At 71.0% G+C, this 106,395-nt stretch carries 142 protein-coding genes (2 of these 142 running past the window's edge); 32 read left to right on the top strand and 110 right to left on the bottom strand.

Annotated features, from left to right (window positions below; translation table 11 throughout):
• Both IO36_RS05125 and IO36_RS05120 read left to right on the top strand, forming a co-directional pair.
• Nucleotides 1-2,238, top strand: the 3' portion of a protein-coding gene (locus IO36_RS05125) for a DUF7824 domain-containing protein (RefSeq protein ID WP_037616549.1). It extends 414 nt beyond the left edge of the window; the window shows 2,238 of its 2,652 coding nt (coding positions 415-2,652); its start codon lies off the left edge, out of view; it ends in the stop codon at nt 2,236-2,238.
• A 177-nt stretch (nt 2,239-2,415) separates the two neighbouring features.
• On the top strand, nt 2,416-3,870 hold the full coding sequence (locus IO36_RS05120; RefSeq protein WP_245173128.1) for a GNAT family N-acetyltransferase: 1,455 nt from the start codon (nt 2,416-2,418) through the stop codon (nt 3,868-3,870).
• Nucleotides 3,871-4,013: 143 nt separating this feature from the next.
• Here the strand turns inward: IO36_RS05120 and IO36_RS05115 are convergent, their stop codons facing one another.
• Nucleotides 4,014-5,225, bottom strand: a complete 1,212-nt coding sequence (locus IO36_RS05115; protein WP_425535508.1) for a trans-sulfuration enzyme family protein — start codon at nt 5,223-5,225, stop codon at nt 4,014-4,016.
• A 60-nt stretch (nt 5,226-5,285) separates the two neighbouring features.
• Between IO36_RS05115 and IO36_RS05110 the strand changes: the two genes are divergently transcribed.
• Both IO36_RS05110 and IO36_RS05105 read left to right on the top strand, forming a co-directional pair.
• Nucleotides 5,286-5,792 (top strand): Lrp/AsnC family transcriptional regulator, encoded by a 507-nt coding sequence (locus IO36_RS05110; protein ID WP_037616546.1) that lies wholly within the window; start codon nt 5,286-5,288, stop codon nt 5,790-5,792.
• A gap of 62 nt (nt 5,793-5,854) precedes the next feature.
• A complete protein-coding gene (locus IO36_RS05105) occupies nt 5,855-7,546 on the top strand; it encodes a DUF885 domain-containing protein (protein ID WP_037616544.1) in 1,692 nt (563 codons plus the stop codon).
• A 139-nt stretch (nt 7,547-7,685) separates the two neighbouring features.
• Here the strand turns inward: IO36_RS05105 and IO36_RS05100 are convergent, their stop codons facing one another.
• Together IO36_RS05100 and IO36_RS05095 are read right to left on the bottom strand one after the other, a co-directional pair.
• The gene (locus IO36_RS05100; protein WP_037616542.1) at nt 7,686-8,201 is read right to left on the bottom strand and encodes an immunity 21 family protein; all 516 of its coding nucleotides are present in this window, start codon (nt 8,199-8,201) and stop codon (nt 7,686-7,688) included.
• A 118-nt stretch (nt 8,202-8,319) separates the two neighbouring features.
• Entirely contained in the window at nt 8,320-8,847 is a 528-nt protein-coding gene (locus IO36_RS05095) for a rhodanese-like domain-containing protein (protein WP_051900005.1), read from the bottom strand.
• A 187-nt stretch (nt 8,848-9,034) separates the two neighbouring features.
• On the opposite strand from IO36_RS05095, the gene IO36_RS05090 reads away from it, so the two are divergent.
• Complete coding sequence (locus tag IO36_RS05090; protein WP_037616541.1) at nt 9,035-9,481, top strand: Lrp/AsnC family transcriptional regulator; 447 nt, start codon at nt 9,035-9,037, stop codon at nt 9,479-9,481.
• A gap of 174 nt (nt 9,482-9,655) precedes the next feature.
• On the opposite strand, the gene IO36_RS05085 is transcribed toward IO36_RS05090, so the two are convergent.
• The 5 genes from IO36_RS05085 to IO36_RS05065 all read right to left on the bottom strand — a co-directional run bounded on the left by IO36_RS05085 (nt 9,656) and on the right by IO36_RS05065 (nt 16,066).
• Nucleotides 9,656-12,658: an AAA family ATPase gene (locus tag IO36_RS05085; RefSeq protein WP_037616539.1), complete on the bottom strand. Its 3,003-nt coding sequence runs from the start codon at nt 12,656-12,658 to the stop codon at nt 9,656-9,658.
• Nucleotides 12,659-12,713: 55 nt separating this feature from the next.
• Nucleotides 12,714-13,877, bottom strand: a complete 1,164-nt coding sequence (locus IO36_RS05080; protein ID WP_037616537.1) for an exonuclease SbcCD subunit D — start codon at nt 13,875-13,877, stop codon at nt 12,714-12,716.
• Nucleotides 13,878-13,986: 109 nt separating this feature from the next.
• Complete coding sequence (locus tag IO36_RS05075; protein WP_037616535.1) at nt 13,987-14,613, bottom strand: YigZ family protein; 627 nt, start codon at nt 14,611-14,613, stop codon at nt 13,987-13,989.
• 125 nt (nt 14,614-14,738) lie between these two features.
• Nucleotides 14,739-15,281, bottom strand: a complete 543-nt coding sequence (locus IO36_RS05070) for a SixA phosphatase family protein (RefSeq protein WP_037616532.1) — start codon at nt 15,279-15,281, stop codon at nt 14,739-14,741.
• Nucleotides 15,278-16,066, bottom strand: coding sequence for a hypothetical protein (locus IO36_RS05065; RefSeq protein WP_037616530.1), 789 nt, complete (start codon nt 16,064-16,066; stop codon nt 15,278-15,280). The genes IO36_RS05070 and IO36_RS05065 overlap by 4 nt, the downstream gene beginning before the upstream one ends.
• A gap of 125 nt (nt 16,067-16,191) precedes the next feature.
• Between IO36_RS05065 and IO36_RS05060 the strand changes: the two genes are divergently transcribed.
• The 3 genes from IO36_RS05060 (at nt 16,192) to IO36_RS05050 (ending at nt 18,064) form a co-directional block, all read left to right on the top strand.
• Entirely contained in the window at nt 16,192-17,076 is an 885-nt protein-coding gene (locus tag IO36_RS05060; RefSeq protein WP_051900063.1) for an alpha/beta fold hydrolase, read from the top strand.
• 22 nt (nt 17,077-17,098) lie between these two features.
• The gene (locus IO36_RS05055) at nt 17,099-17,506 is read left to right on the top strand and encodes a CoA-binding protein (RefSeq protein WP_037616528.1); all 408 of its coding nucleotides are present in this window, start codon (nt 17,099-17,101) and stop codon (nt 17,504-17,506) included.
• 102 nt (nt 17,507-17,608) lie between these two features.
• Nucleotides 17,609-18,064, top strand: a complete 456-nt coding sequence (locus IO36_RS05050; RefSeq protein WP_037616929.1) for a GNAT family N-acetyltransferase — start codon at nt 17,609-17,611, stop codon at nt 18,062-18,064.
• Between the two features lie 235 nt (nt 18,065-18,299).
• On the opposite strand, the gene IO36_RS05045 is transcribed toward IO36_RS05050, so the two are convergent.
• A complete protein-coding gene (locus tag IO36_RS05045) occupies nt 18,300-19,199 on the bottom strand; it encodes an alpha/beta fold hydrolase (protein WP_051900061.1) in 900 nt (299 codons plus the stop codon).
• A 298-nt stretch (nt 19,200-19,497) separates the two neighbouring features.
• Between IO36_RS05045 and ppk2 the strand changes: the two genes are divergently transcribed.
• Nucleotides 19,498-20,433, top strand: coding sequence for a polyphosphate kinase 2 (gene ppk2, locus IO36_RS05040; protein ID WP_051900004.1), 936 nt, complete (start codon nt 19,498-19,500; stop codon nt 20,431-20,433).
• A 143-nt stretch (nt 20,434-20,576) separates the two neighbouring features.
• Here the strand turns inward: ppk2 and IO36_RS05035 are convergent, their stop codons facing one another.
• Nucleotides 20,577-20,936: an ArsR/SmtB family transcription factor gene (locus IO36_RS05035; protein WP_037616526.1), complete on the bottom strand. Its 360-nt coding sequence runs from the start codon at nt 20,934-20,936 to the stop codon at nt 20,577-20,579.
• A gap of 439 nt (nt 20,937-21,375) precedes the next feature.
• Between IO36_RS05035 and IO36_RS05030 the strand changes: the two genes are divergently transcribed.
• Nucleotides 21,376-22,344 carry a cation diffusion facilitator family transporter gene (locus tag IO36_RS05030; RefSeq protein WP_051900059.1) on the top strand — a complete coding sequence of 323 codons (969 nt, stop codon included), beginning with the start codon at nt 21,376-21,378 and terminating at the stop codon, nt 22,342-22,344.
• 31 nt (nt 22,345-22,375) lie between these two features.
• On the opposite strand, the gene IO36_RS05025 is transcribed toward IO36_RS05030, so the two are convergent.
• Nucleotides 22,376-22,936, bottom strand: a complete 561-nt coding sequence (locus tag IO36_RS05025; protein WP_037616524.1) for a YbaK/EbsC family protein — start codon at nt 22,934-22,936, stop codon at nt 22,376-22,378.
• Nucleotides 22,937-23,033: 97 nt separating this feature from the next.
• Nucleotides 23,034-23,606, bottom strand: coding sequence for a helix-turn-helix domain-containing protein (locus IO36_RS05020; protein ID WP_037616523.1), 573 nt, complete (start codon nt 23,604-23,606; stop codon nt 23,034-23,036).
• Nucleotides 23,607-23,699: 93 nt separating this feature from the next.
• Between IO36_RS05020 and IO36_RS05015 the strand changes: the two genes are divergently transcribed.
• Nucleotides 23,700-24,557 carry a DMT family transporter gene (locus IO36_RS05015; protein ID WP_037616521.1) on the top strand — a complete coding sequence of 286 codons (858 nt, stop codon included), beginning with the start codon at nt 23,700-23,702 and terminating at the stop codon, nt 24,555-24,557.
• Between the two features lie 47 nt (nt 24,558-24,604).
• Here the strand turns inward: IO36_RS05015 and IO36_RS05010 are convergent, their stop codons facing one another.
• Entirely contained in the window at nt 24,605-25,423 is an 819-nt protein-coding gene (locus IO36_RS05010; RefSeq protein ID WP_037616520.1) for an acyltransferase, read from the bottom strand.
• 141 nt (nt 25,424-25,564) lie between these two features.
• Between IO36_RS05010 and IO36_RS05005 the strand changes: the two genes are divergently transcribed.
• Nucleotides 25,565-26,095 (top strand): gamma carbonic anhydrase family protein, encoded by a 531-nt coding sequence (locus IO36_RS05005; RefSeq protein WP_037616519.1) that lies wholly within the window; start codon nt 25,565-25,567, stop codon nt 26,093-26,095.
• A gap of 88 nt (nt 26,096-26,183) precedes the next feature.
• On the opposite strand, the gene IO36_RS05000 is transcribed toward IO36_RS05005, so the two are convergent.
• Both IO36_RS05000 and IO36_RS04995 read right to left on the bottom strand, forming a co-directional pair.
• Nucleotides 26,184-26,834 carry a DedA family protein gene (locus tag IO36_RS05000; protein ID WP_037616517.1) on the bottom strand — a complete coding sequence of 217 codons (651 nt, stop codon included), beginning with the start codon at nt 26,832-26,834 and terminating at the stop codon, nt 26,184-26,186.
• Between the two features lie 134 nt (nt 26,835-26,968).
• Nucleotides 26,969-28,012, bottom strand: a complete 1,044-nt coding sequence (locus tag IO36_RS04995; protein WP_037616514.1) for an NAD-dependent epimerase/dehydratase family protein — start codon at nt 28,010-28,012, stop codon at nt 26,969-26,971.
• A gap of 267 nt (nt 28,013-28,279) precedes the next feature.
• Between IO36_RS04995 and IO36_RS04990 the strand changes: the two genes are divergently transcribed.
• Nucleotides 28,280-28,684: a PaaI family thioesterase gene (locus IO36_RS04990; RefSeq protein ID WP_245173123.1), complete on the top strand. Its 405-nt coding sequence runs from the start codon at nt 28,280-28,282 to the stop codon at nt 28,682-28,684.
• A 24-nt stretch (nt 28,685-28,708) separates the two neighbouring features.
• On the opposite strand, the gene IO36_RS04985 is transcribed toward IO36_RS04990, so the two are convergent.
• Together IO36_RS04985 and IO36_RS04980 are read right to left on the bottom strand one after the other, a co-directional pair.
• A complete protein-coding gene (locus IO36_RS04985; RefSeq protein WP_158997230.1) occupies nt 28,709-29,083 on the bottom strand; it encodes a hypothetical protein in 375 nt (124 codons plus the stop codon).
• A 241-nt stretch (nt 29,084-29,324) separates the two neighbouring features.
• A complete protein-coding gene (locus IO36_RS04980; protein ID WP_037616918.1) occupies nt 29,325-29,762 on the bottom strand; it encodes a DUF4442 domain-containing protein in 438 nt (145 codons plus the stop codon).
• A gap of 196 nt (nt 29,763-29,958) precedes the next feature.
• Between IO36_RS04980 and IO36_RS04975 the strand changes: the two genes are divergently transcribed.
• The 3 genes from IO36_RS04975 (at nt 29,959) to IO36_RS04965 (ending at nt 33,604) form a co-directional block, all read left to right on the top strand.
• A complete protein-coding gene (locus tag IO36_RS04975; RefSeq protein WP_037616511.1) occupies nt 29,959-31,017 on the top strand; it encodes a DUF8017 domain-containing protein in 1,059 nt (352 codons plus the stop codon).
• 114 nt (nt 31,018-31,131) lie between these two features.
• A complete protein-coding gene (locus tag IO36_RS04970; RefSeq protein WP_037616509.1) occupies nt 31,132-32,166 on the top strand; it encodes a DUF8017 domain-containing protein in 1,035 nt (344 codons plus the stop codon).
• Between the two features lie 115 nt (nt 32,167-32,281).
• Complete coding sequence (locus IO36_RS04965) at nt 32,282-33,604, top strand: MFS transporter (RefSeq protein WP_037616508.1); 1,323 nt, start codon at nt 32,282-32,284, stop codon at nt 33,602-33,604.
• Here IO36_RS04965 and IO36_RS04960 read toward each other — a convergent pair.
• From IO36_RS04960 to IO36_RS04950, 3 genes are all read right to left on the bottom strand, one after another.
• The gene (locus tag IO36_RS04960; RefSeq protein WP_037616506.1) at nt 33,566-34,411 is read right to left on the bottom strand and encodes a spermidine synthase; all 846 of its coding nucleotides are present in this window, start codon (nt 34,409-34,411) and stop codon (nt 33,566-33,568) included. The two genes, IO36_RS04965 and IO36_RS04960, sit on opposite strands and share 39 nt — an antisense overlap.
• Nucleotides 34,412-34,710: 299 nt before the next feature.
• Entirely contained in the window at nt 34,711-35,880 is a 1,170-nt protein-coding gene (gene tuf, locus IO36_RS04955; protein WP_037616504.1) for an elongation factor Tu, read from the bottom strand.
• A 321-nt stretch (nt 35,881-36,201) separates the two neighbouring features.
• Nucleotides 36,202-36,936 carry a DNA alkylation repair protein gene (locus IO36_RS04950; protein WP_037616501.1) on the bottom strand — a complete coding sequence of 245 codons (735 nt, stop codon included), beginning with the start codon at nt 36,934-36,936 and terminating at the stop codon, nt 36,202-36,204.
• A 49-nt stretch (nt 36,937-36,985) separates the two neighbouring features.
• Between IO36_RS04950 and IO36_RS04945 the strand changes: the two genes are divergently transcribed.
• The 3 genes from IO36_RS04945 (at nt 36,986) to IO36_RS04935 (ending at nt 39,736) form a co-directional block, all read left to right on the top strand.
• Nucleotides 36,986-37,858, top strand: coding sequence for a TVP38/TMEM64 family protein (locus IO36_RS04945; RefSeq protein ID WP_037616499.1), 873 nt, complete (start codon nt 36,986-36,988; stop codon nt 37,856-37,858).
• 238 nt (nt 37,859-38,096) lie between these two features.
• Nucleotides 38,097-38,972, top strand: coding sequence for an undecaprenyl-diphosphate phosphatase (locus IO36_RS04940; protein WP_037616497.1), 876 nt, complete (start codon nt 38,097-38,099; stop codon nt 38,970-38,972).
• 530 nt (nt 38,973-39,502) lie between these two features.
• Nucleotides 39,503-39,736: a helix-turn-helix domain-containing protein gene (locus tag IO36_RS04935; protein ID WP_037616494.1), complete on the top strand. Its 234-nt coding sequence runs from the start codon at nt 39,503-39,505 to the stop codon at nt 39,734-39,736.
• A 233-nt stretch (nt 39,737-39,969) separates the two neighbouring features.
• Here the strand turns inward: IO36_RS04935 and IO36_RS04930 are convergent, their stop codons facing one another.
• Nucleotides 39,970-40,314 carry a hypothetical protein gene (locus IO36_RS04930; RefSeq protein WP_037616492.1) on the bottom strand — a complete coding sequence of 115 codons (345 nt, stop codon included), beginning with the start codon at nt 40,312-40,314 and terminating at the stop codon, nt 39,970-39,972.
• Nucleotides 40,311-40,523, bottom strand: coding sequence for a hypothetical protein (locus tag IO36_RS04925; RefSeq protein ID WP_037616490.1), 213 nt, complete (start codon nt 40,521-40,523; stop codon nt 40,311-40,313). Before IO36_RS04925 ends, IO36_RS04930 begins: the two co-directional genes overlap by 4 nt.
• A 171-nt stretch (nt 40,524-40,694) precedes the next feature.
• On the opposite strand from IO36_RS04925, the gene IO36_RS04920 reads away from it, so the two are divergent.
• The 3 genes from IO36_RS04920 to IO36_RS44195 are packed head-to-tail and all read left to right on the top strand — an operon-like array spanning nt 40,695 to nt 42,517.
• Nucleotides 40,695-41,447, top strand: coding sequence for a DUF6879 family protein (locus tag IO36_RS04920; RefSeq protein ID WP_037616488.1), 753 nt, complete (start codon nt 40,695-40,697; stop codon nt 41,445-41,447).
• A 13-nt stretch (nt 41,448-41,460) separates the two neighbouring features.
• Complete coding sequence (locus tag IO36_RS04915; RefSeq protein ID WP_037616486.1) at nt 41,461-42,312, top strand: helix-turn-helix domain-containing protein; 852 nt, start codon at nt 41,461-41,463, stop codon at nt 42,310-42,312.
• A gap of 25 nt (nt 42,313-42,337) precedes the next feature.
• On the top strand, nt 42,338-42,517 hold the full coding sequence (locus IO36_RS44195) for a hypothetical protein (RefSeq protein ID WP_078943000.1): 180 nt from the start codon (nt 42,338-42,340) through the stop codon (nt 42,515-42,517).
• Between the two features lie 72 nt (nt 42,518-42,589).
• On the opposite strand, the gene IO36_RS04910 is transcribed toward IO36_RS44195, so the two are convergent.
• From IO36_RS04910 to IO36_RS04755, 33 genes are all read right to left on the bottom strand, one after another.
• Nucleotides 42,590-43,009, bottom strand: a complete 420-nt coding sequence (locus tag IO36_RS04910; RefSeq protein WP_037616484.1) for a PIN-like domain-containing protein — start codon at nt 43,007-43,009, stop codon at nt 42,590-42,592.
• Complete coding sequence (locus IO36_RS04905) at nt 43,006-43,620, bottom strand: DUF433 domain-containing protein (protein ID WP_037616482.1); 615 nt, start codon at nt 43,618-43,620, stop codon at nt 43,006-43,008. Before IO36_RS04905 ends, IO36_RS04910 begins: the two co-directional genes overlap by 4 nt.
• A 209-nt stretch (nt 43,621-43,829) precedes the next feature.
• Nucleotides 43,830-44,198 (bottom strand): hypothetical protein, encoded by a 369-nt coding sequence (locus IO36_RS04900; RefSeq protein WP_037616480.1) that lies wholly within the window; start codon nt 44,196-44,198, stop codon nt 43,830-43,832.
• Nucleotides 44,191-44,715 carry a hypothetical protein gene (locus IO36_RS04895; RefSeq protein ID WP_037616479.1) on the bottom strand — a complete coding sequence of 175 codons (525 nt, stop codon included), beginning with the start codon at nt 44,713-44,715 and terminating at the stop codon, nt 44,191-44,193. Before IO36_RS04895 ends, IO36_RS04900 begins: the two co-directional genes overlap by 8 nt.
• Entirely contained in the window at nt 44,715-45,086 is a 372-nt protein-coding gene (locus tag IO36_RS04890) for a hypothetical protein (protein ID WP_037616477.1), read from the bottom strand. The genes IO36_RS04895 and IO36_RS04890 overlap by 1 nt, the downstream gene beginning before the upstream one ends.
• Nucleotides 45,087-45,118: 32 nt before the next feature.
• Nucleotides 45,119-45,976 carry a hypothetical protein gene (locus tag IO36_RS42915; RefSeq protein WP_051900002.1) on the bottom strand — a complete coding sequence of 286 codons (858 nt, stop codon included), beginning with the start codon at nt 45,974-45,976 and terminating at the stop codon, nt 45,119-45,121.
• Nucleotides 45,977-46,034: 58 nt separating this feature from the next.
• Nucleotides 46,035-46,955: a hypothetical protein gene (locus IO36_RS04880; protein ID WP_037616475.1), complete on the bottom strand. Its 921-nt coding sequence runs from the start codon at nt 46,953-46,955 to the stop codon at nt 46,035-46,037.
• Nucleotides 46,952-47,218: a hypothetical protein gene (locus IO36_RS04875; RefSeq protein WP_037616473.1), complete on the bottom strand. Its 267-nt coding sequence runs from the start codon at nt 47,216-47,218 to the stop codon at nt 46,952-46,954. The genes IO36_RS04880 and IO36_RS04875 overlap by 4 nt, the downstream gene beginning before the upstream one ends.
• A 65-nt stretch (nt 47,219-47,283) precedes the next feature.
• Complete coding sequence (locus tag IO36_RS04870; protein ID WP_037616471.1) at nt 47,284-47,832, bottom strand: hypothetical protein; 549 nt, start codon at nt 47,830-47,832, stop codon at nt 47,284-47,286.
• Between the two features lie 46 nt (nt 47,833-47,878).
• Entirely contained in the window at nt 47,879-51,310 is a 3,432-nt protein-coding gene (locus IO36_RS04865) for a hypothetical protein (RefSeq protein ID WP_037616468.1), read from the bottom strand.
• A 50-nt stretch (nt 51,311-51,360) separates the two neighbouring features.
• Entirely contained in the window at nt 51,361-55,095 is a 3,735-nt protein-coding gene (locus tag IO36_RS04860; protein ID WP_037616465.1) for a phage tail tape measure protein, read from the bottom strand.
• Nucleotides 55,096-55,136: 41 nt separating this feature from the next.
• Nucleotides 55,137-55,595, bottom strand: a complete 459-nt coding sequence (locus IO36_RS04855) for a hypothetical protein (protein WP_037616463.1) — start codon at nt 55,593-55,595, stop codon at nt 55,137-55,139.
• Between the two features lie 4 nt (nt 55,596-55,599).
• Nucleotides 55,600-55,743: a hypothetical protein gene (locus IO36_RS46700; protein ID WP_158997228.1), complete on the bottom strand. Its 144-nt coding sequence runs from the start codon at nt 55,741-55,743 to the stop codon at nt 55,600-55,602.
• A 116-nt stretch (nt 55,744-55,859) separates the two neighbouring features.
• The gene (locus IO36_RS04850; protein WP_037616460.1) at nt 55,860-56,264 is read right to left on the bottom strand and encodes a hypothetical protein; all 405 of its coding nucleotides are present in this window, start codon (nt 56,262-56,264) and stop codon (nt 55,860-55,862) included.
• 96 nt (nt 56,265-56,360) lie between these two features.
• Nucleotides 56,361-57,524, bottom strand: coding sequence for a phage tail tube protein (locus IO36_RS04845; RefSeq protein WP_037616458.1), 1,164 nt, complete (start codon nt 57,522-57,524; stop codon nt 56,361-56,363).
• Nucleotides 57,521-57,781: a hypothetical protein gene (locus IO36_RS04840; protein WP_037616455.1), complete on the bottom strand. Its 261-nt coding sequence runs from the start codon at nt 57,779-57,781 to the stop codon at nt 57,521-57,523. Before IO36_RS04840 ends, IO36_RS04845 begins: the two co-directional genes overlap by 4 nt.
• An 80-nt stretch (nt 57,782-57,861) precedes the next feature.
• On the bottom strand, nt 57,862-58,353 hold the full coding sequence (locus IO36_RS04835; RefSeq protein ID WP_158997226.1) for a hypothetical protein: 492 nt from the start codon (nt 58,351-58,353) through the stop codon (nt 57,862-57,864).
• 12 nt (nt 58,354-58,365) lie between these two features.
• The gene (locus IO36_RS04830; protein WP_037616451.1) at nt 58,366-59,034 is read right to left on the bottom strand and encodes a hypothetical protein; all 669 of its coding nucleotides are present in this window, start codon (nt 59,032-59,034) and stop codon (nt 58,366-58,368) included.
• A 3-nt stretch (nt 59,035-59,037) separates the two neighbouring features.
• Nucleotides 59,038-59,349: a hypothetical protein gene (locus IO36_RS04825; RefSeq protein WP_037616448.1), complete on the bottom strand. Its 312-nt coding sequence runs from the start codon at nt 59,347-59,349 to the stop codon at nt 59,038-59,040.
• A 66-nt stretch (nt 59,350-59,415) separates the two neighbouring features.
• Entirely contained in the window at nt 59,416-60,786 is a 1,371-nt protein-coding gene (locus tag IO36_RS04820) for an SU10 major capsid protein (RefSeq protein WP_037616447.1), read from the bottom strand.
• Between the two features lie 147 nt (nt 60,787-60,933).
• Nucleotides 60,934-62,682, bottom strand: a complete 1,749-nt coding sequence (locus IO36_RS04815) for a DUF6582 domain-containing protein (protein ID WP_037616445.1) — start codon at nt 62,680-62,682, stop codon at nt 60,934-60,936.
• Nucleotides 62,683-62,684: 2 nt separating this feature from the next.
• On the bottom strand, nt 62,685-63,086 hold the full coding sequence (locus IO36_RS04810; protein ID WP_037616444.1) for a hypothetical protein: 402 nt from the start codon (nt 63,084-63,086) through the stop codon (nt 62,685-62,687).
• A gap of 10 nt (nt 63,087-63,096) precedes the next feature.
• Entirely contained in the window at nt 63,097-64,545 is a 1,449-nt protein-coding gene (locus IO36_RS42910; RefSeq protein WP_158997224.1) for a 2'-5' RNA ligase family protein, read from the bottom strand.
• Nucleotides 64,546-64,561: 16 nt separating this feature from the next.
• Nucleotides 64,562-64,762: a hypothetical protein gene (locus tag IO36_RS04800; protein WP_037616442.1), complete on the bottom strand. Its 201-nt coding sequence runs from the start codon at nt 64,760-64,762 to the stop codon at nt 64,562-64,564.
• A 90-nt stretch (nt 64,763-64,852) separates the two neighbouring features.
• Complete coding sequence (locus IO36_RS04795; RefSeq protein ID WP_037616440.1) at nt 64,853-66,424, bottom strand: phage portal protein; 1,572 nt, start codon at nt 66,422-66,424, stop codon at nt 64,853-64,855.
• Entirely contained in the window at nt 66,415-67,944 is a 1,530-nt protein-coding gene (locus IO36_RS04790; RefSeq protein ID WP_037616437.1) for a terminase large subunit domain-containing protein, read from the bottom strand. The genes IO36_RS04795 and IO36_RS04790 overlap by 10 nt, the downstream gene beginning before the upstream one ends.
• A gap of 15 nt (nt 67,945-67,959) precedes the next feature.
• Nucleotides 67,960-68,631 carry a hypothetical protein gene (locus IO36_RS04785; RefSeq protein ID WP_037616436.1) on the bottom strand — a complete coding sequence of 224 codons (672 nt, stop codon included), beginning with the start codon at nt 68,629-68,631 and terminating at the stop codon, nt 67,960-67,962.
• Complete coding sequence (locus IO36_RS04780; RefSeq protein WP_158997222.1) at nt 68,631-69,068, bottom strand: hypothetical protein; 438 nt, start codon at nt 69,066-69,068, stop codon at nt 68,631-68,633. The genes IO36_RS04785 and IO36_RS04780 overlap by 1 nt, the downstream gene beginning before the upstream one ends.
• A gap of 10 nt (nt 69,069-69,078) precedes the next feature.
• Complete coding sequence (locus tag IO36_RS04775; protein ID WP_158997220.1) at nt 69,079-69,396, bottom strand: hypothetical protein; 318 nt, start codon at nt 69,394-69,396, stop codon at nt 69,079-69,081.
• A 13-nt stretch (nt 69,397-69,409) separates the two neighbouring features.
• Complete coding sequence (locus IO36_RS04770) at nt 69,410-71,992, bottom strand: hypothetical protein (protein ID WP_037616434.1); 2,583 nt, start codon at nt 71,990-71,992, stop codon at nt 69,410-69,412.
• Between the two features lie 32 nt (nt 71,993-72,024).
• On the bottom strand, nt 72,025-72,663 hold the full coding sequence (locus IO36_RS04765; RefSeq protein ID WP_037616433.1) for a hypothetical protein: 639 nt from the start codon (nt 72,661-72,663) through the stop codon (nt 72,025-72,027).
• A 2-nt stretch (nt 72,664-72,665) separates the two neighbouring features.
• Nucleotides 72,666-72,884 carry a hypothetical protein gene (locus IO36_RS04760; RefSeq protein WP_037616431.1) on the bottom strand — a complete coding sequence of 73 codons (219 nt, stop codon included), beginning with the start codon at nt 72,882-72,884 and terminating at the stop codon, nt 72,666-72,668.
• On the bottom strand, nt 72,881-73,072 hold the full coding sequence (locus IO36_RS04755; RefSeq protein WP_037616430.1) for a hypothetical protein: 192 nt from the start codon (nt 73,070-73,072) through the stop codon (nt 72,881-72,883). Before IO36_RS04755 ends, IO36_RS04760 begins: the two co-directional genes overlap by 4 nt.
• Nucleotides 73,073-73,150: 78 nt before the next feature.
• On the opposite strand from IO36_RS04755, the gene IO36_RS46695 reads away from it, so the two are divergent.
• Entirely contained in the window at nt 73,151-73,312 is a 162-nt protein-coding gene (locus IO36_RS46695; RefSeq protein WP_158997218.1) for a hypothetical protein, read from the top strand.
• A 133-nt stretch (nt 73,313-73,445) separates the two neighbouring features.
• Here the strand turns inward: IO36_RS46695 and IO36_RS04750 are convergent, their stop codons facing one another.
• The 11 genes from IO36_RS04750 to IO36_RS04705 all read right to left on the bottom strand — a co-directional run bounded on the left by IO36_RS04750 (nt 73,446) and on the right by IO36_RS04705 (nt 78,722).
• On the bottom strand, nt 73,446-73,670 hold the full coding sequence (locus IO36_RS04750) for a MerR family transcriptional regulator (protein ID WP_037616428.1): 225 nt from the start codon (nt 73,668-73,670) through the stop codon (nt 73,446-73,448).
• Nucleotides 73,671-73,783: 113 nt separating this feature from the next.
• On the bottom strand, nt 73,784-74,494 hold the full coding sequence (locus IO36_RS04745; RefSeq protein WP_037616425.1) for a hypothetical protein: 711 nt from the start codon (nt 74,492-74,494) through the stop codon (nt 73,784-73,786).
• Between the two features lie 84 nt (nt 74,495-74,578).
• Nucleotides 74,579-75,088 (bottom strand): hypothetical protein, encoded by a 510-nt coding sequence (locus IO36_RS04740; protein ID WP_037616424.1) that lies wholly within the window; start codon nt 75,086-75,088, stop codon nt 74,579-74,581.
• Complete coding sequence (locus tag IO36_RS04735; RefSeq protein ID WP_158997216.1) at nt 75,085-75,513, bottom strand: DUF6221 family protein; 429 nt, start codon at nt 75,511-75,513, stop codon at nt 75,085-75,087. Before IO36_RS04735 ends, IO36_RS04740 begins: the two co-directional genes overlap by 4 nt.
• Nucleotides 75,510-75,992, bottom strand: a complete 483-nt coding sequence (locus IO36_RS04730) for a hypothetical protein (RefSeq protein ID WP_037616419.1) — start codon at nt 75,990-75,992, stop codon at nt 75,510-75,512. The genes IO36_RS04735 and IO36_RS04730 overlap by 4 nt, the downstream gene beginning before the upstream one ends.
• 113 nt (nt 75,993-76,105) lie before the next feature.
• Nucleotides 76,106-76,609 carry a hypothetical protein gene (locus IO36_RS47930; protein ID WP_245173122.1) on the bottom strand — a complete coding sequence of 168 codons (504 nt, stop codon included), beginning with the start codon at nt 76,607-76,609 and terminating at the stop codon, nt 76,106-76,108.
• A gap of 173 nt (nt 76,610-76,782) precedes the next feature.
• Entirely contained in the window at nt 76,783-77,169 is a 387-nt protein-coding gene (locus tag IO36_RS04720) for a DUF7736 domain-containing protein (protein WP_037616417.1), read from the bottom strand.
• Between the two features lie 138 nt (nt 77,170-77,307).
• A complete protein-coding gene (locus IO36_RS04715; RefSeq protein WP_037616415.1) occupies nt 77,308-77,619 on the bottom strand; it encodes a hypothetical protein in 312 nt (103 codons plus the stop codon).
• 78 nt (nt 77,620-77,697) lie between these two features.
• Nucleotides 77,698-78,003, bottom strand: a complete 306-nt coding sequence (locus IO36_RS45750) for a hypothetical protein (protein WP_037616414.1) — start codon at nt 78,001-78,003, stop codon at nt 77,698-77,700.
• Nucleotides 78,004-78,107: 104 nt separating this feature from the next.
• Nucleotides 78,108-78,278, bottom strand: a complete 171-nt coding sequence (locus tag IO36_RS46690; protein WP_158997214.1) for a hypothetical protein — start codon at nt 78,276-78,278, stop codon at nt 78,108-78,110.
• Between the two features lie 24 nt (nt 78,279-78,302).
• Nucleotides 78,303-78,722 carry a WYL domain-containing protein gene (locus IO36_RS04705; RefSeq protein WP_037616412.1) on the bottom strand — a complete coding sequence of 140 codons (420 nt, stop codon included), beginning with the start codon at nt 78,720-78,722 and terminating at the stop codon, nt 78,303-78,305.
• A 130-nt stretch (nt 78,723-78,852) separates the two neighbouring features.
• On the opposite strand from IO36_RS04705, the gene IO36_RS04700 reads away from it, so the two are divergent.
• The 4 genes from IO36_RS04700 to IO36_RS04685 are packed head-to-tail and all read left to right on the top strand — an operon-like array spanning nt 78,853 to nt 79,899.
• On the top strand, nt 78,853-79,083 hold the full coding sequence (locus tag IO36_RS04700; protein ID WP_037616410.1) for a hypothetical protein: 231 nt from the start codon (nt 78,853-78,855) through the stop codon (nt 79,081-79,083).
• Entirely contained in the window at nt 79,080-79,322 is a 243-nt protein-coding gene (locus IO36_RS04695) for a hypothetical protein (protein ID WP_037616408.1), read from the top strand. Before IO36_RS04700 ends, IO36_RS04695 begins: the two co-directional genes overlap by 4 nt.
• Nucleotides 79,319-79,651, top strand: a complete 333-nt coding sequence (locus IO36_RS04690; RefSeq protein WP_037616406.1) for a hypothetical protein — start codon at nt 79,319-79,321, stop codon at nt 79,649-79,651. Before IO36_RS04695 ends, IO36_RS04690 begins: the two co-directional genes overlap by 4 nt.
• The gene (locus IO36_RS04685; protein ID WP_037616404.1) at nt 79,648-79,899 is read left to right on the top strand and encodes a hypothetical protein; all 252 of its coding nucleotides are present in this window, start codon (nt 79,648-79,650) and stop codon (nt 79,897-79,899) included. Before IO36_RS04690 ends, IO36_RS04685 begins: the two co-directional genes overlap by 4 nt.
• A gap of 64 nt (nt 79,900-79,963) precedes the next feature.
• Here the strand turns inward: IO36_RS04685 and IO36_RS04680 are convergent, their stop codons facing one another.
• From IO36_RS04680 to IO36_RS04640, 9 genes are all read right to left on the bottom strand, one after another.
• The gene (locus IO36_RS04680; RefSeq protein ID WP_037616402.1) at nt 79,964-80,380 is read right to left on the bottom strand and encodes a hypothetical protein; all 417 of its coding nucleotides are present in this window, start codon (nt 80,378-80,380) and stop codon (nt 79,964-79,966) included.
• Between the two features lie 157 nt (nt 80,381-80,537).
• Nucleotides 80,538-81,314 carry a hypothetical protein gene (locus IO36_RS04675; RefSeq protein ID WP_037616400.1) on the bottom strand — a complete coding sequence of 259 codons (777 nt, stop codon included), beginning with the start codon at nt 81,312-81,314 and terminating at the stop codon, nt 80,538-80,540.
• Nucleotides 81,311-81,919: a hypothetical protein gene (locus tag IO36_RS04670; RefSeq protein ID WP_037616398.1), complete on the bottom strand. Its 609-nt coding sequence runs from the start codon at nt 81,917-81,919 to the stop codon at nt 81,311-81,313. The genes IO36_RS04675 and IO36_RS04670 overlap by 4 nt, the downstream gene beginning before the upstream one ends.
• On the bottom strand, nt 81,916-82,320 hold the full coding sequence (locus IO36_RS04665; RefSeq protein WP_037616397.1) for a hypothetical protein: 405 nt from the start codon (nt 82,318-82,320) through the stop codon (nt 81,916-81,918). The genes IO36_RS04670 and IO36_RS04665 overlap by 4 nt, the downstream gene beginning before the upstream one ends.
• Nucleotides 82,321-82,487: 167 nt before the next feature.
• Nucleotides 82,488-82,781 carry a hypothetical protein gene (locus IO36_RS04660; RefSeq protein ID WP_037616395.1) on the bottom strand — a complete coding sequence of 98 codons (294 nt, stop codon included), beginning with the start codon at nt 82,779-82,781 and terminating at the stop codon, nt 82,488-82,490.
• A 9-nt stretch (nt 82,782-82,790) separates the two neighbouring features.
• Entirely contained in the window at nt 82,791-82,988 is a 198-nt protein-coding gene (locus tag IO36_RS04655; protein WP_037616393.1) for a hypothetical protein, read from the bottom strand.
• Nucleotides 82,988-83,848, bottom strand: coding sequence for a hypothetical protein (locus IO36_RS04650; protein ID WP_037616391.1), 861 nt, complete (start codon nt 83,846-83,848; stop codon nt 82,988-82,990). Before IO36_RS04650 ends, IO36_RS04655 begins: the two co-directional genes overlap by 1 nt.
• 74 nt (nt 83,849-83,922) lie before the next feature.
• The gene (locus tag IO36_RS04645) at nt 83,923-84,126 is read right to left on the bottom strand and encodes a hypothetical protein (protein ID WP_037616389.1); all 204 of its coding nucleotides are present in this window, start codon (nt 84,124-84,126) and stop codon (nt 83,923-83,925) included.
• A complete protein-coding gene (locus tag IO36_RS04640; protein ID WP_037616387.1) occupies nt 84,126-84,593 on the bottom strand; it encodes a hypothetical protein in 468 nt (155 codons plus the stop codon). Before IO36_RS04640 ends, IO36_RS04645 begins: the two co-directional genes overlap by 1 nt.
• 200 nt (nt 84,594-84,793) lie before the next feature.
• Here IO36_RS04640 and IO36_RS04635 point away from each other — a divergent pair, with 200 nt between their 5' ends.
• From IO36_RS04635 to IO36_RS04615, 5 genes are all read left to right on the top strand, one after another.
• Entirely contained in the window at nt 84,794-85,102 is a 309-nt protein-coding gene (locus IO36_RS04635) for a hypothetical protein (protein WP_245173120.1), read from the top strand.
• Nucleotides 85,103-85,173: 71 nt separating this feature from the next.
• On the top strand, nt 85,174-85,779 hold the full coding sequence (locus IO36_RS04630; RefSeq protein WP_037616385.1) for a GntR family transcriptional regulator: 606 nt from the start codon (nt 85,174-85,176) through the stop codon (nt 85,777-85,779).
• Nucleotides 85,779-86,063: a hypothetical protein gene (locus tag IO36_RS04625; protein ID WP_158997212.1), complete on the top strand. Its 285-nt coding sequence runs from the start codon at nt 85,779-85,781 to the stop codon at nt 86,061-86,063. The genes IO36_RS04630 and IO36_RS04625 overlap by 1 nt, the downstream gene beginning before the upstream one ends.
• Nucleotides 86,053-86,451: a DUF6221 family protein gene (locus IO36_RS42905; protein ID WP_158997210.1), complete on the top strand. Its 399-nt coding sequence runs from the start codon at nt 86,053-86,055 to the stop codon at nt 86,449-86,451. The genes IO36_RS04625 and IO36_RS42905 overlap by 11 nt, the downstream gene beginning before the upstream one ends.
• An 89-nt stretch (nt 86,452-86,540) precedes the next feature.
• Nucleotides 86,541-86,777 carry a hypothetical protein gene (locus IO36_RS04615; protein ID WP_107065638.1) on the top strand — a complete coding sequence of 79 codons (237 nt, stop codon included), beginning with the start codon at nt 86,541-86,543 and terminating at the stop codon, nt 86,775-86,777.
• 89 nt (nt 86,778-86,866) lie between these two features.
• Here IO36_RS04615 and IO36_RS04610 read toward each other — a convergent pair whose 3' ends face one another.
• The 35 genes from IO36_RS04610 to IO36_RS04450 form a co-directional block, all read right to left on the bottom strand.
• Nucleotides 86,867-87,970 carry a Fic family protein gene (locus tag IO36_RS04610; protein WP_051899996.1) on the bottom strand — a complete coding sequence of 368 codons (1,104 nt, stop codon included), beginning with the start codon at nt 87,968-87,970 and terminating at the stop codon, nt 86,867-86,869.
• Between the two features lie 354 nt (nt 87,971-88,324).
• Nucleotides 88,325-88,651 carry a hypothetical protein gene (locus tag IO36_RS04605; protein ID WP_037616379.1) on the bottom strand — a complete coding sequence of 109 codons (327 nt, stop codon included), beginning with the start codon at nt 88,649-88,651 and terminating at the stop codon, nt 88,325-88,327.
• Nucleotides 88,648-89,097: a DUF3307 domain-containing protein gene (locus IO36_RS04600; RefSeq protein WP_037616377.1), complete on the bottom strand. Its 450-nt coding sequence runs from the start codon at nt 89,095-89,097 to the stop codon at nt 88,648-88,650. Before IO36_RS04600 ends, IO36_RS04605 begins: the two co-directional genes overlap by 4 nt.
• Nucleotides 89,094-89,459, bottom strand: a complete 366-nt coding sequence (locus IO36_RS04595; protein WP_037616376.1) for a hypothetical protein — start codon at nt 89,457-89,459, stop codon at nt 89,094-89,096. The genes IO36_RS04600 and IO36_RS04595 overlap by 4 nt, the downstream gene beginning before the upstream one ends.
• On the bottom strand, nt 89,456-89,719 hold the full coding sequence (locus IO36_RS46685; protein WP_051899994.1) for a response regulator transcription factor: 264 nt from the start codon (nt 89,717-89,719) through the stop codon (nt 89,456-89,458). Before IO36_RS46685 ends, IO36_RS04595 begins: the two co-directional genes overlap by 4 nt.
• The gene (locus IO36_RS46680; RefSeq protein ID WP_051899992.1) at nt 89,716-90,099 is read right to left on the bottom strand and encodes a hypothetical protein; all 384 of its coding nucleotides are present in this window, start codon (nt 90,097-90,099) and stop codon (nt 89,716-89,718) included. The genes IO36_RS46685 and IO36_RS46680 overlap by 4 nt, the downstream gene beginning before the upstream one ends.
• Complete coding sequence (locus tag IO36_RS46675) at nt 90,096-90,251, bottom strand: hypothetical protein (protein ID WP_158997208.1); 156 nt, start codon at nt 90,249-90,251, stop codon at nt 90,096-90,098. Before IO36_RS46675 ends, IO36_RS46680 begins: the two co-directional genes overlap by 4 nt.
• On the bottom strand, nt 90,248-90,838 hold the full coding sequence (locus tag IO36_RS04580; protein WP_037616374.1) for a hypothetical protein: 591 nt from the start codon (nt 90,836-90,838) through the stop codon (nt 90,248-90,250). Before IO36_RS04580 ends, IO36_RS46675 begins: the two co-directional genes overlap by 4 nt.
• On the bottom strand, nt 90,822-91,070 hold the full coding sequence (locus tag IO36_RS04575) for a hypothetical protein (protein ID WP_037616372.1): 249 nt from the start codon (nt 91,068-91,070) through the stop codon (nt 90,822-90,824). The genes IO36_RS04580 and IO36_RS04575 overlap by 17 nt, the downstream gene beginning before the upstream one ends.
• A complete protein-coding gene (locus tag IO36_RS04570) occupies nt 91,067-91,300 on the bottom strand; it encodes a helix-turn-helix domain-containing protein (RefSeq protein ID WP_037616901.1) in 234 nt (77 codons plus the stop codon). Before IO36_RS04570 ends, IO36_RS04575 begins: the two co-directional genes overlap by 4 nt.
• Nucleotides 91,297-91,734 carry an SLOG family protein gene (locus IO36_RS04565; protein WP_037616369.1) on the bottom strand — a complete coding sequence of 146 codons (438 nt, stop codon included), beginning with the start codon at nt 91,732-91,734 and terminating at the stop codon, nt 91,297-91,299. Before IO36_RS04565 ends, IO36_RS04570 begins: the two co-directional genes overlap by 4 nt.
• Nucleotides 91,731-92,009: a hypothetical protein gene (locus tag IO36_RS46670; protein ID WP_037616367.1), complete on the bottom strand. Its 279-nt coding sequence runs from the start codon at nt 92,007-92,009 to the stop codon at nt 91,731-91,733. The genes IO36_RS04565 and IO36_RS46670 overlap by 4 nt, the downstream gene beginning before the upstream one ends.
• Nucleotides 92,010-92,091: 82 nt before the next feature.
• A complete protein-coding gene (locus IO36_RS04555) occupies nt 92,092-92,586 on the bottom strand; it encodes a hypothetical protein (protein WP_037616366.1) in 495 nt (164 codons plus the stop codon).
• A 59-nt stretch (nt 92,587-92,645) separates the two neighbouring features.
• Nucleotides 92,646-93,137, bottom strand: coding sequence for a hypothetical protein (locus IO36_RS47635; RefSeq protein WP_063764824.1), 492 nt, complete (start codon nt 93,135-93,137; stop codon nt 92,646-92,648).
• A gap of 58 nt (nt 93,138-93,195) precedes the next feature.
• Nucleotides 93,196-93,522, bottom strand: a complete 327-nt coding sequence (locus IO36_RS04545; protein WP_245173119.1) for a hypothetical protein — start codon at nt 93,520-93,522, stop codon at nt 93,196-93,198.
• A 74-nt stretch (nt 93,523-93,596) separates the two neighbouring features.
• A complete protein-coding gene (locus IO36_RS04540) occupies nt 93,597-93,935 on the bottom strand; it encodes a hypothetical protein (protein WP_037616364.1) in 339 nt (112 codons plus the stop codon).
• Complete coding sequence (locus tag IO36_RS04535) at nt 93,932-94,180, bottom strand: HNH endonuclease (RefSeq protein WP_037616362.1); 249 nt, start codon at nt 94,178-94,180, stop codon at nt 93,932-93,934. Before IO36_RS04535 ends, IO36_RS04540 begins: the two co-directional genes overlap by 4 nt.
• A gap of 80 nt (nt 94,181-94,260) precedes the next feature.
• Nucleotides 94,261-94,887: a hypothetical protein gene (locus IO36_RS04530; RefSeq protein WP_063764823.1), complete on the bottom strand. Its 627-nt coding sequence runs from the start codon at nt 94,885-94,887 to the stop codon at nt 94,261-94,263.
• A gap of 17 nt (nt 94,888-94,904) precedes the next feature.
• Entirely contained in the window at nt 94,905-95,309 is a 405-nt protein-coding gene (locus IO36_RS04525; protein ID WP_158997206.1) for a hypothetical protein, read from the bottom strand.
• A complete protein-coding gene (locus IO36_RS04520; RefSeq protein ID WP_037616358.1) occupies nt 95,306-96,274 on the bottom strand; it encodes a DNA-methyltransferase in 969 nt (322 codons plus the stop codon). Before IO36_RS04520 ends, IO36_RS04525 begins: the two co-directional genes overlap by 4 nt.
• Nucleotides 96,275-96,319: 45 nt before the next feature.
• Nucleotides 96,320-97,453 carry a DUF5131 family protein gene (locus tag IO36_RS04515; RefSeq protein ID WP_037616356.1) on the bottom strand — a complete coding sequence of 378 codons (1,134 nt, stop codon included), beginning with the start codon at nt 97,451-97,453 and terminating at the stop codon, nt 96,320-96,322.
• A 44-nt stretch (nt 97,454-97,497) separates the two neighbouring features.
• Nucleotides 97,498-97,845 (bottom strand): hypothetical protein, encoded by a 348-nt coding sequence (locus IO36_RS04510; RefSeq protein WP_037616355.1) that lies wholly within the window; start codon nt 97,843-97,845, stop codon nt 97,498-97,500.
• Nucleotides 97,846-97,921: 76 nt separating this feature from the next.
• Complete coding sequence (locus IO36_RS04505) at nt 97,922-99,793, bottom strand: AAA family ATPase (RefSeq protein ID WP_037616353.1); 1,872 nt, start codon at nt 99,791-99,793, stop codon at nt 97,922-97,924.
• Between the two features lie 11 nt (nt 99,794-99,804).
• Entirely contained in the window at nt 99,805-100,110 is a 306-nt protein-coding gene (locus tag IO36_RS04500) for a hypothetical protein (RefSeq protein ID WP_037616352.1), read from the bottom strand.
• Nucleotides 100,110-100,913 carry a DUF2303 family protein gene (locus IO36_RS04495; RefSeq protein ID WP_037616350.1) on the bottom strand — a complete coding sequence of 268 codons (804 nt, stop codon included), beginning with the start codon at nt 100,911-100,913 and terminating at the stop codon, nt 100,110-100,112. Before IO36_RS04495 ends, IO36_RS04500 begins: the two co-directional genes overlap by 1 nt.
• A gap of 2 nt (nt 100,914-100,915) precedes the next feature.
• Entirely contained in the window at nt 100,916-101,293 is a 378-nt protein-coding gene (locus tag IO36_RS04490; protein ID WP_037616348.1) for a hypothetical protein, read from the bottom strand.
• 293 nt (nt 101,294-101,586) lie between these two features.
• Complete coding sequence (locus tag IO36_RS04485) at nt 101,587-102,000, bottom strand: hypothetical protein (protein ID WP_037616346.1); 414 nt, start codon at nt 101,998-102,000, stop codon at nt 101,587-101,589.
• 60 nt (nt 102,001-102,060) lie between these two features.
• Nucleotides 102,061-102,231, bottom strand: a complete 171-nt coding sequence (locus IO36_RS46665; RefSeq protein ID WP_158997204.1) for a hypothetical protein — start codon at nt 102,229-102,231, stop codon at nt 102,061-102,063.
• Nucleotides 102,228-102,557: a WhiB family transcriptional regulator gene (locus IO36_RS04480; protein ID WP_063764822.1), complete on the bottom strand. Its 330-nt coding sequence runs from the start codon at nt 102,555-102,557 to the stop codon at nt 102,228-102,230. Before IO36_RS04480 ends, IO36_RS46665 begins: the two co-directional genes overlap by 4 nt.
• Complete coding sequence (locus IO36_RS45740; protein ID WP_037616344.1) at nt 102,554-103,129, bottom strand: hypothetical protein; 576 nt, start codon at nt 103,127-103,129, stop codon at nt 102,554-102,556. Before IO36_RS45740 ends, IO36_RS04480 begins: the two co-directional genes overlap by 4 nt.
• On the bottom strand, nt 103,129-104,847 hold the full coding sequence (locus IO36_RS04470) for a DNA cytosine methyltransferase (protein ID WP_037616890.1): 1,719 nt from the start codon (nt 104,845-104,847) through the stop codon (nt 103,129-103,131). The genes IO36_RS45740 and IO36_RS04470 overlap by 1 nt, the downstream gene beginning before the upstream one ends.
• Entirely contained in the window at nt 104,844-105,479 is a 636-nt protein-coding gene (locus IO36_RS04465) for a hypothetical protein (RefSeq protein ID WP_037616343.1), read from the bottom strand. Before IO36_RS04465 ends, IO36_RS04470 begins: the two co-directional genes overlap by 4 nt.
• Nucleotides 105,476-105,724, bottom strand: coding sequence for a hypothetical protein (locus IO36_RS04460; protein WP_037616341.1), 249 nt, complete (start codon nt 105,722-105,724; stop codon nt 105,476-105,478). Before IO36_RS04460 ends, IO36_RS04465 begins: the two co-directional genes overlap by 4 nt.
• Entirely contained in the window at nt 105,721-106,002 is a 282-nt protein-coding gene (locus IO36_RS04455) for a hypothetical protein (RefSeq protein WP_037616338.1), read from the bottom strand. The genes IO36_RS04460 and IO36_RS04455 overlap by 4 nt, the downstream gene beginning before the upstream one ends.
• On the bottom strand, nt 105,999-106,395 hold the 3' portion of the coding sequence (locus IO36_RS04450) for a hypothetical protein (RefSeq protein WP_037616336.1). 251 nt of this gene lie beyond the right edge of the window; only the last 397 of its 648 coding nucleotides appear in the window; its start codon lies off the right edge, out of view — the gene reads right to left on this strand; the stop codon is at nt 105,999-106,001. Before IO36_RS04450 ends, IO36_RS04455 begins: the two co-directional genes overlap by 4 nt.

The following is a 106,395-nucleotide window of genomic DNA, read 5'->3' as shown; positions in this document are numbered from 1 at the left end:
ACGACCGACGCCTATGTGCGGGGGTGGTTCGAGCACATCGGCGCATCGTGGCGCGGCGGGCGCTCCGTGGTGCAGCGGCTGCGCCGGGACCCGCACCTTCCCGTGATGGTCGCCGCGCTGTTCGAGTCGCCCGAGGCCATGGGGCAGCTGACCTGGATGTTCGACCAGGGCCCTGGCAACTGGTACGACGCTCTCGCCGAGCTGACCGCCGAGGGCGTCCTGGACCGGAAGGTCCTGCTGGACCTGTGCGTCGCGCGGCTGCTGCGCGGTGGCGCCCCGGCCGAGCAGCGGGTCTTCCTGCGGCTGCTGACGTCGCTGGCGCCGACCCGTGAGGAGGAGCGGGAACGCTCCGCCGACTGGACGGCGATGGCCTGCCAGGCGATACCGGCCGTCGCCTGGCACGCGCAGGCGGTGCTCGCGGCTCTCGTGCTGGACGGCGAGCTGACCACCGGGGAGCTGGCCGAGATGTCCTCGGGGGTCCTCTTCCGCACCGAGAAGAAGCTGGTGCGCACCCAGCTCGTGCTGCTGGGGAAGGTCCTCAAGCGGGATCCGTCCACGGCGTCCGTCCTGCTGCCCGTGGTCGCGGAGGCCTTCGGGCACGAGGACACGGACGTGCAGGAGCGCGCGCTCAAGCTGGTGGAGCGCCATGTCGCCGCGCTGCCCGTCCAGGACGGCGGCCGGGCGCGCGTCGGCGAGCTCTGCGCCGACCTGAGCCCGGGGCTGCGGTCCCGGGCGCTGCGCCTCCTCGGCATCGAGGATCCCGGCACCGGCGGGACGGTCCATGACGAGGTGCTGCCGCCCGTTCCGGAGCGGACCCGGCCGGCGGCCGCGCCGGAGTCGGTGGCCGAACTGGCCGAGGAGGTCGGCGCGTTGCTGGCCTCCGGGGGCGGGGTCGCCACGTTCGAGCGTGCCCTGGACGGCCTGGTCCGCCACGCCCACGGGGACCGGGAGAAACTGCTGGAGGCCCTCGGACCCGTGGTCGCGCGGTGCTGGTGGAAGGACCGCGATCCGGGCTACCCGGTGGTGGACCGGGTCTTCCGTGAGTCCGCAGGAGGTCTCGAGATCGTCCTGGCGTCGCTGTTCGAGCAGGTCAGCATGCACACGCTTCATGCGGCGGTGCAGAAGGGATCGACGACCGGGACCTGCCACCACAGCGCGCTCTCCCACGCCGTCGACGCCCGTCTCTGGGAGGCGGCCTTCCGGCTCCGCACCGACCCGATGCCGTTCCTGCTGGCCACACCGAGCTGGGACACCGGGCTGCTGGAGCCCGACGACCTGGTGGCGCGCCTCGCCGAGTACCGACGCCTCGACGCCCGGCCGGGACAGGCCGACTTCGCGCAGGCGCTGCTGCGCGTGCGGCGCGACGATCCCGCGGCCGCCGCGGCGTCCGCGGCGAGGGCCCGTGCGATCGGCAGCCCCGAGGGCTCCCGGCTGGCCCAGTGGTTCACGGCCGAGGAGCCGCTCCTCCCCACGGGTCGGCGGCGGACCTCGGGAGCCCGGATCCTGCTGGAACTGGGCGAACTCGAGGAGATACAGGGCCTGTTCCCCAAGGAGTTCAGGCTCCTGGGGCGCCCCCTGACGGTGTTCAAGGACCACCAGTACTGCCGGCACTGGAACTTCGGCGAGCAGCGGCACTGGCCGGCCGTCGTACCCGGACGACGGGAACTGGTGGCGGCGCGGCTGCTGAGCGACCTTTCCACGGCCGCCGTGGAGGACACCCGTATGAACGCGGCGCTGCTGCCGCTGCTCGCCGAGGCCGACGGCCCGGCGGGCGAGGCGCTGCACCTGTGCCTGGCGTACGGGCTCGGGGCCCGGCGGTCCGAGGACCGGCTCGCCGCCGTGGACGCGCTGCTGGTCCTCGCCGCCCGGGGACAGCTCGACGCCGGACGGCTCGGCGCGGACCTCGCGGAGCTGGTACGCAGGGACGCGCTGAAGAAGTCCCGGCTGGCCGAGTCGCTCCGCACGGCGGCGGCCACGGGCGCGTACGCCACCGCCTGGTCGGTGCTGTGCGGCCTGCTTCCGGACCTGCTGGCCGGTCTCGCCGCCGACGGGGCGGGCGCCAATGCGGCGCACGGGCTCGGTGACCTGCTGGCCGTCGCCGCCGACTGCGCCGAACGGTCCGGGGCCCGGGGTGATCTCGCGCATCTCGCGGAGACCGCCGAGCGGCGCGGCTCGTCCAGGATGGTGACCCAGGCCCGGCGGCTGCGGACCGCCCTCACGCGGGAGGCCGCCGCCTGACCGCAACGGGCTCCCGGCCGGCGGCTCTGACCAGGTGGGCAGTTGAGCCCTCGGAGGCGAGGCAAAAGACCCGTAAAAAGAACTGCAAATAGGACAGAATGACACTTAACCGATCAGTCACAAAGCGTTCGTGATCACGCAACACCATTCCTTCACAGTGACTGTATGACTCAAGACATGTCTGATGTGACGCGTGCGAAGCAGGGACGGCCCGTTCACCACTGGCGACGGGACCTCGTCGAACTCGCCGCGCTGTTCACGGCCGTGGCGGTCGCGGACGGTGTGGCGAACCTGATCGGGCACGGGCCCGACGGTCCCGCGCTGCTGGCGATCTCGGCGGTGCTCCTGGTCGCCACCGCCGGATTCCACACATGGTGGGCACGGCGCCACGGTCACGCGCCGCCGCCGGGCGATACCGGCGCCCGGCCGCCCTCCGAGGGGCGAGCGGGCGGACTCCGCGGAGCGGACGGGCTTCCCGGTCAGGACGCGGCGGGCTCCGCGCCGCTGGCCGGGGTGGAGGCGACCGTGCTGCTGCGCATGCGTACGACGGTGAAGGACGCGCCGGGTTCTCTCGCCGCGCTCTGCACCGCGCTCGCCCGGCTCCGGGTCGACATCCTGAGCCTCCAGACGCACCCGCTGGCGGACGGAACGGTCGACGAGTTCCTGCTGCGCGCACCCGCGGAGCTGGCCACGGCCGAGATCACCCGCGAGGTGGCGCGGGCGGGCGGCTCCGCGACCTGGATCGAGCGGGCCGACGCCCACGACCTGGTGGACGCGCCGACCCGGGTACTCGGCCTGGCCACCCGCACCGCCCTGGACGCCTCCGAACTGCCGCTCGCGCTCCGTCAGTTGCTCGGCCGGTGCACGATCCGTTCGCTGCCCGCCACCTCCCCCGTCTCCGGCCGGGCGACGGAGGGGGCTCCCGTGGAGGGGGCGCTGGAGGACACGGTGATGCGGCTGCGCGCCCCTGAGGGCGGAGTGATCACGGTGGAGCGGCCGTATCTGCCGTTCACCCCGACCGAGTTCGCCCGGGCCAGGGCACTGGTCGAACTCGACGCCCGACTCGGTCCCCGCGTTCCGCGCGGCCAGGACATGCTGACGCTGCCCGAGGGCAACCCGATCACCGTGCAGCGGGCCGACGTCTCCGACCTCCAGGCCGCCAAGGCGATGCACGAGCGCTGCTCGCCGCGCACGCTGAGCATGCGGTACCACGGCCCGGTCGGAGACGCGGACCGGTACCTCAACCACCTGCTCAGCCCGAGTTTCGGGCGCACCCTCGCCGTCCGGACGGCCTCGGGCAGGATCGTCGGGCTCGGCCATCTCCTGTGGGACGGCGACGAGACGGAGGTCGCGCTGCTCGTCGAGGACGAGTGGCAGCGGCGCGGTATCGGCATGGAACTGCTCGGACGGCTGGTGGCGATGGCCGTCGAGGCCGACTGCGCGAGCGTGTACGCCGTCACGCAGGCGTCGAACACGGGCATGGTCGCGGCCATGCGCGGCCTCGGCCTCCCGCTCGACTACCAGATCGAGGAGGGCACCCTGGTCATCACGGCCCGTCTGGACACGACGCCGGCCGCCCCGCAGCTGCCCTACGCCCACGGTCACGCCCAGCACGGCACGGCACGGGGATGACACCCCGGGACTAGCCCGGGAACCGGCCGAACACCTGGGCCCGGCGGTCACCGCACGCGCCGCGGACACGGCTGACGCAAAGGACACAAAGGGCGCGTCCCCGGCACCACCCGGTGCCGGGGACGCGCCCTCCCCCCGTCCTGTCACCGCCCGCCGGGGCCGCCGAGGGCCGCGTCGAGGTCGGTCCACAGGTCGTCCACGTCCTCCAGGCCGACCGACAGACGCAGCAGCTTGTCGCTGACGCCCGCGCCGTGGCGGTCCTCCGTGGGAACGATGCGGTGGCTTATGGAGGCCGGGTGCTGGATGAGGCTGTCGACGCTGCCGAGGCTCACGGCGGGGGTGACCAGCCGGACTCCGGCGATCACCTCGTGCGGGTCGCCGTGCACCTCGAACGCGATCATGGCCCCGCCGATGCGCGGGTAGTGGACCCGCGAGACGCGCGGGTCGGCGGCGAGCCGGCGGGCCAGTTCCGCGGCGTTCGCGGAGGCGGCCCGGACCCGGACGGGCAGGGTGGACAGGCCGCGCAGCAGCAGATAGCCGGCCAGCGGGTGCAGGACGCCTCCCGTCGCGAACCGCACCTGGCGCAGCTTGCGGGCGAAGTCCTCGTCGCAGGCGACGACGCCCGCCATGACGTCCCCGTGCCCGCCGAGATACTTGGTGGCGCTGTGCAGGACGAGCCGCGCGCCGCTCTCGGCGGGGCGCTGCAGGACCGGGGTGGCGAAGGTGTTGTCGGCGAGGAGCGGGACGGACCCGCAGGCGTGCGCCACGGCACGGAGGTCGAGTTCGGCGAGCGTCGGGTTGGCCGGGGACTCCACCATCACGAGCCCGGTGTCGGGACGCAGCGCGTCGGCGATGCCGGCCGGGTCGACCCAGGTGACCTCGGAGCCGAGCAGTCCGGCGGTCAGCAGGTGGTCGCTGCAGCCGTACAGCGGGCGCACGGCGACGACATGGCGCAGGCCCATCGCGTTGCGGACGAGGAGGACGGCGCTCAGGGCGGCCATGCCGCTCGCGAAGGCGACCGCGCTCTCGGTGCCCTCGAGACGGGCGAGAGCGGTCTCGAAGCGGGCGACGGTCGGATTGCCCAGGCGGGCGTAGACCGGCGGGCCCTCGGGCTCGGCGCCCTCGGCCGCGAAGGCGTCGATCCGGGCGGCCTCGCCGCGGCTGTCGTACGAGGGGTAGGTGGTGGACAGGTCGATCGGGGCCGCGTGCAGCCCCAGAGCGGCCAGATCCTCCCGGCCGGCGTGCACGGCCTCCGTGGCCAGCGCCCGGGCCGGAGCCGCGACGGCCCGGCCGTTCCCGCTCAGGTCGTCCTGCGCGCCGAGCGCGCCCTGCGTGTCGTACACAACGGAGTCCATGCGGCGAAGCCTGAACACCGGGCGGGCCCCCGGCGCAGAATCCCGTGTTACGTTCGCGCCATGGCCGATTCTGTCGTACTCGATCCGGTGGATCTTCATCTGCTGCGACTGTTGCAGAACGACGCACGGACGACCTACCGCGATCTGGCGGCACAGGTCGGCGTCGCGCCGTCGACCTGCCTCGACCGGGTGACCCGGCTGCGGCGGGCGGGAGTGATTCTCGGCCATCAGCTGCGGCTTGACCCGGCGAAGCTCGGCCGGGGCCTCGAGGCGCTGCTGTCCGTGCAGGTGCGACCGCACCGGCGCGAACTCGTGGGTCCGTTCGTCGACCGGATCCGACTGCTGCCGGAGTCGCGGACCGTCTTCCATCTGACCGGACCCGACGACTACCTCGTGCATGTCGCGGTCGCGGACATGGCGGACCTGCAGCGGCTGGTGCTCGACGAGTTCACCTCGCAGCGCGAGGTGGCCCGGGTCGAGACGCGGCTGATATTCCAGCAGTGGGACTGCGGCCCGCTGCTGCCTCCCGCCGTTCCGGGCCCGTCGTCCCCGGCCAAATCCGGCTGATGCGGTGAGAAGCCCGGTTGCCCGGGCTGACGCGGCGCCCGTGCCCGTATGAGGATGTGCGCATGTCAGAGACGAAGAACCCGCTGCCCCGAGAGGTCGCCGACACCTATGTCGACGAGCTCGTCGCCCTCGACCCGGTTCTCGGTACGTACCTCGGTGTGAAGGAGAGTCACGGCAGGCTGCCCGACAATTCGCCCGCGGGCCAGGAGGCCGTCGCCGAACTGGCGCGGGTGACCCTCGCGCGGCTGGACGAGGCGGAGCTGCGGCCGGGCGCCGACCGTGACATCGAGCGCCGCTGCGCCCGGCTGCTGCGGGAGCGGCTCACCGCCACGCTCGCGGTGCACGAGGCCGGCGAGGGCCTGCGGGCGGTCGGCAACCTGCACACGCCGGTGCACTCCGTGCGAGAGGTCTTCACCCTGACGCCCACGGAGACCGACGAGGACTGGGCCACGGTCGCGCGGCGGCTGCGGTCGGTGCCGGACGCGTTCGCCGGCTACCGGGAGTCCCTCGCGCTCGGACTGGACCGCAAGCTGTTCGCCGGACCGCGCCCGACCGCGACCTTCGTCGAACAGCTCACGGAATGGTCGGACACGGACGGAGAGGGTCTCGGCTGGTTCGAGGTCTTCGTCTCGGCGGGGCCCGACTCCCTGCGCGAGGAGCTGGACGCGGCGGCCCGGGTCGCCACGGAGGCGGTCGTCGGCCTGCGGGACTGGATGCGGGACGTGTACGCGCCCACGATCGAGGGCTCGCCGGACACCGTGGGCCACGAGCGGTACGCGCGGCTGGCCCGCTACTTCAACGGCACGGATCTCGATCTTGACGAGGCCTACGCGTACGGCTGGGCCGAGTACCACCGGCTCCTCGCCGAGATGAGGACCGAGGCCGAGAAGATCCTGCCCGGCGCGGCGACCCCCTGGGTGGCCCTCGCGCACCTCGACGAGCACGGCCGGCACATCGAGGGCGTGGACGAGGTCCGGCAGTGGCTCCAGGGGCTGATGGACGAGGCGATCGCGGCCCTGGACGGCACCCACTTCGAACTGGCCGAGCCCGTGCGGAGGGTGGAGTCCCGCATCGCCCCGCCCGGCGGCGCGGCGGCCCCCTACTACACCGCCCCGTCGCAGGACTTCTCCCGTCCCGGGCGCACCTGGCTGCCCACGATGGGGCAGACCCGCTTCCCCGTCTACGACCTCGTCTCGACCTGGTACCACGAGGGCGTGCCCGGCCATCACCTCCAGCTGGCGCAGTGGGCGTACGTCGTCGACGACCTGTCCCGCTACCAGGCGACGGTGGGCATGGTCAGCGCCAACTGCGAGGGCTGGGCCCTGTACGCGGAGCGGCTGATGGACGAACTCGGCTTCCTCACGGACCCGGAGCAGCGGCTCGGCTATCTCGACGCGCAGATGATGCGGGCCGCCCGGGTCATCGTCGACATCGGCATGCACCTGGAGCTGGAGATCCCGGCCGACTCTCCGTTCCGTCCGGGCGAGCGGTGGACGCCGGAGCTGGCGCAGGAGTTCTTCGGCGCGCACAGCAGCCGGCCGGCCGACTTCGTGGAGAGCGAGCTGACCCGGTATCTCACGATGCCCGGCCAGGCCATCGGCTACAAGCTCGGCGAGCGCGCCTGGCTGCTGGGCCGCGCGAACGCGCAGAAGCGCCGGGGTGACGCCTTCGACGCCAAGGCCTGGCACATGGCCGCGCTGTCGCAGGGGTCCCTGGGGCTGGACGACCTGGTGGACGAGCTCTCCCGGCTCTGACGACCCTGACGGCGCTCACGACTCCGACAGCGCCCGGCGCGCGGTGGCCGGCTCCCGGCCGCCGCGCGCATCACCGGCACCCGTCGACGTCGGGAGCGCTCCGGCCCGGTCGGGGCCCTGACGTCAGCGGATCAGAACGTCACACCGGGAGCCGACGTAGTTGCACGAGCCCCACCCAGGTCTCGGGTCCCGGTTCGACGCGGGCCGCGCGGACCCCGTACCGGCCCGGCTCCAGCCGCACCCTGAGGTGATCCGTGCTCGCGGACGCGTTGCCCGGCCAGGTGGCGTCGAAGAGGACGACGGGTCCCGGCACCTTCCACTCCACCTCCGGCTCCCAAGCGGCGCGGGCCAGCGCCGCCGGGACGACGGCGAGCAGTTCGTCCTCGGACTCGGCGGCGCACCAGCGGACGAAGACGCCGTGCTCGGGGAGGTAGGTGGTGGAGGCGGGGTCGTCGCCGAGGACCAGGGCCCTGGTGTCGCCCACGGGCAGGAGTCCGATGAACCCGTCGACGTCACAGGCCCGGTCGTAGTCGCAGGACAGGTCGTCGCCGTCGGCCCCCGACCAGAACGGGAGCACCGTCTCCGGAACCGCTATGAGCGGCCCGCCGCCCGACTCCACCCACCGCACCGCACCCGGGTCCGCGTAACTTGGCATGCGCAGAAGCTACACGGCGCCCGACCGCCCTCGGACGGCAGGCAGCCGCCGGTGTCCGGATCCGGACACCGGCGGCAACTCGGCTGCGGAAAAGGCCCGTTCAGCCTCGGCCCCGAGGTCAGCAGCCGCAGTCCTCCGCGTCCACGGGTGCCGTCAGCGGGTCCGCGGCGCGGCCCTCGCGCCCCTCCCAGGTCTCGAACTCGAAGCCCTCGCGGGCCCAGTACTCGAAGCCGCCGAGCATCTCCTTGACCTGGAAACCGAGTTCGGCGAGGGCGAGGGCGGCGCGGGTCCCTCCGTTGCATCCGGGTCCCCAGCAATAGGTGACGACCGGAACGGACTTGTCCAGAAGCCGCTCGGCCTGCTCGGGGATGAGGGCGGTGGGCAGGTGGACCGCGCCCGGGATGTGTCCCTGGTCCCAGGACGCGGTGGAACGGGAGTCGAGGACGACGAACCCGGGGTCGCCGCCGGCCGCGAGGGCGGCGGCCACGTCGGACACGTCCGCGTGGAACGCGAGGCTCGCGCCGAAGTAGGCGGCGGCCGCGGCCGGGGAGGCCGGCGGGACCCGCAGGACGGGGTTCGCCGCCGGGGTCGTCGACGGGGAACCGGTCACCGTGCCGTTCGTGATGCCCTCGGCAGTCGCAGTCATGGCCTGGCCTTTCCTTGCTCTGTCGCCCCGCCGGACGGATGCCGCCCTTGCCATCCCGGCACTTCCTGCGCACCGTGTTCCGCGGGACTTCCCGGGAAGAAATCTACGGGCGACGGCCCGGCTCCTGAAGTGACGATCCACGGCTGTGCGGTTGATCGGCCGGGGATTCCCCTGGTATGCATCGGGGATGACCGCGTATTCCCCGGACGCCACCGACTGGCGCATCCTCGACGTCCTCCAGCGCGAGGGCCGGTCCAGTTTCGCCGAGCTGGCCCGGGCCGTCTCCATGTCACCGAGCGCGGTCACCGAGCGGGTGCGGCGCCTGGAGGAGGCGGGTGTGATCCAGGGGTACGCGGCCGTCGTCGACCCCGAGCGTCTGGGCCTGCCGATCATGGCGTTCGTCCGGCTCAGGTACCCGAACGGCAACTACAAGCCGTTCCACGACCTCGTCGAGGTCACGCCCGAGATCCTGGAGGCGCATCACGTCACGGGCGACGACTGCTTCGTCATCAAGGTCGCGGCACGGTCGATGGCCCACCTGGAGACGGTGTCGGGCAAGATCGGCACACTCGGCTCCGTGACGACGAGCGTCGTCTACTCCTCGCCCCTGCCCCGTCGGCCACTGGGGCAGTGAGCCGCTGAGCCGCTGCGGAGCCAGCCCGAAGGGGGCGAGGCACCGGGGCGCGGCGCCCTGGTGCGGACCCGGCGTGCGCAGCCCGGGCACGGAACCGGGGCGCGTGAAGAGGCCGCCCGCAGCCGAGTCGTCCGGCTGCGCACGCCACCGGTCACAGCACCGGTCACACCCGGCTCACGCCTCCGCGCCCCGCTGCCGTACGACCGACCCCGTCCTCCCCTTCACGACCTCCAGCTGCGCGTGGATGCGGCGGCGCAGGTCGCCGACGTGGCTGACGATGCCGACGCTGCGGTCGCGTTCGCGCAGCGAGTCGAGGACGTCGAGCACCTCGTCGAGGGTCTGGTCGTCGAGGCTGCCGAAGCCCTCGTCGATGAAGAGCGTGTCGAGCCGCACTCCGCCTGCCTCGTCGGTGACCACGTCGGCGAGGCCGAGGGCCAGGGCGAGGGAGGCGAAGAAGGTCTCGCCGCCCGAAAGCGTCGCCGTGTCCCGCTCGCGCCCGGTCCAGGCGTCCACCACGTGCAGTCCGAGCCCGCTGCGGCCGCGGCCCGCCCGGTCGTCGGAGTGCACGAGGGTGTAACGACCGGAGGACATCCGCTGGAGCCGGACGGTCGCGGCGGCCGCGACCTGTTCCAGCCGGGCGGCGAGCACGTACGCCTCCAGACGCATCTTCCGTTCGTTGTCCGCCGACGTGCCGGCCGCGAGTCCGGCGAGCCGGGCCACGCGGTCGTAGTCCTCGCGCAGCGGGGCGAGCCGCCGGGCCCCTTCGGTCGCGCGGGCGGAGAGTGCGTTCAGCTCGGCGCAGCGCCGGCCCGCCGCGTCCTGGGCGGAGGCGGTGTCCCGCAGTCGTCGCGCGGCGGACTCGGCGGCCCGTTCGGCGGCGGGCAGGTCGACGGCCGGGCGCCGGGCGGCGGCCGCGGTGTCGGCCTCGGCGAGCACGGCCCGTACCGAGGACTCCTCCAACTGCCACTCGTCCAGCCGCCGCTGGAGATCACGGTGGGCCTGGGCGTCGAGCATCGCGGCGGCCGCGGCGGCCGGGGTCTCGAAACCGGCGCGGAAGGCCGCGTCGGCCAGACGCGCGTCGGCGTCCTTGAGGCGCCGTGCGACGTCCTCGGCCGCCCGGACCCCGTCGGCGGCCTCGGTGAGCAGCGCGACCTGGCGTTCCAGCTGGGTGGCCCGCTCGGTCACGCTCGCGGCGGCGCCCCGGGCCTGCTCCAACTCCTGTTCCAGCGAGGTCTTCTCGCGGTCGAGCGAGTCCCGGTGCGAGGCTCGCGCGGCGACCCGCCGGGCGGCCTCCTGCCGGTCGGTCAGCCGCCGCTCGTGCTCCCGCTCGGCCCGCTCGCGCGCCTCGCGGGCCGCGTGCAGCCCGGAGGCCACGGCACGGGCCTCGGCGTGCAGCCGGTCCAACTCCTCGGCCTGCTCGGCGAGTCGCTCGGTGGGGGCGTCGCCGGCCTCGGCGGTGGCTGCGGCCAGTGCCTCGCGTACGACGCCGAGCCGGCGCTCGGCCTCGGCGCGTTCCTCCTCGGCGACGCGGTGGGCGGCGAGGGCCCGCTCCTCCGTCTCCCGGTCGACGTGGGCCGCGGTCTTCCGGGCGGGCGCCGGGTGTTCGGTGGCTCCGCACACGGCGCAGGACTCGCCGTCCACCAGTGCGGCGGCGAGTTCGGCGGCGATGCCCTGGAGCCGCTGTTCCTTCAGTTCCAGCCAGTGGGCGTGCGCCCGCGTCGCGTCCTCGCGCGCGGCCAGGCTCCGGGCCCCGGCGGACTCGGTGTCCCGGGCCAGTTCGTCGCGCAGCCGGGCCGCGGCCAGCCGTTTGAACGCCGGGTCGCGCTGGAGGGCGAGCTGCTCGGCGCGTGCCGCGGCCTCCTGGGCGGTGTCGATCCGGGCCTCGACCGCGGCGCGGGTCTCCTCCCAGTCGGCCAGCCAGCTCTCGGCGTCCTGGAGGACGTCGTCGTCGGCGCGTTCCTGACGGTCCAAGGAGGCGCGTTCCGTGCCGAGTTCGCCGAGGCGTCGCTCGGCGCGGCGGGCCGACTCCAGACCGCCGAGCTCCTCGGCGGCCCGGCGCGCGGCGGTCGCGAGGCCGGGCGCTCCGGCGCCGGCGAACGTGTCCGGCAGCGCGGCGCGCGCACGGGTCTCCTCGGCGGCCGCGCGCCGGTGCTCCGCCTCTGCCGCGTCGCGCAGTTCGAGCGCGGGGGTGACCGCCTCGGCCTTGCGCGCCCGCTCCATACGGGTGCGGGCCTCCCGGTGGGCGTCGGCGTGCTGTTCCAGGCGTGCGGCGCGCTCCTGGGCCTCGGTGAACCGGCGCTGGAGCCGGTCCACTTCGCGGGTGTCGGCGAGGGCGCGCTCGGCCGCCGTCTGCGCGGATTCCGCGGCCCGGCGGGCACAGCGGGCGACGGTCAGCGTCTCGCGCGCGGTGCTGCGGGCCAGCGCGGCCCAGCCGAGCACGGCAGCGGCGACTCCCGGGTCGCCCGGCGCGAGATCGGGCAGCGGCTCCTCGACCGTGGTCCCGGCGGCCTGCTGCATCCGGTGGGCGTCGGCCAGCAGCGCGGTGTCACCGGCCCGTACGTCGGCCTCGGCGGCGCGCCGGCGCTCGGCGAGGTGCTTCTCGACCTCGGCGAAGCGGTGGGTGTCGAAGAGCCGGCCGAGCAGCTTGCCGCGGGCCTCGGCGTCGGCCCGCAGGAAGCGCGCGAAGTCTCCCTGGGGCAGCAGCACGACCTGGCAGAACTGTTCGCGGCTCATGCCGAGGAGCTGGGTGACCTCCTCGCCGATCTCCTGGTGGGAGCGGCTGAGGTCCTTCCAGGTGCCGGCCGTGGAGTCGTATTCGCGGAGCCAGCTCTGGGCCTTCTCGGTGGTCGTGCCCGTGCCGCGCTTCTTGGGACGCTCCCAGGGCGGCTGCCGGGTGACCTCGAGCCGGCGTCCGGAGACGCTGAGTTCCAGGCGGATCTCGGTGCGGGTCTCCGGCGCCGCGTGATCGCTGCGCAGGCCGAGGCCCTGACCGCTCTGCCGGGCTCCGGGAACGGCTCCGTAGAGCGCGAAGCAGACGGCGTCGAGGACGGAGGTCTTGCCCGCGCCCGTCTGTCCGTGCAGCAGGAACAGTCCGGCGGCGGAGAGCTCGTCGAAGTCGACCCGCTGGGTCCCGCCGAAGGGGCCGAACGCGGTGATGTCCAGGCGGTGCAGCCTCATCGGTCTCCCTCGGTCTCCGGGCGGTCGGCCCCCTGGTGGTGCGGCGGACGGGATGTCACCGGCGGGTCTCCCGTGCGGTCTCGTCGGCGCGGACGGCGTCGAACGCGTCCCGGAGCACGACCTGTTCCCGGGGGTCGGGACCCGCGCCGCGCACATGGGTCACGAAGTCCTCGGCGATCTGCTCCTCGCTGCGGCCGGCGATCCGGCGGGCGTACGAGACGTCCGGGGCCCCCGGGGAGCGTTCGGGTTCGAAGACGAGGCTGAGCGTGTGCGGGAAGCGCCCGGCCAGCCGTGCCATGGGGTCGGCGGGCCGCACCGGGTCGGTGAGGGTCGCCTCGACCCAGGCCTCCGTGTGGCGCTCCAGGGCCGGATCGTCGAGCAGGTCCTCCAGGCGTCCGCGGAGGCGGGCGAGCGGGCGGGGCACCGGGCAGTCGATCCGCTCCGCGGCGAGGGTGCCGTCCGGGCCGAGGTCGACGAGCCACATGCTCTTGCGGTGGTCGGCCTCCGAGAAGGAGTACGGCAGTGGGGACCCCGAGTAGCGGACGCGCTCGGAGATGGTCTGGCTGCCGTGCAGGTGGCCCAGCGCGGTGTAGTCGACGCCCGCGAAGACCCCGGCGGGCACGGAGGCGACCCCGCCGACGGTGATGTCCCGCTCGCTGTCGCTCACCTCGCCGCCGGTGACGAAGGCGTGCGCGAGGACGACGGAGCGGGTGCCGGGCGCGCGGCCCGCGAGGTCGGCGCGCACCCGGTCCATGGCGGCGGCCAGCACGGCCTCGTGGCCCGCCTGCTCGACCGCGAACTCGTCCTTCACCAGGGCGGGTTCCAGATAGGGCAGGCCGTAGAAGGCGACGTCGCCGTGGGCGTCGGCCAGCACCACGGGGGTGCCGCAGCCGGCGGGGTCGGTGCGCAGATGGACGCCGGCGCGCCCGATGAGTCCGGCGCCGACGCCGAGCCGGCGCGCCGAGTCGTGGTTCCCGGAGATCATCACCGTCGGCACGCCGAGGTCGGCCAGCCGGTGCAGGGCCTCGTCGAAGAGCCGGACCGCGGCCAGGGGCGGCACCGCACGGTCGTACACGTCTCCCGACACGACCACCGCGTCGACCTCGCGCTCGCGCGCGGTCGTGACGAGGTGGCCGATGAAGCGGGACTGGGCGTCGAGCATGTTCACCCGGTGGAACGCCCGGCCCAGATGCCAGTCGGAAGTGTGCAGGAGCCTCATGATCCCCGAAGGGTAACGGCCGGGTCTGACATCACGGGCGGTTACTCCCGTATCGGCCCACCATGACCACCATCAACTCGATGACATTCATTCCGTTATGCCCGGAATGTCAGGCGTCGCCGTAGGCCTCCCCGCCCAGTTCGAACCCTGCCGTACCGGCGGTGACGTCGGCCAACCAGGCCCGGAACGCCTCCACATCGGCGTCCGGCAGTCCGATCTCGATGGTGACGGCCTCGCCGTAACGCACATCACGTACCTCGCGGCCGGTGGAGCGGAGATCGTTCTGCACCTTGCCGGCCCGCTGGTGGTCGACGGTGACCGTGGCGAGCCGGAACCGGCGGCGGGTGATCGTGCCCAGCGCGTCCAGCGCCTCGCCGACCGAGCCCCCGTACGCCCTGATCAGTCCGCCGGCGCCGAGCTTGACCCCGCCGTAGTAGCGGGTGACGACGGCCACGACGTAGCGCATGTCGCGGCGCAGCAGCATCTGGAGCATGGGGACGCCGGCGGTGCCGCCCGGTTCCCCGTCGTCGCTCGCCTTCTGCACGGCGCCGTCGGCACCGATGACGTACGCGAAGCAGTTGTGCGTGGCGTCCGCGTGTTCCTTCCTCACGGCCGCGATGAAGTCCTGGGCCTCCCGCTCGGTGGCGGCCGGGGCGAGGGCGCACAGGAATCGGGAGCGGTTGACCTCGGTCTCGTGCACGCCCGTGTGGGCCACTGTGCGGTACTCGTCCTGCATCACGCCAGCGTATGCGCTGTCCGCGCGCACCACCGACGGGCCGGACGCCCGCCCGGAGCGAGCGGGGCCCGCGGTCCGCGCGGGCGGACCGGGGTGTCACTCGGACGCGTGCCGGCCGGGCCGCCTCATTCCTTCTTGCCCCGCGGTACGACGACATCCGTCAACAGGGCGTCGCCGGGGCCGAGTTCCTGCCAGTCGGTGCCGTGCCAGACCAGGACGGCGACGGCCGAGGTCGGGAACTTCGTCCTGACCCGGCCCAGGGTGTCGTCGAAGCCGTCCCCGGCCAGTTCGAGGACCAGTTCCTCGAGTCCGGGGTTGTGCCCGACGAGCAGCAGCGTCCGTACGTGTTCCGGCACTTCGCGGACGGCCTCCAGCAGCTCCGGCACCTCCGCCCCGTACAGCCGCTCGTCGAGCTGTACGGAGGGCGGGGTGCCCCACTCGCGAGACGCCAGCTCCCAGGTCTCCCGCGCCCGTACGGCGGTGGAGCACAGCGCGAGGTCCGGCAGCAGGTCGGACTCGGCCAGGACCCGTCCGGCGGCGGGGGCGTCACGGCGGCCGCGCGTCGCGAGCGGCCGCTCGTGGTCGGGCACCCCGTCGGGCCAGGCGGACTTCGCGTGCCGCAGGACGACCAGTCTTCGCCGCGGACCCGCGGCCGCGCGCGCGTTCACAGCGACGTTCCGATCTCGCGGGTGAGTTCCAGGCCGAGCAGCCGGTCGGCGTAGGCGTACGTCTCGAAACGGGCGCCCTCCGGGATGCCGGAGGTCTCCACCGAGCGGAGCACGTCCAGCACGGCGGGTACGTCCAGGTCGTCCTCCCAGGCGGCGCGCAACCGCAGGCGTACGTCCTCGGGGACCGGCTTCGAGGGCCGCGTCGCCCATCCGGCGACGGCGGACCTCCAGCGCCCGAGCGCGCCCTCCGCATCCGCGAGCACGCCGGCGTCGAGGGTCAGCGGCACGTCCCGCGGCCGAGCGAGCAGCGCCAGCCGCAGCACGGTCGGGTCCCCGGGTGCGGCCGAGGGCCCCTGTCCGGTGCCGTCCGCCGCCGCCACTTCGACGCGCGGACCGTTCGTGGCGGCGGCCCCCTGCGCGACGACGTCGACGGTCCGCATCGCCACCGGAGCCGGTTCCGTTTCCGGGTGCTCCTCGAACGGCCGGATCCCGAGTCCGGCGGCGCGTGCCAGAAGTCCCGCCGCACCCCCGGACGCTTCCGGCGCCGCTCGGTCGCCGGCATCCCGCGGGCCGCTCGGCGCCGCCACATCGGGCGGCGAAGTGAGCGTCGCCCAGGCGGAGTTGCCTCCGACCTCCAGGGCTCGGACGAGGACGTCGGCGACCAGGAGCACGCGCAGCCCCGTGAGGTCCGCCCCGGGCGGATGGGCGTGGACGCGGACCAGACCGCGGCCGGCGGGGGCAGCGTCGACGGGTTCGCCCGTGCGGGCGTCGAGGATACGGAGCACGGGGCGAGCCTAGGCGGAGGCGGGAGTGGGTGTGGGGAGGTGGGGGGGCGTTCCGGACACGCGTGGTCTTGACAATCCGCTTCCGCCGCCGGAAGGGTGACCGACCAGTCGGTTTGAGGGAGTGGATCGTGGACGGGTTGGGCATCTCCACCACCGCCGGTGTGTTCGACGCCATCGCGGCGGGGCCGCCCGACGGCCGCCCGGTGCTCCTGCTGCACGGCTTTCCCCAGTCGGGTCTGGCATGGCGGCGGCAGATCGAGGCGCTGGCCGCGGAGGGCTGCCGTGTCGTGGCGCCCGACCAGCGCGGCTACTCCCCCGGGGTCCGGCCGGAGCGCGCGGAGGACTACCGGATCGGCCTCCTGGTCGCGGACGCCGTCGCGATCGCGGACGAGCTGGGCTGGGCGGAGTTCGACCTGGTCGGCCACGACTGGGGCGGCGCGGTGGCCTGGTGGACCGCCTCCGCCCATCCGGACCGTCTGCGCACCCTGACCGTCGTCTCCACCCCGCACCCCGGCGCCCTCGGCGAGGCACTGCGCACCGACGACGACCAGCGCGCCCGGTCCCGGTACATGACCGACTGGCGCGAGACGCCCGCGACCGAGCGGCGCCTGCTGGCCGACGACGCCGAACTGCTGCGGTCGCTCTACGCGGGGCGGGTCCCGCAGGACGCCCTGGAGGACTACGTCCGCCGTCTGTCCCGGCCGGGCGCGCTCACCGCGGCGCTGAACTGGTACCGCTCCGGGCGTCCGGACGGCACGATCGGCGTCATCGAGGTGCCTACGCTGTACGTCTGGAGCACGGAGGACACCGCGTTCGGCGCGGCTCCCGCGCGGGAGACCGGACGCTGGGTCGAAGGGCCGTACCGGTTCGAGGTCCTGCCGGGCGTCAGCCACTGGATCCCGGAGGAGGCGCCGGAGGCGCTGAACCGGCTGCTGCTCGACCACCTGCGGGCGCACGGCACCAGGAATCATCGCGCGCCCCGCACCGTTGAGGAGAGCGGCAGACCCTGACCGACCCGCATGGAGGCCGAGCGTGTACGGCGACGCAGAGACGATCCGCAGGATCCTGACCGAGCAAGGCGACACCTGGGCGATCGTCGGGCTGTCGTCGAACCAGCGGCGCGCGGCCCACGGCGTCGCCGACGTCCTCCAGCGCTACGGCAAGCGGATCGTGCCCGTGCACCCGAAGGCCGAGACCGTCCACGGGGAGCAGGGATACGCGTCGCTCGCCGACATCCCCTTCGAGGTCGACGTCGTCGACGTCTTCGTGAACAGCAACCTCGCCGGGCCCGTCGCGGACGAGGCGGTCGCCATCGGCGCGAAGGCCGTCTGGTTCCAGCTGGACGTGATCGACGAGGACGCCTACGCGCGCACGCGTGCCGCCGGGCTCGACATGGTGATGGACCGCTGCCCGGCCATCGAGATCCCGCGCCTGGGCTGAGACGAGGCGCGGGGGCCCGGCGTTCGACTCCGAGGGCCGCCCCGACGGGGGCCAAGGAAAAGGCGGTTGACGCCGTCCGCCCCGCACCGGTTTCCTGCCCTGATGCCCCTCCTTCGCATCGAAGCACCGGACGACGAGAGCCGCCTCGCGGACTGGCAGCACGTCCACAACGTGATCGTCCCGCCCGCCGCCCTGTCGCTGGACGAGGTACGCCAGCGGGTCCGGCGCTACCGCCTGGAAGTCGCCTACCTCGGTGACGTCCTCGTGGGCTGCACGACCGTCCGTCCGCCCACCGACGAGGGCGGGACGGCGACCGTGATCGCGCGCGTGCTCGCCGAGCACCGGGGCCGGGGCCACGGCGAGGAGCTGTACGCCCGCGGTCTGGAGCAGGCGCGTGCGCTGGGCGCCGGGACGATCGAGACCGTCGTCCTCGCGGCCAACGAGGACGGTCTGCGCTTCGCCCGGCGGCACGGCTTCACGGAGACCGAGCGGTACGTCCTGCCCGGCGAGAGCGCGGAGTGGGTCGACCTGAGACTGGATCCGGTCCCGTCGGCTTGAGACCGGATCCGGCTGCGTCGATGTGAGCCCGCACGGGTCGGCCTGATCCGGCACAGGTCGGCCTGATCCCGCACGGGGGCGGCCTGATCCCGCACGGGTCGGTGTGATCCCGCACGGGTCGGTGTGATCCCGTGCCGAACGCCACTGGCCCGGGGACCGGACGCGATGGCCCCGTCAGCCGCACCCGATCGCCGCCGACGCGGGCCGGGGCCGGGCCCGCTCACCGCCCCGGCCGTCACCCACCAGGGCGCTCCCGCCCGTCGTCGCCCGAGCCGTCCCTCTGCCCGGCGTCCACCCGGTCGAGGAACCCCGCGATCGTGTCGCGCAGGGCGTCGGGTGCGTCGAGCCACGGATAGTGGCCCGCGCCCGGCAGGACCGCGAGTTCGGCCCGGGGGAACAACTCCGCGACGGCGGCGGCCACACGCGGCAGCGGACCGCTGTCCAGCTCGCCCGCGACGAGCAGCACGCGGACGTCCCAGTCGGCCACGACGGCACGGGCCTCGGCGGGCCGGAAGGCACCGGGGTCCGCGTAGCGCTCGGCCGCCTCCTCGTTGTACTGCCCGACCTCGGTCTCGGCGTGGGCCAGCGCCGCCGCGTCCCAGCGGCCGTAGAAGAACGGGAGGGCCAGGTCCCAGTCGGCGTCCGTGGCGGTGCCGTCCCAGAGCCTCGTGTACGCGTCGTGGGCGCTCTCGAACCAGGGTTCCGCCTTGCGCAGGGCCGCGCCCTCCAGCCGGTGTTCCGGGGTGAAGTCGACGCCGAGGGCCCGCGCCCGTCCGGTGACCATGGTCAGGCTCCGGACCCGCTCCGGATGGCGGACCGCGTAGAGGAGCGCGAGGTCGCAGCCCGCCGAGTGGGCCAGCAGATCGACCCGGTCGAGTCCCAGGTGCGCGCGGAAGGCCTCGACGTCCTCGACCTGCCGGTCGCAGCGGTACGTCGCCGGGTCGGCCGGGAGTTCCGAGTCGCCCGTGCCCCGCAGGTCGAGCAGACACAGCCGGCGGTGCCGGGCCAGTCCGCCGAAGTCTCCCAGATAGGCGGAGGCGCGCATCGGCCCTCCGGGAAGACAGAGCAGAGGTTCGCCCTCTCCCCTTGCGTGATGCGCGAGTCGGGTTCCGTCGGGCGCGCTGAAGGTCGGCATGCGGGTCATCGTCGACGTCGACGAGCGCCATGGGCAACTCAATTGGCGGCACATCACATCTGCTGCGCCACGGGCGGGTTGTGCCGGACCGACGCGGACGTCCCGTCCCCTCGTACCGGATCGCATCATCTCGGTTCCGGATCGCCTCTCCGTCGCCGCGGGTTCTCCCGCCGTACGCCTCGGATTGCTTCCATCGGGAAGACGGACCGTGTCGGGGGCGGGCCTGCCGGCACGTCCACTGGAACGGCGGGAACAGGGAGATCAGCGGACAATCGGGGCACGGGACGAGGAGGGCCGGATGACGGAACTGCTGGCAGGGATGCGGGTGGACTACACCGACCACGACGACCCCGTACTGATCCGCCCGGACGGCAGCCCGGTGGACACCTGGCGGGAGAACTACCCCTACGAGCGCCGCATGGAGCGCAAGGAGTACGAGTGGCACAAGCGGCTCCAGCAGATCGAGCTGCTGAAGCTGCAGAGCTGGATCAAGGAGACCGGCCGGCGGCTGGTCGTGGTGTTCGAGGGGCGCGACGCGGCGGGCAAGGGCGGCACGATCAAGCGGTTCACCGAGCACCTCAACCCGCGCGGCGCCCGGGTGGTGGCGCTGGAGAAGCCGACCGAGCGCGAGCGGGGGCAGTGGTACTTCCAGCGGTACGTGGAGCATCTGCCGACCGCGGGCGAGATCGTGATGTTCGACCGGTCCTGGTACAACCGGGCGGGCGTGGAGCGGGTGATGGGCTTCTGCACCGACGACGAGTACCGGCGCTTCATGCGGCAGGCGCCCGCCTTCGAACGGATGCTCGTCGACGACGGCGTGGACCTGGTCAAGTTCTGGTTCTCGGTCTCCCAGAGCGAGCAGCGCACCCGCTTCACGATCCGCCAGGTGGATCCGGTGCGGCAGTGGAAGCTCAGCCCCATGGACCTGGCCTCGCTGGACCTCTGGGAGGACTACACGGCGGCCAAGGTCGCCATGTTCCGCGAGACGGACACCGCGCAGGCGCCCTGGACCGTGGTGAAGAGCAACGACAAGAAGCGGGCCCGCGTCGAGGCCATGCGCAGCGTCCTGGCCCGCTTCGCCTACGCGGACAAGGACGAGGAGGTCGTCGGCCGTCCCGACCCGAGCATCGTGGGCGCGGCGGCGAACCTGCTGGAGGAGGGCGAGGAGACCGAGGACCACACCCTGCCCGGGGACGGCCGGGCGGTCACGGACGACGGCACGCTCACCCGCTGAGGGCCGCACGGGAACGCCGGGGTTCCGGTCGCGCGGAACCGCCGGGGCTCCGGCCGCACGGGAACGACGACGCTCCGGCCGTACGGGAACGACGACGCTCCGGCCGCACGGGAGCACCCGTCGGAGTCCGTCCAAGGGAGCGCTCAGTCGTGCGCCGGGCGGTCGGTGAGCCGGTGGTCGGCCAGGTTCAGCGCCTCGTCGACCACCCGGCGCAGATGGCCGTCACCGAGCGAGTACACGACCCGGCGCCCCTCCTTCCGCGTGTTCACGAGTCCGGCCAGACGCAGCCGGGCCAGGTGCTGGCTGACGGCGGGGCGGGCCGCTCCGCACGCCTCGGTCAGCGTCGTGACGTCGGCCTCGCCCCCGGTCAGCGCGTGCAGCAGCGCGAGGCGGGTGCGGTCGCCGAGGAGGGCGAGAAGTTCGGCGGCGAGCGCGAACTGTTCCTCGCCCGGGGTGCGCGGGTGCGCATCGTGCGCAGATGATAGGTGCATGCGTGCGCTCATACGCACATAATGGCCTCGTGGACACCGCCGCGTCCACTCCCGCGCACGGAAGGGGACGCACGTGAACGCACGGCACGACCACGACCACGGCCATCACCACGGGGACGGGCCCGGCCACGAGCGCGGTCCTCACCACGGGGACACGGCCGGCCACGAGCGCGGCCCTCACCACGAGGACGAGCCCCGAGACGGGCACGCCCACGGCCACGGGGAGAAGCCCGGAGACGGTCGCGGCCACGGCCACGGGGAGAAGCCCGGAGACGGTCGCGGCCACGGCCACCCTCACGGACCAGAAGCAGGCCCAGGCCACACCCACTCCCCCGCCCGGCCACACCCGCACCCGCGTCCCCACTCGCATCCGCACCCTCACCCGCATCCGCACCCTCACCCTCACCCGCACCCCACCGATCACCACCACCCCCACCGCCGCGGGAGCCGGCTGCGTCATCTGCTGACCCCGCACTCCCACGAGACGGCCGACAAGCTCGACTCCGCGCTGGAGGCGTCGGCCCACGGCATGCGGGCCCTGTGGGTCTCCCTGGCCGTCCTCGGCACGACAGCCGTCGCCCAGGCGGCCGTTGTCGTGCTGTCGGGGTCGGTGGCGCTGCTCGGGGACACCGTGCACAACGCGGCGGACGCGCTGACCGCGCTGCCCCTCGCGGTCGCCTTCACCCTGGGCCGCCGGGCCGCGACCCGGCGCTTCACCTACGGCTACGGGAGGGCGGAGGACCTGGCGGGGATCGTGATCGTGCTGACGATCGCGGCGTCCGGCGCCTTCGCGGCCTGGGCGGCGGTCGGCCGGCTGCTCGATCCGGAGCCCGTGGGGCACCTCCCGGCGGTCGCCGCCGCCGCGCTCGTCGGCTTCGCCGGCAACGAGTGGGTCGCCCGGTACCGCATCCGCGTCGGGCGGGCGATCGGCTCGGCCGCGCTGGTCGCGGACGGACTCCACGCCCGCACCGACGGGTTCGCCTCGCTCGCCGTGCTGGTGGGCGCGGGCGGCGCGGCCCTCGGCTGGCACCGGGCCGACCCCCTGGTGGGGCTGGCGATCACCGCCGCGATCCTGCTGGTGCTGCGCGACGCCGCCAGGGAGGTCTTCCGGCGGGTGATGGACGCCGTGGAGCCGGAGTTGACGGACCGGGCCGAGGAGGCGCTGCGCCGGGTCGAAGGGGTGCGTGACGTGGGGGAACTGCGGCTGCGCTGGATCGGGCACCGGCTCCGCGCCGAGGTGGCGGTCGTGGTGGACGGCGAGGCGACGGTGCGGCAGGCCCACGCCATCGCCGTGGACGCCGAACACGCCCTGCTGCACGCGGTCCCGAGACTGACGGCGGCCCTGGTCCACGCCGATCCCGCGCCCGTCCCCGGCGAGGCGGATCCGCATCGGGCCCTGGCCCACCACTCCGCGGCGTGAGCCGGCCGGGGCCACCCCGGCGGCCGGAACGTCAGCCGGCGATGCCCAGGCCCTCCAGCACCACCGCGTTGGGCAGTTCCGCGAACGCCTTGCCGGGGACCAGGAGTTTGCCGCGCCGACGTCCGCTGCCCACCAGCACGTAGGGGAGTTCGACGACGGCCGCGTCGACCAGCACCGGCCAGTCCGCCGGGAGTCCGACGGGGGTGATCCCGCCGTACTCCATGCCGCTCTCGCCGGTCGCGACGTCCATCGGGGCGAACGACGCCTTCCGGGCGCCCAGTTGACGTCGTACGACTCCGTTGACGTCGACGCGGGTGGTGGACAGGACGAGGCACGCGGCGAGCGTGGTCTCGCTGCCGCGCCGGCCCGCGACGACGACGCAGTTAGCCGAGGTGTCCAGCAGTTCCTCGCCGTAGTGCCGCACGAACACGGCGGTGTCGGCCCACTCCGGGTTCGTGTCCACGTAGACGATCTGCTCGGCGGGGGTGCCGCCGCGCCACCCGCGCACCGCGTCGGCGACGGGGCCGACGAGGTCGTCCAGGCGGTCGGGGGCGGCGAAGGCGTGGTCGAAGCGTCCGATGGGTGCGCGCATGGCGGCACGCTAACAGCCGCCCGGACCCGCCCGGCGGGACCCTGGCCCGCCCTCCCGGAACGCCGCGGCGCCCGCGGGGGCCGAGCGGCGCCGGGCGTCAGTGCACCAGCGGGACCGACACGGCCATGACCATCTCGACCGGCACCTCGCCCTGGTTGGCGTACGTGTGGGGTGTGTCGGCCTCGAACGACACGCTCGCCCCCTCGGGGACGCGGTGCTCGACCCCGTCGACGGTGAGGGTCATCTCGCCCGCGATGACGTGCACGAGTTCGACGGTGCCGGAAGGGTGCGGGTCGGAGGGGCTGCCCTCGCCCGGCATCAGCCGCCAGTCCCACATCTCCAGCGGACCGGGCGCCTCGGTGCCCGCCAGCAGTCGGTTGTAGCTGCCCGTCTCGGTGTGCCACAGCCGTACGGCCTGGTCGGCGGGGACGATGCGGACCTTGGGGCCCTGCTCGTAGTCGAGCAGGGTGGTGATGCTGACGCCGAGCGCGTCACCGATCTTGACGACGGTCCCCAGGCTGGGGTTGGTCCTGGCCTGCTCGATCTGGATGAGCATGCCGCGGCTGACTCCGGCGCGGGCGGCGAGCGCCTCCAGGGTGAAGCCGCGCTCCGTGCGCCAGCGCTTCACGTTGCGCGCCAGGGACTGAGTCAGCAGGTCGAGATCCGACACATTCCGTCCAATATTTTGAATGACAGAGTTCAATCGGGTGAACTATTGTGTGATGCACCTGATCGTTCACCGAACTGTACTGCGAGGCTCCGCGTGACAGCACTCTTCGCCCTGGCCACCAGCCTCCTGTGGGGCCTGGCCGACTTCGGCGGAGGTCTGCTGACCCGGCGCACGCCCGCGCTCACGGTGGTCGTCGTCTCGCAGTCGATCGCGGCCGTGGTGCTCGGCGCGATCGTGCTGGCCACCGGCGGCTGGAGCGCGGCGGGACCGCAGCTGTGGTTCGCGGTCGCCGCGGGCCTGGTCGGACCGGTCGCGCTGCTCTCCTTCTACAAGGCGCTGGCGCTCGGGCCCATGGGGGTGGTCTCGCCGCTCGGTTCGCTGGCCGTGGCCGTCCCCATCGGCGTCGGCCTGTTCCTCGGGGAGCGGCCGGGCCTGGTGCAGATCGCGGGCATCGCGGTCGCGGTGGCGGGTGTCGTCCTCGCGGGCGGACCCCAGCTGCGGGGCGCGCCCGTGCAGCGGCAGGCGATCCTGCTGACGCTGATCGCGGCCGCCGGCTTCGGCACGGTGTTCGCGCTGATCGCGGAGGCGTCGTCCTCGGTGACGGGTCTTTTCCTGGCCCTGTTCGTGCAGCGCCTGACCAATGTCTTCACCGGCGGCGCGGCCCTGGCCCTCTCCGTCCGGCGCGGCGCGCCGGCCCTTCCCGAGGGCGGCTTCCCCTGGGCCTCCCTGCCCGCGCTCGCCTTCGTGGGCCTCGCCGACGTCGCGGCCAACGGCACGTACTCGGTCGCCGCCCAGCACGGCCCGGTCACCGTCGCCGCCGTCCTCGCCTCGCTCTACCCGGTGGTCACGGCACTGGCGGCGCGCGGTGTCCTCAGGGAGCGGCTGCGGGGGGTGCAGGCCACCGGAGCGGCCCTGGCGCTGGTCGGCACGGTCCTGCTGGCGACGGGCTGAGCCCGCTCCCGTCCGCCGGGACCCGCCGTCAGGACCCGCCTTCGCCTTCAGGACTCGGCGCGGACGTCCTCCGACTGCGCGCGCACGTCCTCGGCCTCCGCCAGGACGTCCAGGTCCAGCTCGGCGAGCCGGGCGACGGTCTCCTCGTCCAGTTCCGCGAGGGCCCCCAGCTGCTCGGAGGTCACCCCGTCGGGAATCGGCACCGGCGGCGGCGTCCGCAGCGGCGGCTGCCATCCGGCGACCGGGTCCCAGCGCCGCACGACCTTGGCGGGAGCGCCGGCGACGACGCAGTGGTCGGGCACCGTCCCTCGTACGACCGCGCCGGCGGCGACGACCACGTTGCGTCCGATCCGGGCGCCGGGAAGGATCACCGCGTTGGTCCCGATCCAGCAGCCCGGCCCGATCTCCACCGGCTCCATCCGCGGCCACTGCTTGCCGATCGGCTCGTGCGGATCGTCGTACGAGTGGTTCGTGGAGGTCACGTACACATAGGGGCCGAAGTAGCAGTCGTTGCCGATCGTGACCGTCGTGTCGGCGATGACATGGCTGCCGCGGCCCAGCACGACGCCGTCCCCGATGCGCAGGATCGGGTCGGGGCCGAGGTCCAGATCGGGCATGAGGCCCGCCGTCAGCGTGACCTGTTCGGCGACGATGCAGTACGAGCCGAGGTGGATCCAGGGTTCGCCGAAGACCGTGCCCAGCGGGAAGGCCAGCCGGGTGTTCTCGCCCAGGGCTCCGAACCGGAACCGGCCCGGCTGCTCGGCCGACACCGTGCCCGCGCGCCGCATCCAGGCCCAGCCCGCGTGGACGGCGCGCTGCGCGAGGCGTCGCCGCCATGATGAGAACGTGTTCTTGCTCCTGGACACGCGTTCACCGTACTCAGAGCGGGGCACCCGGGCCCGGCCGCACGGCTGTGATCTTCGCCCCACCGGAGGTACGCGGGGCGATGGCATACGGTGCCGGTGTACCCGGCGGGACCGGACCACGACACGACGAGACGGTGACACGTGACGACGCAGCAGGCGCTGATCAAGGGGATCGGCGGCAAGGAGCCGCAGCTCGACCCGGAGGCGTTCGTCTCCCCCACCTCCGTGGTCATCGGGGACGTCACGCTGGGGGTGGGAGCGAGCGTCTGGTACGGCGCGGTGCTGCGCGCCGACTGCGGCCCGATCGTCATCGGCGCCGGCAGCAACGTCCAGGACAACTGCACGCTGCACGTGGACCCCGGTTTCCCGATCACCGTCGGGGAGCGGGTCTCGATCGGCCACAACGCCGTGGTGCACGGCGCGACCGTCGGGGACGACTGTCTGATCGGCATGGGGGCCACGGTGCTGAACGGGGCCGTGATCGGAGCCGGCTCGCTGGTGGCCGCGCAGGCGCTGGTGCCGCAGGGGATGCAGGTCCCGCCGGGCTCGCTCGTCGCGGGTGTCCCCGCCAAGGTCAAGCGCCCGCTGACGGACGAGGAGCGCGAGGGCTTGTCCCTGAACGGCGTCTTCTACGTGGAACTGGCGAAGGCCCACGGCGAGATCCACGCGTAGGCCGCGCACGCGGCGGTGTACGGCCACTCGGTGCTGCGCGCCGCCGCCCGCGCTTCGGCTCGCGCCCCGTGCGGGCGCGAGTCTCGCTCTACTCGGCGGCGGGGACGGGCTCCGGCTCCGCCGCGCCGTGTTCCTGTGCCGCCTTCTTGGCCTTGCGGCGGACGATCAGCATCGAGGCCACACCGACGAGCACCGCGGCGACCAGGCCGAGCCACGAGAAGCGCTTCAGCCAGGACTCGGCGACGACGCCGACGTAGTAGATGACCGCGGTGGTGCCGCCGGCCCAGATGATGCCGCCGAGGACGTTGGCGATCAGGAACTTCCAGTACGGCATCCGCAGCACACCGGCGAGCGGGCCCGCGAAGATCCGCAGCAGGGCGATGAAACGGCCGAAGAAGACGGCCCACATGCCCCACTTCTGGAAGGAACGCTCGGCCGTGGCGATGTGGGCCTCGCCGAAGTGTCTCGGGAACTTCGCGCCGAGCCAGGCGAGCAGCGGGCGCCCGCCCTTGCGCCCGATGGCGTAGCCGATGGAGTCGCCGACGATCGCGCCGAGGGTGGCGCAGACGCCGAGGATCACGGGGTTGATGCCGCCGTGCTGGGAGGAGAGCAGCGCTGCCGAGACCAGGACGATCTCTCCGGGCAGCGGGATGCCCAGGCTCTCCAGGCCGATGACGAGGGCCACGAGCGCGTAGATACTGACCGCGGGCACCGTCTCGAGCCAGTCCTGGACGTGCAACGCCGGTTCCTCCCGTTTCGGTGTACGTGACCCGGCCGACCGCGTTTCGCGTGATCACCGAGGTGCGCTTCCCCGGAGCGCCGTCCGCGAAGCCTACCTGGTCGCTGTGAACGGCGGCCGGGACGTGGGGCTCCTCACGCCCGCCGCCGCCAGCTCTCGTAGTGGTCGAGCACGGTCTCCTCGACCGGGCGGTAGGTGATCCCCAGTTCGCGGACGCTCCGGCTGTTGTCCACGCGGAAACGGATGCCGAGGTGCTTGCGGATGTAGTCCTGGGTCAGTCCGAAGGCCGGCCCGAGGATGCGGACCGGCCAGTGCGGGAGCCGGGTGCGCGGCAGCCGGGGGGCACGCGGGTGGCGGCCGCGGACGATGCGCGCCATGTCGTGGAAGGAGGTCATGGTCTCGGCGGCGACGATGTAGCGGCCCTTGGCGCCGTCGTGTTCCGCCGCGGCGATGTGGGCGTCGGCGACCTCGCGGACGTCGGCCGTGGTGAAGCTGAAGTCGGGGGCGCCGTAGAAGAAGTAGCCCTTGAACAGTTCGTCCAGCAGGAACAGGCTTCCGGAGCGCGACGCCGGGGTGAGGGACGGGCCGAGGACCAGTCCGGGGTTGACGCAGACCAGGCGCCAGCGGTCCTGGGCCGCCTCCGTCGCCCACGCCTCGCGCTCGGCGAGCGTCTTGGCGTAGTGGTACGGGTTGTTCTCGACCGTGCTGGTGGTGTTGAAGTACTTCTCCGACAGGACACCGCCGTCCATGCTCCGGACGTCGACGTAGTCGCCGAAGATCGCGCCGACGGTGGAGGTGAGGACGACCTTCTCGACCGTCGGTGTCCGTTCGACGCCCGCCAGGACGTTGCGCGTGCCCAGCAGTGCCGGGTCCACCATGTCCCTGCGGCCGTCCTTGATCTTCTCCGGCATCAGGAACGGCGACGCCACGTGGAAGACCACCCGGCACCCGCTCATCGCCGTGTCGAAGGAGCCGTCGGCCAGCAGGTCCGCCTCGAACAGTTCCAGCGCGCCGGGGAAGTCCTCCTGCATCGCGCGCAGCGGGGCCACCTTCGCCGTGTCCCCGGTGCTGCGCACGGTGGCGCGGACCCGGTACCCCCGCTCCAGCAGCCGTCTGACCAGATGGCTCCCGACGAACCCGCTGCCGCCGGTCACCAGCACGGCGCCCCGCCCGTCCATGTCCACGCTCGCACTCCTCGGTTCCGCTCCCCGGCACGCGGACCGGCCCAGGCCCACGGGCGGCGCGCGCATCGCTCGTAGGCCAGGGTCGGGCATGGAGCCCCGGAAGGGAACAGGTGTCCGGGGCCTGTCCGAAGGTCTCGTCGGACCGGTTCGCCGCACGATGGCCACCGTTCGGGGGTGTCCACCGGAACACCCCACCTTGGCAAGGGAGTTGATAAGAAGGATCATCGACTTCCGTCTCATCCCTCCCACAAGGAGACCGTTGTGACCGTCACCGCCGAAGACATCTACGCGATGGCCCCGTACGCCAGGACCCTTGGCGTCCGCTTCACCGCCCTCGCGGCCGAGGGTGTGGACGCCGAGCTCGAGTTCGTGCCGGAACTGTCCACGGCGGGAGGCGGGTTGCACGGTGGCGCGCTGATGGGCCTGGCCGACGTCGCCTCGGCGGTGTGCGCCGCCCTGAACGGCCCCGCGGGCGCCCTCCCCGCCACCACCACGTCCACCACGCACTTCCTGCGGCCCGTGCGCGAGGGAGCCGCGTACGCGAAGGCCCGGGTGCTGCGGGTGGGGCGCGACACGGCGGTGGTGGAGTGCGACATCGAGGACGCCGAGCGCCGGCTGTGCACCCGGGTCACCCAGACGGTGAGCATCCGGGCGCCCCGCGGCTGAGGGAGCGTCGGCCTGCGGGGCGGCCTACGGCTCGTCGAGCGTTCCCTCGAGCATCTTGTCCTTGTCGAACGTGCCGTCGCGGTCGAGCCAGCCCAGGTTGCCCATGGCCGTGTTGAGGACGAGTGCGTCGTAGTCGTCGCCCTTCACGCCGTCGCAGGCGGACGGCCTGCCTCTGCCGTGTGCCTCGTACTGGGCGACGAGGGCTCTCTGGCATCCCCGGACGACCTCGTCGTAGGACGGCCGGCCGAGCCAGTGGACGATTCCGCCGACGGCGAGGGCGCCGGCCAGGAGGACGGCCACGGTCAGGACGCGGCGGCGCGTCACGACCTGCTTCGGCGCGACGGCGGGCAGGGCCACGGAGGGCGGGGTGGCGGGCATGGGCGGCGGCTGGTTCGTCATGGCGTCCCCCAGGGTCGTGTGGTCTCGGGTTGCCAACGACGAGGGGGCGTCCGGGGCACCGGATGGAAGCGCATGAGGGCACCCCGGGCTACACCCGAGCCCCGCGAGGGAACACGCGAGGGCACTTCCGGCCGCGTCCGGGGCACCGGGTCGGAGCACACGAGGGCGCCTCCGGCCCGCGTCCGGAGGCGCCCTCGTGTGCTCCGACCCGGAAGCCGGAAAGTCGCGGGGGGGGGAAGCGTCAGCCGTTCGGGCGGAGCGTCCAGACGACCGTCATCTCGCCGGTCACCGCGCCGTCCGCGCGCTGGATGGCGATGGTGACCGGGAACTCGGGGCGCCGCCCGGCGTCGAGGTCGGCGATCACGTCGGCGGCGGGCCGCCCGAGGGTGGCGGTGGCCGTGACCGGGCCCATCGCGAGCTTCTTGTACGCGATCTCGGCGCTGACCGCGAGCGGCACGGCGCGCGAGAGCTGGTCCCCGAAGGCGGCGAGCACGATCGCACCGCTGGCCGACTCCCCCAGCGTGAACATGGCTCCGGCGTGCGGTCCGCCGACGTGGTTGTGGAAGTCACCCTGGTCCGGGAGCGCCACGACGGCCTTCTCCGGAGTGGTCTCCACGAACTCGAGGTTCAGGGTCCGGGCCATCGGCACGGTCGCGGCGAGCATCTCGCCGATCGTCATCTGGTCTGCGCTCATACCAGGATGTTACCCATGAGTAGCAATCCTTGGCCAGACCCGGTACCCGACCCGGGTCCGGGCGGCCCCGCACGCTCCGGACGACGGGAGCCGGGGACGAGAGGCGGAGACGCACTCCGGTACAGGCCTGACGAGACGCGGTGACAGAAACGTTTCACGAGCGCCCCTAACGTGGCGTTCCATGTGGTCAGGACAGCAGCCGCCCGGAGGCGAGCAGAACCCGCAGGGGCAGAACCCGCAGGGACCCAACCCGTATCAGCAGCCGGGGTACCAGCAGCCGAACCCCTACGCGCAGCCCGGCTACCAGGGGACCCCGCCCCCGCAGCCGGGGTATCCGCAGGGGCCCGGCCCGTACGGAACCCCGCCGGGACAGCAGCAGTGGGGCACGCCCTCTCCCGCGGGTGCTCCGGAGCCGCCGCGCGGCAACGGGAACCGGACGAAGGTGATCGCGATCGTCGCGGCCACCGCCGTGGTCGTGGCCGCCGGGGTGACCGGGGCCGTCCTGCTCGGCGGCGGCAAGGACGACCGGGCGGACGGCGACGGGAACACCGGCTCGACGCCCTCGGCGAGCACTCCGAAGAGCCCGGGCACGTCACCCTCCGGGAGCGACCGGCGCGGTGGCGCGGCAGACAAGCCGACCGTCCCCGGCTGGAAGGTCGTCGTCAATCCCAAGTGGGGAACGGCCTTCGACGTCCCCGCCGACTGGGAGGTGGCGTCACCGACCACCTCGATCGGCTTCGAGAAGCGCGACGCCAAGGCCGGCGACAAGCCGCTGATCATGATGTCGGCGCCCGCCTACTACAAGTCCAAGTGGTGCACGTCCGACGACGACAAGGACGGCCGTACGCAGGACACCGCGCTCGGCGCCGCGGGCACCAAGGGGGCGAGCGGAGCCAAGAACACCGACGAGGTGGCCGTGAACCAGGTCCCCTGGTGGGTGTTCGGCGGCTACACGCAGCCCGACAAGAAGAGCCTGACGTTCGACAAGAAGGCCAAGCCCTACACCACGGCCTCGGGCATCAGCGGCAGCGTCGCCTGGGCCAGGTCCGAGCACACGCCGCGGAAGGGCAAGTGCGCGAGCGACGGCAAGGCCGTCACGTTCGGATTCAAGAACTCCGCGGGCGACTTCGTGGCGTGGAACCTCTACGGGGCCACCGGCGTGAAGGACGAGATCCCCGACGCGACCATCCTGAAGATCCTGAGCACCGTGCGTCTGCACGGCGACCCGACAGGGTCCTGATCCGACGTCAGAGGAGGCCCGAGACCGGATCAATCGGACAAGTGTCCCGAACGCGTGGCCGATTCGGGGGCCGCCGTGGCACCCGGGTCGAGGGCCCCTCTATCGTTACCAGCCATGTGGCCAGGACAGCAGCCGCCCGGGGGCGAGCAGAATCCGCAGGACCAGAACCCGTACCAGCAGCCGGGTTACCAGCAGCCGAATCCGTATCAGCAGCCCGGATACGGGTATCCGCAGCCTGGCCCGTACGGACAGCAGCCGGGGCAGCAGCAGTGGGGGGCGCCGTCGGATCCCCTCGGCATGCCCCAGGCGCCCGGCGGCAACGGCGGCGGTGGCGGCGGCAACAAGACGAAGATCACCGCGATCGTCGCGGCCACGGCGGTCGTGATCGCGGCCGGGGTCACCGGTTTCCTCGTCCTGGGCGGCGGCGACAAGAACGACAAGGCCGGCGGCGACTCGTCCAAGTCCCCGAAGCCGACGGCCCCCACCTCGGCGAGCCCGAGCACGGGTGACGACAACCCGCGCGGCGGCGACGACGAGAAGCCGACGATCGCCGGCTGGAAGGTCGTGGTGAACCCGAAGTGGGGCACCGCCTTCGACGTGCCGGCGGACTGGAACGTCAGCACGTCCGGCACCTTCATCGGCTTCGAGGACGACAAGAAGGGCGACGGGTCCCTGCTGATCGGCATGTCCGCGCCCGCGTTCCTCAAGGAGAAGTGGTGCACGTCCGACTCGGACAAGGACGGCCGCACCGAGGACACTTCGCTGGCCGCCGCGGGCACCAAGGGCCAGAGCGGCGCCAAGAACACCGACGACGTGGCGCGCAACGACTCCGCCTGGTGGGTGTTCGGCGGCTACACCGACCAGAAGGACGCCTCGAAGAAGCTCCTGAAGATCGGCAAGCCCGCGCCGTACACCACGGCCTCGGGCATCGAGGGCAGCGTCGCGACGACGTACTCCAAGGGCGTCGTCAAGAAGGGCAAGTGCGACTCCGACGGCAAGGCGACCACGTTCGCCTTCAAGAACTCGGCGGGCGACTTCGTGTCCTGGACGCTCTACGCGGCCAAGGGCGTATCGGAGGAGATCCCGGACGCGACCGTGAAGAAGATCCTCAGCACCGTGCGCCTGCACGGCGACCCGCAGGCTTCCTGAGCCGCGCGGCCCGTGAGGGCCGCACCCGGCTCGTCGGTGCCCGGCAGGACGGGCACCTGCAACGGCGCAGGCAATGGGTTTGGCAAGACGGGCACCGGGCGGCGATAGTCTCCCGGTGACCTCAGCCGCCGACCTCCCCCGACGCTCTCGCCGCCCCTCCTGGGCGGGCCGGAACTACACCCTTCTGACCGCCGCCGCGGTGGTCACCAACCTGGGCAGCCAGGGCGCGCTCATCGCCGCGGCGTTCGCCGTGCTCGGCGCGGGCGGCGACGGCGGCGACGTCGGTCTGGTGGCCGCGGCGCGGACCCTGCCGCTGGTGTTGTTCCTGCTGATCGGCGGAGCGGTGGCGGACCGGCTGCCGCGGCACCGGGTGATGGTCGCGGCCAACGCCCTCAACTGTGTCTCGCAGGCGGCGTTCGCCGTCCTGGTGCTCTCCGGCGAGGCACGGCTGTGGCAGATGATGCTGCTGTCGGCGCTCGGCGGCACCGGGCAGGCGTTCTTCAACCCGGCCGCCGAGGGCATGCTCATGTCCTCGGTGCGGGGCGAGCAGGCGAGCCGCGCGTTCGCGATGTTCCGGATGGCGATGCAGGGCGCGGGCCTCGGCGGGGCGGCCCTGGGCGGCGCGCTGGTGGCCGTGATCGGCCCCGGCTGGGTGCTCGCCGTGGACGCGGTGGCGTTCGCCGTCGCCGGCGCGCTGCGCTCCTTCCTCGACGTCGGCCACATACCGCCGCGGGAACCCGGTGGCGGTCTGCTCGCCGACCTGCGCGACGGCTGGCACGAGTTCGTCGGACGGCCCTGGCTGTGGACGATCGTCGCCCAGTTCTCCGTGGTGGTCGCGGTCGTCGGGGCCGCGGACGCGGTCTACGGTCCGCTGGTGGCCCGGGACAGTCTCGGCGGGCCGGGACCCTGGGGCCTGGCGCTCGGCGCGTTCGGCGCGGGAACCGTGGGCGGCGCGCTGCTCATGACCCGCTGGAAGCCCCGCCGTCTGCTGCTCGCGGGCACCCTGTGCGTGTTCCCGCTCGCGGCCCCCGCCGCCGCGCTCGCGGTCCCGCTGCCGGTGGGACCGCTGTACGCCGTGATGTTCGTCAGCGGTCTGGCGATCGAGGTGTTCGGCGTGTCCTGGATGACGGCGCTCCACCAGGAGATCCCCGAGGAGAAGCTGTCCCGGGTGTCGGCGTACGACTGGTTCGGGTCGATCGCGATGGTCCCGCTTGCCACGGCGCTGGCGGGCCCCGCGGAGCAGGCCTTCGGCCGCACCACCGCGCTGTGGGGCTGCGCCACGCTCGTCGTGCTGGTCACGGCGGCGGTGCTGTGCGTCCCGGACGTCCGGAATCTGACGCGGCGGTCCCGGGCGGTGGCGCAGGGCGCTCCCGCCGCGGTATCCGGCGCGGAGCACGTCTCAGCCGATGCCGAAGGAGCCGCCGGGCGGCTCGGGTGAGGGCACCGCGTCCTCGTCGCGCACCGGAACGGCCGCGCCGATGAAGTCCCGCAGTGCGGGGCCGTGTTCGACCCGTGCGGGGAAGGTGTCGGCGGCGGTACGGCGGGCCAGGGCCGCCGTGTCGAGCGGACGGTGGGAGGCCACGAGCACGGCGTTGCCGAAGCGTCGCCCGCGCAGCACTCCGGGTTCCGCGATGAGGGCGATCTCCTCGAACACCGTGGCGAACGTGGCGAGCTGGGAGCGCAGGAACGCGAAGGGCGCCGCGTCGGCGAGGTTGGCGAGGTAGACGCCGTCGGGGCGCAGCACGCGCTCGGCGGCGCTCGCGTAGGCGGTGGAGGTCAGGTGCGCGGGGACGCGCGAGCCGCCGAAGACGTCCGCGATCAGGATGTCCGCGGAGTCGGGGGCGGCGGCCTCGATCCAGGCGCGGGCGTCGGCGCGGTGCGCTTCGATGCCCGTGCCGTCGGGCACCGGCAGGCATTCCTCGATCAGCTCCAGGAGGCCCTTGTCCGCCTCGATCACGTCCTGGCGTGAACCGGGCCGGGTGGCCGCGACGTAACGGGGCAGGGTGAGCGCCCCGCCGCCGAGGTGCAGCACGTCCAGCGCGCGCCCCGGCTCCCGCACGGTGTCCAGCACGTGCCCGAGCCGCCGGGTGTACTCGAACTCCAGGTGCGTCGGCTCGTCCAGATCGACGTACGACTGGGGCGCGCCGTCCACGGTGAGCAGCCACGCCCGTTCGCGGTCGACGTCGGGCATCAGCTTGGCGGTCCCGTGATCCACGGCCCGCGTCACGGGTATCGGCTCGTCCACGCGTCCATTGTGCGGCACGCCCGCAGACCCGGCCGGCGCCTCCTCGCGACTCGGACAGGACAGCCCGGGGCACCGCGAACAGACCGTCCGAGCGACCGCGAACCGGGCCTGCCCGGCACCGCCAGCGGAGCCTTCCGAACCACCTCGAACGGGGCTCTCCGTGGCACCGCGATCAGGCCCTCCGAGCCGCCACCACCACGAACAGGTCCCCCGTGACACCGCGTACGGGGCGGGCCCCGGCGACGGGAACGGGGCCCGCCGTCGTGCGGCGGGCCCCGCGGGCCTGTCGTGGCCGGGCGTCAGCCGACCGTGGTCACCGTCCCGGCGCCGACCGTGCGGCCGCCCTCGCGGATCGCGAAGCCGAGGCCCGGCTCCAGCGGCACCTCGCGGCCCAGCTCGACCGTCATGACGACGGTGTCACCGGGCCGGGCGACGGCCGCCTCGCCGAGGTCGACGTCACCGACCACGTCCGCGGTGCGGATGTAGAACTGCGGCCGGTACCCGGTCGAGACCGCGGTCGTACGGCCGCCCTCGCGCGTCGACAGGACGTACACCCGCGCCGTGAAACGGCTGCTGGGCACGAGACTGCCGGGCGCCGCGACGACGTGTCCGCGGCGGACCGCGTCCCGGGGCACACCGCGCAGCAGGAGCGCCACGTTGTCGCCGGCCTGCGCCTCCTCCATGGGCTTGCCGAAGGTCTCCAGGCCGGTGACCACCGTGTCGACAGCGGCGCCGAGCACCTCGATCCGGTCGCCGACGCGGATCGTGCCACGCTCGACGGCACCGGTGACGACCGTTCCGCGGCCGGTGATGGTGAGCACGTTCTCGACCGGCATCAGGAACGGCGCGTCGAGATAGCGCTCGGGCATCGGCACATAGGTGTCCACGGCGTCCAGCAGCGCGTCGATCGCCGCCGTCCACCGGGGGTCGCCCTCCAGCGCCTTGAGCCCGGACACCCGCACCACCGGTACGGAGTCGCCGCCGTAGCCCTGCGAGGAGAGCAGTTCGCGGACCTCGAGCTCGACCAGGTCCGTGAGCTCCTCGTCGCCCGCGTCGGCCTTGTTGAGGGCGACGACGATGTGGTCGACGCCCACCTGCCGGGCGAGCAGGACGTGCTCGGCGGTCTGCGGCATGATCCCGTCCAGCGCGGACACGACGAGGATCGCCCCGTCGAGCTGCGCCGCGCCGGTGACCATGTTCTTGACGTAGTCGGCGTGGCCGGGCATGTCCACGTGCGCGTAGTGCCGGGTGTCGGTCTCGTACTCGACGTGCGCGATGTTGATGGTGATGCCGCGCGCGGCCTCCTCCGGCGCCCGGTCGATCCGGTCGAACGGGACGAAGGTGCCGGAGCCGCGCTCGGCGAGAACCTTGGTGATGGCGGCGGTCAGGGTGGTCTTGCCGTGGTCGACGTGACCCATGGTGCCGATGTTCAGATGCGGTTTGGTGCGTACGTAAGCCGTCTTGGGCATGACAGATCCTCGAAGCCTCTTCGGTGTCAGCGGAGCTGAGTGACGGCCCCGGCGCGCGGAGCGGCCGGGACGGGGACCCCCAGGAGATTCCGACCCTCCCCCTGCGGGGTCTGCCGGACGATCCGGGAAGGGTCAGCTTCGGGCGCCGTCGACGGCTGCCGTGATGATCTGGACGGCAGCCTTCGGCGCATCCGCGACTGCGGATGCTGCGAGGAGGAAGGCGTACCGGAACATGAGGAGATCATCTCCGACGGGCCCGTCCGCGTCGAACCATTTTCGGTACGCGGTGGACCGGTGGGACGCCGGGAGCCTTACGGGGTCTCAGGGACCGATGTTCTTGAACGCCTCGCGCACGGACAGCGGCGCGAGCCTCGTCCGTTCCCGGGCCACGAAGTCCCGTACGGCGTCCGGGTCGGTCTTGGCGTACTCGCGCAGACACCAGCCGACGGCCTTGCGGACGAAGAAGTCGGGATGGCCCGACTGCCGGACGCAGTAGGCGATGAGGCGCCCGGTGTCGGTGTCCTGCTTGTAGCGGAGCTGGTGGAGCAGCGCGGTGCGGACGACCCACAGGTCGTCGTCCTCGATCCAGGCGTCCATGTCGGCGCGCAGCCGCGGGTCGGCGGCCACCAGGCCGCCCACCACGTGCGCGGCGAGCAGGTCGACGGTGTCCCACCAGGAGACGGTGGAGACGAGATGCCATGCCACCGGGAGGAAGCCCGACGACAGGCGGGACACATGGCGGCGCAGATAGTCGACGGCGAAGTACTGGTACTCGCGTTCCGGCAGTTGCCAGCAGCGCAGGGCGAGCGCGGCGCAGTCCCGCTCGTCGGGCCGCGCGGTGTCGCGGAGCACCGTGCGGGACAGGGCGCGGCGCTCGGGGGTCGTCAGCCCGAGGAAGGGGGCGATGTCCTTCATGTACGCGCGCATCGACGCGGCCCGTTCGGGGTCCGCTCCCGCCGGATAGACGGTGGTGAGCCGGTCCAGGAGGGTGTCCGCGAGGGCGCTGTCCGGCCCCACGGACCGCGCACCCGACGTTCCGGAAGCTGTGACGCCCATGAGACGAACCATACGGCGATCACACACACGCGTCGGTTAATCTCGCCGGATGCTCGATGCCACCACCCGCTCTGGGGGCACCGCCACGGCCACTCCCCGGGCCGCCGCCACGGAGCTCGCCGTCGCCGTCGACCTCGTCGCCGGTCCGGAGACCACCGTCACCGCCCCGGCCGCCATGGCCGCCATGGTCCCGGCCACCGCTGCCGCGCTCCCGGCCGCCGCACCCGGCGTCCCGGCCGCGCGCTCCGGCGCCGCCTCGCGCCTGGTGAGAGCACTGCTCTCGCCCTGGTCGCGGCTCGCCCTGCTGGTCGTGCTGCTCGCGGCGGCCGCGTCGAGCGTGTTCCTCTTCGACCCGCAGCGGCTGCTGGCCGACGGCTGGCCGCCCCAGCTCGGCGGCGCCGCGGCTGCCGTCGCGTTCGCCGTGGCGTACGGGCTGTGCACGGTGGCCTTCGTGCCCCGGCCGCTGCTCAACCTGGCGGCCGGAGCCGTGTTCGGCTCCCAGCTGGGGCTGGGAACGGCACTGGCGGGCACGGTGCTCGGCGCGGGTGTCGCCTTCGGACTCGGCAGGCTCCTCGGGCAGGACGCCCTGCGGCCGCTGCTGCGCGGCCGCTGGCTGAAGGCGGCGGACGGACAGCTCAGCCGGCACGGGTTCCGCTCGATGATGGTGGCCCGGCTGTTCCCCGGCGTCCCGTTCTGGGCCGCGAACTACTGCGCGGCGGTCTCCCGTATGGGCTGGCTGCCGTTCCTGGTCGCGACGGCGCTCGGCTCGGTCCCGAACACCGCCGCGTACGCCGTCGCCGGCGCCCGCGCCTCGTCACCGACCTCCCCGGCGTTCCTGATCGCGATGGCGCTGATCACGGTCCCCGCTCTGGTCGGCACGGTCGTGGCCTGGCGCAAGCGCCACCACCTGCGGGGCCGCTGAGACCGGCGGGGCCGCCGAGCGGCCGGGCCCGTCCTCGCACGCCCCGCACGGCCGCCCGCACGGCCTCGCCGAGTTCCCGGACCCGGCGGAAACCTCGCGCGGAAAGCCCCCGAAACCCCCGTGACCGCGCCGTCACCCGCGGAGGTTAGGCTTCCCTCAGCGCCCGTGATCGCCTCAACTCCGTGATCCGGCGTGCCCATCTGCCGTTCCACGATCAGCACTTGGACCACGTAACTTCATGTCTTGGTTTCAATCCCTCGTCCTCGGACTCGTCCAGGGGCTGACCGAATTCCTTCCCGTCTCCTCCAGCGCGCATCTGCGGCTGACCGCGGCCTTCGCCGGCTGGGACGATCCCGGCGCCGCGTTCACCGCGATCACGCAGCTCGGCACGGAGGCCGCGGTGCTGATCTACTTCCGCAAGGACGTGGGGAGGATCCTGTCGGCGTGGTTCCGCTCGCTCACGAACAAGGCGATGCGCGCCGACCACGACGCCAGGACGGGATGGCTGGTGATCGTCGGCTCGATCCCGATCGGGGTGCTCGGCGTCACGCTCAAGGACCACATCGAGGGACCGTTCCGCGATCTGCGGGTCACCGCCACCATGCTGATCGTGATGGGCATCGTCATAGGCATCGCCGACCGGCTCGCCGCCCGTGACGAGACGGGCGGCCGGCACCGGGCGGCCAAGCAGCGCAAGGTGCTCGAGGACCTGAACACCAAGGACGGCCTGCTGTTCGGGATATGCCAGGCGATGGCCCTGGTGCCGGGCGTCTCCCGGTCCGGCGCGACCATCAGTGGCGGCCTGTTCATGGGCTACAGCCGCGCGGCGGCGGCCCGCTACTCCTTCCTCCTGGCCATGCCGGCCGTCCTCGCCTCCGGCACCTTCGAACTCAAGGACGCGGCCGCGGAGGGCCATGTCTCCTGGGGCCCCACCGTCTTCGCGACGGTCATCGCCTTCGCGGTCGGCTATGCCGTCATCGCCTGGTTCATGAAGTTCATCTCCCACAAGAGCTTCATGCCGTTCGTCTGGTACCGCATCGCCCTCGGGTTGACCCTGTTTGCGCTGGTCAGCGGGGATGTTTTGAGTCCTCATGCTGGTGAATCTGCGGGCTGATCGGGCCGGATGATCTCGTGTTCCCGCTATCGGTACCTAGTGGAAACTCGCGGAAACTCGCGATTGCTCCGAGCCGTTTCCCTTGATCGTCTCCCACTTGACTCCCACTCTCCCGCCCGGACAAGACGAAGGCCCCCGCGGACTGGCTGCCGCGGGGGCCTTCGACGCTCCCAAGCTCGGACCAGGACGGGGGCTCCACATGAGGGGTGAGCTCATACCCCCGCCCTGGCCAGACGGCCCAACGATCTCATGCGTCACATGACACGGGCAGATGCCGGAGAGACTTTGCGAAGATTTCGTGAACGGGGTGCATCCAAGTCGCCCACCCGCCGACAGGGGGGTGCCACGGCGGACCGTGTCCTGCGACGGGTGGGCGCCTCCGGTGCGACCGCGAGGGTCGACCGGTCTGCGGGTGCCGCGTGGATTCACAGCCAGTGCCTGGCGTCTACATGCATCCCTGACGGCCCCATGATCTGAGATTTACCACTGCTGGTAAAGACATTCCTTCAAGATCGTTCCAACGTGGGCGGGTGCCCCTCGATCCCATGCCCGACTGGGTGCCAGCCCGTCAGCGGCAGATCGGGGACCGCATCCGGGCCCTCCGGCGCGCTGCCGGCCTCTCGCAGGCCGAGCTCGGCGAACGCGTCGGCCGCGACCACAAGACGATCCACCGCTACGAGACCGCGGCCACCGCACCATCGCTGGTCGAGCTACTCCTCATCGCCGACGCCCTCGCCGTCCCGCTTGCCGAGCTGGTCCGCTGACGGCCGCCCCTGCGGGGGAGCAGGGGCGACCGCTCGACCCGGGTCCGGCCCGACCTGGCCCCGGGAGATCTACCAGCGGCGGCGCACGCCGCGCCCCTGCTGCACTGTCGGCTGGTCCACGCGGCGACACGGTTCTCTGTGGACCGTCACCGTGCCGCCGGGCCCAGATGCCCCGTCAATCGGCTTGGTGACGCCCTCGCCCTTGCTGATCGGCTGGTCACAAGATGCGCAGATCATCGGCGGTGCTCTCGCATCAGGCGGTACATCCAGCGGCCGACGTCGCACTTGTCAGGCACCTTGCAGTCGTCGCACTGCCGGGAGTGCGTGAAGAGCGCGTCGTGCGCGCGCTGCGCCAGGTGCTTGTGGCAGGAGCGGGGAAACCACCTCTGCCCGATGGTGCTGGCCGAGTCGGCCGGCGCCAGCTGCTCGCCGAGGTCGACCGCGGTCTCGATGGTCAGCCGCTCCCGTTCCCACACGCACGCCCGCCCGCTCGCGCGCGGCTCGTCGAGCCCGGCCAGAGGGGGAAGTGCTAAGGCTGCGAGGACCGCCGACGGAATGTCTGTGGTGGTTGTCGTCATGCTGCTGCTCCTCGCAGTGCGTCGGCCAGTCGCATGGCCACGTCGGCCCGAACCCGGCCGAGGTCGACGAGCGCGAGAGTGGGGGTCGCCGGGTCCACCGCGAGGGACGGCAGAACGATGCCTGCGCGGTCGAGTGCCGCGCGGAGCGACTCCATAGCAGTGAACGGGTCGACGCCGACGACGTCTTGGAGCTCGTGTCCTGAGGCCATGACCAGGACCGTAGGCGGCTGCTCTTGACGTGGGCGAGGCGATGTTCTCGAATGTTCTCCCAGCTTGGCCGGATGTTCTCGTGTGGTCTCACGGCGGGCGCGGCAGGCTGTAGAGCGGAGCCCATCCGCTGGTGATGCTGGTGGCGACAACCCCCGTACAAGGAGGACACCGTGGCGCGACGGCTCATCTTCACTGGAACGGACAGCAAGAACGGCGGATGCCCCGCCCTGCACACCGACACGGACACCGGCGACGTGATCGTCCAGGGACCGCCGCTCACCGACCCCGCGGACCTCGCGCGGCTCCGGCACCTCGGCCCGGACGACGCGGCCGTGGTAGTACCGCGCGAGCTCCTCGTCAACCACGCCCCTAAGGAGCTGCACCGCGTGCCGAAGATCATCGACCTGGAGGAGTTCGGCCGGCTCTTCGAGACGTTCGAGCACACCGCCTGGCGGCTGGAGACGCGCCGCGGCTACGCCTCCGACCGCGAGGACGAGACCTACGCCGAGTTCGTCGAGACGGGCGCCATCACCCTGGACTACGACGACGAGTGGTCCCGGAACATCCGCGCGCAGGTGCTCGCCGGAAAGACGGTCGGCCGGGTCCGGATCGTCGACGAGCCGCCGACCGAGGGCCAGCTGTTCCTCCTCGCCGACTCGCCCCGCGGCATCGCGGCCGGCGAGGACATCCGGTGCCTCCCCCGGAGCGAAGCCGACGCACGGCTGCTCCCCCTCGAGGACTTCTGGATCTTCGACAGTCGCATGGTCGCCCGGCTGAACTTCGACGACCAGGACGTCTTCCACGACGTCGAGATCATCACCGAGCCCGCCGAGGTGCTCCGGTACTGCCAGCTCCGCGACGTCGCGAGCCACGACGCCCTGGGCTGCGAAGAGTTCGCCGCGCAGCTGCGCAAGTCTCGATAGCGACGGAGGGTCGGTGAGCACAGATTTCCAGCAGGCACGCGAGGCCCTCGGAGCCCGATTGCGTGAGCTCCGGTTCGCAGCCGCAGGAGGAAAGCTCACCGGCCCCCAGCTCGCCCAGCGTCTCGGCTGGCCGCACTCCAAGGTCTACAAGCTGGAGGGCGGCCGGCAGACCGCCACCAGCGCCGACCTCCGCGCCTGGGCCGATGCCGTCGGCGAGCCCGAGACGTTCGATGAACTCGACGCCCGCCTCAAGGGCTTCGAGTCGCACATCCGGTCCTGGCGCCGCCAACTCGCGGCAGGCCACCGGCCAGTGCAGGACGCCTGGAACATCGAGGTCGACCGGGCCCGGACCATCCTGGCGTGGGAGGAGGCCGTCATCCCTGGCATGCTCCAGACCGCCGACTACGCGCGCGCCGTGTTTCTGCGCTACGCCGAGCTGTACGGGACGAAGCAGGACACCGACGAGGCGGTCCGCGCGCGGATGCGGCGCCAGGAGTGGCTGTACACGAGCGGCCGCGAGTTCCACGCCCTGATGTGGGAGCCTGCGCTCCACGCTCTGATCTGCTCGCCGTCGGTGCTTGCGAGTCAGCTCGATCGGTTGGGCGGGATGATCGGGATGGACACGGTCCGGCTCGGCGTCATTCCCCTGGCTGCGTCGCTGAAGATCCCGGCGGCCAACGGGTTTTGGGTCATAGACGAGCGGCTCGTCATCGCCGAGGACTGGCATGCCGAGTTGTGGCTGGACGATGCCGACACGGTGGCCACGTATCTGCGGACCTGGCGGACGCTTCGGGAGTCCGCCGTCTACGGCGCGGATGCCCAGGCCGTGATCACGCGCGCCCAGCGTGCGGTCCGGCCTCGCTGACAGTGGTGGCCCGTAAAATGGGGTCATGTCCCCAGCCGACCCCGCCCCTGGTTCCGTGCGGTCTGCCGCCGAGCTCAACAAGCTGATCCGCGCCCTATGGCTACGTGCTGGCGGATCGCTGAACACCGAGCAGCGAGCCGAGTATGAGCAGTTGGTCGTCGCTTGGGCGGCCGCCGTGCATGGCGAGGTGCACGAAGCCGCCTGAGCCTCTGCGCACGCGAAAATGGCCCCTGCCTTCTCGGAGGAAGGCAGGGGCTTCGTACGTGTCGGGGCCGGACTAGAACTTCAGTCGACTGACCGTGACACGTTGCCCCTTCTGGAGGGGCAGGTTGCGGACGTGAAAGGCGTGGGCGCCCGTGACGCTGCTCATCTCTTCCAGAACATGGGGCATGGCTGCCAGGTAGGCCGCGGTCGAGTTGACGATGTAGAGCAGGCCATCGGCATCGGGCTGGCGATGACCGATCCAGTGGAGCCCGGTCTCTATCAGCGCGTCCCGCTCTTCCCTGATGGAGAGCTGGTTGCGGTCCTGGGTCATGATCGCGTCGAAGCCGCGTGCGCTGACCTCTTGGATCAGTTCTCTGTCCAGGACTCCTGACAGGCCCTCGTCGAGGGCGGTCACGAATTCGTGATGGAAGAACACTGCTCTCAGCGGCGGGAGGATGGCCGGCGTCTCGTTCTCGTCCAGGAAGAACCTCATGCAGCGCGGCCTCCGATCTGCACGACTTCCCGATGGAAGTCGGCGGCATCAGCGGCGCCAGGTACCTCGACGCTGGGGTAGAAGCGCTTCACCTCTGCCGGTTCCACGCCGCCTGCGACCAGCTTGGCCACGGCATCGTAGGGCACGCGCGTTCCCTGGATGGTTGGCCAGCCGCCGAGTCGGTTTTCCTTAACCTCGAGGTTGGGGCGGGGGCGTCGGAAGTCTGCGACGTTCCGGCCCTGCATGTTCTCGAAGGGGGCAAAGACGTTGGCGAGGCTGAAGATCGTTTCCTGGCCGGGGTGGCGGACGAGGTCAACGGTGCGCTCTTCCTGCACGAGGAAGACGGAGTCGCCTTCTGTAACCAGGACGTAGGCGGCGGGGTGCTCGGTCAGGTCCCACTTGCGCAGCTGGTCCATGGCCTTGCGGATGCGCTGGAGTGGCAGCTTGCTGCGCAGGTACACGAAGGTCCTGAGTGCGACGACGTCTCGGAAGGAGTACCGGACGGGATTGTCCTGTACCTCTGGTACGAGGAGATCTGTTCGTCTCCAGTTGTGCAGCTGCGCTACGGATGCGCCTGTAAGTGCTGCTGTGAGATCAACCGGGAAGCTCATGATTCACCCCCTTTCGAGCGCTCATACGTCAAATTGAAGCCCCTACCAGCCATGCGAGCATCCCACACGCTATCTGTGCCCCTCAGCCCTGGTCCGAATGCAGGAACGGTAGCGGCTGCACGGGCGCCAGTCAGGGGTTAGAACGGAAGAAACTCTGATGAGGTAACGCACGAAATGGCCCCCGCTGCCCATGGGCAGCGGGGGCCGGATCAGCCTTGAATCAGTCGGGCGTCCTCGTCGGCCGGCTCCGGAACCTCCGTCCCGGCTCGCCGTACCGTCTCCTGCAACACCAGCACATACCGGCGCAGCGCTGCGATCACCCGGTCCTGCATCGACGCGTGCTCGCGCGCCTGTTCCTCGCGGTCCTCGAGCTCCGAGATCCGCGTGTGCTGCTCCACCAGCACAGCAGCCAGGCCCGGGACCGTCGTCAGATCTGCGCCCTCCAACGCTCGGTCCTGAACCCGCTCCTGTACCGGCGGCCCGGGCGGTGCCTTCGGCCTGGAGATCCATGCCACGGCGATCGACACCAGACCACCGATGATCAGAGAGGCCAGCCCCGACAACGTGCCGCTACTCATGGATGCCTGCCCCTCGTTCGGGCGGGTCGACGGCACGCCGCAGGCTGGCCACCTCCCGCCGCAGCTCGCTGTTCTCCCAGATCAGCCCCTTGCACTCCCGTCGCTGGTACACCAGCCGGCGCGTCGACACGGCCACGACGGTTGCCAGGCCCGGTGACACCAGCCAGGTCAGCCCCGATGACAGCCCCTGGGGGAACTGGCCGAGCGCCCGGGCCGAGGTGTAGGCGGCGGCCCACACCACGGGCATCCCGACTGCGGCAGCCCACCCCCACCAGTCCCTGCGTGCGGGGAACACGGCCGCGGCGCAGCACACCACACCGGAGGTGATCCAGATCCACCCCCAGACGGTCATCGACGCGCCGGGGATGGCGGTCAGCGCCGATGCTCCGCGGGCTGTGCCGTAGCGCGGGTCCATCGTGAGGCTGAGGCCCCAGTTGATCCAGCCCGCGCCGCAGATGAGGAGTGCGGCGCCCCGGTAGCCCAGCCGGCGCGACGCGCACCGCGCCAGGCTGACCATCAGGCCGCCCGGTCGAGGGGGCTGCGCTGTTCGACCGGCAGCGGCGGCACGGGGGCGGTGACTTGGTTGTGGATGAGGAGGGCGACGGCGGACTCGACGGCGAGCATCCACAGGGCCTGTGTATGGGCGGCCATGTGCAGGCCGAAGGCGAGGAACAGGCTGAGCACGCCCTGTGCCAAGTTCACGATGGCGGCGGCGACGGCGCCGGTCTTGAGGACGATCGCGTTGACGACGGCGACGATGAGGGAGAGGACGGCCATGATGGCGCCTTGCTCCTCCACGGAGACGCCCGCACCGTAGGCGGCGACGAGCTTCAGCGTCACGGCGATGAGCGCCAGGAAGTAGATGGGTTCTCTTCCGAAGATCCGCATGGTGGTCTCGATTCTGGGGGTGGGGGTGTGGGCTACTTCTTGCGGAGGCCGTGGGCGACCTCGAACGCGTAACGCCAGGTGAGGGGGCCGCACTTGCCGTCGGCCGGGCCGAGCTCCGACAGGTAGTGCCGTTGGAGCGCCGCCACCTTCTGCAGGTCGACGGCGGTCATCGTCCGAGACGGCCCGACCTGGTACTTCGGGCCCCAGTCGCCCTTGTCGAGCCACTTCTGCAACTGGAACGCGTGGTCGTTGTGGGCACCGAGGACGAACTTGTCCCGGCCAGGGAACGCCGGAAGGACCGGGGCCGGCGCGGGCTTCTTGGGCGGCTCGACGACTGGAGGCGGCGCCCAGCGCCAGGACTCGACGGGCTTCCCGCCACGCGGGTCGGCAGGATCCGCGGTGGGCGGACAGACACCGTCCGGGAACGCGGGCGCGAAGTATCCGACCACCTTCGCCGCGCGGCGGGGCGTCGCGTGGCTCCAGACTCCGTTGCCTTGGCCGTGGTCCTCGGCGCCGACCTGGAGGCTGTTGCCGCCCTTGGTGTAGACGGTGTCCTTGTCGAAGCCGACGCAGATCTCGGTGTGCCCGGACTGCGAGAAATTGACCAGGGCGCCGATCGAGGGGTATTCGCTCCAGGCGCCGTGCTTCTTGGCGTAGTCCGTCATGACGGCGACGGATGCCGTCTTCGGCACGATGGCGTCGAGGCCGACGTCGTGGAACATGCACCAGTCGAATTCCATGCACCAGGCGACGCCGTCCCAGCCGTATTCGACGCCGAACGGGGTGTGGTTGTCCCAGCCGTCGCGGGTGTTCCAGGTCTCGTAGATCTTCTCGGGGATGGTCTGGACGTGGTCGACGAGGCGCCGCCAGTCGGGATTCGCTGTCGTCATGAGCCCTCCCGGGCATGCGAAAGCCCCCAGCGTCGTGGGGGCTTGAGGGTGTGGCTGGTCAGCCGACGTTGTTGTCCTTGGCCCACGCCTTCATCGACTGCCACGCCTGAACCAGCCGAGGATCCAGGTCAGGAGTCGGAGAAGGAGTGGGCGTCGGAGGAGGGGTCGGGCTGGGGACGACACCGGGGAACGGCTTTCCGGTCAGGGCCGTGTAGTCGGCGGCGAGCGCGGCCAGGTCGACGCCCTCCTGGAATGCGGGGTGCTCGAGGTGCTCGGGCCAGATGACGACCCATGCCTCTTCCGTTTTCCGCCGCCAGTAGGCGTCGGTGAACGACGTCTCCTCGGCCCAGGTGATGAAGCGCTCGTCGCCTCCCAGCGGCCCCGCCCCGCCGGCGCCGTAGCCGCCGGTGATGACGGAGTGGCCGCCGTCGTCCGGGCTGGAGCGGTGGTAGTCCCACGGGCGGCGGGAGTTGAAGTCGTCCATGTTGGCGTTCTGGACGACGACGCCCGTCCACACGAACCCGAAGATCGAGATCGCGGCCTTGACCTCGTCGGGGCTGGACGGGTCGACCTTGGCGAAGGCCAGGGCCTTCACGCCGTCGGGGCCACCGTGCTTGACGAGGTACTCCAGCAGGGTCTGGATGACCATGCCTTGGTCGTGGTCCGAGCCGGGGCCGTTCGTGTCAGCGGTGCCGTTCGGGTCGAAGCCGGGGTTCTGGGTGCGATAGAGCGCCCACACCTCGTCCTGGGTCGGGTACCGCTCGGCACCGGCGATCGAGGAGACGAGGCGGCGGACGTTGGCCCACGTCACGGCGACGCAGTCCCCCGCGGCGTCGTTGCCGAGCATCTGCCAGGCGGCGAGCCGCGCGAGGTAGTCGGCGGCCGCCGGGTGGGCCGGAACGGTGCCCGTGAGGATCCGGGACAGCGAGAGGGCGCGGGCCTGCTTCGGTGCCCGGCGTCCGTACTTCGGTGCGGTCATCGTGTGCCCTCCCCCGCCGTGTCGGAGGGGGAGGCCTCGGCGAGCAACTGGTCGACGGCGGCGCGGACGATGCAGTCCTTCGCTTCAAGGAGCTTGCGGAGCCCGGCCGTCAGCTCGGGCCCATCGGGCAGCGACGCGCCAACATCGTGCGCGAGGGCGGCGAACGGTGCGCTGAACTGCTGGAGCCTCTCGGGCAGATGGCCGTACTCGAAGTAGCGGAGCAGGTGTGTAGTGGCCGGGTGCCGGCCGTCGGGTTGGTCCACGAGGGCGCCTTTCGCGAGGGCGGGGACTGGAGCCGCACGATGTGCGGACAGATGAGAGGGGGCCGTCAGCCGGAGATCCACCAGACGCCCATGGCGCACGCGACGTCGCTGGCGGCAGACGTGTTCAGTGCGGCGCCGGATGTCTGCAGGCCCATGACCTCGATGTAGTCGCCGACGGCGCAGGCGACTTGGGCGTGGGTGGCCACGCCTGATGAGTGGGAGGCGGTGGCGGCCAGGGTCTTCACGAAGGAGCCGGCGATCGACGTGCCGTTGACGGCGATGCGGGCGGCGCGGTTGCCGGTGGCGTTCGCTGCGAACGCGGCGACGCCCGTGACGGCGTAGGTTCCGGCGACCTGGACCACGTACCGGCTGGTGTTCGTCGAGGTGCTGTGCCCGTTGTCGCTGTCGAACGCTTCGGTGTCCAGCGTGAGCGAGGTCCACGTGTTGTCGGCCAGGGACTGGACGGACGTCTGGTAGCCGCGGAAGCGCGGCACGCCGTTGGTGCCGGTGCCCATCAGGAAGTTCATGGTCGCGGAGACCTGGGCCGTCCACAGGGCGGCGCTGATGAAGTTGCCGGGCACTTCGGTGGCGACGACAGGCACGGTACGGGCCACGCGGGACCTCCAGACGGGAAGAGGGCCCGCGCGGGCCCGGAACGGGTCAGTAGGAGAAGGCGACCGAGTCGAATCGGCCGACGGCGTCCCACGTCGTGGGGTCCGTCGTGCCGGCCGGGAGGACGTCGCAGACGATGTCGCCCGCCGTATGCGCCTTGGTGGTGGCCGCGGTCAAGGTGATCGTGGCCGTGGTCCAGCCGGACGAGGTGGCGCCGACGGCGGAGACGGTGACGGTCTCCTGGTTGGCGGTGTTCTGGCCGAGGACGATCTGGTCGCCGGCCGCGAGCTGGGCGGCGAGCGGGTTCACGTTGTCGGCGCTGGCGTCGATGCTGATGCTGGTGACGCCTGAGGCGATCGTGGTGTGGAGGGTGGTGTGCCAGGCGGTGACGATGCCGTACGGGGTGAGGTCCGCCGGGCTGCATTGCAGGGTGAGCGTTGCGTCGCCGTTGTCGCCGAAGTCCCAGCTGAGGTTTTCGAGGAAGCACTCCACCTGAGTCGCAGGCACGTTGGGGGCCCGGCGCATGACTCGGATTCGCATGCCGAGTTCGAGGGCCAGGCATACGGGCCACATTGCGGGATTTGCGGAGGGGTGCAGTTTGATGGAGGAGACGCGGGTTGCCGGGTTTTTGTACCTGCTGAGGAGGTAGTTCGCGGCGTCCTGGCATTCCAGGCTGGACGAGGAGTTGATGGTGCGGCTCATCGTCCGGGGGAAGAAGTTCGACGCGGAGGTGGCGTCTTGGGCGTAGAAGTTCTGCCCGCCGGATTCCTGTGTGACGGTGACCTGATTGGACAGGTGGGTGGAGTCGTAGTCGAGGGTGATGTCCTCGTAGGGCCACTCCCCCGCGCCCGTGTTTTCCCCGAACGTGTAGACCGGGGTGGTGGCGTTGTAGCGGGCGCTGCGGGCCTTGAATTGGACGCTGCCCGCCTTGTCGACGAAGTGCTCGCCGCCTTCGGTGTCCGCGACCGCCTGGAGGGCGCTGACCGCATCCTGGCCGTCAAGGTTGGCCGGGCCCATGCTGGTGGTCAGGCCGGTCTGAAGCGTGGACGGGCCGGTGTATCCGGCGTAGCGGAGAATTCGAGCGTAGCGGGCGTTGGTGGATTCTCCTGCGCAGGCCGATTTCCAGGCCGTGTAGAGGTTGGTGATCGCTGCTCCGGATGTGAGCATGGCCGGGAATTCAGCGGCAAAGGAAATGTCGCCCTTGAAATTGAAGGCTGTGCCGTTGCCGACGGTGACGTCAACGAATGCGCCGAGATTGTCGCTGACCAGCCCGGTCGGGGTGTTGTTGGTGGGGATGCTGCCGAGGTAGGCGGCGGGCGAACCGTCCTGGCTGGCAAGGATCTGCTGAGTGGCCTGGTTGTAGCCGAAAATCAGCAGATGCCAGTTGCCGTCCACGCAGTTCGTGGCGCCACCGAAATACGTCGATGTTCCGGCGCCGGAGGGGCCCTGCACCCACACCAGAGGCTTTCCGGTGGTGTCCAGAAGAACGTAAATATGGCTGCCGGAAGGGACGCCGCCGGAGCGCTGGTTGTCCATGCAGGTCCACAGATAGGCGCCGGACGTAATCGCCGGACCCGTGTAGCGGAACGCCAGGACGCGCGTCCAGGCGGTCGGGTCCGTCGGTCCGACGATGCCTGCCGAGGTGAGTTTGATGAAGGTCGCGTTCCCGGTGAGCGCGGCCCCCGGGTTGGCGTTGTTGATCGTGGCGACGGTGCCGCCGCCAGAGCCGGTGTACGTGCCGGTCGCGTCGGTGGATGTGATCGCGTTGCCGAATGTCAGGCTGCCTGCGCCGTATTTGCTGATGGCGAGCTGCGCGGGTGGGCAGTTGCCGGTCCAGTCGGCGACGCTCGTGCTGCCGGCCGGGTCGTCGAGGCGGTACACGAACCGCGGGCTGTTGGAGTTGATCTCCTGGGTGAGCGGGTCGGACAGCTGCTTCTGCGACAGCAGGGAGAACGCGTCAACGGCGGTCGGCTGAACCAGGCCGTAGGTACCGGACATGTTCCAGGACGACGGCCAGCGCTCGAGGAACCCGGCGTAGATCGGGAACCAGACGCCGGGGCACGTCCACGGCGTGGCGACCGAGCCCTTCTCCGCCTGCCAGCCGTCGATCTGCATGCTCGCGGTCGCGGCTGCGGTGGAGGCGAGCGCGACTCCCACGTCCATTCCGGCGGCGGTCGCGGGGGCGGTCGCTGTGACGGTGAGGGTGGTCCACCCTGCGGTCGTCGAGCCGGTCAGGGCGGTGGCGCTGCCGTAGTTGAAGCTGCTGGGGGTGGTGGGGACGCTGGTGGCCGTGTACCAGCCGATGAACGCCTGAACGGACAGCGACGTGGCGGCGGTGACGTTCCTGACCCGGATCGTAAGGGTGTACGTCTGCCCGGGAATCGCGGACCAGCGTGGGGTGTGCACCAGGCGCGTTGTGGCGGTGAGTCCAGAGGTGACGGAGTTCTGGATGACGGTTCCGCCCTGCCACGCCGAGCTGGAGGCTACGAAGCTGGCATTTGGGTCGCTGAAGGTCATGTCGCTGCCGGACGTGCCCGCGGGGATGACGCCCAGGCTGTACCCGCCGAGGTCTCCGGCGGTAGCCATCACCTGGTCCAACAAGTTCCGCGTCGGCGGCCACTGGGCACGTCGACGGTAAGGCTGGTACGGAGAAATTCGCCCGAACCACGGTCCGGACGCGTTCAGCGGGTCCAGGGCGGCGTCCGTGTTCGCCAGCGTGAGCCCTGCCTCACCCGAGCGGACCTGGTCGAGTTCGTACTGGCGGCCGCGGCTGACCGTGACACTGTCGCGGGTCCGGTCAGTGATCTCCACGAAGCGGTCGCTCGGCGAATCGCCGCCGTTGCTGTTCCAGTACGGGCCCCAGGCGTCCTCGATCAGGGGCCAGTTGGGGTTGAACTGGCCGCCGAGCCGGGTGTTGATGTTGCTGATCGCGGTGGCGTTGCCGGAGACCTCGGTCACGGAGGCCTGCGACTCGAACTGCACGGTGAGCGCGGCCGCCGACCAGGAGTAGGCCATGCTGGACTGGTTCGTCCAGTTCAGGCCGTCCGGGGACGTGTCGGCGTAGAACGACCCTCCGGACTCGCGGATCCTCCACCAGCGGTGCTGGTGGGGGTCGTAGGTCGGCAGGGTGACCGAGGTGAGCGTGCCGCCGATCTGCATGGTCTGCTTGAAGACGCCGCTCTCGACCCTCATCGTCACGGCGTTGTTGGAGTCCAGGCGCACGCGCATGATGCTCTTGGTGCCGCCGTTGCCGTTCGGGGCGACGCCGATCTGTGCGGACAGGCTGGAGTTGGTGGCGTCGTAGAGGCTGGTGGTGCCGAAGACGTTGATGCCGCCCAACGCTGTGGGGATGGCCAGGGCGACGACATCGTTGACGGTGTCGAGCGTTGCGGATCCGGCGGTGATGTTGTTCCACAGGCCGGTGTTGATCGCGGCCGTGGTGAACGCGTCGGTGAGCAGGCTGAGTTTGGGGTTCGCCACCGGGTGCCGCCTATCTGGCGCCCGGTGGCGCCCTCATCGTGGGGTTGGGGTCAGCGCCTGTACTGGGTGTAGGTGAGCGGGTTACGGGCGCCGCGGCGCAGGAACGCCGCCTCCATGTCCTTGGCCAGCGAGTCGATCGTGCGGATGTTGCCCTCGACGTGGAACGTGAAGTGCTGGTGCACCACCTGGCCGCCCCCGCCTCCTCCCGCCAGCGCCAGTCCGCGCCCCGCGCCCGCCCCTGCGCTCGCCACCGAGTTCGCCAGCTTGTGCACGGCGTTGGTGGCGTGATGGGTGTGGTCCTTGACGCCGGCCGCGAGTCCGCGGGGGATCCACTGGCCGATGGCCGCGAACACCGTCGAGGGGCTCTTGATCCCGAGAGCGTGCTTGATGGCACGCTGCATGGATTTGGCGATCTTCATCATCTGCTTCTCGATCGCCTTCTCCTGCGACTGCAAGCCCTTCACCAGGCCCTGAGCCGACCGGAGCCCGGCCCCGTACATCGAGTCCGCAACAGCCTTGCCCGCGCTGTCAGCGGCACCCTTCGTCGTCTTCTGGAGCGCGTTGATCTGGTCGATCTGCCCCTTCGACGCCCCGGCCAGTGCGGCCGCCGTGGCCCCGCCCTGGTCGACGCCAGCCGCCGCGATCTGCGCGACCAGGTCGCTGCTCAGGCCCTTCTTCTGCAGGGCGCGGAGCTGGTCCGCGAAGTTCACGGCCTTGGACATCTGGTCGCGCATCTTGTTGACGACGTCCTGCGCGGACAGGGCGAACCCCTCCTGCGGCGCCTCCGTCACGATGGAGAAGCCCTGCATGACCCCCTGCGAGACGCTCTTGACCTCGTCGTTCCACTGCTTCTGGACTGCGGTGAGCGCCTTCTGCGCGGCCTTCAGCTTGACGGCGACCTGGTCTCTCCTCGTCGCCAGGCGGCGCAGGAGCGTGTCCTCCTTCTTCGCATACTTCTCGAGGTGCTTGAGCGTCGACTCGTGCGTCATCGCCCAGTGGCGGGTCTTCTTGTTGCCGCGCAGGTCGGAGACCTTGTTGAAGGTCTGGATGAGCAGCGTCTCGATCCGCTTCGTCGCTGCCTTGACCTTGGCCGTGCTCCCGGTCAGACCCTCGATCAGGCCCTCGTTGAGGTAGATCCCGATGTTGCGGAAGACCTTCGAGGGGCTGGCGATGCCGAGGGTCTTCTGGGCCTCGGAGACCATCCCGTTCGCGGTGCCGCGGATGGCCGCGTGCGCGAGGTGGGCATGGTCCGTGACGCCCTTGGCCATGCCCTCGGGGATGGAGCTGCCCACGTGGTCGGCGAACAGCTTGGACGGCGAGTTGATGCCGAGGAACGACTTGGCTTTGTCGAGCGCGCTACTGGCCAGATGCTTCAGCGCGCCGAACAGCGCGCCGGCGGCGTTCGCTACGCCGTGGACCATGCCCATGACGATGCTCTTGCCGATCGACAGGAACTTGCTGCCCCAGTTCTTCGCTGCGCTCCAGGCCTGGTTGAGCTTGTTGCCGATGACGTCCTTGACCTGGCCCATCGTCGAGGAGATGGTGCGCCAGGCCGACTTCACCGGTCCGCTCATGGCCGACGAGATCCGGCCCCAGACGGATGCGGCGGCGCTTCGGATGGCGCCCCAGGCGGAGCTGAGCCAGCCGGAGATGGTGTGCCAGACCGACTGGAGCATGTGCCAGACGCCCATCATCGGCTCGATGATCACCGTGGCGATGACGGCCCAGACGACGGATGCGGCGCCCTTGATCACGTCCCAGCAGCCCTTGAGGAAGCCGAGGATGGCATTCCAGGCGGTCTGGCAGGCGCTCGTGATCTGGGTGTGCCAGTGGTTCCAGATGGCGACCAGGATGGCGATCGGCAAGGCGAAGATGACCAAGAGCAATGGCCACCACTTCTTGAAGAACCCTGCGATCGCGCCCCACACGACGCTGGTGATTGCCGCGATGCGCTGCCAGACGCCGACGATGCCGTGCCACAGCGAGGTGACTCCGCCGACGATGCCGGTCCACACTGCCTGCAGCGCGTGCCAAACCGCGACAGCGGCGGTCCTCACCCCGGCGAACGCCGACTGCACGATCTGCCGGAAGCGTGCGCAGTGGTTGTAGGCGTAGATCAGTCCAGCAGTGAGAGCGACGAGCGCGATCACGACCAAGACGATCGGGTTCGCGTCCATGACGGCGTTCACCAGTGCCTGACCGGCAGCGAAGATCTTCGAGGCTGCGGCAGCGACCTTCTCGGACAGAGCGAAGGCCTTCACGGCCTTCGATGCGGCCATGAGGCCCTTGCCGAGGTCGCCGATGCCTTTGACCGCGCCGATCACCGCTCCGGTCGCGAAGCTGATCACGGCTGCCGTCAGCACTCCGCCGATGACCGCGGCGAGCGCGATTGCGGCCGCCTTGTGCTTCTCGAAGAAGGTGACGACCTTGAGGATGACCGGGATCAGCTTGGTGCCGACGGTGATGGCGGCCGTGGTGACGGCTTCCTTGAGGCGGCCCATCTGGACGTTGAAGGACTGCTGGGTGATCTTCCAGCCCTCAACGTCCTTCGAGGCGTGGTTGAAGGACTCGGAGACCTTGTCCACGCGGTCCTTGAACCCGGCGGAGGACTCGCCTGTGAGCTGCAGCGTCGTGTTGAGACCGATGGCGCCACCCGTCATCTTTTTGATGGCCTCGGTGTACGTCTGGGCTGCCGGGCCGCCCCTCTTGAGTGCGTCGTTGAAGCCGTGCGAGCGCTGGTAGAGGGCGAGGAACTGGGCGCCCATCGCGTTCTGGTCGGCCGGGAGGCTCTTGATCGCCTTCTTGTAGTCGCCGACGGACATGGCGCCCTTGGACAGGCTCGTGGCCATGCCCTGAACGGACTTCGGCATCGAGCCGAGCATGGTCTTGAGGTCGGCCGACGCCTGCTTGGTCTGGTTGAAGGTGGAGAGCAGGAGCGTGCCGGACTTGCCCATCTTGCTGAGCACCGTCTGGGACAGCAGGTCCAGCGTCCCCGTGAGGCCGCGCTTGCCCAGCTTCGTGGACACGTCCGTGGAGGACAGGCCGAGGCGCTGCATCTCCTGCACGGCGACTGCGTTCGGCGCCGCCAACTGGCGGATCGTGGAGGAGAGTTCCTGCGTCGCCTCGCGCGCGGAGGTGCCGTGCTGAGTCAGGGTGGCGATCGCGCCGCCGACCTCACCGAACGAGATCTTGTTGGCGGAGGCGATCGGGATGACCGTGGACAGGCTGCCCGAGAACTCCTCCATGGTCATCTTGCCCTCACCGGCGGCCGTCTTGAGGGCATTCATCACCCTCGTGCTGTCGCTCGCCTTGAGGTGATAGCTCGCCATGACGCTCGTCATGGCGTTGGTGACGTCCTTGAGGCTCGCGCCCTCCTCGCGTGCACCTTGCGACGCGGCCTTCAAGACCTTCAGGCCGTCCCCGGCTCGGTAGCCGGCCTTCTCGACCTGATACATGCCGTCGGACAGTTCGTCGGTCGACGTGCCCGTCTCCCGGGCGAGGGACAGGACGCCGTCGGAGACCTTCTTGAGGTTCTTCGTCGACTCGCCGCAGGCGGTGACCAGCAGGTTCATTTTCTGCTGGAAGTCGCCGGCGGCCTTCACGCCGTAGGCGACGAAGCCGACGCCGACCAGGGTGGTGGCGGCGCCGAGCTTCTTGAGCATCGCCGAGGCGCCGCCCATGCGGCTTGTGAAGGATTCGCCTTCCTCCGAGGCCCGGCGCATGCCGCGGGTGAAGGGTGCGGTCTCGGCGCGCAGGGTGACCCACAGGTCGGCGACCTCTGCCATGCCCCACCTCCATTGCGTTGATCAGGCGGGGTGTTGGCTGGTCAGATGACGTGCTTCCAGCCGGTTCCGTAGGCGGCGCGGTAGATCTGCGGGGCCACGGTGTGGATGACGAAGCGGTAGGCGGGCGCTAGGAAGGGGTAGGTGGCCCCGTTTTTGAGGCCGGTTTCCAGGTAGAGCCCGTACTTGTTGGCGGGGGTCTTGCCATAGGGCGGGGTGAAGCCGACCCCGGTGCCGACGCGGGTGGTCCAGCCGGTGCCGGTCTGGATGATCGGGCTGTGGGTGATGGAGCGCCGCAGGGTGCCTGAGATCACGGCGGGGCCGGTGCCTGGGCGGGCCGGTGTCGGTGTTCGCGGCCGGTGGGCGCCGACGGAGGCGTTGATCTTCGCCTGCCGTTCGATCGCGAGGGCGACCGGTTCGAGGGCGATGCGGCCCCGGACGCGGCCGTGCTCGTCGAGGCGCGCGAAGACCGCGGTGAAGCTCCCGGGACGCAGCTCTGGCATGGCGTCACCCCCGGGCCTGGCGTTCCGCCTTGAATCGCTCGCGTTCGGCCTCTTGCTCCTCGTGGGTGGCGATCATGCCGAGGAAGTCGAGGGTGTAGCGCCGCACGTAGGCGGGTGTTTGCTGGAGCTGCTCCCACGACCAGTGCATACGGCGCATGAGGACGAAGTCGGCCCACTCTGCCGGACTACTGTCGCTGCCCCACGTGCCCTCGATGATGGACTCGACCGGGAGGAGGACTTCCTCGTAGTACGGGGAGCCCGGGCCTACCGAGGGTCCGCAACGCGGCCGACCTCCTCACCGATGCGGTTGATGATGGCCAGCGGGAGACGGCCGACGTTGTCCGCTGTGACCTTGCCGAGGCGCTGCTGTTCTCCGGCGCCGAGGGTCTCGAACAGCTCGGCCGGATCGGCCTCGGGATCGACCTCGACGGGCACTTCCGAGTTGAACGCTTCGTACACCTTCCAGGCGACGATCAGCCGGGCCATCACCCGGTACATCGCCATCTGAGCTTCCTGCGGATCCTTGGGCTGCCCGTCCTCGTCCGTGGGCACATCCTCCGGCTGGATCTCGGACGGCGGCAGTAGCTGCGGGTTCTTCATCAGCACGCTGACGTCTTCCCCGAGTTCCGGGAAGGTGAGCAGGACGTACGGATTGGTGTAACCGGACACGAGGGTTCTCCTTGCGCGATAAGGGCGTTGAGGGCGTGAGACCCCGGCCGCGCGCGTGACGCCCTCACGCACGGGCACGGCCGGGGAGATGAGTCGTCAGTACGCGGTGCTGACGAAGTTCTTCAGGACGGCCTGGACGCTGCCGCTGTCGGTGGCGTTGTAGATGCCGGAGATGCTGAAGTCGGCGGTGACGTAGGTGCCGCCGACCTCGGGCTTGCCCTTGGACCAGCCGCCCTGGGTCGTGGTGATGGAGAGCGCGGATCCGGCCGCGTCGACGCCGGCGCCGACGGGCTGCACGAGGGACATCGACGTCGGGTTGTTCTGCAGGGCCTGCAGGTACAGGTTGTAGTCGGTGTCGTTCTCGTAGATCGCCTTGTAGGTGATGTCCGCGTCGAGGACGCCGGAGAACACCTCGCGCGGCTGCTGGGTCCCGTTCGACGCGTGGATCGCCTCGACCGGCCGCTTCAGCGTGATGTCGTAGGACAGGCCACGGGTCGACGAGGCGCCAGCGTTGGTCATGGCGAACTGCCATCCCAGCAGCGGCGCCGGCTGCGCGAACGCCGGGGTGAACGGGCCCGCCTGGATGGCGGGGATCCAGCCGATGTACTTGGCGCCGCAGGTGACGATGCCCTTCGGGTCGACCTTGAGCTGTACGTCGGACAGCATCTGCCCGGGGTAGCCCCACGCCTCGAGCACGTTCGACTGGGTCAGCGAGTACGTCGGCTTCGCTGCGGTCGCGCTCTGCTTGAAGGTGTGCGTGGTCTGCGACACGACGGCGACAGCGGAGTTGTGGGCGTAGGTGAGGCCGGTCGCGGGGGCGCTGATCGGGATCGTGTACGGGCCCGAACCGGTGGGGGTGCCCGTGGTCGCGAACTCGACCTTGGACCCGGTATCGATCATGATCGTGGAGCCTGCGGGGATCGTGGCCGCCACGCTGATCGACGTCGCGCCCGCCGTGGTCGACGAAGAGAGCGTGGTCGACACACCTGCGGAGACGGTGTCCGGGCCGATGATCCGCAGTGCGTAGCCCAGCGCGTCCGGGTAGCCGTTGAACTCCAGGTCCACCGAGCTGTCGCCAGCGCCCTGGTAGAGGCCCTGGAGGTTCGAGTCGTTGTTGCGGTAGGACTCGTCGCGCAGCTGGTCGTAGGAGACCTCGAAGTCCATCTTCGTGCAGGCCAGGTAGTACGAGGGCGTCACCCAGGTGCCCTGGGTGACCTCCTTGGCGAGGCCCACGTATCCGAGCCGGGACAGCAGCGTCACCGCGGGTCACCTCCGTCCTTCGTGTCGGTGTCCGCCGCGGCGGCGCGCTTCCTGGGGGGCTTGGCCGCGGCGTCGTCGGCGGCCGGCTCGGGCTCGTCACCGACGGCGGTCCAGCCGTCGAGGAGTGCGGGGAACTCGGCGACGTCGCCCGGCAGTACGGCGTAGGCCGGGTGGGCCTCGGTCTCGGCGACGCTGTAGGGGTAGGGGGTGGTGTTGCGCTGCCGGACGGGCGGCGGTGCGGTGGATTCCTGGGGCACGGTGAACTCCTGCGGCGGGGCGGGGAATGAGAAAGGCCCCGCTGCCGGGGCCGGAGAAGGGGAAGCGCAAGGGCGGCGGGTCAGGAGGTGTAGTCCTTGTCGTCCGCGCGGTAGGTGATGGTCGCCGTGAGTTCGGAGCGGGCCTGCATGGACTGTTCCGGGTCGGCGAACTGCACGTCGATCGAGCTGGGGTCTTCGGCGACGCTGAGGAATCTCGCGCCGTGGGTCTTGTCGCCGAAGAGACCGGAGATGCGCTGCACGACCAGGGCGACTGCGTCGTCGAAGTCCTGCTGCACGGACTCGGCTTGGCCCGACGAGGAGGACTGCGGCCAGTACAGGCGGAGCAGGAACATGTGGTGGTCGATCTTGCGGTTGAAGCCGAAGGACTCCACCCGCAGGTTGGGCCGCGTGACGTACAGCCGCGACTGCCGCTGCGCGCCGGTCCTCGGCACGTATGCCTGCACCACGTCGAACGGGCCGCCGTTGGTCTTGAGCAGGCCGGGCAGTCCGTCGTTCACGTCGTAGGCCTGCAGCCAGGCCGTCTCGCGAGACACTGCGTCCGCTGAGCTCACCGCGACCTCCCGTCAGCTCGGCTGGTAGCGGCAGAGGATCTTCTCGGCCTGGGCGGACAGGGCTCCCGGGTCGTGGCCGAACTGGTTGCCGCCGGGGTCGATTTCAGCGAGCACGAGGACTGCTGCCTGCAGCTTGCAGGCACGGCCCAGGTCAGCCGGTGTGGTGGTGTAGCCGCCGTCGTAGGTCAGGCGGATCAAGGAGCCGAGCGGCAGGAACGTACCGAGCGTGAACCAGATGTGCCCGCTGTCGGGCTCGGCGCCGAGGATGCTCGCCGGGGCCAGGTCCGATGTCCCGCCGTAGGAGCGGAGGATCGTCACCTGGAGGTTGGCGTACGTCCACATCTCCGGGTAGCGAGGGGCGAATTCGTTGAGCCAGCAGTGCCGCACCTGGTCCCCGGGGCCGAGGGCATCCGAGTAGGAACGGCCCAGTGTGCCCTGGAGGTCGAGCGGCATGCTCGCGGCGTCGGTGTACTCGTCCGGGTCGATGCCCGTCGCCCGGTGCGTCTCCGGGACGCCGGTGAACGGCGCCAGGCGGCGGCCGGCGATGCCCTCGCAGACGCGGGTGGATTCGACCATGAGCTGGTCGAGTTCCGGGGCGGCGTAGTCGCGCACGAGGTCCGCGAACTGCCCGCCCTGCATGTCCGCACTGGTGGCGAGCGGGATGGGTGAGTCCGCGGCCACGGGCTACTCCTGGACCGACGCGGCGGGCTTGCGGGCTGCGGCCTTCTTCGCCGGCGGCTTGGAGACGGGCTCGTCGGCGGGCGCGTTCGGGTCGACCTCGGAGAGCTCCTTCTTGGGGTCCGGGTCGTCCTCGGGCACCTGCGGCGGGTCGTCGTCCTCGCTGTCGGCCGGGGTGACCTCGCTGAAGCCGCCGTCGGGGATCGCCATCAGGGAGGCGATCTGCTCGGGGTCGTCGATCTCGATGACGGCGCCGTCCTCAGGCCAGGCGTGGCCGTACGAGTCGGAGCCGGCCGCGGCCTTTCGAATGAGAGCCATGCTCTGCACTCCTCACGGTAGGGGTGCGGGCGCGCCACCCGGACGGGGTGGCGCGCCGCACAGGGGTCAGCTGGACAGGGTGGTGGTGACGCGGGCCGCGCGGCCCAGGAACTTCGGGGCCCGGACGGCGAGGCAGGTGTCCGAGGCGATCGCGAACGGCAGCTGGTCGGGGCCCGACGTGGTCGGGTAGACGTCCAGCGGGGACAGCTCGCGCACGTAGGGGCGGGTGACGAAGTTCTTGTCGCGGGCCATCAGGTAGATGGACTCCTGGCCCGTGGCGGACGGCTTCGCCGACGAGTTGGTACCGACGTAGGCGGCCGGACCCTGGGCGGGGACGGTGGAGCCGTTCTTCGGGGTGAGCTTGGTGCCGTCGTCGACGATGCTCGTGGTGAGCACCGGGGTGACGCCGTCGGCGGCGAGGCCGACGCAGGCGTCGACGTAGCCGAGGAGGGTCTCCGCACCCGTGCTGGTGCTGCGGTAGACCTTGTAGAGGTTGGGCTGGGAGCCGTCGAGGCCGGTCGGCGTCGAGAACGACAGCGTGACCGTGCTGGTGCTGCCGGTGGTGGCCTGGGAGACCTCGGTGGAGGGGAGGATCTCGCCCTGGCGGGCGATGACCGGGACGATCTGGTAGTAGTACGTGGCCGCGGCGAGGGTGCCGCCGGTGGTGGCGGTTCCCGTGGTGACGGTGCCCATGCCGTAGGACCGGGCGGACAGGAACGACGTCTTGATGATCGGGATGTCCCGGTAGGACGGCACGTTCAGGCCGGCCGCGACCTGGATCTGTCCCTGGAAGCGCTGCTGAGCCTGAAGCAGCTGGGACACCTTGGAGGCTGCGGTGGAGCTCATGACGAGCATCCACTGGGAGTCGTAGACGCCCATCGCGGACTGCTGCTCGACCATGTCGATGAGGCGGTCCAGGGTGCCCAGCGACATCGCGGCGTTGATGTCGATCGCGTTCTGGCTGTTGCCGGAGAACGTGGACGCGAGGGTGTCGAGGCCGTCGAACTGCGGGTAGGCGCCGAGCGAGGTGGATCCCTGGTTGCCCCAGAGGATGGCGGTCTCGATGTCCCAGTACAGGCCCTGGATGGCGCCTTCGACTTCCTGCTGCTTCAGGTCGCCGATGAGGCCCTTGGTGACGGCCTGGGCGTAGCCGGTGACGGCGCCCACGGCCTGCATGTTGCGGATGGTGTACGAGTTCTGCACGTACGTGGAGTTGGAGACCGGGCGGGCGCCGCCGTCCGTGACGAACCCGCCGGCCGCGCGGGCGGTCCGCTGGTTGAAGTAGTAGACCGTCGAGTCCCACTTGGTGGTCGGGATCGACCGGACCAGCGGGGAGTAGCGCCGCTGGTACTCCAGCAGCATCGGGTCGACGATCGTGGGGACAAGCGGGGATGCGCCGGAGGCGGTCAGCGCCTCGCGGAGTTCGTTTGTGCTCATGCTGATGCCTCTTTGGGCTGGTGGGGACATGGCGAAGCCCCGCGCACGAAGGGGGTGCGGCGGGGCTGGGCGACCATCACTGCCGTGTCGGCACCAGCAGACTGCTGGCGGTCAGGGTGGTTCAGGGGACGCCTGGGGCGTCGGAGGTCAGCGGCCCTGGAAGATCGCGCCGGTGGTCACGGGGGCGATGTGCTTGCTCCACTCCTCCGGCGTGTACTCGTGGAGCGGCTTGTCGGGCGCGCCCTCGGGCAGGGTCTGCGCGTCGGCCGCGCCCCCGGCGGTCTCGGAGACCTGCGGGACGAGGCCCTTGCGGGCCGGGCCGCCGGTGGTGGCGACGTGCTCCTGGATCGCCTTAGGCAGCGCTGCGGCGACGCCCTCTGCGACCAGGCGAGCGATGCGCTGGTCCTCGGTCTCAGTGACCTCGGTGGCCGCGACCTGAGTCTCGGCGACCTGCTCGGCCGGCGCGGACTCTGTCGCAGCCGCGGGCGCCACCGGAGGCGGTGCGATGCGGTCGAGGAGCTGCGCGAACTGCGCGTCGGACAGGTGGACCCCACCAGCGGCGGGGACGGCAGCGGTCTCGGCCGCCTGGGTGGTGGACTCCGCCATGGCGGGCCCCTCCTCTTCTTCTCGGGTGGGGTTGTCGGCGGCCGGTGTCTCCGGCGCCGAGGTCTGTGTGGGGGCGGACTCCGTCGCGTCGCCGTCGTCTTCGCCCATGCAGTGCTGGCAGTCACCGGCGGCGCACTTGCACGGGCAGCCGCCGGGGGTGTCCGGGACCGCGCATCCGCAGCCGCACGGGCACACCGCGCCGGCCGCGCTCGCCGCCGGGGTGTCGTCGCCGGGCTGCCCGGGGACGTCCACGTCGGCGTCGAGGTCAGGGTCGATGGCGATGATGGCCTGCACGGCGCCCGCCATGGCTGCACGGCCGACGGCGTCCAGATCGTGGGGGTCGAGCGAGTACGAGGAGACGGTGACCGTCGTCGGCCCGTTGGTGAGGCTGACGTACAGGTTGCCGGCGTCCTTGGAGTCCATGCCCCAGCACTCGGCGAGCGTCTCGCTCACCGCGGAGGCGGGCTCGATCAGCCAGCCCTCCTGCGTGGCGACCGTGACGCCGAAGGCCTTGAGTGCCTTGGTGATGCGCTGCTTGATGCGCTTGAGCTGGGCGGACGAGTAGAGGCGGGCGTTGTCCGCCTGGCCGATGTACGACCAAGCGGCCTTGGCCTTTGCCTTGGTCGAGAGGTCGTACCGCTTCTTCTTGTCCGACTGGTAGCCGGGATCGGCGTACGGCCCGTCGCCGGACGGCGGCGCGTCGCCCGTCCCAGCGTCGGCCTCGTCGATGGTGGTCTGCACCAGCGCCTCCTGTACTGACTCGGTGATGAGCACCCGTCCCTCGGGCGCGTTCTCCGCCGGGGCGCTGGTGCCCTCGCGGGTGAAGCCTTCGACCCGCGCGCCGATCACGCCGGGCTTCCGAGTGAAGTCGAGACCGTCGATCTCCAGGTCGTCGGCCGTCTCCACCTGCACCCCGTCCGGGCCCGGTTGCCGCCGTACCTTGCCGACCCAGGCGCCGCGGATCGAAACACCGTCGAGGTAGGGCGGCCCGTCGGTGTCGTCCACGAGGTTGGCGATCGTGCGCGCCTCTTCGGTGTCGGCGAGGTCGGCCGTGTAGCGGGCGCGCCCGTCGTCGAGCTGCACGAGCGAGGTCAGCCGGCCGACGATCTGGGTGGAGTCGTCGTCGGCCGCGTGGTGGGTGAGCATCGTCAGCGGTGCGCCGCTCTCGTCGATGCGCGCAGTGGCCCGGGTGCAGGCCCGGCCGATGCTCTCGGCGGAGTAGAGGCGCCCGTTGCGGGAGACGCCGGGGACGAGGGCGATGCCGGAGATCGTGCCGATGCGAGCAGCCATGGTCACCTCCCGATCAGCGAGATCGCGGCCTGCGGGAAGACCGGGTTGGTGCCGCCGACCGTCCACACGACGCGGCAGATGTTCGGCAGCACCATCGAGCCGAGGCCGCCGATGTGCAGGCCGCAGGACGTGTTGGTGAAGTTCGGGCTGCTCGTGAGCTGCACGGTCTTGGCGACCTGGGCGAACCAGTTCCCGGCTGGGTCCTGGACGTCGATCTGAACGTCGAGGGTGGGGGTGGTGCCCGTCGAGGTCCCTGCGACGTAGACGGCGAGCCACAGGTCCGCGACGTCGGTGATGTTGATGGAGCCGCTGTTCGCCGATCCGGCGCCGCTCAGCGTGGTACTCACGCCGTTGCCCGCGAGGGTCCACAGCGTGCGGGCGGAAGGGTAGTGCGCGCCGCTCACGGCAGCCTCCTCATGCGAACCAGCTCGCGAAATTCGACAGGGACATGGCCGCGGCGTAGCAGCAGCGGCAGACGGGATGGGTGGGCAGTCGGGGCACGTCGAGCGTCGGCCAGGGGCTTCCGGCCTCGTAGTCGATGCAGCTCTCGCAGACGCGGCCGTCGCCTGCGGTGATGACGTCGATCTGCTGAACGCCCTCGGAGCGGTAGAGGCGCAGCGCGCCGTCGTCGGCGGCGGCGGTCATCGCCCAGTCGACGACGAAGGCGACCGCGTCGACGTCCTCGGAGGCGAGGATGTCCATGGCGGCGTCGATCATCTCGTCGCGGGAGGCTCCGTCCTCTGCCGCCTGGGAGAGGGCCTTGCCGAGGTCGTCGGCCGCGCGGTCGACTGTCCGGCCGAGCCAGCCGTCCGCGTTGCCCCACAGTTCGTCGAGGCGGGCGAGGGATTCGTAGGCGTCGCTGAAGGCGAGGTTCCAGTCCAGGCCGAGGAGGGCTGCACGTTCGGCGGCGATGGCCACCGCGTTGACCATGCCCTCGGCGTTCCCGGCGGCGATGGCGTCGCGGATCGTCTGGCGCACCTTGGTCCAGCCGGTGAGGTCGGCGAGCGCGCCAAGCATGCTGCGGGCGGCGGCGAGCGCGTCGCTGAGGAAGTCCCGGACGCCTTCGGTGAGGTTGGCCTGGCTGCGGAACCGGTCGACCATGACCGTCACGGCGTCGCGGTTGATGAGGTCCCGCCAGGCGTCGGTGACGAGCCTGGTGTGCTCGGCCTGTTTCTCCTCGCGGCGGCCGAACAGCTTGGCCCACATGCCTTCCAGGCGGCCGAGGTCGATGGTGACTTCGAGGATGTGCGGGTCGTTCGCGCGCTCGATCGCGGTCTGGACGGCGGCGGTGCTGGCTGCCTTCACCCGCTCGGTCATCGGGCCGCCGGACAGTGCCCAGCCGGCGGCGAAGGCTTCGCGCGCGGGCCCGGTGATCGGATGCTCCAGCGTGTGGTCTGTGCGGTCGGTGCCGTGGACGGCGGCAATGGCCGTGAACTCGACCTGCTGCGCGCCGAGTCGGTCGAGGGGGGCCTCGTCGTCGGGGTCGAGATAGGTGATCGTGAGGTGGGCTGTGAACCCGTGGTCGCGCGGTGGTTGGATTCCGCGTTCCTGGAGGGCGTCGAGAGTGTCTCGGCGGAGGTCTTCGAGGTCAGGCGAGTCGACGAGGGCGACGATGACGTCCTTGTCGCCGCCCGTGAACCGGGCGTGTCCGGCGAGCTGGGCTGTGAACGGCTGGCGCTCGGCGAGAGCTGCGACGATCTCGCGGAGCGCGTCACCGTCGACGTCGGCGGCGTCACCGAGGTAGGCGACAGTGACGTGCATTTCCTCTGCCGGGAGACCGTCGTCGACTGCGAGCGCCTGCGCGAGTTCGGGTGGGGGGTAGAGGGCGATCATGCAGCCGTCGGAGTAGTCCGGAGACGCCACGGTCACCCCCTGCGGGTCAGCCGTCCGTGGTGCTGACGGGTCTGAGCTGGACCAGCTTGGCTTGGGAGAGGATGAAGAGCGGGACGTCACCGAAGAACTTGGCCCAGGCGTCCTTCAGGCGCTGCGCCTCGGCCGCAGTAATGCCCTGGTCGGACTGGACGACGAAGGCGTCGCCCGGCTGGATCTCGATCTTCTTCAGATCCTGGATGTCGATCATCCGACCCTCTTCTTGATCAGCGCGGTCACGTCCTTCGCCCGGAGCGGATGCCCGGGCGGATCCGGGGGCTGGACGGGCTGCGGCGGCGGGTCAGGCGGCTGCTCGCTCATCGATCCCTCCAGGGAGCGCGGCCAGCGCCTCGCGGAGCCGACGCCGGTACACGTCCCGGGCCGATTCCTCGGGCAGGTCGTCGTCCGGGGCGCTGTCGTCGTCCGATTCCGGCGGCGCGCCGCCCGCGAACGGCACCAACTGCGGCGGCGTGGGGGCCGGTTCCGGCTTCTCCACGCCGATCGGCTCGCCCTGGACCGGCTCGGCCGGATCCAGTGCGGTGCCCTTCAGCTTGGAGGCGATCGACGCCTTGGACGCCGCGTCCATGTCGGCCCAGCTGACGAGGTTCTCGTGGTCAATGAGGATCGGCTGGTCGCCGCCGTCCACGGCGGGTTCGCCGATGTCGGCCCTGTACCGGTTGAGGGTCCAGGCTCCGTTGCGGAGTCGCTGGTCGCGGATTTCCTCGACGGTCTTGCTGTCCCGCATGTCGATGTCGCGGAATTTCAGGCGCCAGCCGGTCACTCCGAATCCGGCCTTGGCCAGGGCGAAGTTGAGGGCTTCGAGGACGAGTTCGGCGATGGGCTGACAAGTGTTGATCATGAAGGTGCGGTCCTGGGACTCCCCCGTACCGCCACCCAGGTTCCCGGACTCGATGATCCCGACCTTCGCCGGAGGCACACCGTACGAGGCGATGATCTCGTCCCGCTTCTGCTCCAGGTACTTGAGGTAGTCCATCGTCCGGGACTGCGCCAGTTCTTCGACCTTGGCGCCGCCCTTGGTGTTGATCGGGTTGCCGATGTTCCTCGGGCCGACGTTCCGTGCCTGGTACTGGGCGTTCCACCGGTTGATCTCCGCCGCCGACGTGCTCGACGCGTGGTCGATCCACAGCTGTGGAGGAGCGCCCTTCCGGAAGATCTCCTTCGTCGTCGCCGCAGCGAACAGCCACCCCGTGATCGGCAGCAACGCGGCCTGCGTCGGCGACACACCGAACACCGAACTGCGAGGCGAGTCCAGCGAGATGTGGATGACCTCGCGCGGCTCGAACGTGGCGCGCTGCCCCATCTCCGTCACCTGCACGTACGAGGTGACGTTGCCGTGCTCGTCGGCGATCGGCATCATGCTCGGGCAGTCCAGCGAGTACAGCGCGACCGGCTGGGAGCCGATCCACACGACCTCGATGTACGCGTCGCCGAACACCAGCAGGTCGACGACCACCGAGCGGAGGATCTGCCGGATGTTCTCCCGCGGGTTGCAGTACGCCAGCATGCCTTCGAGGAGCTTCACCTCGGCCGGCTTGTCCGGCGTCTCCTGGTCGCCCTCGCCGTCGTCGTTGTCCCAGTCCGTGACCAGGCCGCCCGCTGTGATCGTGCGGGCGATCGCGTTCACGGACGCCCAGGCCCACGGGCAGGCCAAGTACGCCTGGTAGAGCTGGTCGAGCGTCGACCGGCGGTCCGTCTGCGTGCCCGCGCCGAGGCCCTGGTTGCTCTCGGTCAGGCCGCCCGGGCCGATCCCGAACTCGTAGCCGGTGCGCTCCGGCAGCTTGCCCTGCGCGGGCGCCCGCTCCAGCACTTCCGGTTCGGCGCGCAGGCCCTGCCACCAACTCTTCAGCCCCACGGGGATTCCACCGTCCTCCCCGCACGCGGCGTGTCGTCATCGTCAGCCCACCAGGCGTCATCCGGCGCAGCCCCGGAGTCCGGGCGCACGGCCATCGTCATTCCCAGCGGCTGCAAGGCGTCGGCGATCGGCTCGGTCGGCGCCTCGTCGAGGATCACCATTTCCGGGCCCGCGCCGAGGTTCGTCAGCAGGTAGCGGAGGCCGTCCGAGGCGTGGTCGTCGGCCGTCGTGTCGGCGTCTTCCGGGTTGCCCTTGGTGGCATGTGGCAGGTCGGTGAGCTCGCGGTAGAGCTCGGTGACCGTGTTGAAGAGGTGGATCATCGGGCAGGTGGTCCAGCCCTGCGCCCGGTGGTGCGGGCACGCCGGGCCTTCTTTGAGGTAGGAGCGGACGCGTTGCCAGCCCGTCACACGGCTGCCGTCGCCCTTCCCTGCCTGGGTGAGGTGGACGCCGTTCTCTGCGTAGACGTCGGAGATTGCTTTCGCGTCGCCGCGGGTGGCCCACATCGCGTCGTCGGCGAACCGGACAGCGACGTGCTCGTCGGCCGTCTCGGCGGCGAGGATCTGCTTGGCCTGATCAGCTTCGCCAACACCGCGCTGGTAGATCTCGCGGTAGACCCAGACGCGGCCGTCTTCGTCGACTGCCGCCCAGAGCACGGCCCATGGGGCGCTGAAGCCCCAGTCGACGCCGTTGTACCGCTTCCACGAGGCGGGCAGGGTGATCGGTTGGACGACGTGCCGGTCGCGCTTGAGCTCGGGGAACATCTGGCCGGCGAACACGTCCCAGTCACCGTCCAGAAAGGCGCTGCGGAGCTTGCCGTCGAGGGCCTGGAGGTCGCCGGCGTACTCGGGGTTGACGTGCGGGTTGTCCGACAGCTTCGAGGGGATGAAGCGGACGGTGCGGTTGCGGGCGTCGGTGATGACCTTCTTGCCGTAGTTCGTCGGCTTGATGTAGCGGGTTTTTACCGCTCCGTGTCCGGCCCCGCCAGGGTTCGTGCCCGAGCGGATGCCGAGGACGGGGATGTCGCGGCGGCCGGACCGCAGCCGGGTCTCCAGGAAGCTGACGACGTCGGGCGGTGTCAGGGTGCGCTCGTCGAACAGCAGCTTCTGGTACTGCCCGCCCTGGCGCCTGGTGGCGTCCTGAACGCTCTCGGCGTACCGGAACATGATCAAGCTGCCGTTAGCGAACTTCAGCTCGAACTCCGTACCGTTCCAGCGCGCCCCCAACGCCTGCGCGAACTCGACCTGCGCCAGCTCGGCGATCAGCGACTCTTTCAGCTCGCCGTACGTCCGCCGGAACGCGCCGACACGGAGTCCCGGGTACTGATCGCAGTCCCGGATCGCGTCCATGAGGAGCGCCCGCGTCTTCCCGCCCCCGGCCGCGCCGCCGTACAGGACGTCGAACTCGGTCGCGGCATGGAATTCGCGCTGCTTCGGAGTCGGCACGTAGCCAAGGAGCCCGAACACGTCGCGGCCCTCGAACGCCTTCGCCGCAAACTCGGACCAGTCCATGGTGGCGGTCATCGGCCGCCTCCCCGGTCAGGATCCCAGCGCGCGCAGATGGCGCGGCACGATCTCCGGTACTCGCTGCCGCTGCTCCGCCGTCAGGTCGAGGTCGGCCAGGATCAGCCTGATCACCTGTGCCACGAGGGCGCCCTGCTCCTCCGCCAGCCGGACCCGCCGCTCCTCGATGCCCGCGCGGATAGCCGCCTCGCACACCTTCACCAGGTGCGTGCGCTCCTGCTGGTACAGCTTCAACCAGACGTTCGGGGAGGCCTCGGAGGTGACCCCATGGTCTTCGCCGCCGGTCTTCTCGCGGGTGACGCCCCATACCAACGGATGCGCGCCGTCCGTCCCGTCCGCGACCGCGCCCTCTTCGATCTCCTGGACGCGTTCCCGCAGCCAGGCGACGTGTCCGGCCGTCCACTGCACCTCGTCGAGGAGCGCCTCCGTGGCGGTGGTCTCGATCTTCCGGCCGTAGGTTGCCACGAGCTTCCGCGCCCTCTCTTCGGACAGCCGCTCCTTGGCCGCTCTGATGCTCTGCGGCGCGGACCCGCCGTGGTGGTGGCAGATGTTCTGGCCGAGCATGGCTGGGGCACCGCACTGCTCCCCGTTGCTCTTCTTGCTGCGGCTCCAGCAGCGGCGGTTGCCGTCCGCCCGGAACTCCTCGAACCCTTCGGGCAGCTCACGTCCATGCCCCTGCTTCGGCATCAGTTGCCGCCCGTCACCCAGTGGTCCGGCAGCAGGGGCGCCTCTTCCAGGGGCGCGGTCGGGGCGGGTTCGGGCTTGCAGCCGCACCCCGGGAGATCGCCTTCGGCCGGGGCCGTGCACGTGCTGGCGTGCACGCGTGCCGCGAGGTCCAGAGTGACGGCATGCGCGGCGCACCCGTACACGGCGCGCGTCATGCCGTCCGCCGACGGCAGCGGCCCGAACACAGGCTCCGGGAGTTGCGGATCGGAGAGGAGGACGACCTGGTCGCGGCGCTCCTGCTCCGCACGGACGGTCTCGGCGACCTCGGCGTCGGTCGGCCGGCGCTGCCACTGCACGACCGCCGCGTCCCCGCAGGCCGTGCACACCGGGCCCTCAGGTGCGGCGGCCGCTGGCGGGGTGGCGAGTTGGGGGGCTGGGGATTGGGTGAGGGCGTCCACGCCAGGCCTCCTAGGTGATCGCGAGCTGTCCGACGGGCAGAACGGGCGTCTCGGGGTTGTCGTGGATCTTGATCCAGTAGGTGTAGCGGCCTGCTGGCAGCTCGACCGTTCCGCTGGGGCCGACGAGGATCTGCGCGCAGTAGGCGCTCGTCCCGGGGTTGGGCTGGCTGGTGTCCCAACTGCCCGTGTACCACTGGGTGGGTTGGGCGCTGCCGCTGGTGAACGCGAACTCAACCGCGTCCACCGTCGGGTTGTAGGGGGCTCCTGCCACGGTGGCGGTCACCTGTGCCTGCACGTACTCCAGGGACTGAACAGAGATCGTTTGCACCCGTGCCCCTCCCCTAGAACCACGTTCGCCAGCGGCCGCCACTCAGCCATGCCCGCCAGCGCGCGGCCGGCTCCCGGATCGACCAGCGCGGGCCCGCCTGTTCGGCGGTCCAACGGGCCCGGAGGTCTTGGACTGACCAGCGGGCGAGCCCGGCGGTGACCGTGATGGTGAGGTCCCGGAGCGCGCGGACGGTCTGGACGACGGTCTCCACCGCGGTGACGGCGGTAGCGGCCAGGACCGCTGCATAGCCGCGGGCCACGCTCGCCGAGGTTGCCGTGGTCGCCGATGTGGCCACGGTGCGGCCCGTGGCGCGCCGCAGCACGCTCGCGGTGAGGACGTCTGCCCGGGCGGTGAGCGTGGCGGCCCGGGTGAGGCCAGCCGTCGAGTTCGCGGCTGTCGCGCGGGTGAGGGCAGCGCGCCGGAGCATGGACACCGCGCCGGTCGCGGACGTCTCCAGGATGAGGATGAGCGTGGACCGCATCAGCTCGATGCCGGTGACGGCGACCGCTCCGGCCGCAAGCGGCCGACCCACGCTGCGGGCCACGGCGCGCGAGCTGCCTGCGACCGTGTTCATGGCCTGCGCGAGGGCCCGGCCGAGTGCTCCGGACACCGTCGCAGTGGCCGAGACGACCAGGCCGGCACGCCGAGTGACGCCACTGGTGCTCGTACTCGATCCAGCAAGTCCGGCGTGGGCCCCGCGGGTGAGACTGCCACTGCCCAGGCCGTTGGTGGCAAGGGCAAGGAACGTGGCCCTGGCGATCGTGACCGTACGGGCGGCGGTCGCTGCGGCCGCGAGGATCAGCGACAGCGCTGCACCAACCAGCACGCTGGCCGTGCCGGTGGCCGAGGCGGCTTGGGCTCGGGCGAGGCCACGTCGGAGGGAGCTGGTGCTCGTCGAGCCTGCGGTCAGGCCGGTCGCGGCCGAGCGTGTGAGGTTGCCCGTGGCCGACGTCGTGGTGGTGACGGGGCGAGCGAGGGTCCGTCGGAGGGCACCGGCGCCGGTGGTTGTGGCGAGGGCCGTGAGGAACGCGGCCCGGCCGAGCATCAGCGCCGCCCCGGCCGTGCTGGCCACGGCCAGGATCAGGAGGTGGACGGAGCCGACGAGGACTGTGGCAGTGGCCGTCGCGGCCACCGTGACGCTGCGGGCGACGGACCGTGTCACCGCGCCGACCGCAGTCGCCGTGGCGGCGTACGAGCGGGAGAGGGCTGCCCCGACGCTCAGCGCCGGAGCCGAGCTCGCGATGGCGGCGTACGTCCGGCCGAGCGCCGCCTGCCCGATGCTGACCGCCGTTGCTCCAGCCGCCCCGGCATAGGCGCGAGCGGCCGCCCGCCGCACGGTCGCCGCAGCCGTGGCAGCGACAGCGGCCACCGCAGCAGTTCCACGGGCCAGAGCAGTGGCGCCGGTAGTCGACGTTGCCAGCGTACGGCCGACCCCGTTCCGGGCCTGTCCGACGCCGAGTCCGGCAGCCGTCACCCGGACGCCGGCCATCCGTGCCAGCAGCCCTGTCCCGTGCACGCTCTGCGTCAGTGCGACCTGCGGGCCTCGGATGAGCACCGCCGCGGCCGTCCGGTTCGCCGCCGCCGTTGTCGCGAGACCGCGCCTCACCGTGGTGCCGCCCGTCGCCGCACCTGGGGCTGCCTGGCCGATGCCGCGTCGCACGGTTGCCGCGCTGAGAGACACGGCGCCCGCGCTCTGGCCCACTGCGCGCCGGACGGTGCCCGAGCCGACAACCGCTGCCACCAGGAGTAGCGCCCGGGCCGCCGTCACGGCGAGGGATCTCGCCGTGCTGACCGCTGCGGCCAGAGGCCGGCCGACCGTACGCGAGAGGCTCGCTGCAGCCGTTGCGGAAGCGCTCCGTGGTGCCGCTGCCGTGCGGACGAGCTGCGAGTTGCCGGTCCCGGTCGCCGCTTGCGCGAGCCAGGCCTGTCGGCCGATGCTGCTGCCGCCCGTCGACGCTCCGGCGAGGCTCACGGCCCCGCTCGCTCGGACGAGGACGCCGAGCGTGGCCACGTTGCCGGCCGGGGTCTGCGTGCAGGTGGGGGCGGACGCTGCGGTCACGCCGGGATTCCAGAGAACGGCGTTGCCTGCGGCGGTGACCGTGTACGTGAAACCGGAAGTCGAGCCCGCCACGGTGGTGTTCGTGACGTAGGCGTACCCGTAGTAGAGGCGCGCGCCTGCGCTCGGGGTCAGCGATGGGAAGGTGATCGCCGTTGTGGCTGAGCCGCTGGTGTTGCCGCCGGTGCCGTCGGCTGCCCACACGGTGTTGGCGAGGCTGCTGGAGAACTGTTCGGCGCACAGCTCGGTACTGATGGCGGCGACGGACCCGCTGAACGTCACCGTGATCGTCGTCGGGGTGGTTGCGGCGATCGTGCCGAGCCAGATCTCCAGGGTGCCGTTGACGACGGCCTGCGACACCGAGGCGATGCGGGTCCAGGTGGACGGGCCGCCGCCGGACACGGAGGACACCGTGATCGAGCTGGAGGCGACGCGGACCGCGAGCAGCCAGGCGTTGCCGACGGTGGGGCTCGACACGGTCAGCGTGGTGACGCCCGTCCCGCGGTTGGCTTGCAACGTGCCCACGGCGGAGATCGACACTGCGTTCTCCTCCCGCAGGTGCTGTCAGCGGGTCAGGAGAAGCTGAGCTTCGTCGTGGCCGTCAAGGAGTCGCCCGTGTTCAGCGCCAGTCCCGTGAAAGACGCGTGGATCAGCAGCGACCCGTTCGTCACCGCGCTCGAACCGGGGGCGTTCCCGCCGGTGATGACGGCGCCGTTGGAGTGCGTGGCAGCCGTCGAGCCGTTGACGCCGCGGGTGACCGTCCACGTCGTGGTGCCCTGGCCGCCGGTGACGAGCAGAACCTCGGAGTCGATCTGGATGTTGTAGTTCCCGGACCCCGGGAATCCTGACGCCGAGGCGACGGTGATCGAGGTCGAGGACGTCGAGGAGATCGCGCCGTTCGCGGTCGTCGCCGCGGGCTTCGACGCGGAGTCCGACAGGAACGTCTCCGTGATCGTCTGCCCGGACGCCGACGTCATCGTGCCAGCCACCTGGTAGGTGTCGTTCGAGGACGTCGTCGTCACCTGCGAACTGGTGCCCGCCACCCGGGACTCGGCGGCCTCCGTGAAAGCGGCCACGTCCGTCGCGGCGGCTGTGCCGGCGCCCGTGCCCCAACCAAGGTTCTTCGGCTCGGCCTGGGTCGGGCTGGTGCCGATGAGACGGCCGGCCACGATCTCGCGGCCCTTGCTGGTGAATGCGACCGTGGTGGCCATGGCTACCTCTCCTGAGTGTCGGCGGCCCGTGCCGCGCGGTTGGCCGCTCGGGCGCGGCGGTTGAAGCGGGGCTGACCCCACAGGCGCCACCACAGGCGGCGGAGGGGGTTGCGGTGCCAGTAGGCGCCGCGGCCGAGGGGGATGACGGTGCCGTCGGCGCGGGTGATGACGAGTTCGGTCTCGGCAGCCCGGTGGGAGGCCTTCGCGCGCGGCTCGGTCACGGCCCCTCCTGGCGGACGTCGAGCGTGCGGGCGATCGCGATCCAGCTGTCGGCGAGGCTCTCGTAGCGCTGCATGAGCGCCTGATCGGTGATCAGTTCCGCGTTCAGCAGGAGCCGGGCCGCGTGGCCGAGCGCCGTGTCCGCGGTGAGAGGCCCGGCCGGTGCGGGTGTGGGAGGGAGATCTGCCATGCGGTGCCTCCCCGCTCATCGAGGCCGTTGTCAGTGGCGTGTGCGACGCTCGCCTCAGCTCCAACTGAAAGGAGGTGAGTGAGCATGTCGAAGAAGCAGAAGGCCATCATCGTGATGGTGGCGGCGATGGCGGGCCAGGCGTACCTGGGCAAGGTCGCTAAGCAGCAGGGGGCCGCGCTGGGTCTGTCCGTGGTGGCGGTGAGCCTGGTCGGGTACGCGATCGGCGCGGCCATGGGGTAGTTGACCGGGGTTGGGCCCTGGCTCTGCCGTTCAGGTCGGCGAAGCCAGGGCCCGGCCAGTGGGGGCGGTGGTGATCCGCCGTCGGCCGGAACCCTCACAGCCCGACCGGCGGCGGAAGTTCAGCTGCGGCTGCTCAGACGGTCGCGTACGACCGCCGGGCCCTCGACCTCGTCGCCTGCTCCGCCTTCACCACGTCGATCGCGCGGTACTTCGGCGTCCGGCACTTCTCCGAGTTCGCCCGCCGGAGGTGCCCCCGGTGCGCCCAGATCCGGATCACGCCCGGCTCGACACCCGCCGCCTCAGCGGCCTCGGCCGTCGTCCAGAGCGTCGCCTGGAGATCGCCGTCGAAGTCGACCACAGCAGCCTCCCGTAGGGGACATACGCGAAAGCCCCGAAGTCGAGGACTCCGGGGCCGAGGATCAACGGACATACCTGTCCGGAACTGAAGTTACGCGTAACGCGACTCCATGGTCAACCCACTCCCACAACCTGGCATTCAGAGGCCACTTCCTTGACGTGCCCGTGAAACTCCGAAGGCGTCAGAAGCAGCGCGCAGTTGATGTTTCGGCATTCGATGTAATCGTCGCCGTCGGCCCGGTACAGGGTCAGCAGATCGCAGCGCGGACACGGCACCCGATGGTGTTCCAGCCGGGGATCGCGCCGGGTGAATCGCTCGGCCGCGCGGTGCCAGCCCTGGATCTGGGAGGCCGGGTTCCCGGACAACCTGTCGTGGGTCTCATGGGCGAGCGGGTGTTCCGTCAGAGCCCACGTCAGGTGCGAGGCCAGGAACCGGGTTGAGCCTGTGACCCCGTGGCCCTCAGTGCCGCGGCCGGGGCGGTGCCGGAAACGGCGGAGTTCGCGGATGTCGTCTTCGAGGGCGAGGAGTCCGCCGGCGATGTGGTCGGTGAGGATGCGGGCGGCTTGGCCGGGCCAGGTGGCGACGGTAGCGCGGCCGATGGTGCCGGTGGTCTTCGGGGCGGTGCCGTAGAGGGCTTCGAGGCTGATTGCGGCGACGAGCTCGGGGAGCTCGGCGAGTTGCGCGCGGGTTCGGGTGGTGCAGCGTTCGCAGTGGACGGGCTGGCCCCAGGTGGCGGGGATGTCGTGCAGGGTGTCGGTGGTGGCGAGTTCGTTCCCGGCACGGCGCCAGGCGTTGTTGCACGAGCCAGGACAGGGAGTGGGCATGGCGGGCCTCCCGTGGTGCGTGAGGGTGTTGAGCCCAATTGTGCACCGTCACCTGCTCCACCTACTGACTGAATGGACAGTCAGTTACACGTCTGGCGCTTCCCGTCTCGGGCAGCCACAGCGAGGCGGCCGTACGCGCGCCAGGGTCACGGTGACGCGGGCCGACAGCCGCTCCAACTGGCTACGCCTCCGGGCCTCGACCTCACGGACAGTCATGGGGACCCCGATACCCGACATCAAGCCCCGGAGCAGCTCGGTGGCGTGCTCGATCTCGAGGATCGTGGGTGACTGTCCGGCTTCTCGGTAGCCGTACGTGAGAGCGACGTCGTGCTGCGCCATGCGCAGGATCTTGTACGACGTCTCCCGGGTGGCTCCGAGAGCGCCCGCCAGGAGCCCATACTCGGCGAGGGCGGCTTGATCGCGGAGGCCTTCGACGTGGCGCGCCGCAGCGGCCTTCGCTACTCCGAACGGATCCCAGGCGATCAGCCGGCCCAGCACGCCCCCCTCTTCGGCGAGGCGCTGCAACCGAAGGCTTGTGCTCGACGCGGCGAGCTGCGGCAGGTCATCGATCGGCGAGGTGGGGTCGTTGGTCACGTCGACACCTCCGTGGCGGTGGGCCAGCCGTACCCCTCGGCGAGCCTGCGGATAACGTGCTCTGCGAGCGGCAGTTCGCCGTCGTCGATGTAGTCGCCCTTGGTGATGCGCTCCAGGTCGGCGAGCATCATCCGGTCGGCGGCGATCCGGCGCAGCACGGCGGCCGGGTCGTGGCGGACGATGTGCTGGGCCATGAACAGGCCCTCGTATGAGGTGTTCCAGCGTCGCCCGATCTTCCGCTTCGGGCGAGGGTGCGGGTCATCGACGACGAGGATCCGCCCGTCGGTCGGTTCGTCGCCGTCGCGGAAGGACCACGAGGGTGCGGGCGGGTGGCAGCCACAGACCTCGGCTGCTTTCTGCGCGGCCAGCTCGGCAGCGTCCATCACATCCCGAAGCCACACCGCCATCCGCTCAAGATCGGTCACGGCGTCCAACTCCCGCTCGGCTTGAGAGCGTCCCGGACCATCCCCGGTGTGACCATCAGCCGGCGCCCCAGCTCCTTCATCCTCGTCTCCATGGCGCCGAGCAGCCTGATCTTGTCGTGCAACTCCCGAAGGGCGTCCCGTTCGTCACAGTGCCACAGCCAGTGCATCGCCCGGTCCGCTGCCAGCGCCACAGCTTGGGCAGACGTGTCGGCTTCGACGTCAAGGCGGGTACGCCAGTCCAGGCGCGTGCGCTCGGGGGCTCCATAGTCGTCGCCCACCCCGAATGCCAGCCGTCCGTCGACCAGCCGCCAAGACAGCCAGAACTCGGAGAACTGCATCGCGAAACCCGTGCTTGGGTCCGGGAACGTCATCTTGATCTCGACGTCGGTGACGTACTCCGGATCCCAGCCGCGTCCTTCGAGTTGATCGCTGATGGCCTGGACCGTGGCGCCGGGGAGCCGGACGTGCGTGTCGGTCATTCCGCCAGTATGCGCGCGGCAACTGGCCACTCGGCCGACAACAGCACTCGGGGGGGAGTCCGACAGCACAAACGGCCCCGCCCGGAGATCCGAGTGGGGCCGCCGCCTGTGGATCAGCCTTCCCAGCCGCCACCGAGACCGTTCAACTGTGCCGAGCAGATGTTGTAGCCGCCCGACGCGTGCCCGGACTTCGTCTTCCCGCCGATGGTGACCGAGCAGTTGATGTCTCCCGAGCCCTGGAGCTGCGCGGTCACCGAGTAGTACATAGCGTCCTTGTCCACGGGCAGCTTCTCGGTGAAGCCGTTCTTCCAGTGGCCCTTCCGGGTGTCGGAGTCGCTGCCATAGGTGATGTCGAGCGATCCGAGCTGGCCGTCCGGTGCGGTGCCCCAGACCTTGAACACGGCGGTCGAGCTGGCGCCCTTCGCGTCACTGCCGGACTTCTTGGAAGACCCATCGGACTTGCCGTTGGAGCCGCCTGAGGCAGCGACCGCGATGACGATGATCAGGCCGACGATGCCGAAGCATCCGAGGCCGACCTTCTTGCCCAGGCCGCGCTTCTTCGGCGGCGGCGGGGCGGGTGCGCCCCCTCCGGGCTGCTGGGTGTACTGCTGGCTCATGATTGCCCCCCTTGGTGCGGATTTCTGCGGGGCGAATGTAGCCGTTGTGAGGGCGACATAAGGGCAGTGTGGGGTTTCTGTGACCCGAACGGGTTGCGGTCCGGTATTGGACGCGCACAGCAGAGGGCCCGCTCCAGCCACCCGGAGCGGGCCCTCTGCTGCACGGGGTGGGGTCAGGTGGTCTGCAGGTTGACCAGCTCGATCTGGTCGATGAGTTCCTGCCCCTTGGCCTGGTGCACCCAGTCGGTGAGTGGCTCGATGTCCAGCTTGGTGCCGTGCTTCAACTGGGCCGTGGTCAGCCACATGAGCAGCGTGGCCTTCCCGATCGGGGCCTGGGCCACCTTCGGCGGCACGAGGTCGGCGAGGAACGGATGCTGGGCGACGAGCGCTTCCGTGCAGGCGTCGGCCGCGCGGGGGGCCTGCCACCAGGCGAGCTTCTCTCCGGTCATGAACTCGAAGATCTCATCCAGGGCGGCGCCACGTTCCCCGGTGCGCTGCGTGAGCAGCAGCCCTGTGGTGACGGACAGGATGTCGGCGAGGGGGAACGTGCGGGTGGCCATGAGGTCATCCTCTCTTGCCGGGGTGGGCGGTTGCGGTCGGTTCGGGTGGATCGGTTAGGCGCAGAGGGCCCGATCCCTGGGGCGGCGGCGAGACCGGGGATCGGGCCCTCTGCTGTGCGCGGGGTCAGGCGACGCGGGTTACGACTCCAGGCCGAGCGCGTCGAGCAGCACATCCGTGTCGATGGTCGTGTTGCCCTTGTCGCGGGCGCGCTCCACCAGTAGCTCGACGCGGACGAGGCGGGAGGCGTCGGCCTCAGTGTCGTCGTCCCACGAGATGTCGAGCTGCGCCGTGCGGACGGCGGTGTTGGATCCGAAGGCGAGCGCGTCGACGTCGACGGCCTCGCCCCGGGTCGCGATGACGTGATTGCAGGCGACCTCGGGGTCAATGGCCTTGACGGCATTGCGGATCAGCTCGGTGGCGATGGCGCGGAGTTCGGACTGGTCGGGCATGGGGTTCATCCTGTCGTGTCGGCGGGTCAAGCGGCGAGAGGTGCGGCCCGCCCGCGGGCCGGCCGCACCCGGGGCAGGTCAGCGCCCGGAGTGGGCGTCGGCGGCGCTGTACTCGTCGAGCGGGTCCGGGGCCGAGGCGGCCGGGACGTGCTCGTGCGCGGTGGCGAGCGCCGTGATGCAGCCCCGGCAGAACGCGACACGGTCGAAGCGGCCCTGGGAGTCAGGGAGCACGACGCCCCACTGGCCGTAGTCCAGGAGCGTGTAGCAGGCGAAGCAGCGGTCGTGACCGCTCATCGGCTGGACGCTGATGCGCAGGCCGTTCTCGCCGAGGGCGATGTTGATGCACTGCTCTTCGAACGTCTTGGGCGTGGGCTCGATGGTCATGGCTCTCCTGTTCAGGCCGCGAGCAGCATCTGTGCGGCGATGGTGTCTGTGCGGAAGTCGGCGAGGGTGCGGCCAGCCGGTGGGCTGGCCGCACCTGGGGTGGGTCAGAGTCCGGCGAGGGCCAGGCTCGCGTCGGCGAGGAGCTGGTAGTCCGCGGCCTGGGCGCGGTTGCCGGCGGCGGCCGCCTCGTCCGCGGCGGCGAGCCAGTGCAGGGCGTCGGCGAGGTAGGCGTCGGCGATGAGGGTGGCGGTGGTGGACGCGATGGCGGTGGTCATGAGGCTCCTGTCTGAACGGGTGGGTCAAGCGGCGAGTTCGTTGGCCAGCAGCTGGACGCGGCGGGCGATGGGACAGCCGACGGGGTAGAGCGCGGGGACGGTGACCAGGCCGCGGGTCGGACGGGCCTTGGGTTCGGCGGCGACGGGGCGCGGCACCAGGTAGGCGGTGCGGTGGATCGAGTACGAGATCAGTCGGTCGATGCGGAAGTCGCGGCGTTCGCCGGTCTGGCGGTCCATGGCCTTGGCGAGGATGTCGCCGGCGGCGCTGACGTAGAAGTCGTAGATCTCGACGGTGCGCGTGGTCTCGACGAGCCGGCCGGTCTTGCGGCCGTCGGCGTTCTTCTCTTCCTTCAGGTAGCTGATGGTGACGGGGTGCTGTCGGTCGAGGGCCTTGATGAGGCGGGTGAGGGTGGCGGTGGTGGTCTCCCGTGCGGTGCGCCTCATCTGCGGTTCCCCCTGAGCTCGACTGTCTATTTTCTAGACACCAAGAGCATGGCATGGGCGCTCATGAATGTCTAGCGAATAGACAGACTCGCGTCTAGGAAACAGACACCCCTCGTGAGACGATGCCCTCATGACCGACTGGGAGGCGCAACTGCGCCGAGACACGAAAGCCATCGACCAGCGGGAACAGACCCGCCGCGAACACGTCGCGGCCGCGCGCCTCGACGGTCATTCCTTCCGCGAGATCGGCAGCTGGGCGAGCATCAACCACGAACGGGCCCGGCAGATCTGCATCGACATCAACGGCGACTCCCGGACTCACGCCGAGCGGCCGCCGAGCAGCGAGGAGACGACCAGGTGACCGAGCGCGACAGGCTGCTCGCCTACCTCCGCCAGGCCGGCCTCAGCACGGCGCGGGCCGAGGCCAACCTCGACGCGTTCGCACACGAGCTGGCGGAGCAGCAGCGAACCGCTTTGCCCGATGTGATGGAGAGTTGGGGCGGGCACCTGCACCAAGACGTGATCAGCGAGGTGATCGACGTCATCGACCCGAAAGTGAGCGCAGCCTCCGCGCTTCCGGACAAGGGGAAGATCGCATGAGCGAGTTCACGGACGACACCCTCGCCCGCCACCTCGACCAGCAGCCCGGGATGCGGCGGACGCTCCTCTTCAACCCAGCGCAGCGGATGCAGACCGAGGTCTTGCGGCGCACGCTGGACATGGCCGAACGCGCCATGGCCGACGAGGGTGTTTCCGAAGAGGCGCGTCGTCGGGTGATCGATCGGATCGTGTGGGGCGACCCCGAAGGGATCCGCGACATGCACGCCAAGATGCGCGAGCAAGCGACTGCGGCCTATCGCACCATGCCGTGGGCTAATCCGTACTACGCCGAGGACTCGGTGCGCCCGGGTGAGGAGCCCACCGCATGAGCGACAGTTCTACCGACGAGGCGTTCTGGAAGCAGATCGACGGCGACGCCAAGCGCACTGTCCTCTGTGAACCACACCGCCTGGACGAGATCCTCGCGGTCGTCGAAGCACGCGGGTACGACCACATCACAGTGCTCCCCAGCCAGCACTGTCCAGCCGGGAAGCTGTTCGTCATCGACGAAGGCGCAATCGAGGCGAGCGTCCGCGCAGCCTTGCAGCGGTCCATGCGGTCGCTGTACCGCCGCTGACCCACGGCATGGCGAAGGCCCCGCCCGGGCTCCGGTGCGGGGCCTCACCATGATGGCAGCAGTCCTAGTTACCCAGCCCCTGCACCATCTTGAGCTTGTCGAACTGTCCGTCCTTGCCCGTCCACCCCAGACCATCGATCGCCTGGGCCGCGAGCAGCGCCGTGTAGTCGTCGTCGCTGAGCTGCCCGCACGCGTCCGGCTTGTTCTTCTCGCCGTCCCGGGTCTTCTCCTCCACCGCGTCGAACGCGTCGCTGGCTACGCTCTGGTACCCGGAACGGACCATGCCTGCGAGTGTCTTGTCGAAGGCGTCGACCCGCTTCTTCGCCTCGGTGACGGTCGGCTGGTCCCCGGACTTACCTCCGGTGCTCTCGGTAAGCGCGGCGGCGCAGTCCTGGGCTTTCTCGTCGCCGGACTTCGAGCAGCCGACGGCGGCTCCGGCGAGCAGCAGGGCGGCGAGCAGGGCTGTGGTGGTACGGCGCATGGTGTCCCCCCAGGACGTGATCGTGCCGGGGATCGTAGCCGCGGCCGCCGGCGGTACGGGCGGGAATGGCGAAGGCCTCACCGCAAGGGGGGATTGCGGTGAGGCCTCGTCAATGCCGGGCGTTACCCGGCGCGGAGTCTCCAGTGTGGCAGGGCGGTCAGCTCGCCCGCGGGTCTTTCAGCGAGTGGTGCCGAACGGTGTCGGCTGGGTCGCGGATGACGCGGCCGCCCTGTCCGATGTCTTCTACACGCAACCCCTCTCCGGGCAGCCCCTCTTCGGTGTCGTCGTTGTCGTTGTCGGCAGACTGACCTGCACCGACGACACTGGACGAGGGCAGGAGGATGGTCGGGGAGGGGCAGTCGTCCCAGCGCAGCCCCGCGGATGAGGAGCGGCCCTCCATCCGCACGTCCTTGACCGGCCAGCCCACCGCGCCCGCTGCGGCACGCACCGCGTCTGTGGTCGTGCCGAGGTGCTCGGCGAGGGGCTTCAACTGGGCGTGGGGGGTGCCGATGTCGCGGACTGCGGCGACGAGCGCGACCGGCGAGACCGGCGCCGGACCAGACGGCGACGGTGCGGGGCCGGGCTCCGGCTGTTCCTCGACGGGCTCGCTCGGCTCGGTGTCCTGCGGTTCCTCGTGCCCGCCGACCCGGTACGCGGCGATGACCCACAGCACCGTCGAAACGGTCAGCGCGCCGCTCCATGCGCCCGATGCGACGCGCTCGTGCGCGCGGTCACCGATGCCCGCCAGGACCGCCGGGCCTCGGAGCAGCGCCACGTAGGCCAGGCCGAGTTGCACCCACCACGGCCACCGTCCGAACCGGCCGCTCACGCCTCGGATGACCCGTCCGAGTGAGCGGGAGATGATGCGGTGGCTGCCGATCGAGATACGGTCCGCGGCCGTGCGCAGCCACTCCCACGTGGTCGGGGCGGTCACAGGATCGTCCCGGTCGCGAGCTGGCCCAGCAGGAACTGGCCGAGGTCGTTGGCGCCGCCGACAACGGTCTGCGCGACGAAGGCGGCCGTGCCGGTGCTGATGCAGAGAAGCACCCCGGTGAACAGGCCTTTCTTCCATTTGCCCTTGGTGGCCTTCGCGATGGACTTCCGCAGGAACCAGAGGCTGATGGCGAGCGCGGTGACGACGACCGCCCCGTATCCGTCGAGGCCGGGCGCGGCTGCGGTCGCCATGACGGTGGCGTCCCTGCCGGTGAGCGTCGACATGACCGTGCCGCCGAGGCCGTTGCCGCCCCAGCGGAGGATGCCGGCGGTGGTGCCAAGGAGTCCGGCGGGACAGGCGACCATGAGGATGCCGCAGGCGAGGCCGAACCAGTACGGGATCATGGCCTTGGGGTCGAGGGAGCGGCCGCCGGCGGCTGCGGGAGCTGCGCCTTTCCCCTTGCCGGACGGTGCAGGGGCCGGGGTGGCGGCGCCTTTGTACCAGCGCCAGTGCTCGGCGCCGAGGAGCGCCAGGCCGAGGGCGAACCCGGCGGTGGTGACGGTGCTGGTGGTGTACTGCTCGGCTCCGGCAGCGAGCGTGATCATGCGTGGACTCCGGTCAGTGCGTAGACGAGCGTGGTGACGGGCAGGGCGAGCGCGGTGCCGATGACGGCGGCCCACAGCAGGAGTCGGGCTCCGGCGGCACGGATCTTCGGGATCCACAGGTCGTCGGCGGCTCCTGCGGCGGCGACCCTGTAGGTGTTGTCCGCGAATGCCAGGACGATCAGGGGGCCCAGCGCCATGACCCACGCGCCAGCGAGGGACTCCTCCTCGCGGACGGACACGAGGACGTGGGCCCAGGGCCCGGCGAGGGTGAGGGAGATGACGGCGAGTCCGGCGTTGTAGCCGATCCGGATCCGCTGCCACCAGCGCGGTCCCGGATCCGGATCCGGCACGGACAGCGGTCCACCTGCGGGTTCGGCCGCGTAGAAGTGCTGATGGACCACGACGGATGGGGGCGGTCCGGACCGTCCGGATCCGCCACGCCACCAGTCCGGATCCGGATCCGCGAGACCCGGCGGTCCGGGCGGGCGCGGCGGCGGGGCCGGCGGCGGCGCGGGCAACGGAAGCGGCTCACCGGCGGGGATGACCCGGGTCGGAAAGATCGGCTCGCTCACCGGGCCCACCCCGCGCACCAGATGCAGACCGCCATCGTCGTCACCCACAGCGTCGCGAGGAGCAGCCGCCCGCGGTCGTACGCGTTCAGGGCGGCGACCGCGGACAGTGCGGCGAGGACAGAGGCGAGCGGCGCCGACATGATCAGGCTGAGGAGCGCGAGCCCGGCCACGCCGACGGTGACGCCGGCTCCGGCGAGGATCGCTCTGGGCCAGCCGCGACGGCGGTACACGCGCCACCCGGTGACGACGCCCGGGGTGAGCGCTGCGAGGACGAGCGCGGTGAGCAGCATGACGGGCTCCTACGGCAGGACGGCGGCGAGCTGGTGGACGGCGGCGGCGACGATCCCGGTGGCGCCGACGACGAGCCCGGCCGCGAGGAGGACGACGGTGGCCACGTGGCGCAGGGCGGGCCGCCAGGTTGCGGCGGCGAGGCCGAGCCCGGCGGCGACGATGGCGATGCAGATGAGGGCGAGGCACAGCCCGGCCGCGGAGGTCATCAGCCGGCCACCTTCAGCGCGCGGAGGTAGCGGTCGACGGTGTCCGGGGATGCCGCCTTGCCCATGGCCTTGCTGACGTAGCGGACGACGGCGTCGCGTTCGCGGATATCGGCGTCCCAGGCGATCCGGACGGCGTCCTTGGTGGTCAGCGCGTTGGGGTCGAGGGTCAGGATGGTCGCGTCCGGATCGTCCGCGGCCTGTCCGGACTGGTCCGGATCAGCGGATCCGGTCGATCCGCTGTCCGTCTCCAGAGCCCGTCGCTCCCCCTCGACCAATGCGCGGGCGCGGATGACGCGCCGCCGGACGGGGATGCGGGCCAGCTCGACCGCGGCCTCGGACAGCTCCTGCTCGAAGTACGCGGCATCCCGCTTCGACAGCGGCGCGGCCTGGTAATCGAGGACGATCGCCCACAGCCCCTTCGCGAGGCCGGACGCCGCGGCGCCGACGAGGCCCGTGGCGACGCCCCCGACGATCCAGCCGTGCGACGCGACCGCACCCATGGCGACGGCGAGCGCGAGGTACCCGCCAGCGCGCGCCTTGGCCGCACGGGCGGGGGCGTAGCGGGCGAGCCACTCGATGATGGAGCAGCCGATCCACGCCAGGTCGAACAGGGCTGCTGCTCCGTACGCGGCGGGCGCCGGGGTGACGCGGGCGAGGAGGTCGCCGATGGAGGCGGTGGAGAAGCCCATGCAGCCGAGGAGGGCGAGGGCGACGATGCCGGTGACGACGTTGAGGCCGATCTGGTCCCAGTCGCGGGGCGGCACGGGGAGGTCGATGTGCTCGTCGTCGGGGACCATGCGGGTCTTGCCGTCGACGGTGTGGGGGACGAGGCGCTCGCGGGTGATGCGGCGGGTCTTCACGGTGGTCTCCGGGTGGCTGGAGATGGGGCCGCCCTCTCGCGGGGAAGGTCGCGAGAGGGCGGCGGGCGGTGTGGTCAGCGGGGGGTGCGGCGGCCGGTCTCGCGGTCGCGGTCCGCGGTCTCCCAGTCCTGGCCTCTGCGGGCAGCGCGGGCGGCGCCTCGGTTGCGGTGGCCGTTACGGCGGGAGCGGGCGGCGCTGTCGCTGGCGGACTCGCGGCCGGCGTACTGGGTCTTGGCGCGTTGGCGGTCGTCGCCGAGGATGCGATCCAGCCAGCCCATCAGCCGTCGGCCTTGATCGCGCTGGTGGCCATGAGCGTGGCGGTGGTGTGTCCGGCTTCGCGAGCCTTGGTCCACAGCTCGTTGGCCGCGATTTCGGCGGCGCGCCACTCGGCGCTGTCGTCGCAGTTCTTCACGCCGACCTGCTGCGCGATGTCGCGGCACTTCTGCACAGCGGCGGCGTACCGGGCGGGGAGGTCGAGGGTGTCGGCGACGGCGAGGAGGACGCCCGCGTACTCGCCGCGGGTGGCGTCGGGTGCGACGTGGACGGTGCGGGCAAGGAGCGCGTCCCGCAGGTCGGTGTCCCGGCCGGCGAGTTCGCGGGCGAGGTCGAGGCGGTGCGCTTCGATCATCGGGTCGCCCGGGACCTCACCCTTGAGGCGGTCGGCCATCGTGATGAGGAGGGCGCGGAGGGTGGCCTCGCCCGTGGGGCTGTGCTGCTCCCCGGTCTGATCGGTACGGTGGTCCACGGCTGTTTCTCCTGGTAGCTCAGGGGATTCGGCCGGCCCGGACAGGAGTTGCTGCTCCTGTCCGGGCCGTTCTGTTGGTGCGAGATCGAGGAGTGCGCCCGACCTCACGAGCCAAACCCTAGGGCTTGCCCAGGGAGCAGCGCAAGCCCTAGGGTTTGTGTTGTCCGGTCGTGCTCTCGGGCAGGAAAGGAGAGCCCGGCGTGACGGAACAATCCGAGGAGGTGAAGAGGCTGTTGGAAGCTCTTGCGGCGTTCGAAGCCATCGAAGACCCGGCCGCGCGCACCACCGCTGTCTCGCAGGCACTGAAGGACTGGCCCACGTATCACGCGCGACTGCGTGAGCTTCGGCAGGCCAGCGTGCGGGAGCTGCGAGACGAGCAGCAGAAGACGTGGCCCGAGATCGCCAGCATCATCGGCGAGGTGACGCCGGAGCGTGCGCAGCAGATCGGCAAGGGGCTACGCGGAAGTAAGCGCCCGCCGAAGAAGACTGACGACGCGTCGGAGAAGTAGATACGGCCGAGCGGTGTGAAAGACCGCCCGGCCGCGAAGCAGCCAGACCCAAGCAAGAGAGAGGCGCTCCCTTGAGCGTAGCGAACGACCGCATCGCCGCCCCCGCCGCCCGGCCGGGACAGACGGCGCTCTATCAGTTCTTCGACGACGTGGACCGGCTGCTCTACGTCGGCATTACGGACGATCCCAAGACGCGGTGGGCGCGGCATCGGCAGTACGCGGCGACATCGTGGTGGCCGCGCGCGGCACGCGTCAGCGTCGACTGGCTCACTGGGCGGGACGTTGCGGCGGCGGCCGAGCTGCGCGTCATCCGCACCCAAGCCCCGTTGTACAACTCGGGCGGTGCGCCGTCGCCTCTTCGTGAACAGGCGCCTGGGGAGACGCCGTGTCCGATGGTGAACATGCAGCGCTTCCACGAGGCCACCGGCGGCGGGTTCCGCCCACCGGGGCGCCCCTGGCGGAACATGGACCAAGCCGTCGCTGAGACCCTGACGGCCGACGTGACGGCTGGGCGACTGCGCTGCGGCAACCAACTCCCCCGTGTCGCCGAGCTGGTCAACCGCTTCGGCGTGTCGACCAACACGGTGCATCGCGCACTTCGACGGCTGGCTTCCGCAGGCAGGGTAGAACGGCAGGGCGTTGGGTCGGGCACCCGGTACTTCGTCACACTGTCCTGATGCCTACCTACGAACAGCAGCCGGGCAAGCGGACCGACCTCGCCTCACGAGACGAAGGAGCGGCCATGTCGCGAACGTTAGAACTGCCAGTCACCAAGCCCGACTACCTGACCGAGAAGCAGTGGCTCGACTTGGCCTTCGAGGTGATGCGGGGGGTGGTCGAGGGGTGTCGGACGGCGGAACTCGGGCTGGACCCACAGCTGCTCTCTGACCTGGGCACCGCCGCGGTGAACGGGCTCCGGGGCCGCCTGGACCAGGCGATGACGGAGGCCAATGATGGATGACCTCGTGCAGTGGTTCGGCGAGCAGCTCGACGAGGACCAGCGGCTCGTGACGGAGGCCTGCGACGCCGAGTTCTGCAAGGACGGGAGGTGGGTTGCGAAGGGACCGTTTGAGGACAATCTCGGCAGCCTCCACTCCGAGGCCAACGAAGCACTCCTCGGCGAGGAGGAAAGCGTGCCCTTTGCCATTGCTGCCCACATCGCCGAGCACGATCCGGCTCGGGTGGTGCGCGAGATCGAAGCGAAGCGGCAGTTGGTCACCCTGCACAGCGAGGGTGCCAGTGAACTGTTCTGCTCGAACTGTGAGCACGAACCGCCATGCCCCACGCTGCGCCTGCTCGCCCTGCCCTACGCTGACCGCCCCGGCTACCGGGAGAAGTGGCGTCCGTGAGTGACGCCGCCTGGGGCTGACACCCCACGCCCGAGCCCCTGCCGCGCGCCGTGGTGGGGGCTCTCTGCCGCCCACTTAAGATCATCGCCGTGGACCTCCCCGATGATCTGATCAACCTCGAACGCGACGCTGAAGAAGCGCGCGCCCGGATGGCCGGGCTCGCCGACGCCGAGCACAACGCGCAGTGGAAGCGGTGGCGGGAGGCATCCGCCGCAGTGCAGGGCGCCATCACCGCACATGCGAAGGCAACCGGGGAGAACCGGATGAGCGTCGAGATGGCCGTGAAGAAGGCGGTCCGGCACGAGACCGAGGACCCCGCCGAGTAGCCAGACAAGGCGAAGGCCCCTGCCGTTGGGAAGCCGGCAGGGACCTTCCGTCTGCGGGATCAAGCGGTGCGCCCGACGGCGCTGGCCTTCTAGTCGTTCGCGACGAGCGGCATGAAAGCCCGAAGCCGGTTAACGCGGGGCCGAACGGTCGTCACGACACCCTGCTTGCCCTTGGCCAGAAGCCCCATCGCCTCCAGCGCGTTCACATCTCGTGTCACAGCCTTGTCCTGCTTGCCAGCGTAGGCCAAGGCCAGCTGGGGTGTCAGCTCGCGAATGGACGCTTTCGGCGTCGACTCAGCCACCGGGAGGCTGAGCACGAGCAGACGTTGACGCGCGCAGGCGGGCGTGTGCTTGTCCCGGAAGGCGGCATGGACGAAGTTGACCCACGTCACGCCGAGCTGCTGTGCCTGGATCTCTTCGATCTGCTGACGAAGCCCGTCGACCAGGCCCTGCAGGGCGTATGCGATGAAAGCGTTGACGTTGTGCGGCGTGACCTCGCTCGTACGTCGCAGCTCACGGTAGTAGGCGCTGCGCGTCTTGTTGTAGTGGTCGGCCAGCACGTGCGCAGCGACCGTCGGCGCACCGGAGCGAACCAGTAGCTGGAATTCGACGAGGCGGGCGGTTCGGCCGTTGCCGTCCTCGAAGGGGTGGATCCAGGCGACGTAGAGGTGGGCCAGAATCGCTGACAGGACTGCGACGGGCTTCTCATAGATGGTGCCCAGCGTCTCGGTGCGCAGGTCTTCGAGCCAGTGGCAGAGGCGGTCCAGCAGGTACGCGCAGTCTTCAGCGGGGGCCCCGCGGTAGTGCGCCCCGACGACCACGCTGGTGGTCCGGATCTGGCCAGCTTGGCCTTCGGTGTCGGTGAGTCCTTCGAGGACGATCTCGTTGAACTTTTGGATGCGCTCGACCGTCAGGTGAAGGGAGCGCTTCTCCAGGACGTCGTCAATGATCAGGTTGTAGCCCTTGATCACGTTGTCAACTTCCTGCCCCAGGTATTCCTGTGACGGGGGGAGGTCGAGTTCGTGGTCGACGCGCTGGCGCACCTGCTTCTCGGACAGGGTGTTGCCCTCGATCTGGGTGGTCGCGTGGGCGCCTTTGGTCAGGTAGATCCGGTTGAGCTCGGCGGCGACTGACGGCTGGAGGGGGACGCCGGCGATGTGGTCGAGCTTGGAGACGGCTTCGCCGACGAGCATCCAGCACTTGTGGTCAAGCTGCTTCAGGTCTAGGAGGAAGTTGATCCATGGGTGTGACTCCTCGTATGACCGCACCGGCGTCCCCTACTTGTGTTGTGTTTTTGCAGCTCAGAAGGCTCTGTATAGATTGTGGAGCCTATTTTTGTCCAGTGTATCGGGGGCACGTTGAGGGGCAAGTCGGTGGTCGGCCAGGCGTGGTCCCTGGCTGAATTTTGATGCTTCGGCTGCACCGCCGATTCGGGGCGGGCGGTGCCAGGCGCGCCGCGAGCCTCCAAGCACACGGCCGCCCCGCACCTCGGTGAGGGCGGGGCGGAGGTGGAGCGCGGCAGGGCCACCGTGCGGGTGCCGCGGGGGTCAATGCTTCGGATTTACGCAGCCGGGGTGCTGCTCGCTGGGTGCGAGTCCGGCTTGGTCGGCGCGCCGGCACGCTGGACACGGCCTGGCCGCAGACAGGGGCTGAGGCCAGGTGTTCGGGTCGGCCATGAAGGCGTGGGCCCAGTCTTGCCGGTAGTGACAGTTGGGGAGCCAGCAGTGCCAACCGTCCTCGTGGGCGACGAGGTGCAGGTCCGGTGTGGCGTGGTCGTTGCCGCAGGTGAACGGATGCATGCCGCTGTGCGCCTGGAAGGCGTTGAGCGCGGCGACCTGTTCGGGCGTCCACGGGGCGCGAATCATGTCGGTCATCGCTGCTCACCTCCTGCCGCGATCAGGGCTGCGATGAGGATCCAGCCCTTGTGCCAGGCCTGGTCCATGAGATAGCCGGCGTGCGGGTCGCGTTGGAGCCACCCTGCGTGTCCGGTGGCGGCGGCGACGCGGACGATGCCTCGCGGGTGCTCGTCCTGCCAGTGGCCGCCCTGTCGGTCAGCGATGTAGTGGGTGGCTGCGGACACAGCGAGTGCGAGAGCGGCCCGGCGCCAGGACAGGCGCATCCCGGTGGCGCGCTGCACGGCGTAGAGGGCCGCGGCTTGGGTGGCGGTGTAGGTGAGGACGTGCTCGGTGCACGCCTTGGCGCCGTTGCTGTTGGCTCTGCCCTTGTGGACGGCGAGCTCGTCCGTCTGAATCCAGTGGTCGCCGACCTCGTGGGCTGCGGTGAGAGCGGCGTAGGTGGCTGCGAATTGGGCTGTGGTCATGCGGGGGTCTCCTGCTCGTTCCGGTGGACGATCGCGTGCGCGGCCTGGCGGGCGAGGTCGGCGTACTCGCCGCCGGACAGGCCGACGGGTTCGCCGCGTTGGAGCATGGCGAGCGCGTTCGGGCCGAGCCGGATAGCGACCGCGCGCAGAGCAGGCTCGATGAGGTCGGCGAGCTGCCGGACGGTGTACTCGTCGAAGCCGATCGACGGCTGACCGTCGGTGTCCTGGTAGACGACGGACATGCTGACGGTGGGCTCCGGCCGGGCCGCGTGTTCGCAGCCGCCCCAGATGAGCGTGTGGGCGCCCTTGCCGCGGCACGCGCTGTGACAGCCGTCGAAGTCCTGCTCGGTCTGTGCGGTCATGCGGCGGTCTCCATGCCTGCGATGCGGGCGAGTTCGGCGAGAGTGATGTGCCCGTGGTGGATGGCCAGTGCGACAGCGTGCGCGGCGTCCTTGGCGCCGAGAGCCCGGTATGCGTTGGTCAGGTGGTAGGTGATGGTGCTGCTGCTGCGGACGCCGAGGATGCGGGCGATCTGTTTGCCGGTGTGGCCGGCGGCTGCGAGGAGGAGGATCTCGCGCTGCCGGACGGTGAGAGCGCGGGGCTTGGGCGACGGGCCGGTCACTGGCCGTTCCTGTCGTGCAGGCCGAGGGCGTGACGCGGCCCCGGGAAACGGTCGTTGGCGTAGGACTGGCGCTGGATCTGAAAGTCGACGGGAAGTCCGGTGCGCTGCCGGGCGAGTTCGCTGATGGCTGCACAGAGCAGATCCCAGCGCCCGTCGGGCTGGCCGTGGGCGACCGGCGGGAACAGGGCGTCGAACTCGTCGTCGGCCAGGATCAGGCGGACGTCGACGTCCCGCCACTTTTTGCCGACGGCGGCCGATCCGACGAGGTAGGGGACGGCGTCGAAGGCGTCGGTGATCTCGCGGGCGAACGCGTCGAGGTGGAGGGCGGCCGGCATGCCGACGCCGACCATGGGGCGGGGGTTGAGCTGGGCGTCGGTCACAGGTACTCCTCGGGCGGTTCGAGCGTGGTGGTGTCGCGGTCGGGGCTGGTGGCTCTGTGGAGGAGTTCGGCTCCGCGATCGCAGAGGGCTTCGAGCGCGGCCGGGGCATCGCGCCAGTTGGGGTCGCGGTCGCCGGGCGGAGCAGCAGTCATGGCTGCTCGTCTCCGTCCGGGTCCTCGCCGCAGGGCCCGAACCTGATCGGCGTCTGCGGTGCCCAGTCGTCGCCGCGCGCTTTCCGGATCGCGGCACGAACCGGATCGTTGGCCTCGAAGGAGTGCTGCCGGTGGTCCGTGGGCCGGTCGCACCTGTCGCCTCCGACGGACTCGGCGTCGCACAGGCCGCGCCGGGCGGCGGGCCAGTGCTCGGCCGGCTCGCCGAGGGCGACCATCGTCGATGCCCAGTCCTCGAACCGGTGCGCCCGGTCGTCGATGTAGACCGTGGCGGCCAGTTTCCGGTCGGTGACGAGCAGCAGGCCGCGCGTGTTCCAGAAGGGCTTGCGGCGTCCGTACCAGGTGCGGGGCAGGCGGGTGGTGCAGTCGATGTTGTGGCCGGAGGTGCGCTCGATCCAGCGGGCGACCTGGTGGGGGTTGCGGGTGGTGTGGATGAATACGGCGTCGCGTTCCAGCAGGGTGAGGAGTCCGGCGAGGGCGTCGGGTTTCCAGTCGCCGTAGATGGTGCCGTCGGCCCAGCCTCGGTCGTAGGTGTGGATGACGCCGTCGAAGTCAACTGCTGTGGTCACGGCTGGTGTCCTGCACTTTCGGGTCGATGAGGTCGATGTAGTCGCGGGCGAGGCAGGCACTGCACCCCTCGCAGACGCAGTCGGGTTCGTAGCCGTCCTGGCGGAGGTGCTCGCGCTGCTGCTCGGCGAGCTCGTGGGCGTAGGCGTCGAGGTTGGCTTCGGCTCGGGCGGTGCTGAGGCCGGCTTGCTGAAGGTGGGCCACCATGCGGGCGCGGGCGGGGAGATTGGTCACGGCTGGTCCTTGGGCTTGATCACGAAGGAGGCTGCATCGTCAAGGTCGAGCCAGACGAGCAGGGTCACGAGTGCATCGGCGTCCGGTCTGCGGCCGTCGGCGAGGCGGGACAGGGTCGAGGCGGACAGGTCGAGTTGAGCGGCGACCTGGCGCCAGGTGAGGCCATCGGCTCGCCGCTTGATGTCGAGGCGGAGGTGGAGTTCCGGGACGTCGAGTTGGTGGGTGCTCATGCGGTGTACCTGCGGGTGGGGATCCCGGCCTGCTCGGCGAGCTCTGCGCAGTGGGCCGTGCCGTGGCTCGGGTGCGGCTTGAGCTCCGTGCAGCTCGGCTTGCTGCACGGTGCGAGGAACGCGAGGCAGGCGTCGGCCCCGGCGTTGACCATCTCGGCGTTGCGTCGGAAGCCGGCCGCCCGGTCGAAGACCCCGCCGGGGCGCCAGTCCGCGGGGTGGCCCTCCTCGATGACGGGGCGCCGGTTGTCTCCTTGTGCGGCGGCGGCCCAGGCCGCGGCGTGTGCGTCGGCGCCGTCGGGGCAGTCGCCGTGGACGACGACGATCGTGGCGGTGCTGGGCGCGCTGGCCATGACGGTGGAGGCGATGGCCTGCCAGACGGTGCGCCGGTCGTCCCAATCGCGGCTGCCGGTGACGAGGATTCGGTACTGGGTCATGCGGCCTCCTCGTAGCTGCGCGGCTGGGCGTGCCTCCAGGTGGCCGTGCGTCTGCTGGGCCGCTTGTGCGTGGCTCGGGCGTAGCGGCGGGCGCGGAGTCGGCCGCGGCGCCACGACGGGCGTCGTCTGACGCCTCGCCGGATCCAGGCGCCGGTGAGGATCAGGGTGTAGAGCACGACGGTGGCGAGGAAGGCCAGGACGGCGATCCAGGCGACGATGGCGTTGAGGATGGCGAGCGCGGTGTCGATGGCTTCGAAGAGGAGGACCGCGGTCATGTCGCTGCTCCTTTCGCGGCCACGTGGTCGAGGACGCGGTGTGCGTCTTCGGCGGCGAACGCGGCGAGGAAGTACGGGTCGGTCATGTCCTGGCCGGGTCGGCGGCGGGCAGCACGGACAGGGCGGCCGCGGCCAGCACCTCCGGGGTGCCGAGCACTTCGGTCAGGACGCCGTGCTCCCACACGCAGGGCTGGACCCGCTTCCGTGCGCAGTCGTCCTCTGTGTCCTCGCAGCCGTCGCCCGTGCAGACGGCGGAGCGGATCGCGTCGGCCGCGGCGGTCAGGAGATCGGTAGGCGGGGCCGCAGCGGGCTCATCGTCGGCCGGCTGCTCCTCGTTGACCGTGTGGTCTGGGATACGCGCCGGGCGCGGTTCGGTGCCGTACAGCAGCCAGTCGACGCTCACCTGGCAGGCCTCGGCAATCAACGCCATGTCGAGGGTGTTGGGCCGCTGCTTGCCTTCGATGATGTTGCGGAGCCGGTCGGACGGCATGCCGTTCGCGGCGAAGCGGTCGGCGGCGTCGTCGGCGTTGGCCCAGGCCTGCTGGATGCGGGGCAGGTACAGGGACGGGTCGGTCATGGTCACTCCGGTCGAGGTCGGGTGGGGCCGCCGCGGTGGACGGCCCCGGTGGCGATGGGTCAGTCGGTGGCGTTCGGGTCGGTGACCAGTGCGTCCCACTTCACGAGGTCCCAGCAGTGCTCACACGAACCGGGACCAACTGGCGTGGCGTGCGCGCAGCAGAGCGCTCCGTCGGAACGCCGGTACGGCGCGGGCGGCGTGTACGTGTCGGCCGACTGGACGGGGTCGACGTGGGTGAGGGCGATGCAGGCGTCGTGCCCGTCGACCCAGACGACCGCGGTGTGGCCGCCAAGGACTTCGGCTTCGCTGCGCGTCTTGGTGTCGAGACGTTCGCCGTCGCCATCGTCGGGCCGGACGCCGGGGTAGGCGGTGACGGGGGTGCCGATGGGGTAGCGGGCGTTCCAGCGGTCGGCTTCGGCGGCCGGGTTGGTCTCGGTCATGCGGGGCTCCTGTTTGCGGGCGGCGAGGTAGGCCGTGAACTCGGCGACGGCCTGGCGGTCGCCGGGGCTGAGCTGGTAGCGGGGGTTGTTGCCGCAGGGCGGTCCGGACACTGCTGCTCCCGGGGGTCGGCCGGGGCCGTCGGCGTGACGGCCCCGGGGCGCGGTCAGGTCAGGCGGTGGGCTGCATGTTGAGGAGCGCGTGGATCACGGCGCGCACGGTGGCCGCGGACTGGCGGGACGGATGCCGGGCGATCTCGGCGGCGAGGATCTTCCAGGCGTTCCGTTCGCCGCGGCGGCCGATCCAGGCCTTGAGGCAGCGTTCGTGGACGAGGCCGTCGGCGGTGCGGGCCATGCGGTCGTCGTACTCGGTGCGGCAGTGGGGGCAGTCGGGCAGGCCGTTGGGCGCGCCGTCGGTGTCGCGGCCTCCGTCGTCGGTGGGGTCGATGTCGACGGCGGGGAGGTCGACGGTGATACGGATGGTCGAGCGGTCAGGCATCGAGTGCTCCGTGGTTCGTGGGAGGGTGGGGTGCCGGCCGCCGCTGACTCGAACAGCGGCGGCCGTGCTGTGGTTCATGGCGTGGGGAGTGGAATCGCGTCCTGCACGACGACCGCGGCCTCCACCAGCTCGGGCAGCGGGCCGGGCTTGATCTCGAAGTGCGCGGTGGCCCAGTTCCGTTCGCGCATCTCCGCGAACGTCAGGGCGTTGCGGCGCTGCTCCCCGCCGAGGACCGCGGTCAACGTGCCGTCGGGGTGGAGGGTGCAGTCGAACGGCGGCATGTCCCCGTTGTGGACGCGGATCGGGGTCGGCTCCGCCGGGAGCTCAAGCTCCTGCGCCTCGACCGTGTCCACGGTGTCGGCGCCAGCGGCCTTGGCCCGGCAGTGCGGGCACATCTGCTGGTGCCGGTTCACGAGGCGCTCCCCGACTTGCGGGTGCCGTGGGTGTTGCAGTGGTGGCAAATGAGGTGGAGGTTGGCGAGCGTGTTGGTGCCCCCGGCCTTGCGGTGGATCTTGTTCTTGAGGATCAGGGCGGCCGGTTCGAGGGCCGTGGCGCAGGTGGCACAGCGGCCGTCCTGGGCGGCGTACAGGGTGCGCTTCTTGGAGCGGCGCTGCCGGCCGCACAGCATTCGGTTGGTGCGGATCGGGCGGGTGGTCACGGTTCTGCTCCCTCGTGCTCGGGGTGGTGGATGATGGGCGGGCCGGCGCCCCGCACTTCGACTGCGGGGCGCCGGTGCTGTCACACGTGGCCGAACTCGATGTCTGCCAGCTCGGCGCGCGCCTCGGCGACCGTGGTCCGGCCGTTGGCGAGGTCGTAGATCAGGCCGACGGCGTGGTACTCGCCGCTGTCAGTGGCGTCGCGGAGGCTGGAGGCGATCTCGGAGATCAGATCGAAGACGTCGGCGTCGGAGTCGCCGTGCTCGTCGACGTCGTCCTCCCGCTCGACGCCAGCGTCGTTGATGGCGTCGGCGACGCCTTCGACGAGGTGGGCGCGCGCGTCCTCGGGCATCTCGGGGTCGAACGCGAAGTGGATGCGGGCGATCGGCTTCTCACCAGCGGTGAGGGTGATGTCGTCCTCGGTGCTGGGCTCGAGGCCGTCGGCGCCGAGGTTGACGGCCCAGGCGGACACGTCAGCTGCGCTGGTGAGGAGGCGGTTGATGCCGCGCTGCGCCGCGTTGAAGTCGTGCGGGGTGAGCATCCCCCAAGTGGTGCCGTTGACAACTTCGCGGTCGGTGACGGTGGAGTCGATGAACGCGCGGTCCATGCGCTCCCCGATGCCCATGAAGTCCGGGTCGTCTGTGGACATGGCGTGCTGGCGGGCGGCTTCGTCGCGGAGGTCTTCGTCGGTGTACAGGCGGTCGGTCATGGTCGTGTCCTTCCAGGTCACTTGGAGGTGGGGGCGCAGCCGTGGGCGATGAGGGCCAGGCCGAACCGTTCGGCGTGACCGCCGAACGAGATCTCGTTCGCGGCTGTCATCGCGCCGCGGGTCCAGTCGGCCATCGACGCGACCGCGGCTGCGGCACCGTTCGCGTCGTAGGCGGTGGTGAACAGGCCGAGGGTGCGGCCCTCGTGGTGAGCGAGGACCCACGGGTACTGCGGCAGTGGGGCGTGTGCGGCAGGGACCTCGTAGACACGCAAGCCGGGTACGGGCTCGGTGGCCTCGACGGTGAGGGTGCCGGTGGCAGTGGTGAGTTCGACGGTGGGCATGTGCTGCTCCTTGATCGGTGTGGGATCGTGCTGGGTGCGGCCGCCCCTGTTACGAGCAGGGGCGGCCGTGCTGGTGGTCATGCGGGCAGGTCGAGCACGCCCTGCGCGAACCGCTCGCGGGCCAGGTCGTGGTAGTCCGGGTTCAGGTCGATGCCGATGTACTTGCGGCCGAGCTGCCGGGCTGCTGCGCCTGTGGTGCCGGACCCGGAGAACGGGTCGAGGACGGTCCCGCCCGGTCGGCAGCCGGCCTTGATGCAGCGGAGCGGAAGCTCGATGGGGAACACGGCGAAGTGAGCTGCGGGGTACGGCTTCGTGGTGATGTCCCAGACGTCTCCGGGGTTTCGGCCGAGCGGGTGCCCGTCGACTCCGGGCTCGTCCCGCTGCGAGGTGGAGTGCGTCTGTGCCGGCAACACGCCGAGGCGCTGCCGCTCCTTGTGACCTCGAGGCCTGCGCTGCGGTCGCATGCTGTGGGGCTCGCGGATGGCGTCGAGGTCGAAGCTGTACCTCGAGGCCTTCGTCAGCAGGAACAGGTGCTCGTGCCGTGAGGACAGCCGGTCCGTGACGGACTCCGGCATGGCGTTGTGCTTGTACCAGATGACCTCGTTGCGCAGGATCCATCCGTCGTCCTGGAGGGCGAACGCGGCGCGCCACGGGATACCGATCAGGTTCTTGGTGGGCAGCGCCGTGGTGCCACGGATCGTCTCGGCAGTGAAGGTGCAGTCCTTCCGCTGCCCGGTCTGGCCCTGCCTGTGGGTGGAGCCGGGCGGATACGCGTAGCTGTCGCCGAGGTTGAGCCACAGCGTCCCGTCGTCGGCGAGCACCCGGCGCGCCTCGGCGAACAGGACGCGCATCGTCTCGACGTAGGCCGCGGGCGTCGCCTCCAGCCCGTACTGGCCGGGCGTGCCGTAGTCGCGGAGCCCGAAGTAGGGCGGGCTGGTGACAATGCAGTCGACCGCGCCATCGGGCAGGGTGCGCAGGGTGTCGAGGGCGTCGCCGAGGAGGAGGGTCACCTGCTGGTCGCGGTAGTACGGGGGCTGGTCGGTCATCGGTGGGTCCTTGTCTGATCAGCGGGCTAGATGGCGGGTGGCTGGTTAAGCGGCTGGGATGGGGAAGGCGTCGTGGACCTGGCCGTCGAGTTCGCGGCCGGCGCGCCCCTTGCCCCAGCGCCGGATCGCGGCCATCCCGTTCGGGAGGCCGCATCGCTCCAGCGACCAGGGCTTGTGCCCGATCTCGTGGAGCCAGTACCGGCGCTCGCCGTCCTCGTCGGACCAGCTGCCGGTGTGAACGTGGGTGGCGCCGCGGGCCTCGCTGTCGGCCTTCGCGACGACCAGCTCCTCGTCGGTGCCGAGCCAGCCGACCTCCGGGTCGCAGACGCGGACCTGGAAAGGGGCGGGTCCCCACTCGCCCCACTGCTTGAAGAAGAACGGCACCCCGGAGTGCGCACACTGGTCCCGGATCGTGCGCGCCCATCCCGGGTGCATCGCCCGCGCCTTCGGGCCGGACTCGCCGCCGACGATCACCCAGTCGATCCGCGGCCCAACCGCCATCTCCTGGAACACGCGGCCTCGGTCGTCGGTCTGGTCGGGGCCCCAGCCGGGCCGCCCGTCGAGCCAGTACGTCAGCTTCGGCCGGCCGCGCCCGGGGACGATGGGGCCGCACAGGTCGATGGGGCCGAGGAGCGGTTCGCAGGACAGGAACCGGACGGCGGCCGGGGTCTCCAGCAGCGCCGGGATGCGGAGGTCGGCGCGCTTCTGGTCTTCGACGCTGACTCCGAGCCACACGTTCGGGAGGGGCCAGGTGAAGTCGCCGCAGCCGGGCTGAATGTCCTCTCGCTGGGTGTCGACCTGGGCGACGAACTCCCGGCTGCTGAGGAGGGACCGCATCCGCCCGTGGCGCTTGGTCAGCACCTGGTACGTGTGCTGCGGGGTGAGCGACATGACGGCGAACGCTCGGGTGAGGTAGTCGTCGGGGATGTCCTTGTGGAACAGGTCGGACATCGAGTTGACGAACACGCGCTTCGGCTTGCGCCACCTCAGCGGCAGCGCCAGGCGCTCGGGCCGCAGCGTCAGGTCGAAGCCGGTCTCGAAGTGGTGTCCGGCGGTGCCGCGGAAGCGTTCGGTGAAGGTCTCGGCGTAGCAGTTGTCGCAGCCGGGCGAGACTTTCTCGCAGCCGGTGACGATGTTCCAGGTCGCGTCGGTCCATTCGATCTTGCTCGTGGTGGCCATGGGGTGCTGCTCCTTGTTGGCGCGGTGAGGGCGTTGGTCTGAGGTCAGGCGGCGGCCGGCTTGTCGGCGCCGGGGCATGGGTTGCCGGTGGAGAATCCGGCGGCGGTGAGTCCGAAGTGGCGGCGGATGGTGCCGTCGCCCTTGACCGTGTAGGGGCGGTCGCAGGCGCCGCAGTTGGCGTGCGTGCCGACGAGGGCGCGCGTGCGGAGTTCGCCCGCGATCCGCTCGACCTCTTCGCGGAGCAGCTCCTCTTCGGCGTCGTTGCTCGCCGACTCGGGGTTGTACTTCTGGGGCTCCCACTCGCCGAGGGAGACCATCAGCATTCCGGCGGCGTGGTGGTGGGCTGCTCGGCGGATGTCGGCGGCGCGGCCGGGGGTGATGAGGGTGGTCATGGGGTGGTCCTCCTGGGTGTGTGACGGGTTGGTGGTTGGTCGTATGGGGCGTTGGGGTTCTCGCCCTGGGCGCCTGTCAGGCGGCGGGTGGGTGGCTGCCGGTGTCGGGGTCGCAGCCGAGGTGGGTGTCGTATCCGCGGCTTGCCCAGTCGGGGTTCATGGGGTGGTGGCAGATGCGGCATGGGGGTCCGGTGGGGGTGGTGTTTTCACTCGTCTCCCCCGCACCTCCCCCCTCCCTAGAGGGAGGGCGGGGGGAGGGAGGTGCTGCAAGGGCCTCCCCCGGACCTCCCCCGGGGTTTGGGGGGAGGTTTGACCTGGGGTTTTGCTCGAACTCCCCCGGCCTCCCCCCAAGATCGTGGGGGAGGTGGCCGTTCAAGATCGCGGGGGAGGTTTGGGGGGAGGTATTTCGGGGCGAATCGGACGCAACTTCAGAGGCCATGACCGATTCGTCATCCCCTGCCCCGATATTGGCGCCCGGAATGACATCCCCCGTCCCGTTTTGCGCCTCATCCAGGGAGCCGCGGCGCTTGCGGATCCGGACGGCCTCCTCGATCCGGTCCTTCCGGATCTGGATCTTGTATTCGGCGCACCACTTGATGACCCGGGGGCTCCCCCACCCGACGGGCACCTTCGCCCGGTCCAGGACCGCAACGAGCCACTCCGGCGTTCCCTCTGTCAGCGACCTCGGCCGGGAGTCCAGCGACTCCAGGACCACGGAGGTGACCGGCCGGCCGTCGGGCTTCGTCTCCCCGTCGAGAGTGACGACCTTCAGCCCGAACTCGATGTCGGCGCCCTCTTCGTTGTCCTTCTGCTTGCCGACCTTCATCGTGATCGTGATGTTGGAGGCGTTGTCGCCCTTCTTGGAGACGTGCATCTCCGACTGCAGGGCGCCTTTGGCGGCGGAGGCGCCGCGGCCGTGTTCGCCGACGTGCCCGGTGTGGTGGATCAGCAGCACGCACGCCTCGGTCGCGCGTCGCAGGTCGTCCATCCGCTCGATGACGATGCCGAGTTCGGTGTTGGAGTTCTCCTCGACGCCGACGGACACGCGGGCCTGGGTGTCGATGACGATGAGCTGCGGGCGCAGCCGGCGCATCGCCTCGATGAGGACGTCCCACTCGGGGCCGCGGGCCTGGACGGGCCGGGGCAGGAAGAGGACGTTGTCCATGCGCGTCCCGTAGTGCTTCTCCCAGGCTCGGACGCGCTGGCGGATGCCGCGGGCGCCCTCGGCGACGAGGTAGACGACGGTGCCCTGGCGGACGTACTGGCCGTGCCATTTCATGCCGGTGCCGACGTGGGCGGCGAGGTCGATGGTGACGAAGCTCTTCATGTGCCCGGACGGGCCGATGATCCGGGCGAGGGTGTCGAGATGGAGGAGGTCGCCGACCAGTGGGTCCAGGGTCGGCATGTCGTCGAGGGCGCTGGTGTCCAGGAGCTCGGCGAGGAGCGCGTCGGCGGGGTCGCCGGAGCGGCCGAGGGCCCGTTCCTTCTGCCGGGCCAGGTACTCGTCGATGAAGGTGACCGCTGTGCCGGGTTCGGCGTCGGGGGCGGTGGCCTGCTGGACGATGCGCCGGCCGAGGTCGGCTTCGGCGCGGAGGTCGGCAGCGCGGCGGACTTCGTGGGCGTAGTACTCGGGGTCGTTGCCGTGGTCGGAGATGGAGGCGACGTAGGCGATGCCGCCCGCGCGGCGCAACTCTTGGCGGCGTTCGAGTTCGAGGCGCAGGGTGAGCGGCTCGACGGGCTGGCCTTCGTCGTGGAGGTGGCCGAGGACGTCCCAGATGAGTTCGTGGGCTGGGAGGGCGAAGTCTCCGCGCTGGATGATGGTGCGGATGTCGGGGATCCGCTTGGGGTAGTGCACGCAGCCGCCGAGGACGTACCGCTCGGCGTCGTACTGCTCGGAGCCGTGCGGGTCCGCCTGTTCGTCACGCTGCATGTGGCGGACGTTGGTCACGTGCGGTCTCCTCAGAAGAGCGTGGTCGGCGGGCACTGGTGGCTGGTGAGGTGCTGGTGGGGGCAGTCCGGCGGGTGCCGGGGGCTGGTCCAGCGCAGGCACAGTGCTCTGTGGGGGAGGCGGGGCAGGCACCAGACCAAGTTGTCGGGGGTGCTGTCGGCGAGGGCCTGCGGGTAGGGGAGGCGGGCGGTGTCCGGTGGGAGGGGGACCCGGGCCTTGAGGGCCGCGGTGTCCCCGACCCACTGGACGAGGAGGGGCTGGCCGCAGGCGGAGCAGCGGGAGTCGGCGCCGCCCCGCCCGCGGCCGGCCCCGCTCATCAGGCCGGGGTTCCGTTCATGACCGGCTCGGTGATCTGCTCACCGACCGCGGTGACGACGTCGCCGAACGCGGTGCGGAGCGTGTCCGCCGGGCGCTCGAGCTTGTAGCCCATGAGCAGGCCCCGGTCGGTGATGCGGTAGCGGAGGCGGGCGGTGAGCCGGTAGCCCTCGCTGCCCTCGAAGGGCACCAGGCCGATGGTGAAGACCTCGGGGACGGTGAGCTGTCCCTTCTGCCCGGCCTTCGTGGACTGGGTCTCGACGTACTGGAACTGCCTCTGTCCGGTGGAGAGTCGGATGCCGGACTGGAAGTCGACCTTGGTCGCGGCCTGGATGGACTGGGCGATCTCCAGCATGTCGGCGGAGGACGGCTCCAGGAGCTCGGGCAGGTGGTCCTCGATGAACTCGGCGAAGTCTTCCTGCTTGAGGAGTTCGCCGTCGTTCTTGGTCCACTGCTTCCACGCGTCGGTGGTGCGCAGGGCGAGGACGAGGCGGTGCTGCTGCCAGGCTGCTTCGTCGGCGGAGTGGGCGTCGAGGACGGCGGTGACGGTGAGGCGCTCGCTGTCGGAGTAGACCTCGGATGAGTCGTCGTGGTGCTTGTCGTAGTAGGCGATCCAGGAGGCGGCGTCGCGGACGGTGGTGGTGCCGGCCTTCCGCGGGGGGATGCCGGTGTGCTCGGGGCCGGTGAGGTCGACCTTCTGGAGTCCGGCCGGGGTGACGAAGGTGTAGTACTTGCCGATCTCCAGGTCGTGGGGTGCGGCGGAGCGGAGGGCGGTGTCGATGACGGGCTGGAGGTTGTCGGTCATGGTCAGGCGTCCTTGAAGGTGTCGGTGGTCGGGGCGGTGCGGAAGTCGATCTGCATCTGGCGGGGGTCCTCGCGGACGGGGTTGCCCTCGTCGTCCAGGAAGTAGAGGGACTTGACGGGGGTCGGCTTGGGGGCCTTGACCGTGGACTCGACGCCGATCGGCATGGGTGCGCTTTCCACCCCGTTGGCGGGCGGGTCGACGACGATCGTGATGACCATCTGGCCCTTCTTGCCGTGGGCGCGGACGGCGTCGAGGAGCTGGTGGAACTCGCGGCTCAGCTCTTCGTCGGTGCGGCCGTTGAGGTGGCTGCCGAGGAATGCGGCGACGGGTGCCTGCGGCTGCTCGTCGGTGATCTCGCCGGTGTTGTGGTCGACGCTCATGTGCTGGTGGTGCCTTTCGGGTTGCTGTGCTGCGGGTTTCGGCTCGGGAGGTCTGTTTGCTGGCCGTTGATGCAGTGCCGCCACCAGCCGGGGCGCCCGGGGATCCGGACGGGTGGCCAGTCGGGGGTGGCGGTGACCTGGTTTGGTGGGTGTCGGGCGTTGGTGTCCATGGGCTGCTCCGTGTCGTTTGGGGTGGGCCCGCCCCGCGTGTGGGGGTGGGGGCGGGCCCGGGTGGCGGCCGCGGCGCGTTGGGGGGGATGTGCGCTGGGGGTCCGGCCGCCGGGAGGGTGGTCTCAGCCGTCGAGCTCGGCGTCGGTCATCAGGTCGTGTGGGATCCGCCCGGTGACGAGGACTTCGCGGAGATCGGCGGCGGCCCTTCGGTAGGTCGCGGCCCGCTCGTGCTGGTGGCGTTCGGCGGCGGTGGGCTCGTCGATGAGCAGCTCGTCACCGAGTTCCGGGGCGCTCTTGCCCATGCGCTCCCAGCGTTCGGCGAGCGTGTTGACGGCGGTGAGGGTGGCGCTCGGATCGGCCTTGCCGCCGTCCCACAGGTTGGCGACGTGCCGCAGGACATGAGCTGCGGCCGGCTTGTCCATGCCTGCGGCTGCCGACTCGATCTCGACGCCGCCTTCGGTCTTGCCGGGGCGGATGATGACCATCGCGAGGGCGTCGGTGCCGTCGATCGCGGTGATGGTGACCTTGTCGGTCATCGTGGTCTCCTTAGGGGTGCCCCGCCGGATTCCGCCCGGCGGGGCGCTGTTGTCGGGCGGTCAGGTGGCCGACGGGTCGGCCGGTTTCGCAGCTGCGGTGCCCGGCTCCGGCATGCCGGCCAGGGCCCACGGGCTGTGGGTGGAGCAGCGCCAGCCGCACGGGTAGAGGCGGACGCGGCCGTCGTGCTCGCCGTCGGGGGTGTCGCAGGGCTGCGGCTCGGCGGCGGTCATGCGGCGTTCCTGCTGCGTCGGCCGGGAGCGTTGACCCCGCCGCTCCGGCCGGCGTTCTTGGGCTTGCGGCCGTGCCGGGCGCGGCGTTCCCATTCGGTGAGTCCGCCCCAGGTGCCGCGGTCTTCGTGGTTGCGGAAGGCGTGTTCCAGGCAGTTCTGGATCACGGGGCAGGTCCAGCAGATCGTCTTGGAGTCCCTGATCGCCGTGAGCTGGGAGCGCTCGGGGAAGAACATCTCCTTGTCGATTCCGGGTGCCTGGCAGGCGGCACGGTCTTGCCACTCGGGGTCACGGCCGGGGCCCGGGACGGAGCCGGTGTGGTGGCTCATGCCGCGCCCCTGTCTGCCCGGGCCTGCGACTGGCGCGTCGACTTGCAGGTGTGGCAGTACGCGGTCCCGGCGGCGTCGATCCGGGCGTGCTCGGCCTGACGGTGCCCGGCCTGGCACGTTTCCCGGAGCGGTTGCCGCCCTTGCAGGTAGCGGAGTTGCTCGCGCGTGCGGCGCCGTTCGTCGGCGTCGAGGACGTGCTCGGGGGCGACGCAGTGCCGCATGCCGCAGTCGGCGACGGCGTTACCGATCGGGTCCCGGCCGGTGCGGAGGAAGAAGGCCACGGCGGCGGCGCTGCGGTGGCTGTACTGGAAGGAGATGAGGGGCCGGTTGCTGTTGGTGCTGCGTTCGCCGGTCCATTCCATGTGGCCGTTGGTGGTGGAGACGGCGTGCTGGCGCCAGCGGTCGGTGAGGCTGGGCTGTTCGGATCCTCGGACGTACACGGGCAGGCCGGCCTCGTCGCGGATGCGGCGGACGCGGCCCCTGTCGCAGGCCAGGTCGCGGGCGATGCGGGCGGCGCTGTGGCCCAACTGGAGTGCGGCGAGGATCTGCTCGCGGGTGGCGTTGGCGGGCATCAGGCTGCCACCTCCGCCTGGTGGAGTACGGCGCGGAGGCGGGCCCCGATCCATGCTCCGACCGCCGGGGAGACGGCGTTGCCGTAGCCGTCGACCTGGTCGCGGTTACTGCCCCAGACGATGAACGTGCCCGCGCGGTCGGGGAAGGTGACGTCGAAGCCGCAGCCGCGGCCGACCTCGTGCGCGGCCATCATCCGGAAGTGGCAGTCCTCCAGGGGCATCTCGGCGAGCGCGGCCCGCCAGTCGGCCATGAGGAGGGCGGTGGTGTCGCGGACGGTGAGGGTGCCGAGGGGGTCGGTGAGCGGGTGCGGGGCGGTCTCGTTGCCGGTGCTGCCGTTCTGCTTGAACCAGCCGGCGGCGGTGAGCAGTCCGGGGATCTGGTCCGAGGTGACGGTCGGCATCGCCTCGCTGTGCGCGACGGGCAGGGTGTTCTTTCGGAACGGGACTACTCCGGAGGACACCAGGGCGAGGGTCTCCGAGCCGACCTGGGTCGGCAGCGGGTGGTCGGTGCCGCGCGGGGCGCCCTGGTAGTTGGCGACGGCGAGGAGGACGGCCTTCTCGTGGGTCGAGGTGACGGTGTCCATGGGGCGGGTGATGTGCTGCCCGTCGCCGTTGTGCCGGTGGGCGGCGAGGACGGTGCCGGTCGAGAGGAGGGCGGTCTCCTGCTGGCTGGTCTGTGTGGCCAGGGGCTGGAGCAGGTAGCGCTCGGAGCCGTGTGCCGCTTTGGCCGGCATGAGGACTGCGGGGAAGTTCGCGAACCGCTGGCGGCAGCGTTCGGCGCGGGCCATGGTGGCGGGCGCGAGGGGGCGGGCGCGGTCGCCGATGCGCTGGCCGAGGGTGCTGAGGTCGAGCGCGGCGAGCGACGGCGTCATCGGCGGGACGACTTCGCGGCGGCAGGAGGGGCAGCGGTAGTCGTACTGCTTGCCGTAGCGGACCGAGCCGGTGGGCGGGACTCCGGTGCGCCAGGTCCAGACGGCCTCGACGTCCTTGTCGCAGCGGTGGCAGCGGGAGACGGGCCGGTGGTCGAGGTCCGGGGCCGGGACGGACTTGTCCCAGAAGGCGATGTAGAGGCGGTCGCGGGACTGCGGCACGCCGAAGAACTGGCTGTTGAGGTAGAGCACCTTGTGCCGGTAGTTGAGCAGCTCGAACTGCTTGAGCCACCAGCGGTACGTGGTGCCGTCGCCGTACTTCTTGCCCGGCACGGCCTTGCCCCAGGAGCTGAGCTCGGTCGTGCACTCGACGAGGATGAGGCGCGGGTGGTGGGTCTGGGCGTAGTGCAGGACGCAGTTCGCGGTGGCCCGGTCGCGTTCGGAGCGGGTGACGCGGGCTTCGTAGTCGGGGTCGTCGAAGTCGAACAGGGTCGCACCCTGTTCGTATGCCTTGACCGTGTTCGCCTGGCTGTGGTTGACGCAGCTGATGCCGGCCACGAGGAGGTCGGCCTTGGGGAGGTCCCGCACGTCGTGGTAGTCGGCGGCCTCGGGGTCGACGAGGTCGGCGATCCAGTGTTCGGCGTAGGAGTGGTTCGCCTCGTGGACTTCTACCTTGTAGGCGTTGTGGTTGGCGGCCATGATCGTCGTGAATCCGGCGCGCCTGACGCCCTCGGTGAGGCCGCCGAAGCCGGAGAACAGGTCGACGGCGGTGGGGTCGTCGTGGCGGAAGCGGCGGCGCTTGACGGCCGGCCGGTGTGTGGCGGTGCGGACCTTCTTCTTCACGGTCATCGGGCCACCGCCACGGTGGCCGTCGGCCACTGCACACCGTCCAGCGCGCGGCGCTGCTGCGGCGGGAGGACGACGAGCGGGTAGCCCAGCCAGTCCAGGCCCATCGCGGCGAACACGGCGGCGTCCGCGGCGTCGTACTTGCCCGAGCCTTCGCACCAGATGCCGAGCTGCTCGACGACGAACGAGCAGACCATGCCCTTGCAGATGCGGGCCCGCTTGTCGCGCGGGTACTCGCGTCCCGGGTTGGCCTTGCCGGTGGCGTAGGTGTAGCGGGCCTGGGGGTTGACGACGGCGAAGGGGATGCCGCGGCGGTGGAGTTCGGTGGTGAGGACCCACCAGAGTCCGGCGAGCTGGTGGACGGCGGAGCCCTTGGCGCCGCGGGCGATGTCCTCGATGACGACGAGGTCGGCGGCCTTGGCGCGGTCGGCGACTTCGCGGCGGAGGTAGTCGATGCGGGCGTGTCCGGTGAGCCCGGGGTGGCGGATGGCGTCGGCCCAGTCGGCGCCTGCGATGCCGAGGCTGTTGAGGCTGGCGTCGATGCCGATGACGAGGGGCCGGGGTCCGGTCGCCGCAGGGGCGGCTGGGGCGGTGGAAGGGGTGGCAGCGTCGAAGAGAGTAGGTGCGGTAGTCACTGGTTCCCCTCGGAGTAGTGGTCGGTGGCAGCCGGGCCGCAGGCGTCCATGCGGGCGGAGAGGCTGGAGAGGTAGTCCTCGTCCTCGGGGGCGAGCTGCTGGCCGGCGGCCGGGGTGAGGGCGGCGGGCATGACCGTGACGCGGGTCCGGGTCGGCGGCCGGACGCAGGCCCGGTAGATGGCCGCGGCGGCGCAGAGGAGCACGGCGATGGCGAGGGCAGCATTGGCGATGTCGTGGCCGCTCATCCGGCGCCCCCCGGGATGATGTGGCCGTTGGCGCAGCGGACGATCGCGCCGTGCTCGGTGGCCGCGATGTCGGCCTGGCACGGGTCGCACCACACGAACCGCTGGGCGGCGAGCGCACCCACGATGAGGGGCTTGCGGGGCCCGCGGTGCCGCCCGTGAGCCCGGCCACGAGCGGGCTCGGACGCTGTGGGCCGCACGAGCCGACGCACGATGAGGAACGCCAGGCTCAGAGACACCATCAGGACGGCGGCACCCACGGAGATCGGGTTGACGATCACGGTGTCACCCGCTTCCCGCGCTGATCGATGCGGGCCTGGAGCGCCATGCACCGGTCCAGCGCGCGACGCAGGTCCGTTGCCGGGTGGGTCGGCCGGCCGGACGCGCCGTCGACGGGCCGCTTGTCCTGGTCCCTCGGCGGGGTCCACGCCCGGTGGGCCTTGACGCGCGCCTCCCAGGCGGCGATCTCCTCGGCAGTGGCCACAGTGGCGTCGGCGTCGAGGAGATCGGCGCGGGCGCGCTCCGCCTGGGCCTCGGCCATCGACTCCTCGGCCGCCTTACGCAGCTGCGACACTTCGCCGATGAGCTGGCCCCAGTTCAGGTGCCACTTCTGCTCGCCGAGGGCGTCCGCGAGGGCCTTGCGGTGTACGTCGTGCTCCTCCGGGACGTCCGAA

Origin of the sequence: Streptomyces aureus, from assembly GCF_000725495.1 — a bacterium.
GTDB classification, from domain to species: Bacteria; Actinomycetota; Actinomycetes; order Streptomycetales; family Streptomycetaceae; genus Streptomyces; species Streptomyces aureus_B.
The sequence above is the reverse complement of the archived record's forward strand: the minus strand, read 5'-3'. Positions and strand labels throughout refer to the sequence as shown.

Excerpts from the sequence above, each read along its gene's own strand:
- IO36_RS05120 (WP_245173128.1), top strand. The coding sequence starts at position 2,416 with ATGTCTGATGTGACGCGTGCGAAGCAGGGACGGCCCGTTCACCACTGG.
- IO36_RS05115 (WP_425535508.1), bottom strand. The coding sequence starts at position 5,225 with ATGGACTCCGTTGTGTACGACACGCAGGGCGCGCTCGGCGCGCAGGAC.
- IO36_RS05110 (WP_037616546.1), top strand. The coding sequence starts at position 5,286 with ATGGCCGATTCTGTCGTACTCGATCCGGTGGATCTTCATCTGCTGCGA.
- IO36_RS05105 (WP_037616544.1), top strand. The coding sequence starts at position 5,855 with ATGTCAGAGACGAAGAACCCGCTGCCCCGAGAGGTCGCCGACACCTAT.
- IO36_RS05100 (WP_037616542.1), bottom strand. The coding sequence starts at position 8,201 with ATGCCAAGTTACGCGGACCCGGGTGCGGTGCGGTGGGTGGAGTCGGGC.
- IO36_RS05095 (WP_051900005.1), bottom strand. The coding sequence starts at position 8,847 with ATGACTGCGACTGCCGAGGGCATCACGAACGGCACGGTGACCGGTTCC.
- IO36_RS05090 (WP_037616541.1), top strand. The coding sequence starts at position 9,035 with ATGACCGCGTATTCCCCGGACGCCACCGACTGGCGCATCCTCGACGTC.
- IO36_RS05085 (WP_037616539.1), bottom strand. The coding sequence starts at position 12,658 with ATGAGGCTGCACCGCCTGGACATCACCGCGTTCGGCCCCTTCGGCGGG.
- IO36_RS05080 (WP_037616537.1), bottom strand. The coding sequence starts at position 13,877 with ATGAGGCTCCTGCACACTTCCGACTGGCATCTGGGCCGGGCGTTCCAC.
- IO36_RS05075 (WP_037616535.1), bottom strand. The coding sequence starts at position 14,613 with ATGCAGGACGAGTACCGCACAGTGGCCCACACGGGCGTGCACGAGACC.
- IO36_RS05050 (WP_037616929.1), top strand. The coding sequence starts at position 17,609 with ATGCCCCTCCTTCGCATCGAAGCACCGGACGACGAGAGCCGCCTCGCG.
- IO36_RS05045 (WP_051900061.1), bottom strand. The coding sequence starts at position 19,199 with ATGCCGACCTTCAGCGCGCCCGACGGAACCCGACTCGCGCATCACGCA.
- ppk2 (WP_051900004.1), top strand. The coding sequence starts at position 19,498 with ATGACGGAACTGCTGGCAGGGATGCGGGTGGACTACACCGACCACGAC.
- IO36_RS05035 (WP_037616526.1), bottom strand. The coding sequence starts at position 20,936 with ATGAGCGCACGCATGCACCTATCATCTGCGCACGATGCGCACCCGCGC.
- IO36_RS05025 (WP_037616524.1), bottom strand. The coding sequence starts at position 22,936 with ATGCGCGCACCCATCGGACGCTTCGACCACGCCTTCGCCGCCCCCGAC.
- IO36_RS04995 (WP_037616514.1), bottom strand. The coding sequence starts at position 28,012 with ATGGACGGGCGGGGCGCCGTGCTGGTGACCGGCGGCAGCGGGTTCGTC.
- IO36_RS04985 (WP_158997230.1), bottom strand. The coding sequence starts at position 29,083 with ATGACGAACCAGCCGCCGCCCATGCCCGCCACCCCGCCCTCCGTGGCC.
- IO36_RS04980 (WP_037616918.1), bottom strand. The coding sequence starts at position 29,762 with ATGACGATCGGCGAGATGCTCGCCGCGACCGTGCCGATGGCCCGGACC.
- IO36_RS04975 (WP_037616511.1), top strand. The coding sequence starts at position 29,959 with ATGTGGTCAGGACAGCAGCCGCCCGGAGGCGAGCAGAACCCGCAGGGG.
- IO36_RS04970 (WP_037616509.1), top strand. The coding sequence starts at position 31,132 with ATGTGGCCAGGACAGCAGCCGCCCGGGGGCGAGCAGAATCCGCAGGAC.
- tuf (WP_037616504.1), bottom strand. The coding sequence starts at position 35,880 with ATGCCCAAGACGGCTTACGTACGCACCAAACCGCATCTGAACATCGGC.
- IO36_RS04950 (WP_037616501.1), bottom strand. The coding sequence starts at position 36,936 with ATGGGCGTCACAGCTTCCGGAACGTCGGGTGCGCGGTCCGTGGGGCCG.
- IO36_RS04945 (WP_037616499.1), top strand. The coding sequence starts at position 36,986 with ATGCTCGATGCCACCACCCGCTCTGGGGGCACCGCCACGGCCACTCCC.
- IO36_RS04940 (WP_037616497.1), top strand. The coding sequence starts at position 38,097 with ATGTCTTGGTTTCAATCCCTCGTCCTCGGACTCGTCCAGGGGCTGACC.
- IO36_RS04930 (WP_037616492.1), bottom strand. The coding sequence starts at position 40,314 with ATGACGACAACCACCACAGACATTCCGTCGGCGGTCCTCGCAGCCTTA.
- IO36_RS04925 (WP_037616490.1), bottom strand. The coding sequence starts at position 40,523 with ATGGCCTCAGGACACGAGCTCCAAGACGTCGTCGGCGTCGACCCGTTC.
- IO36_RS44195 (WP_078943000.1), top strand. The coding sequence starts at position 42,338 with ATGTCCCCAGCCGACCCCGCCCCTGGTTCCGTGCGGTCTGCCGCCGAG.
- IO36_RS04910 (WP_037616484.1), bottom strand. The coding sequence starts at position 43,009 with ATGAGGTTCTTCCTGGACGAGAACGAGACGCCGGCCATCCTCCCGCCG.
- IO36_RS04905 (WP_037616482.1), bottom strand. The coding sequence starts at position 43,620 with ATGAGCTTCCCGGTTGATCTCACAGCAGCACTTACAGGCGCATCCGTA.
- IO36_RS04900 (WP_037616480.1), bottom strand. The coding sequence starts at position 44,198 with ATGAGTAGCGGCACGTTGTCGGGGCTGGCCTCTCTGATCATCGGTGGT.
- IO36_RS04895 (WP_037616479.1), bottom strand. The coding sequence starts at position 44,715 with ATGGTCAGCCTGGCGCGGTGCGCGTCGCGCCGGCTGGGCTACCGGGGC.
- IO36_RS04890 (WP_037616477.1), bottom strand. The coding sequence starts at position 45,086 with ATGCGGATCTTCGGAAGAGAACCCATCTACTTCCTGGCGCTCATCGCC.
- IO36_RS42915 (WP_051900002.1), bottom strand. The coding sequence starts at position 45,976 with ATGACGACAGCGAATCCCGACTGGCGGCGCCTCGTCGACCACGTCCAG.
- IO36_RS04880 (WP_037616475.1), bottom strand. The coding sequence starts at position 46,955 with ATGACCGCACCGAAGTACGGACGCCGGGCACCGAAGCAGGCCCGCGCC.
- IO36_RS04860 (WP_037616465.1), bottom strand. The coding sequence starts at position 55,095 with ATGGCAGAGGTCGCCGACCTGTGGGTCACCCTGCGCGCCGAGACCGCA.
- IO36_RS04855 (WP_037616463.1), bottom strand. The coding sequence starts at position 55,595 with ATGCCAGAGCTGCGTCCCGGGAGCTTCACCGCGGTCTTCGCGCGCCTC.
- IO36_RS46700 (WP_158997228.1), bottom strand. The coding sequence starts at position 55,743 with ATGCACTGGTCGTGGGAGCAGCTCCAGCAAACACCCGCCTACGTGCGG.
- IO36_RS04825 (WP_037616448.1), bottom strand. The coding sequence starts at position 59,349 with ATGGCTCTCATTCGAAAGGCCGCGGCCGGCTCCGACTCGTACGGCCAC.
- IO36_RS04820 (WP_037616447.1), bottom strand. The coding sequence starts at position 60,786 with ATGAGCACAAACGAACTCCGCGAGGCGCTGACCGCCTCCGGCGCATCC.
- IO36_RS04815 (WP_037616445.1), bottom strand. The coding sequence starts at position 62,682 with ATGGCTGCTCGCATCGGCACGATCTCCGGCATCGCCCTCGTCCCCGGC.
- IO36_RS04800 (WP_037616442.1), bottom strand. The coding sequence starts at position 64,762 with ATGATCGACATCCAGGATCTGAAGAAGATCGAGATCCAGCCGGGCGAC.
- IO36_RS04790 (WP_037616437.1), bottom strand. The coding sequence starts at position 67,944 with ATGACCGCCACCATGGACTGGTCCGAGTTTGCGGCGAAGGCGTTCGAG.
- IO36_RS04785 (WP_037616436.1), bottom strand. The coding sequence starts at position 68,631 with ATGCCGAAGCAGGGGCATGGACGTGAGCTGCCCGAAGGGTTCGAGGAG.
- IO36_RS04765 (WP_037616433.1), bottom strand. The coding sequence starts at position 72,663 with ATGGCCACCACGGTCGCATTCACCAGCAAGGGCCGCGAGATCGTGGCC.
- IO36_RS04755 (WP_037616430.1), bottom strand. The coding sequence starts at position 73,072 with ATGGCAGATCTCCCTCCCACACCCGCACCGGCCGGGCCTCTCACCGCG.
- IO36_RS04745 (WP_037616425.1), bottom strand. The coding sequence starts at position 74,494 with ATGCCCACTCCCTGTCCTGGCTCGTGCAACAACGCCTGGCGCCGTGCC.
- IO36_RS04730 (WP_037616419.1), bottom strand. The coding sequence starts at position 75,992 with ATGACCGACACGCACGTCCGGCTCCCCGGCGCCACGGTCCAGGCCATC.
- IO36_RS47930 (WP_245173122.1), bottom strand. The coding sequence starts at position 76,609 with ATGAGCCAGCAGTACACCCAGCAGCCCGGAGGGGGCGCACCCGCCCCG.
- IO36_RS04720 (WP_037616417.1), bottom strand. The coding sequence starts at position 77,169 with ATGGCCACCCGCACGTTCCCCCTCGCCGACATCCTGTCCGTCACCACA.
- IO36_RS04715 (WP_037616415.1), bottom strand. The coding sequence starts at position 77,619 with ATGCCCGACCAGTCCGAACTCCGCGCCATCGCCACCGAGCTGATCCGC.
- IO36_RS45750 (WP_037616414.1), bottom strand. The coding sequence starts at position 78,003 with ATGACCATCGAGCCCACGCCCAAGACGTTCGAAGAGCAGTGCATCAAC.
- IO36_RS46690 (WP_158997214.1), bottom strand. The coding sequence starts at position 78,278 with ATGACCACCGCCATCGCGTCCACCACCGCCACCCTCATCGCCGACGCC.
- IO36_RS04705 (WP_037616412.1), bottom strand. The coding sequence starts at position 78,722 with ATGAGGCGCACCGCACGGGAGACCACCACCGCCACCCTCACCCGCCTC.
- IO36_RS04700 (WP_037616410.1), top strand. The coding sequence starts at position 78,853 with ATGACCGACTGGGAGGCGCAACTGCGCCGAGACACGAAAGCCATCGAC.
- IO36_RS04690 (WP_037616406.1), top strand. The coding sequence starts at position 79,319 with ATGAGCGAGTTCACGGACGACACCCTCGCCCGCCACCTCGACCAGCAG.
- IO36_RS04685 (WP_037616404.1), top strand. The coding sequence starts at position 79,648 with ATGAGCGACAGTTCTACCGACGAGGCGTTCTGGAAGCAGATCGACGGC.
- IO36_RS04680 (WP_037616402.1), bottom strand. The coding sequence starts at position 80,380 with ATGCGCCGTACCACCACAGCCCTGCTCGCCGCCCTGCTGCTCGCCGGA.
- IO36_RS04670 (WP_037616398.1), bottom strand. The coding sequence starts at position 81,919 with ATGATCACGCTCGCTGCCGGAGCCGAGCAGTACACCACCAGCACCGTC.
- IO36_RS04660 (WP_037616395.1), bottom strand. The coding sequence starts at position 82,781 with ATGCTGCTCACCGCGCTCGTCCTCGCAGCGCTCACCCCGGGCGTCGTC.
- IO36_RS04655 (WP_037616393.1), bottom strand. The coding sequence starts at position 82,988 with ATGACCTCCGCGGCCGGGCTGTGCCTCGCCCTCATCTGCATCGCCATC.
- IO36_RS04645 (WP_037616389.1), bottom strand. The coding sequence starts at position 84,126 with ATGGGCTGGCTGGATCGCATCCTCGGCGACGACCGCCAACGCGCCAAG.
- IO36_RS04625 (WP_158997212.1), top strand. The coding sequence starts at position 85,779 with ATGCCTACCTACGAACAGCAGCCGGGCAAGCGGACCGACCTCGCCTCA.
- IO36_RS42905 (WP_158997210.1), top strand. The coding sequence starts at position 86,053 with ATGATGGATGACCTCGTGCAGTGGTTCGGCGAGCAGCTCGACGAGGAC.
- IO36_RS04610 (WP_051899996.1), bottom strand. The coding sequence starts at position 87,970 with ATGCTCGTCGGCGAAGCCGTCTCCAAGCTCGACCACATCGCCGGCGTC.
- IO36_RS04605 (WP_037616379.1), bottom strand. The coding sequence starts at position 88,651 with ATGACCGACATGATTCGCGCCCCGTGGACGCCCGAACAGGTCGCCGCG.
- IO36_RS04600 (WP_037616377.1), bottom strand. The coding sequence starts at position 89,097 with ATGACCACAGCCCAATTCGCAGCCACCTACGCCGCTCTCACCGCAGCC.
- IO36_RS04595 (WP_037616376.1), bottom strand. The coding sequence starts at position 89,459 with ATGACCGCACAGACCGAGCAGGACTTCGACGGCTGTCACAGCGCGTGC.
- IO36_RS46675 (WP_158997208.1), bottom strand. The coding sequence starts at position 90,251 with ATGACTGCTGCTCCGCCCGGCGACCGCGACCCCAACTGGCGCGATGCC.
- IO36_RS04570 (WP_037616901.1), bottom strand. The coding sequence starts at position 91,300 with ATGAGCACCCACCAACTCGACGTCCCGGAACTCCACCTCCGCCTCGAC.
- IO36_RS04565 (WP_037616369.1), bottom strand. The coding sequence starts at position 91,734 with ATGACCCAGTACCGAATCCTCGTCACCGGCAGCCGCGATTGGGACGAC.
- IO36_RS46670 (WP_037616367.1), bottom strand. The coding sequence starts at position 92,009 with ATGACCGCGGTCCTCCTCTTCGAAGCCATCGACACCGCGCTCGCCATC.
- IO36_RS04555 (WP_037616366.1), bottom strand. The coding sequence starts at position 92,586 with ATGACCGACCCGTCCCTGTACCTGCCCCGCATCCAGCAGGCCTGGGCC.
- IO36_RS04545 (WP_245173119.1), bottom strand. The coding sequence starts at position 93,522 with ATGCCTGACCGCTCGACCATCCGTATCACCGTCGACCTCCCCGCCGTC.
- IO36_RS04530 (WP_063764823.1), bottom strand. The coding sequence starts at position 94,887 with ATGACCGACCGCCTGTACACCGACGAAGACCTCCGCGACGAAGCCGCC.
- IO36_RS04525 (WP_158997206.1), bottom strand. The coding sequence starts at position 95,309 with ATGACCACCAGCACGGCCGCCCCTGCTCGTAACAGGGGCGGCCGCACC.
- IO36_RS04520 (WP_037616358.1), bottom strand. The coding sequence starts at position 96,274 with ATGACCGACCAGCCCCCGTACTACCGCGACCAGCAGGTGACCCTCCTC.
- IO36_RS04515 (WP_037616356.1), bottom strand. The coding sequence starts at position 97,453 with ATGGCCACCACGAGCAAGATCGAATGGACCGACGCGACCTGGAACATC.
- IO36_RS04510 (WP_037616355.1), bottom strand. The coding sequence starts at position 97,845 with ATGACCACCCTCATCACCCCCGGCCGCGCCGCCGACATCCGCCGAGCA.
- IO36_RS04500 (WP_037616352.1), bottom strand. The coding sequence starts at position 100,110 with ATGAGCGGGGCCGGCCGCGGGCGGGGCGGCGCCGACTCCCGCTGCTCC.
- IO36_RS04495 (WP_037616350.1), bottom strand. The coding sequence starts at position 100,913 with ATGACCGACAACCTCCAGCCCGTCATCGACACCGCCCTCCGCTCCGCC.
- IO36_RS04490 (WP_037616348.1), bottom strand. The coding sequence starts at position 101,293 with ATGAGCGTCGACCACAACACCGGCGAGATCACCGACGAGCAGCCGCAG.
- IO36_RS04485 (WP_037616346.1), bottom strand. The coding sequence starts at position 102,000 with ATGACCGACAAGGTCACCATCACCGCGATCGACGGCACCGACGCCCTC.
- IO36_RS46665 (WP_158997204.1), bottom strand. The coding sequence starts at position 102,231 with ATGACCGCCGCCGAGCCGCAGCCCTGCGACACCCCCGACGGCGAGCAC.
- IO36_RS04480 (WP_063764822.1), bottom strand. The coding sequence starts at position 102,557 with ATGAGCCACCACACCGGCTCCGTCCCGGGCCCCGGCCGTGACCCCGAG.
- IO36_RS45740 (WP_037616344.1), bottom strand. The coding sequence starts at position 103,129 with ATGCCCGCCAACGCCACCCGCGAGCAGATCCTCGCCGCACTCCAGTTG.
- IO36_RS04470 (WP_037616890.1), bottom strand. The coding sequence starts at position 104,847 with ATGACCGTGAAGAAGAAGGTCCGCACCGCCACACACCGGCCGGCCGTC.
- IO36_RS04460 (WP_037616341.1), bottom strand. The coding sequence starts at position 105,724 with ATGAGCGGCCACGACATCGCCAATGCTGCCCTCGCCATCGCCGTGCTC.